Annotated in this window: 91 protein-coding genes and 2 pseudogenes (2 of these 93 only partly in view); 51 read left to right on the top strand and 42 right to left on the bottom strand. The window is 71.4% G+C overall.

Annotated elements, in window-relative coordinates:
* Positions 1-182: the 3' end of an alkaline phosphatase D family protein gene (locus tag ACG83_RS17335; RefSeq protein ID WP_054567172.1), read on the top strand. It extends 1,714 nt beyond the left edge of the window; the window shows 182 of its 1,896 coding nt (coding positions 1,715-1,896); the start codon falls outside the window, past its left edge; the stop codon is at positions 180-182.
* Between the two features lie 24 nt (positions 183-206).
* Here the strand turns inward: ACG83_RS17335 and ACG83_RS17330 are convergent, their stop codons facing one another.
* The gene (locus ACG83_RS17330) at positions 207-1,544 is read right to left on the bottom strand and encodes an ATP-dependent 6-phosphofructokinase (protein WP_054567171.1); all 1,338 of its coding nucleotides are present in this window, start codon (positions 1,542-1,544) and stop codon (positions 207-209) included.
* A gap of 403 nt (positions 1,545-1,947) precedes the next feature.
* Complete coding sequence (locus ACG83_RS17325; protein WP_054567170.1) at positions 1,948-3,057, bottom strand: phosphotransferase enzyme family protein; 1,110 nt, start codon at positions 3,055-3,057, stop codon at positions 1,948-1,950.
* Positions 3,058-3,677: 620 nt separating this feature from the next.
* Here ACG83_RS17325 and ACG83_RS17320 point away from each other — a divergent pair.
* From ACG83_RS17320 to ACG83_RS17305, 4 genes are all read left to right on the top strand, one after another.
* Positions 3,678-4,103, top strand: coding sequence for a DUF6011 domain-containing protein (locus ACG83_RS17320; RefSeq protein WP_083473310.1), 426 nt, complete (start codon positions 3,678-3,680; stop codon positions 4,101-4,103).
* Positions 4,104-4,317: 214 nt separating this feature from the next.
* Positions 4,318-8,886, top strand: coding sequence for an AAA domain-containing protein (locus ACG83_RS17315; protein WP_054567169.1), 4,569 nt, complete (start codon positions 4,318-4,320; stop codon positions 8,884-8,886).
* Between the two features lie 13 nt (positions 8,887-8,899).
* The gene (locus ACG83_RS17310) at positions 8,900-9,379 is read left to right on the top strand and encodes a hypothetical protein (protein ID WP_063793108.1); all 480 of its coding nucleotides are present in this window, start codon (positions 8,900-8,902) and stop codon (positions 9,377-9,379) included.
* Positions 9,380-9,646: 267 nt separating this feature from the next.
* Positions 9,647-9,862, top strand: a complete 216-nt coding sequence (locus ACG83_RS17305; protein WP_054567167.1) for a hypothetical protein — start codon at positions 9,647-9,649, stop codon at positions 9,860-9,862.
* Positions 9,863-9,959: 97 nt separating this feature from the next.
* Here ACG83_RS17305 and ACG83_RS17300 read toward each other — a convergent pair whose 3' ends face one another.
* Entirely contained in the window at positions 9,960-10,376 is a 417-nt protein-coding gene (locus ACG83_RS17300; protein WP_054567166.1) for a hypothetical protein, read from the bottom strand.
* A gap of 198 nt (positions 10,377-10,574) precedes the next feature.
* Complete coding sequence (locus tag ACG83_RS17295) at positions 10,575-11,762, bottom strand: enoyl-CoA hydratase/isomerase family protein (RefSeq protein WP_054567322.1); 1,188 nt, start codon at positions 11,760-11,762, stop codon at positions 10,575-10,577.
* A gap of 337 nt (positions 11,763-12,099) precedes the next feature.
* On the opposite strand from ACG83_RS17295, the gene ACG83_RS17290 reads away from it, so the two are divergent.
* The 7 genes from ACG83_RS17290 (at position 12,100) to ACG83_RS17260 (ending at position 22,695) form a co-directional block, all read left to right on the top strand.
* On the top strand, positions 12,100-12,897 hold the full coding sequence (locus tag ACG83_RS17290) for a DUF3050 domain-containing protein (protein WP_054567165.1): 798 nt from the start codon (positions 12,100-12,102) through the stop codon (positions 12,895-12,897).
* Positions 12,894-14,948: a class I adenylate-forming enzyme family protein gene (locus ACG83_RS17285; RefSeq protein WP_083473309.1), complete on the top strand. Its 2,055-nt coding sequence runs from the start codon at positions 12,894-12,896 to the stop codon at positions 14,946-14,948. The genes ACG83_RS17290 and ACG83_RS17285 overlap by 4 nt, the downstream gene beginning before the upstream one ends.
* Positions 14,945-15,676 carry a carboxymuconolactone decarboxylase family protein gene (locus ACG83_RS17280; RefSeq protein WP_054567164.1) on the top strand — a complete coding sequence of 244 codons (732 nt, stop codon included), beginning with the start codon at positions 14,945-14,947 and terminating at the stop codon, positions 15,674-15,676. Before ACG83_RS17285 ends, ACG83_RS17280 begins: the two co-directional genes overlap by 4 nt.
* A gap of 84 nt (positions 15,677-15,760) precedes the next feature.
* Complete coding sequence (locus ACG83_RS17275; protein WP_054567163.1) at positions 15,761-16,690, top strand: NAD(P)-dependent oxidoreductase; 930 nt, start codon at positions 15,761-15,763, stop codon at positions 16,688-16,690.
* 627 nt (positions 16,691-17,317) lie between these two features.
* The gene (locus ACG83_RS44270; protein ID WP_152991409.1) at positions 17,318-18,769 is read left to right on the top strand and encodes a hypothetical protein; all 1,452 of its coding nucleotides are present in this window, start codon (positions 17,318-17,320) and stop codon (positions 18,767-18,769) included.
* Positions 18,766-20,997 (top strand): BTAD domain-containing putative transcriptional regulator, encoded by a 2,232-nt coding sequence (locus ACG83_RS17265; protein WP_054567161.1) that lies wholly within the window; start codon positions 18,766-18,768, stop codon positions 20,995-20,997. The genes ACG83_RS44270 and ACG83_RS17265 overlap by 4 nt, the downstream gene beginning before the upstream one ends.
* Positions 20,998-21,099: 102 nt before the next feature.
* The gene (locus tag ACG83_RS17260) at positions 21,100-22,695 is read left to right on the top strand and encodes an amidohydrolase family protein (protein ID WP_054567160.1); all 1,596 of its coding nucleotides are present in this window, start codon (positions 21,100-21,102) and stop codon (positions 22,693-22,695) included.
* Between the two features lie 82 nt (positions 22,696-22,777).
* On the opposite strand, the gene ACG83_RS17255 is transcribed toward ACG83_RS17260, so the two are convergent.
* Together ACG83_RS17255 and ACG83_RS17250 are read right to left on the bottom strand one after the other, a co-directional pair.
* Positions 22,778-24,580 carry an ABC transporter ATP-binding protein gene (locus ACG83_RS17255; protein ID WP_054567159.1) on the bottom strand — a complete coding sequence of 601 codons (1,803 nt, stop codon included), beginning with the start codon at positions 24,578-24,580 and terminating at the stop codon, positions 22,778-22,780.
* 44 nt (positions 24,581-24,624) lie between these two features.
* Positions 24,625-26,535, bottom strand: a complete 1,911-nt coding sequence (locus tag ACG83_RS17250) for an ABC transporter ATP-binding protein (protein ID WP_083473307.1) — start codon at positions 26,533-26,535, stop codon at positions 24,625-24,627.
* A 311-nt stretch (positions 26,536-26,846) separates the two neighbouring features.
* Between ACG83_RS17250 and ACG83_RS17245 the strand changes: the two genes are divergently transcribed.
* Together ACG83_RS17245 and ligD are read left to right on the top strand one after the other, a co-directional pair.
* A complete protein-coding gene (locus ACG83_RS17245) occupies positions 26,847-27,899 on the top strand; it encodes a PAS domain-containing protein (RefSeq protein WP_235497956.1) in 1,053 nt (350 codons plus the stop codon).
* Positions 27,900-27,949: 50 nt separating this feature from the next.
* A complete protein-coding gene (ligD, locus tag ACG83_RS17240) occupies positions 27,950-29,017 on the top strand; it encodes a non-homologous end-joining DNA ligase (protein ID WP_083473306.1) in 1,068 nt (355 codons plus the stop codon).
* A gap of 113 nt (positions 29,018-29,130) precedes the next feature.
* On the opposite strand, the gene ACG83_RS17235 is transcribed toward ligD, so the two are convergent.
* The 14 genes from ACG83_RS17235 to ACG83_RS17170 form a co-directional block, all read right to left on the bottom strand.
* Positions 29,131-29,484 carry an antibiotic biosynthesis monooxygenase gene (locus ACG83_RS17235; RefSeq protein WP_054567157.1) on the bottom strand — a complete coding sequence of 118 codons (354 nt, stop codon included), beginning with the start codon at positions 29,482-29,484 and terminating at the stop codon, positions 29,131-29,133.
* Positions 29,481-29,804, bottom strand: a complete 324-nt coding sequence (locus ACG83_RS17230) for an antibiotic biosynthesis monooxygenase (RefSeq protein ID WP_006538104.1) — start codon at positions 29,802-29,804, stop codon at positions 29,481-29,483. Before ACG83_RS17230 ends, ACG83_RS17235 begins: the two co-directional genes overlap by 4 nt.
* Positions 29,804-30,541: an SDR family NAD(P)-dependent oxidoreductase gene (locus ACG83_RS17225; RefSeq protein ID WP_006538103.1), complete on the bottom strand. Its 738-nt coding sequence runs from the start codon at positions 30,539-30,541 to the stop codon at positions 29,804-29,806. The genes ACG83_RS17230 and ACG83_RS17225 overlap by 1 nt, the downstream gene beginning before the upstream one ends.
* A gap of 90 nt (positions 30,542-30,631) precedes the next feature.
* A complete protein-coding gene (locus ACG83_RS17220; RefSeq protein WP_054567156.1) occupies positions 30,632-31,939 on the bottom strand; it encodes a beta-ketoacyl synthase N-terminal-like domain-containing protein in 1,308 nt (435 codons plus the stop codon).
* Positions 31,936-33,228, bottom strand: coding sequence for a beta-ketoacyl synthase (locus tag ACG83_RS17215; RefSeq protein ID WP_054567319.1), 1,293 nt, complete (start codon positions 33,226-33,228; stop codon positions 31,936-31,938). Before ACG83_RS17215 ends, ACG83_RS17220 begins: the two co-directional genes overlap by 4 nt.
* A gap of 50 nt (positions 33,229-33,278) precedes the next feature.
* The gene (locus ACG83_RS17210) at positions 33,279-33,710 is read right to left on the bottom strand and encodes a cupin domain-containing protein (protein WP_006538100.1); all 432 of its coding nucleotides are present in this window, start codon (positions 33,708-33,710) and stop codon (positions 33,279-33,281) included.
* An 11-nt stretch (positions 33,711-33,721) separates the two neighbouring features.
* Positions 33,722-34,210 carry an SRPBCC family protein gene (locus tag ACG83_RS17205; RefSeq protein ID WP_054567155.1) on the bottom strand — a complete coding sequence of 163 codons (489 nt, stop codon included), beginning with the start codon at positions 34,208-34,210 and terminating at the stop codon, positions 33,722-33,724.
* A 42-nt stretch (positions 34,211-34,252) separates the two neighbouring features.
* Entirely contained in the window at positions 34,253-34,510 is a 258-nt protein-coding gene (locus ACG83_RS17200) for an acyl carrier protein (RefSeq protein WP_054567154.1), read from the bottom strand.
* A gap of 499 nt (positions 34,511-35,009) precedes the next feature.
* Complete coding sequence (locus tag ACG83_RS17195; RefSeq protein WP_054567153.1) at positions 35,010-35,387, bottom strand: TcmI family type II polyketide cyclase; 378 nt, start codon at positions 35,385-35,387, stop codon at positions 35,010-35,012.
* A gap of 323 nt (positions 35,388-35,710) precedes the next feature.
* Positions 35,711-36,709: a LuxR family transcriptional regulator gene (locus ACG83_RS17190; RefSeq protein WP_054567318.1), complete on the bottom strand. Its 999-nt coding sequence runs from the start codon at positions 36,707-36,709 to the stop codon at positions 35,711-35,713.
* A gap of 63 nt (positions 36,710-36,772) precedes the next feature.
* Positions 36,773-37,396 (bottom strand): ATP/GTP-binding protein, encoded by a 624-nt coding sequence (locus ACG83_RS17185; protein ID WP_054567152.1) that lies wholly within the window; start codon positions 37,394-37,396, stop codon positions 36,773-36,775.
* The gene (locus tag ACG83_RS17180; RefSeq protein WP_006538094.1) at positions 37,377-37,748 is read right to left on the bottom strand and encodes a DUF742 domain-containing protein; all 372 of its coding nucleotides are present in this window, start codon (positions 37,746-37,748) and stop codon (positions 37,377-37,379) included. Before ACG83_RS17180 ends, ACG83_RS17185 begins: the two co-directional genes overlap by 20 nt.
* A 259-nt stretch (positions 37,749-38,007) precedes the next feature.
* A complete protein-coding gene (locus ACG83_RS17175) occupies positions 38,008-38,427 on the bottom strand; it encodes a roadblock/LC7 domain-containing protein (RefSeq protein WP_006538093.1) in 420 nt (139 codons plus the stop codon).
* Positions 38,427-41,747 (bottom strand): nitrate- and nitrite sensing domain-containing protein, encoded by a 3,321-nt coding sequence (locus ACG83_RS17170; RefSeq protein WP_054567151.1) that lies wholly within the window; start codon positions 41,745-41,747, stop codon positions 38,427-38,429. The genes ACG83_RS17175 and ACG83_RS17170 overlap by 1 nt, the downstream gene beginning before the upstream one ends.
* Positions 41,748-42,784: 1,037 nt before the next feature.
* Here ACG83_RS17170 and ACG83_RS17165 point away from each other — a divergent pair.
* From ACG83_RS17165 to ACG83_RS17140, 6 genes are all read left to right on the top strand, one after another.
* Positions 42,785-45,310, top strand: coding sequence for a WD40 repeat domain-containing serine/threonine protein kinase (locus ACG83_RS17165; RefSeq protein WP_063793105.1), 2,526 nt, complete (start codon positions 42,785-42,787; stop codon positions 45,308-45,310).
* Between the two features lie 155 nt (positions 45,311-45,465).
* Positions 45,466-46,503, top strand: a complete 1,038-nt coding sequence (locus ACG83_RS17160; RefSeq protein WP_054567317.1) for a hypothetical protein — start codon at positions 45,466-45,468, stop codon at positions 46,501-46,503.
* Positions 46,504-46,829: 326 nt separating this feature from the next.
* Positions 46,830-47,180 carry a DUF6343 family protein gene (locus ACG83_RS17155; RefSeq protein ID WP_235497955.1) on the top strand — a complete coding sequence of 117 codons (351 nt, stop codon included), beginning with the start codon at positions 46,830-46,832 and terminating at the stop codon, positions 47,178-47,180.
* 92 nt (positions 47,181-47,272) lie between these two features.
* Complete coding sequence (locus ACG83_RS17150) at positions 47,273-48,646, top strand: DUF445 domain-containing protein (protein WP_369812893.1); 1,374 nt, start codon at positions 47,273-47,275, stop codon at positions 48,644-48,646.
* A 213-nt stretch (positions 48,647-48,859) separates the two neighbouring features.
* Entirely contained in the window at positions 48,860-50,419 is a 1,560-nt protein-coding gene (locus tag ACG83_RS17145; protein ID WP_054567149.1) for a glycosyltransferase family 87 protein, read from the top strand.
* A gap of 665 nt (positions 50,420-51,084) precedes the next feature.
* On the top strand, positions 51,085-52,524 hold the full coding sequence (locus tag ACG83_RS17140; protein ID WP_054567148.1) for a DEAD/DEAH box helicase: 1,440 nt from the start codon (positions 51,085-51,087) through the stop codon (positions 52,522-52,524).
* 138 nt (positions 52,525-52,662) lie between these two features.
* Here ACG83_RS17140 and ACG83_RS42480 read toward each other — a convergent pair whose 3' ends face one another.
* A complete protein-coding gene (locus ACG83_RS42480; RefSeq protein ID WP_165615411.1) occupies positions 52,663-52,839 on the bottom strand; it encodes a hypothetical protein in 177 nt (58 codons plus the stop codon).
* A 191-nt stretch (positions 52,840-53,030) separates the two neighbouring features.
* On the opposite strand from ACG83_RS42480, the gene ACG83_RS17135 reads away from it, so the two are divergent.
* The 6 genes from ACG83_RS17135 to ACG83_RS17110 all read left to right on the top strand — a co-directional run bounded on the left by ACG83_RS17135 (position 53,031) and on the right by ACG83_RS17110 (position 61,303).
* On the top strand, positions 53,031-54,449 hold the full coding sequence (locus tag ACG83_RS17135; protein ID WP_054567147.1) for a pyridoxal-dependent decarboxylase: 1,419 nt from the start codon (positions 53,031-53,033) through the stop codon (positions 54,447-54,449).
* A 354-nt stretch (positions 54,450-54,803) separates the two neighbouring features.
* The gene (gene dnaE / locus ACG83_RS17130; RefSeq protein WP_054567146.1) at positions 54,804-58,340 is read left to right on the top strand and encodes a DNA polymerase III subunit alpha; all 3,537 of its coding nucleotides are present in this window, start codon (positions 54,804-54,806) and stop codon (positions 58,338-58,340) included.
* A 73-nt stretch (positions 58,341-58,413) separates the two neighbouring features.
* On the top strand, positions 58,414-59,184 hold the full coding sequence (locus ACG83_RS17125) for a class I SAM-dependent methyltransferase (protein WP_054567145.1): 771 nt from the start codon (positions 58,414-58,416) through the stop codon (positions 59,182-59,184).
* Between the two features lie 211 nt (positions 59,185-59,395).
* Positions 59,396-59,827, top strand: a complete 432-nt coding sequence (locus tag ACG83_RS17120; RefSeq protein WP_054567144.1) for a PPOX class F420-dependent oxidoreductase — start codon at positions 59,396-59,398, stop codon at positions 59,825-59,827.
* Between the two features lie 30 nt (positions 59,828-59,857).
* The gene (locus ACG83_RS17115; RefSeq protein ID WP_054567143.1) at positions 59,858-60,811 is read left to right on the top strand and encodes an NAD(P)-dependent oxidoreductase; all 954 of its coding nucleotides are present in this window, start codon (positions 59,858-59,860) and stop codon (positions 60,809-60,811) included.
* Between the two features lie 78 nt (positions 60,812-60,889).
* On the top strand, positions 60,890-61,303 hold the full coding sequence (locus ACG83_RS17110) for a VOC family protein (RefSeq protein ID WP_083473305.1): 414 nt from the start codon (positions 60,890-60,892) through the stop codon (positions 61,301-61,303).
* Between the two features lie 30 nt (positions 61,304-61,333).
* Here the strand turns inward: ACG83_RS17110 and ACG83_RS17105 are convergent, their stop codons facing one another.
* The 4 genes from ACG83_RS17105 to ACG83_RS17090 all read right to left on the bottom strand — a co-directional run bounded on the left by ACG83_RS17105 (position 61,334) and on the right by ACG83_RS17090 (position 67,184).
* The gene (locus ACG83_RS17105; RefSeq protein WP_054567142.1) at positions 61,334-61,936 is read right to left on the bottom strand and encodes an HAD family phosphatase; all 603 of its coding nucleotides are present in this window, start codon (positions 61,934-61,936) and stop codon (positions 61,334-61,336) included.
* Positions 61,937-62,686: 750 nt separating this feature from the next.
* Positions 62,687-65,518 carry an ABC transporter permease gene (locus ACG83_RS17100; RefSeq protein WP_054567141.1) on the bottom strand — a complete coding sequence of 944 codons (2,832 nt, stop codon included), beginning with the start codon at positions 65,516-65,518 and terminating at the stop codon, positions 62,687-62,689.
* On the bottom strand, positions 65,515-66,438 hold the full coding sequence (locus ACG83_RS17095; RefSeq protein ID WP_054567140.1) for an ABC transporter ATP-binding protein: 924 nt from the start codon (positions 66,436-66,438) through the stop codon (positions 65,515-65,517). The genes ACG83_RS17100 and ACG83_RS17095 overlap by 4 nt, the downstream gene beginning before the upstream one ends.
* On the bottom strand, positions 66,435-67,184 hold the full coding sequence (locus ACG83_RS17090) for a PadR family transcriptional regulator (RefSeq protein ID WP_054567139.1): 750 nt from the start codon (positions 67,182-67,184) through the stop codon (positions 66,435-66,437). The genes ACG83_RS17095 and ACG83_RS17090 overlap by 4 nt, the downstream gene beginning before the upstream one ends.
* 996 nt (positions 67,185-68,180) lie before the next feature.
* On the opposite strand from ACG83_RS17090, the gene ACG83_RS17085 reads away from it, so the two are divergent.
* Positions 68,181-69,599, top strand: coding sequence for a cyclopropane-fatty-acyl-phospholipid synthase family protein (locus ACG83_RS17085; protein ID WP_235497954.1), 1,419 nt, complete (start codon positions 68,181-68,183; stop codon positions 69,597-69,599).
* 24 nt (positions 69,600-69,623) lie between these two features.
* On the opposite strand, the gene ACG83_RS17080 is transcribed toward ACG83_RS17085, so the two are convergent.
* Positions 69,624-71,225 (bottom strand): aldehyde dehydrogenase family protein, encoded by a 1,602-nt coding sequence (locus tag ACG83_RS17080; RefSeq protein WP_054567137.1) that lies wholly within the window; start codon positions 71,223-71,225, stop codon positions 69,624-69,626.
* A complete protein-coding gene (lat, locus tag ACG83_RS17075; RefSeq protein WP_054567136.1) occupies positions 71,222-72,727 on the bottom strand; it encodes an L-lysine 6-transaminase in 1,506 nt (501 codons plus the stop codon). Before lat ends, ACG83_RS17080 begins: the two co-directional genes overlap by 4 nt.
* A gap of 242 nt (positions 72,728-72,969) precedes the next feature.
* Here lat and ACG83_RS17070 point away from each other — a divergent pair, with 242 nt between their 5' ends.
* Entirely contained in the window at positions 72,970-74,697 is a 1,728-nt protein-coding gene (locus ACG83_RS17070) for a protein kinase (protein WP_054567135.1), read from the top strand.
* 305 nt (positions 74,698-75,002) lie between these two features.
* Positions 75,003-77,114: a serine/threonine-protein kinase gene (locus tag ACG83_RS17065; RefSeq protein WP_054567134.1), complete on the top strand. Its 2,112-nt coding sequence runs from the start codon at positions 75,003-75,005 to the stop codon at positions 77,112-77,114.
* Here ACG83_RS17065 and ACG83_RS45425 read toward each other — a convergent pair.
* From ACG83_RS45425 to ACG83_RS17045, 4 genes are all read right to left on the bottom strand, one after another.
* Complete coding sequence (locus ACG83_RS45425; protein WP_054567133.1) at positions 77,101-77,580, bottom strand: hypothetical protein; 480 nt, start codon at positions 77,578-77,580, stop codon at positions 77,101-77,103. The genes ACG83_RS17065 and ACG83_RS45425 overlap by 14 nt on opposite strands.
* An 11-nt stretch (positions 77,581-77,591) precedes the next feature.
* On the bottom strand, positions 77,592-78,404 hold the full coding sequence (locus ACG83_RS17055) for a mechanosensitive ion channel family protein (protein ID WP_347280144.1): 813 nt from the start codon (positions 78,402-78,404) through the stop codon (positions 77,592-77,594).
* A 721-nt stretch (positions 78,405-79,125) separates the two neighbouring features.
* The gene (locus ACG83_RS17050) at positions 79,126-80,844 is read right to left on the bottom strand and encodes an acyltransferase (RefSeq protein WP_054567132.1); all 1,719 of its coding nucleotides are present in this window, start codon (positions 80,842-80,844) and stop codon (positions 79,126-79,128) included.
* Positions 80,845-81,213: 369 nt separating this feature from the next.
* The gene (locus ACG83_RS17045; RefSeq protein WP_054567312.1) at positions 81,214-82,107 is read right to left on the bottom strand and encodes a LysR family transcriptional regulator; all 894 of its coding nucleotides are present in this window, start codon (positions 82,105-82,107) and stop codon (positions 81,214-81,216) included.
* A 218-nt stretch (positions 82,108-82,325) separates the two neighbouring features.
* Between ACG83_RS17045 and ACG83_RS17040 the strand changes: the two genes are divergently transcribed.
* The 5 genes and pseudogenes from ACG83_RS17040 (at position 82,326) to ACG83_RS47970 (ending at position 87,105) form a co-directional block, all read left to right on the top strand.
* Positions 82,326-83,261, top strand: a complete 936-nt coding sequence (locus ACG83_RS17040) for a TIGR03564 family F420-dependent LLM class oxidoreductase (protein ID WP_063793103.1) — start codon at positions 82,326-82,328, stop codon at positions 83,259-83,261.
* Between the two features lie 98 nt (positions 83,262-83,359).
* Positions 83,360-83,515 (top strand): annotated as a pseudogene (locus ACG83_RS46745) (carboxymuconolactone decarboxylase family protein); the annotation flags it as partial.
* A 26-nt stretch (positions 83,516-83,541) separates the two neighbouring features.
* A complete protein-coding gene (locus tag ACG83_RS17035; protein WP_054567131.1) occupies positions 83,542-85,350 on the top strand; it encodes a recombinase family protein in 1,809 nt (602 codons plus the stop codon).
* Between the two features lie 361 nt (positions 85,351-85,711).
* Positions 85,712-86,602: an AAA family ATPase gene (locus ACG83_RS42470; RefSeq protein ID WP_083473304.1), complete on the top strand. Its 891-nt coding sequence runs from the start codon at positions 85,712-85,714 to the stop codon at positions 86,600-86,602.
* Positions 86,599-87,105, top strand: a complete 507-nt coding sequence (locus tag ACG83_RS47970; RefSeq protein WP_083473303.1) for an HNH endonuclease signature motif containing protein — start codon at positions 86,599-86,601, stop codon at positions 87,103-87,105. The genes ACG83_RS42470 and ACG83_RS47970 overlap by 4 nt, the downstream gene beginning before the upstream one ends.
* A 1,300-nt stretch (positions 87,106-88,405) precedes the next feature.
* Here ACG83_RS47970 and ACG83_RS17020 read toward each other — a convergent pair.
* Positions 88,406-88,642, bottom strand: coding sequence for a hypothetical protein (locus ACG83_RS17020; protein WP_054567128.1), 237 nt, complete (start codon positions 88,640-88,642; stop codon positions 88,406-88,408).
* 86 nt (positions 88,643-88,728) lie between these two features.
* Here ACG83_RS17020 and ACG83_RS42460 point away from each other — a divergent pair, with 86 nt between their 5' ends.
* Together ACG83_RS42460 and ACG83_RS17015 are read left to right on the top strand one after the other, a co-directional pair.
* Positions 88,729-88,914: a helix-turn-helix transcriptional regulator gene (locus ACG83_RS42460; protein ID WP_369812892.1), complete on the top strand. Its 186-nt coding sequence runs from the start codon at positions 88,729-88,731 to the stop codon at positions 88,912-88,914.
* A 159-nt stretch (positions 88,915-89,073) separates the two neighbouring features.
* Positions 89,074-90,087 (top strand): hypothetical protein, encoded by a 1,014-nt coding sequence (locus ACG83_RS17015; RefSeq protein WP_054567127.1) that lies wholly within the window; start codon positions 89,074-89,076, stop codon positions 90,085-90,087.
* A 192-nt stretch (positions 90,088-90,279) separates the two neighbouring features.
* Here ACG83_RS17015 and ACG83_RS17010 read toward each other — a convergent pair whose 3' ends face one another.
* A complete protein-coding gene (locus ACG83_RS17010; RefSeq protein WP_054567126.1) occupies positions 90,280-90,537 on the bottom strand; it encodes a hypothetical protein in 258 nt (85 codons plus the stop codon).
* 295 nt (positions 90,538-90,832) lie between these two features.
* Between ACG83_RS17010 and ACG83_RS44260 the strand changes: the two genes are divergently transcribed.
* Positions 90,833-91,363: a hypothetical protein gene (locus tag ACG83_RS44260; protein WP_152991408.1), complete on the top strand. Its 531-nt coding sequence runs from the start codon at positions 90,833-90,835 to the stop codon at positions 91,361-91,363.
* A gap of 451 nt (positions 91,364-91,814) precedes the next feature.
* On the opposite strand, the gene ACG83_RS17005 is transcribed toward ACG83_RS44260, so the two are convergent.
* From ACG83_RS17005 to ACG83_RS46070, 3 genes and pseudogenes are all read right to left on the bottom strand, one after another.
* Entirely contained in the window at positions 91,815-92,534 is a 720-nt protein-coding gene (locus ACG83_RS17005) for a hypothetical protein (RefSeq protein ID WP_235497952.1), read from the bottom strand.
* Positions 92,535-92,543: 9 nt separating this feature from the next.
* Positions 92,544-92,789: pseudogene (locus tag ACG83_RS47965) on the bottom strand (helix-turn-helix domain-containing protein); the annotation flags it as partial.
* 133 nt (positions 92,790-92,922) lie between these two features.
* Positions 92,923-93,846 carry a DUF2637 domain-containing protein gene (locus tag ACG83_RS46070; RefSeq protein ID WP_200931327.1) on the bottom strand — a complete coding sequence of 308 codons (924 nt, stop codon included), beginning with the start codon at positions 93,844-93,846 and terminating at the stop codon, positions 92,923-92,925.
* A 123-nt stretch (positions 93,847-93,969) separates the two neighbouring features.
* Between ACG83_RS46070 and ACG83_RS16995 the strand changes: the two genes are divergently transcribed.
* Complete coding sequence (locus tag ACG83_RS16995) at positions 93,970-94,329, top strand: carboxymuconolactone decarboxylase family protein (RefSeq protein ID WP_235497979.1); 360 nt, start codon at positions 93,970-93,972, stop codon at positions 94,327-94,329.
* Between the two features lie 59 nt (positions 94,330-94,388).
* Here the strand turns inward: ACG83_RS16995 and ACG83_RS16990 are convergent, their stop codons facing one another.
* From ACG83_RS16990 to ACG83_RS16980, 3 genes are all read right to left on the bottom strand, one after another.
* On the bottom strand, positions 94,389-95,243 hold the full coding sequence (locus tag ACG83_RS16990; protein WP_152991406.1) for a hypothetical protein: 855 nt from the start codon (positions 95,241-95,243) through the stop codon (positions 94,389-94,391).
* Between the two features lie 434 nt (positions 95,244-95,677).
* Positions 95,678-96,646, bottom strand: a complete 969-nt coding sequence (locus ACG83_RS16985; RefSeq protein ID WP_054567121.1) for a zinc-binding dehydrogenase — start codon at positions 96,644-96,646, stop codon at positions 95,678-95,680.
* Entirely contained in the window at positions 96,634-98,052 is a 1,419-nt protein-coding gene (locus ACG83_RS16980; RefSeq protein WP_054567120.1) for a DHA2 family efflux MFS transporter permease subunit, read from the bottom strand. The genes ACG83_RS16985 and ACG83_RS16980 overlap by 13 nt, the downstream gene beginning before the upstream one ends.
* A gap of 87 nt (positions 98,053-98,139) precedes the next feature.
* Between ACG83_RS16980 and ACG83_RS16975 the strand changes: the two genes are divergently transcribed.
* The 3 genes from ACG83_RS16975 to ACG83_RS16965 all read left to right on the top strand — a co-directional run bounded on the left by ACG83_RS16975 (position 98,140) and on the right by ACG83_RS16965 (position 100,918).
* Positions 98,140-98,709 carry a MarR family winged helix-turn-helix transcriptional regulator gene (locus tag ACG83_RS16975; protein ID WP_054567119.1) on the top strand — a complete coding sequence of 190 codons (570 nt, stop codon included), beginning with the start codon at positions 98,140-98,142 and terminating at the stop codon, positions 98,707-98,709.
* A gap of 50 nt (positions 98,710-98,759) precedes the next feature.
* Entirely contained in the window at positions 98,760-100,367 is a 1,608-nt protein-coding gene (locus ACG83_RS16970) for an MFS transporter (RefSeq protein WP_063793101.1), read from the top strand.
* A gap of 104 nt (positions 100,368-100,471) precedes the next feature.
* A complete protein-coding gene (locus ACG83_RS16965; protein WP_054567309.1) occupies positions 100,472-100,918 on the top strand; it encodes a peroxiredoxin in 447 nt (148 codons plus the stop codon).
* 82 nt (positions 100,919-101,000) lie between these two features.
* Here ACG83_RS16965 and ACG83_RS16960 read toward each other — a convergent pair whose 3' ends face one another.
* Together ACG83_RS16960 and ACG83_RS16955 are read right to left on the bottom strand one after the other, a co-directional pair.
* Positions 101,001-102,578, bottom strand: coding sequence for an MFS transporter (locus ACG83_RS16960; protein WP_083473300.1), 1,578 nt, complete (start codon positions 102,576-102,578; stop codon positions 101,001-101,003).
* Positions 102,575-102,976 carry a cupin domain-containing protein gene (locus tag ACG83_RS16955; RefSeq protein ID WP_054567118.1) on the bottom strand — a complete coding sequence of 134 codons (402 nt, stop codon included), beginning with the start codon at positions 102,974-102,976 and terminating at the stop codon, positions 102,575-102,577. The genes ACG83_RS16960 and ACG83_RS16955 overlap by 4 nt, the downstream gene beginning before the upstream one ends.
* Positions 102,977-103,213: 237 nt before the next feature.
* On the opposite strand from ACG83_RS16955, the gene ACG83_RS16950 reads away from it, so the two are divergent.
* The 3 genes from ACG83_RS16950 to ACG83_RS16940 all read left to right on the top strand — a co-directional run bounded on the left by ACG83_RS16950 (position 103,214) and on the right by ACG83_RS16940 (position 108,387).
* Entirely contained in the window at positions 103,214-103,876 is a 663-nt protein-coding gene (locus tag ACG83_RS16950; RefSeq protein ID WP_054567117.1) for a TetR/AcrR family transcriptional regulator, read from the top strand.
* A gap of 142 nt (positions 103,877-104,018) precedes the next feature.
* The gene (locus ACG83_RS16945; RefSeq protein ID WP_054567116.1) at positions 104,019-106,421 is read left to right on the top strand and encodes a protein kinase; all 2,403 of its coding nucleotides are present in this window, start codon (positions 104,019-104,021) and stop codon (positions 106,419-106,421) included.
* A 163-nt stretch (positions 106,422-106,584) separates the two neighbouring features.
* Entirely contained in the window at positions 106,585-108,387 is a 1,803-nt protein-coding gene (locus tag ACG83_RS16940; protein WP_083473326.1) for a multicopper oxidase family protein, read from the top strand.
* Positions 108,388-108,441: 54 nt separating this feature from the next.
* On the opposite strand, the gene ACG83_RS16935 is transcribed toward ACG83_RS16940, so the two are convergent.
* Positions 108,442-109,134 (bottom strand): GntR family transcriptional regulator, encoded by a 693-nt coding sequence (locus ACG83_RS16935; RefSeq protein WP_063793100.1) that lies wholly within the window; start codon positions 109,132-109,134, stop codon positions 108,442-108,444.
* A gap of 153 nt (positions 109,135-109,287) precedes the next feature.
* Between ACG83_RS16935 and ACG83_RS16930 the strand changes: the two genes are divergently transcribed.
* The 7 genes from ACG83_RS16930 to ACG83_RS16900 all read left to right on the top strand — a co-directional run.
* A complete protein-coding gene (locus ACG83_RS16930) occupies positions 109,288-110,379 on the top strand; it encodes an urea carboxylase-associated family protein (protein ID WP_083473299.1) in 1,092 nt (363 codons plus the stop codon).
* Entirely contained in the window at positions 110,372-111,061 is a 690-nt protein-coding gene (locus ACG83_RS16925; RefSeq protein ID WP_083473298.1) for a flavin reductase family protein, read from the top strand. Before ACG83_RS16930 ends, ACG83_RS16925 begins: the two co-directional genes overlap by 8 nt.
* Positions 111,062-111,177: 116 nt before the next feature.
* Positions 111,178-112,413, top strand: coding sequence for an ABC transporter substrate-binding protein (locus ACG83_RS16920; protein ID WP_152991405.1), 1,236 nt, complete (start codon positions 111,178-111,180; stop codon positions 112,411-112,413).
* A 2-nt stretch (positions 112,414-112,415) separates the two neighbouring features.
* Complete coding sequence (locus ACG83_RS16915; RefSeq protein WP_054567113.1) at positions 112,416-113,156, top strand: ABC transporter ATP-binding protein; 741 nt, start codon at positions 112,416-112,418, stop codon at positions 113,154-113,156.
* On the top strand, positions 113,153-114,043 hold the full coding sequence (locus ACG83_RS16910) for an ABC transporter permease (protein WP_235497950.1): 891 nt from the start codon (positions 113,153-113,155) through the stop codon (positions 114,041-114,043). Before ACG83_RS16915 ends, ACG83_RS16910 begins: the two co-directional genes overlap by 4 nt.
* Positions 114,044-114,256: 213 nt before the next feature.
* Positions 114,257-114,877: a GNAT family N-acetyltransferase gene (locus ACG83_RS16905; protein WP_054567111.1), complete on the top strand. Its 621-nt coding sequence runs from the start codon at positions 114,257-114,259 to the stop codon at positions 114,875-114,877.
* A 6-nt stretch (positions 114,878-114,883) separates the two neighbouring features.
* Positions 114,884-115,343, top strand: the 5' portion of a protein-coding gene (locus ACG83_RS16900; protein ID WP_054567110.1) for a hypothetical protein. Its footprint extends 29 nt past the window's final position; the window shows 460 of its 489 coding nt (coding positions 1-460); its start codon is at positions 114,884-114,886; the stop codon falls past the right edge of the window.

Below are 115,343 nucleotides of genomic sequence, written 5' to 3'. Positions count from 1 at the left end.
TCGGGGTGCGGGGCATGCCGGTGCGGTGGACCGTCACCCACGGACCGTGGTTCGACAGCCAGCTCGCCACGCTGGAACTCGACGGCCGCACGGCGACCCTGCTCCTCGACAAGACCGAACCGGACGGCGAACCGGCCGGGCTCGAGGAGATCCTTCGGGTGACGCTGAGCCAGCCGGCCTGAGCCCGGCCAGTCGTTCGGGGCGGGTCAGCCGAAACGGTAGGGCTGGCCGGTGGCCTCCAGGACGGACATCCACAGATCACCGGCCGGATCGACCTGGTTGCGGTGGCTGACCGCCAGCTCGATCGGCATGTGGATGAAGCGGCGCCGCCACCGGCCGACCACCATCTGGGTGCGCCCGGACATGGCCGCATGCACCGCAGCATGCGCCAGCCGAATCGTATAGACGTTGTCGTACGGATTCGCCGGAACGCTGCGGATGTGGTAGCTCGGGTCGATGTACTTCAGGTTCAGCTCGGTGCCGTGCTCGGCGAAGTGGTCGGTGATGCGCCGCGAGAGCTCCGGCCCGATGTCGAAGAGCTTGCGGTTGCCGGACGCGTCGGACGACTCCGGCAGGCCCTCGACAAGGTCCTGCCCGGCGCCCTCGGCCACGACGACGACGGCGTTCCCCCGCTTCTCGACCCGGTGACGCAGGTAGGTGAGCAGGCCGCGCTCCCCGTCCAGGGTGAACGGCAGCTCCGGGATCAGCACCACGTCGGCGTCGCTCTTGGCCAGGCTCGCGTAGCAGGCGATGAAGCCGGAATGGCGGCCCATCAGGCGGACGACGCCGACACCGCCGGGTGCCGACGTCGCCTCGGCGGACGCGGCCCGGATCGACTCCGCGGCCTTGGCGAAGGCCGTCTGGAAGCCGAAGCTCTGGTCGATGTAGGGGATGTCGTTGTCGATCGTCTTCGGGATGCCGACAACCGCGATCTTCTCACCGCGCTCGGTGACGACGTCGGCGATCGCCCGCGCGCCGCGCAGAGTCCCGTCCCCACCGATCACGAACAGGATGTTGATGTTCATCCGGGACAGGCAGTCGACGATCTCACCCGGGTCCTGCTGGCCGCGGGAGGTACCGAGGATCGTGCCGCCGTCCTCGTCGATGTGGGCCACCCGCTCCGGAGTGAGGTCGACGACGCTGTGCCCGTACTTGGCGATGAAGCCCTGATAGCCGTGACGGAAGCCGAAGATCCGGTTCACGCCGTAGTGGTTGGTCAGTTCCAGCACCAGGCCGCGGATGACGTTGTTCAGCCCCGGGCAGAGACCACCGCAGGTCACAATGCCCACCCGGGTCTTCGACGGATCGAAGTAGATCTTGCGGCGCGGCCCGGCCGGCTCGAAGCCCGGCAGCTCGTCCAGCGGGACCTTCCGGGACGAGATCATCGTGAGGGTGTCGTCGAAGAGGACCTTGTCGCCCTCGTCGATGTAGTGCTGGGTCGTCGGACGCTCGCCGAGCAGCGGCAGGAGCGGTGAATCGATCCGGCAGGGACCGAGGGTGCGCACCTCCAGCTCGGCACCGTCCACGGTCAACGCCTCGCTCACGGCCCCCCGATTCCGACACCGCCAGGGCATTCCCATTCCAGCGCCCGACTGGACCGGACCACGATCGCCCCAGCTCCTTCCCGCCTTATCGCACCGAGCGTACCGGTCCGGGCGTCTGGCCCATGACGGTCGTCGATCAGACAACCCGGTCATCCGGCTGGTGGACACCAGGCGATTACCGGCACGAAACACAAACGACGACCAGCGGACATCATCGGGACAGGGCGAGGACCACCACCTGTCCCGTTCACGGTCTTCGTCCGGTTCATGCCTCCCAGTTCAAACCTCCGGTTCAGCGGTCCAGCCGGTTCGCGCCGGGCCGAACCGGCCGCCGGGCTGGCGCCCGCCGTCCCTCCCTACGGGTTCTTCCCCCGGCCGCCTGGGTGACGCCAGACCGTCGGCGCTACCGGTGCGCGAGCCGGGCGAGATTCGGGAGCAATGCCCCGGCAAGGTAGCGCGTCGCCAGCGCCCCGCTTTCCTGGACGAAACCCGCGATATCGGGAACCGCGTCGGAATGCGGGTGGGTGCCGAGCCAGGCGACCAGCAGCAGCCTGCGCAGCAGAACCATCGTCGGCACGATCGCGAGGTCATGGCCCGCGAGCGGACGGTCGAGCTGATAGGCGGCCAGCCAGGCCTCGACCAGCTCCGGGAGCGCCGGACTGTGCTCGACGAAGGACAGCGCGGCCGCGAGGTCGTAGAGATACCAGCCGAAGCCGCAGTCATCGAAGTCGATCAGGTGGAGGCCCTCGGGCGCGGCGTGGGCGAGGCCGGGTTCCCGCCGGTCGAAGGGCGGCGCCACCAGCAGGTTCGCCAGCCGCATGTCCGCGTGGATCAGCCCGGCCCGGTCGGGGCCGCGCCCGTAGGCGGCAAGCTCGCGCTCCATCCGGGCGACCGCGGGGCGCAGGACCGCGAGCACCGGTTCGGACCACTCCGCGAGCGCCGCCACCACGCCGGCCTGCCAGCTCCCCCACCGCCCGCACGGGCCCAGCGTCGTCTGCCAGGACCACGAGAAACGCCTGAAGCCGGCCGGCCGCGGCCAGCGCTGCGCATGGTTGTGCAGCCGGCCGGCGAGGCCGCCGAGGACACCGAAGAACGGCACCAGCGCCACCTCGTCCCCGGGCGTCGGCGATTCGCCCTCGACCCAGTCGAACAGCACGGCACAGCGCACCGCCGCACCCAGCCCGACGGTGGTCACGACCGACCCGGACCGGTTCGCCACCGCTCGGGGCGTCGCCACGACACCGTCAGCCCGCAGCGACGCCACCCAGTCGAGCTCGGCGACGATCTCGTCGATCGCGTGGTAATCCGGCCGATGCAGGCGCAACGCCCACCGGCGCCCCCCAGGCAGGTCATCCACCCGGTAGGTCACGTTCTCCGAGATGTTGACCAGCACCGCCGTCGGGGCAGGACCAAGATCATATTCGGCCAGGACGTCGTCGAGCACCCCGGCGAGCTCGAGGAGCTCAGCGGTGATCACACCGTTGACGCCATCACCGGAAGCACCAGCCGTCACCGTCGCCGGCCTCCTTCGCCCACCTCGCAACCCGGCAGCCTGCCCGCCGACCAAGCTAACGCCAGCGACAACCTGAGGCCACAACCCGAAGATCCGATGATCCTGGCCGTTCCAACGACCAGAATCCTCAGGCCTTTCCCGGCAGCAGCGGCAGCAGCGGCGCCCGATGTTCGGGATCCCGCCACCCGGCCGGCGACGACGAACACCCTCAACTCCTCGAACTGCGGGCGTGGGCGGGCGGGGCCACGGTCATGCGCGTTTCGATGCCCGGAAAGGCCGGAGCTCCATTCCCGGCCAGTTCCTCCCGCACCGGGGCCGGCGAAATGCGCGACCGCGGCCCGGTGCCACCCACCGGGAAACACGAAAACGCGTCGGCCGCCTAACCACGCACGCCATGAGCCACCCACGCCAGCTGCGACGCGCACCGTCGCCACGACTCCGGCCTCTCGCCGTCCGCCCAGGTCATCCGTCTGCCGAGCCAAGCACCCAGGCACGGTCACACTGTGCCGACACCCGCCACGGAACCGGCCGGAAACTGGCCGCCGCGGGCTCACCAAATTCCTCCCCGACCCACGCCACCTGGGTTATCATTGGATACACGCAGAATCCGGGGAGACAACGTGATCGTTTCCGACAACACGGTTCCCGAAAGCAGCGTTCCCGACTCCGGCGTTCACGGCATCGACCTTTCCGCAGCCGCCGCTTCCACCACCGGTGTTTCCGAGATCTCGACCTTCTGTCTGCGCTGTGGTCGCCGGCTCACCAGCCCGCCCAGCGTCTCGGCCGGGTTCGGCCCCGGCTGCACCCGGCATTTCCGCCGCACCGCACCCACTCTCACGGGTTTCACCAGCCAGCAGCTCGAGGACGCGTTGGAACTTCTCGAGCTCGGCGGCATCGTTCCGTTGCGGGGCCGCCGTGTCTGGCTCACCATCGGCCATCGAGGAGCCACCTACCGCACCGCGCCCACCGGGCAGTGCACCTGCGCCGCAGGGGTCCACGGGAAGCCGTGCCACCACGTGGCGGCCGTCCGTCTCGTCGTCGTCTGAACAGCAGGCGCGGCAGGCGTGCGGGTGCACGGGTGCGGGCGCGGAAGTGGCATATGTGGGCAGGTCGCCGGGCGTACCGGGCACGCGCGGGGGCGCTACGGCGCGCAGCCGGGTTCTGTCGGGCCGGCGCCGTATCGTCGCGGTGTCCCGCCGGTCCGTCTCCACGGGCGGACGGCGGCTCCGCGCCACCTGACCCATTTGCCGGAGGATCCCGATGCCCGCCCTCGACCAGGTCAAAAGCCGGTCACTGCGTCTGCTGGACTATCTGGCGGCGCTCGCCACGGATCTGCGTGGCGCCCCACGGCGGCGGCTGGCCGAGTACGACCCACTTCCGGTGCTGCCCGGCGACGTGCCCGGCCACGGAGGCGTGCCAGGCCACCGCGCCGTCCTGGTGGGTCCTGGGTCGTCGCGGGAAAGCTGGCTGGAGGTCGGCAAGGTCGCCGTGCCGGCCCCGCCTCGGCTTCCCCGCCTGCTGGACGCCTACCTCGGCAGCGTCGACATACGGCCCGACGCACCGCCCAGGCTGCCAGCCGGCCTGCGGGAGCGGGCGGCCGCGCGCAAGGAGGACCCGGAGGAGATCATCCAGGCGCACGAGCACTGGATACGTGTCTCCTGGCAGCCGTGGGCATCGAGCGCGCGGGCCGCGTATGCCGCCCGTGATCTCTATGAGCGGCTGTTCGATCTGCGGCTGCGGCACAGCCACGACACCGCCGGATCACAGCTCGTCTGGGGGCATTCGCTGCTGAGCTGGCGGGTCGCGGCCACCGGCGGCGAGCAGGTGGTGGTCCAGCACCCGCTGCTGATCACACCGGTTCGGGTGGAGGTCGACCAGCACGACGGGGTCATCAGGATCCTGCCCGACGGGCCGACCTCGCTGGAGACGGACCCGGTGCGCGGGCTGGAGGCTCCTGGGCTGCACGAGCTCCCCCGCCTGCGCGACCAGGTGCGCACCAGCCCACCGGAGGTGTGGGAACCCGAGGATCTGCACCGTCTGCACCGCCAGGTCGCCGCCCCGCTGGGGCTGGACGCCGCGATCCTGCCCGGCCCCGGCGTGCCGGCGCCCAGCACGAACGCCTGTGTCGTCGACACCTGGGCGTTGTTCCTGCGACCGCGGCCGGCGGCCGGCGCGCGTTTCTACGCCGAGCTGCGGGAGGCGATGGCCGAGCGCGAGTTCCTGCCCGAGGCGGTGGCCGCGGTCGTCGCCACCGAGTCCCTGGTGGCGCAGGCGCTCGGTGAGGCGCTCGGCGGATCGTTCGACGGCTCGTCGAGCTCGGCGAGCTCGTCCAGCTCGTCCAGCTCGGTCGACGGTGCCGACGGAGGCGCTTCGGCTGGCCAGGGCGACCGCGAAGGCGACGACCACGACGACGGCTGGGCCGCGACCGGAAGGCGCCTGCTCATGCCCCTGCCGACCAACGACGAGCAGGAGCGGGTGGCCGTCCAGCTCGCCACCGCGCGGGGCGTCACGGTGCAGGGCCCACCGGGAACCGGCAAGAGCCACACCATCGCGAACCTCGTCTGCCACCTCGTCGCCCACGGGCTGCGCGTGCTGGTGACCGCGCAGGACGAGCAGGCCCTCACCGTGCTCCAGGAGAAGATCCCCGCCGACCTGCGCCACCTGTCCGTCGCCGTCCTCGGCGCCAGCCAGGCCCACATCGAGCAGCTACGCGCGTCCGTCGTCGAGATCCAGGCCGCGGTCGGCGACATCGACCTGCATCGCGAGGCCCGGCTGGTCGACCGGCTCGCGATCGATCTGGACGCGGCGCGCTCCCGCACCAGGGCGCTGGAGCTGGAGCTGGTGGAGCTGCTGCGCGGTGAGGAGCGCGAGTTCGACCTGCCGGGCGGCCGGCTCCGGGCCGCCGGGGTGTCCGAATGGCTGGCGAGCACCGCGGCCGAGCTGGGCCTCATCCCGGACCGAATCGACCCCGTCATCGCACCGCCGCTGCCCCTCGACGAGCTCGAGGAGCTCTTCGCCCTGGCCCGGCGGATCCCGCCGGCTCAGGCGGAGGCCGCCGGCCTCGACCTGCCCGACCCGGTGGCGCTGCCCGGCGCCGCGCCGCTGTCGGCCCTGTTCGAGCGCCTCGACGAGCTCGACGAGGAGGTGTCCGAAGGGGAGCGTCTGGGCCTCGCGCCCGACGCGGTCGACCGGCTCGGCGCGGCGGGGCTCGCCGAGCTGCGCACCGAGCTCCTCGCCGGCGCGGAGGTCCTGCGCCCGTTGGAGGAGCCGTGGCTGGACCGCCTGCGGGAGCAGTGTGCGTACTCGCCGCGGCTGGCCGAGTTCTGGCAGGTCCAGGCGGATGAGCTGGCCGCGGCGGTGGCTGAGCTGCACGACCTGCGCGGGCAGCTGTTCGGGCACCGGGTGGGTGTTCCCGACACCGATCCCCGCACCCAGCTTGAACAGCTCGACGAGCTGCGCGGCCGGTTCGCGGCCGGGAAGAGCCTGCCCCGCTTCGGCGGGCGGGACCTGCGGGACTACGCCGAGGCACTGCTCGTCGACGGCTACCCGCCCCGTACCGCCGACGACCTGGACATCGTGCGCGCCGCGATCATCGGCCGGATTCGGGTCGGCACCGCGCTGGGCCGCTACTCCGATGTCGCCGAACAGCTCGGCGCGCCAGGCATCCCAGGCCCCGCGGGTCCCGCCGGCCCCAACGATGACCGTGGCGGATCCGCCGCGGCGGTGTTCGCGCCCGTTCCCACGCTGGACGCGGTGAGCGGGCAGCTGGCGGCCGCGGTGGGCTGGGAGGCCGGCCAGGGCCGCGAGCTGGCGCACCGGCTGGTGGCGGTGTTCCGCGAGGCACCCACCCGGCCGACCGCGGCCGATCTGGTGCACCACGCCGGCCTGCTCGACCTCGCCGAGAAGCGGATCGCGCAGCAGGCCGCGCGGGCGGAGCTCGCCGGTCTCACCGAACACCTGCGCGTCGGCGCGTCGACGCCGGCGGCCAGCCCGCTGTGGGCCGAGCTGGGTGACGCGCTCGATCACCGCGACACGCTCCGCTGGGCACAGGCACTCGGCTCCGCGACCCGGCTGCGTTCGGCCCGGCCCGAGGTCGAGCGCCGGGCCGAGCTCGCCGGGCGGCTCGCCGCCGTGACACCCCGGTGGGCGGCCCGGGTGCTTGCCGAGCACGGCGACCAGGCCACCTGCGGCGATCCGGGGCTGCTCGCCGAGCTGTGGCGGTGGCGGCAGGCCGAGACCTGGCTCGCCGACCTGCATGCCGGCGCCGACATCCCGGCGCTGCAACGGCGCCTCGGCGCGGCGACCGAGGAGAGCCAGCGGCTGGTGCTGGAGGTGGCCGGTCGATCGGCGCGGTTGGCACTGGCGCGCAACCTCGGCTCCGAGCAGCGTCAGGCCCTGACCGGGTGGGTGCAGGCCCTGAGCCGGGTCGGGAAGGGCACCGGCCGGTTCGCCGGTCGGTGGCGGGCCGAGGCCCGTGCCCACATGACCGCGGCCATGGGCGCGGTCCCGGTCTGGATCATGCCGATCCACCGGGTGATGGAAAGCTTCGACCCGCGGGTCAACGAGCCCTTCGACGTCGTCATCGTCGACGAGTCCAGCCAGTGCGACGTGCTCTCCCTCGGCGTGCTGAGCCTGGGGCGCAAGGCCGTCGTCGTCGGCGACGACCAGCAGACCAGCCCGTCCGCCGTCGGCGTCCCGCGGGACAGGGTCTTCGCGCTGATCGAGAACCACCTGCCCGACGTGGCGCACCGCTCGCTGCTCGACGTCGAGGCCAGCCTCTACGACACCGCGGCCCGGGTGTTCCCGCGCACGGTCGTGCTCAAGGAGCACTTCCGCTGCCTGCCGGAGATCATCGGTTTCTCCAACCGGTTCTACGACCAGCAGATCCTGCCGCTGCGCGAGACTCCGGAGATCACCGTCGGCCCGGCGCTGCGCCCGGTCCGCGTCGCCGGGGGCGGGCGGGCGTCGGGCCGGTTCGGTGATGCCAACGAGGTGGAGGCCGCCGCGGTGGTCGACCAGATCGTCGACTGCTGCGCCGACCCGGCCTACGCCGGCATGACGTTCGGTGTGGTGACCCTGCTCGGGTCCGGCCAGCCCCGGCTGATCGAGCACAGCCTGGTCGAGAAGCTCGGGGAGGAGGAGTACGTCCGCCGCCGGATCCGGGTGGGCGACCCCTACCAGTTCCAGGGCGACGAGCGTGATGTGATCTTCGTGTCCGTCGTCGCCGACGACAACCGTTCGGCGGCGACCCGGCGCCGTGACCTGCAGCGGGTCAACGTCGCGGCGAGCCGGGCCCGCGACCAGCTCTGGGTGTTCCACACCGTCGCTGCGGAGACGCTGCGCGACGACGACGTCCGTCGCCAGCTCATCGAGTACATGTACGCCGCGCCCGCCGCCGAGGAGGTCGCCCGCCTCGCGGACCGCTGCGAGAGCGAGTTCGAGCGGGCGGTGCTGCGCGAGATCCTCACCCGCGGCTACCGGGTGCGCCCACAGCACCCGGTGGGGCGTTTCCGCATCGACCTGGTGGTCGAGGGCGACGGTACCCGGCTGGCCGTCGAATGTGACGGCGACCGCTACCACGGCCCGGAGCAGTGGGAGACCGACCTTCGCCGGCAGCGGATCCTGGAACGGCTCGGCTGGACGTTCTGGCGGATCCGCGGCTCGGAGTTCTACCGCCATCCGGGCCGGACTCTCGACGGCCTGTGGAAACAGCTCGACCAGCTGGGCATCCACCCGGCACCGGCCACACCCGCCGTGCCACCGGCCGCATCACCTGCCGATCCACCGGCGCCGGGGGCGTTCCCGGGGGCAGCAGCCGCCCTCGGTTAGCTACCCTCGGTTGATGCCAGGCCACCCGTCATCGCTGCGCGTCAGGCTGCTGTGGGCAGCCATGTTCGCGCTGATGGCGCTGGTCGCAGCGGTGCCGAGCACGGCCACGCTCCCGAGCGGGGCCGCCCTGGCACTGGCATCCGCGCCCGCGACGCCGACGCCGACGGCAACGGCAACGGCAACGGCGCAGCGGCTGTCAGCGACGGAAGGGCTGGATCTCTCCGAACCGGCCGAGGCCGTCGCTCCGGCGGTGCCGGGCCGCGCGGACATCCTGCGCTCCTGGCTGGACGCCAAGCCTCCGGTGAGCAGCCAGCACCAGCGTGCCGACCACCAGGTTCCCGCGTTGGTCGCGGTGCTGTGCGCGCTCGCCGCCAGCACCGCCTGGGTACGGGCACAGCGGGGCCCGCACGGGCGCGGGCCGCGTGAGGCCGGCGGCGGCCCGGGCTCCCGTGGGCCGCCGGGCAGCCGACGCCGCGTCGAAGCGTCAGCCTGACGCCGGATCCGGCGCCGCGTCACTTCGCACGCACAGCGAGGTGCCCACCCCTGAGCACAGGCCCCCGGGCCGTCTGCCAGGTGCCCGCGGCCGCATGCCGCACACACCTCCCGCGCACCTGCCGCGTCTCGCGCACCTGCCGCGCCATCCGTGCCATGTGAGCCATCCGTGCCATGTGAGCCATCCGTGCCTCTCGCGTTGTCCGCGGGAGTTCGCACGGGGATGACCGCTGCCGCGGCCCGGAGCTCCCGATCACCAGGAGCCCAGATGGATCCACAGTTCGAGTGGGATCGACTGCTCGTCGCGGTCGCCCTGCTCAGCATCATGTTCATCATCCCGACGATCATCATCATTCGTGACCACCGGGCGGACCGCCGCCGCTTCGGCGAGGCGGCGACCAGCGCGCCGATCCGCTACACCGTGGACGGGCACCGCTACCGCGAGGGCTATCCACCGCCCGAGCCGGTCCGCACGCAGGCCTGAGACCTGCCCAGGTCTCACGCCTGAGACCTGGGCAGGGACCGATCCCGCCGGCCGGTGTGGGCGGCGGCTCCGCGGAGCCGCCGCCCACACCGCTCCATCACGGAAAGTGGAAGGTCCGGGGATACAGCTGCGGCCGGATCGGCAGCATGAACGGGAAGGCGGAGCGGCGTGGCGGCCACTCGTCACGAACCCCGGTGCGCCACGACGGCCAGGTAACCGACCGTGCCTGCCGCGGGGAGACCGGACCGGGCGTCGGCGGCCGCTCCTGGAGCGGGGGCAGCGGGGAATCCGACCAGTCGACCCGCAGGCCACCGCAACTCAGGCAGACCGGGCCGCTGCGCGGGGAAGGCACCGGCACGCCGTTGTGCCGGTAGACCTCCATGTAACCACCATCGTCCTCGAACCATCGAGCGACCGTGTACGAACGATGCCAGGTGCTGTGGCACCGGCGGCACCGGAAGTAGATCTCCTCGGTCGCGCTCTCGACATCCAGCACGTGGCGCTCGCCGGTCATCTGCCGAGCCCTTCGTCCGCTTCGATGGGGTCAGGCCTGTCCTGACCGTGCCCCGCCACGGGCGCGCTAACCAGCCCCGAGTGATCGTCGAGTGGTGCGATCGACGTTCGCCCGGAAGTGCGGGCCCGGCCCGAAGGTGGGCCCCGGCGCTGACCGGCTCCGTCGGTCGAGAGGACCTCCGTGATCGGACTTCCGTGATCAGCGTTCGGGGTGCTGGTCACCGCCGACCGGGCGCACCTCGTCGACCAGGCCCCAGTCCGCCGCGACGGACGTGTCCAGGGCCCAGCCCGTCAGGGCCATGAACGCGGTGCGCTCGCGGCCGACGCGCCGGACGATGCTCGACGTCCCACCCGCGCCCGGTACCAGGCCCATCGCCAGCTCGGGCAGGCGGAACGTGGTGGCCGGGTCGGCGACGACCCGCTCCGCGAACGCCGGGATCTCCACCCCGGCCCCGACACAGGTCCCGTGCACGTAGGCGGTGACGGGACGGCCGCAGCGCAGCAGCGCCAGCGGAATGCTGCGCGTGGTCCGCACCGCGTGAGCCCGCGCCGGATCCGGCAGCGTGCCGAACTCGGCGAGATCCCCGCCGCTGCAGAAGGTGCGCCCCGCCCCCCGCAGCCGCACCCGGGTGATGGACGGATCGGCCCCCGCCAGTGCGAACGCCGACACCAGCCCGTCACGGACGTCCCTGCTGACCGCGTTGTGCACCCGCGGCCGGTTGAGGACGACCCACAGCTCGTCGCCGTCCCGCTCGACGAGCACCGCCCGGTCAGTCGCCGGGGCAGTCGTCGGGGCAGTCGCGGGCCGACCCTCCGGGGCGGGTGCGGGCCCGCCGGCCGCGGCCCGCCGGGCCGCACGGCGTTCCCGCTCGGCGCGGTGCCCGGCCAGCCACGCCGCGAACTCGGGGCCGCCCTGCAGCGTCGAGTAGGTGAACGACTCGGCCACCACGGCGTCGTCCACATCGATACCCGCCGAGTAGCGCACCAACTGCGCGAACGCGACGGCCGCGGACGGCACCGCGCGCGCCGTCGCGGCGATCGCCGCGAGCGCGTCCGCGGTGGTCTGCCCCGGCCGCAGCGGGCCCACCCACGGCGCCGGCGGCGCGTTCTGCGGCGTCAGCAGGACGTCGAAGCCAGCGGACTCGACACCGGACGGCGCATCGGCCGGGTCCGCGGCGACACCGACGAGCACGCAGGGCAGCCGCCGGGCGAACGCGGCGACCTCGAGCGCCCGCGGACCGCACACCCGGACAGCCAACAGCGGCTCCCCCGTGAACGCCGCGAACATCTCCGGGTCGGCGCGCAGCAGGGACAGCGCCGTCTCGGGGTCCAACAGGCTGACCGGCGCGGCCCCGAGGGGCGGCGAGTCGCCGGGGTCGGGCGGCATCGCTGCCACCGGAGGCCCACCGCCACCGTGCGTCTGATCCACGTCCACCGGACCACGTTAGGGCGCGGTGTGCGGCGGCGGGAGGACTGCCGCCGGGTAGCGGCGGCGGGTGGCGGCCTGCTGGCGCAACGCTACCGGGACGCTACCCGGGACCGGGAACCTGCCGGCTACCGGCCAGCGCCGGTGGTCCACATCGCAGGTCAGCCGGCCGCAGGGCCCTTCCCGACGTCGACGGAGGTCGACGCGGTCGACGGGTTCGAGCGTAGCGGCGCCGGGTGGCCCACCGCCGCGGTTCGGCCCATGTCGTGTTCCGGTACTCCCGAAGGGTTGATGACCCGTGCCGAGTCGCTATTCCTGGGGCGGCGCCCATCCGTCGATCGTCTGGCTGACCGCGGAGACAGCCCCGGTCCGCGACACCGTCCTCGCCCACCCGGTGTACGCCCGCCTGGTCAGCCCGGACGACGTCACCGCCTTCATGACCAGCCACGTCTTCGCGGTCTGGGACTTCATGTCGCTGCTGAAGTCCCTTCAGCGCACCCTGACCTGCGTCGACGTGCCGTGGACGCCGACCGTCCACCGCGCCTGCCGCCGGCTGATCAACGAGATCGTCCTCGTCGAGGAGAGTGACGAGTACGGCGGCTCCTACATCAGCCACTTCGAGCTCTACCTCGAGGCGATGGAGCAGGCAGGCGCCGACACCGGGCCGATCAGGAGGTTTCTCGACGAGCTCGCCGCGGGCACGCCGGTACCCGCCGCGATCACCCGGGCAGCGGTGCCGGCCCCGGCCGCCGCGTTCGTGCGGGCCACCTGGGACCTGCTCGCCACCGCTGCGCCGCACGCCCTGGCGGCCGCGTTCGCCTTCGGCCGCGAGGACCTGATCCCCGAGATGTTCACCCAGGTCCTGGCCGGCAACGTGGAGATGGCCACCTTCCGCGACTATCTGGCCCGGCACGTCGCCGTCGACGGGGAGCAGCACACCCCGATGGCCATGGAGATGCTCGTCGCGCTGGCCGGCGACGACCCGCGGCGCTGGCGGGAGTGCGCCGATGTGGTGCGGGGCTGCCTCCAGGCCCGCGCCGCGCTGTGGGACGGCATCGCCGCCACGCTCCCCGATCGACAGCCGGTGTCCCGATGATCGTCGCCCTGTTCGTCCTGCTCGGACTCGCCGCCGCCTACGTCGCCTTCGTCTGCGCATCGGTCGCGCTGCCCCGGCGGCTGTGGCTCGCGCTGGGCCCGATGTCGCTGGAGCGGATCCCCGACCGGGCCGCCCGTCGGCATCGCGACCGGGTCCTGTTCACCAGCGACGAGCCCTGCACCTGGTCCCTGCCCGGTCCTGCTCCCGGTGCTGGTTCCGGTCCTCGTCCCGGGCCGCCCCCCGGCCCTGGTCCCGGTCCCGGTGCCGGTCCCGGTGCCGGTGCCGGTGCCGCGCCCGGCCCGGTCGCCTGGACGGCGCGGGACATCCAGGCGACCGCCGGCCTGGTCGCGGCCGCGCTGCGCGCGCTCGGTCTGCGGCACGGGCAGCGGGTCGCCATCCTCAAGCGGAACCATCTCGACATCCACCTGCTGCACCTCGGCGTCGTGCGGGCCGGTGGCGTCGCCTGCCCCATGAACGGCGCGTTCGCCGCGGGCAAGGTCGCGCCCTACCTGCTCAACATCGACGCCCGGATCCTGTTCGCGGACGTCCCGACCCTGCTGCGGGTGCTGCGGGAGGGCGGAACGCCCGGCGGCGTCGACGCCGTCGTGCTCGTCGGGCGGGCCGCCGACGTCCCCGCGGCGGACGTGCGGGAACTGACCGCGGCGCTGGGTGGCGTCACGGCAGCCGCCGTCCACTGGATCGAGGATCTGCTCGCCGCGGCCGGCGAGCCCGCCGCCGCGGTCCGCCGCGGTCCCCGGGAGCCGCTCCTGCTGGTGCACACGTCCGGGACGACCGGGTTCCCCAAGGCCGTGATCCTGCGCAACGGTCCACAGTCCCGCGCCGTGCGGGGCTGGCTGTGCTACGTCCACGTCTCGCCGCGGCGCGACCGGGGGTACCTGGCCGTCCCGAACAACCACCAGGCGGTGATCCTCACCTTCAACTCGATGCTGCTGCTGGGGATCCGGGCGCACTGGACCACGGCGACCGGACGCGACTTCGACGCCCCCCGCGTCGTCGAGGAGCTGGCCCGGGAGCGGTACACCGGCTTCTTCGGCTTCCCCATCACCTACACCCAGCTCAAGGAGGTGCCCCTCGCCGCCCATGACCTGCGTGCCATGCGGTTCTGGGCGAGCACCGCCGACGCCGCGCACGAGGAGATGATCCGGCCGTGCGTGCGGGTGGGTGGCACCTTCCGCCGGCTGGGACTGCCCATGCGTGGATCCGTCTACCTCGACGCGCAGGGCTCCAGTGAGGTCGGGACACCGTCGGTCCTGCGGTACTACTCGCCCGTCACCCGCCGGTACGACCGCCGGATCGGCCGACGGCACTCGGCTCCCTTCGGGCCGAGGGTGCGCATCGCGCGCGACGGCGTGCCGGTCGGCCGGGGGGAGGTGGGACGGCTGGAGGTACGTGGGAAGACGCTGTTCGAGGCCTACTGGAACAACCACTCCCTCACCTACGAGGCGGTCCGGGACGGCTGGTTCTTCACCGGGGACGTCGCCCGCTGGTCGGGTGGTCACGTCGTCCAGCTCGACCGCGAGGTCGATGTCATCCACACCGGTGACGGCGACGTCTACAGCCTGCCGATCGAGGAGCGTGTCCACCGGCATGCCGCCGTGTTCGACGTCTGCGTCTACGGGGCGCGCCAGCCCGACGGAACGCAGCGGCCCGCCGCGGCGGTGGCCCTGCGGCCCGGCGTCGAGATCGGCGCCGAGCGGCTGCGGGAGGAACTGAACGCGCTGCTCAGCCCGGCGGAGGAGCTGGTCGCGCTGCAGATCATGCCGTGGTCGGAGTTCCCGATCGGTGTCACCGGCAAAACCCTCAAGCGGGAGTTCCGGGACGGGACGGAGCCGTCGCCGGTACCCGAGGCGAACCGCCCTGTCACCTTGCGGACCTCCCCGCCTCCGCCTCCGCCGTCGTCCCCGCCGTCCCCGCTGGCGACGGCGGTCCCCGCAGCGGGTACGGCCGCTGGGACCACCCGGTCCGAGGTGGCCGTCTCGCCGGACCAACCCGCCGGCCAGGCCCTCGTCGCCAGCAGGTCGGACTGGTGACCGCGGCGCCGCCCGCCCAGAGCGGGGAGAGGACGGAGGAGCCGCCTGCCGCGGCCACCGGTCGCGGGGGCCTCGGGGCCCGGGACCGGCACCTGGTGCGGCTCGTGTGCCTGGCGTCGTCCGGGGCCACCGAAGCGCTCGCCGCCAGGGTGCGCGAGGTCCTGGAGCGGGAGGAGATCGGCCTGGGCGATCTGCTGGAGTTCGTGCTGCACTACGCCGTCTACGCGGGCTGGCCGCGCGGATCCGAGCTCGAGGCGATCGTGCGGCTCCAGTGGGCGTCCGTGCACGGCGAAGGCTCGGAGCACCGGGCGACCTGGCCGGCGCTCGAGTCCGACACCCCGCTGAACGAGGAGACCACGCGGGAACGTGTTCGGGCGGGCGAGGAGGCGTTCCGCACGGTGAACCGCGTCGAGGCACCATGCCCGGACAGCCCCTTCGTCGAGGCCGGCATGCTCGCGTTCGTGTTCGGGCACGTGTGGCGCAGACCGGGCCTGACCGTGCGCGAGCGCCGCCTCGTGGCGATCAGTGCCTGCGCGTCCGCGGGCGCGGTCCATCCGCTGCGGCACCACCTGCGCTCAGCCCTCGCCTCCTCGGACCTGTCCACCGCCGACCTGCGGGAGCTGATCGCGGAGATCGACGGCCGTGTGCCCGCCATGGCCACGGCCGCTCTGCGGGACGGACTGCGAGACGGGCGGCCGGACAGGCCGCGCGGGCCCGACCACCACTGAGGCCCGACCACCGCCGAGGCCCGACCACCACCGACGAAACTCCGCCAGGTCCCTGACCAGAAACCATCTTGAGGAGAGCCCGCCATGCACACCGCGCACACCGCCGCGCAGGGAGACGGTCCGTCGGACACCGAAAGCTACGGTTTCGTCGGCCTCGGGCACCAGGGTGCCCAGATCGTCCAGGCCTGTGTGGCGGGCGGACTGCGGCCGATCGTTTACGACCTGCGAGCCGACCGGGTCGAGCAGGTCCGCTCCGCACGCGTCGAGGTGGCCGGGAGCCTGTCCGACCTCGGCCGCCGGGTCACGATCGCGTCCGTGTGCGTCTTCTCCGACGACGACGTCCGCACGGTGGTCGCCGGGCCCGGCGGCCTGCTGGAGACGATGCCCTGGGGCGGCCTCATCGTCATCCACAGCACCTGTTCGCCCGGGACCTGTGCCGAGCTGGCCGCCCTCGCCCACGAGCGCGGACTCGTGCTGCTCGACGCACCGGTCAGCAACGGAGCGCGCACGGAGTCCGGCCGGGCGCTCGTCGTGCTGGCCGGCGGTGACGAGGAGCAGGTACGCCGGTGCGCCCCGATCTTCGATCTGTTCGCGCACACCGTGCTGCACACCGGCGAGGTGGGCAGCGCCCAGCTCGTGAAGCTGCTGAACAACGCCGTGTTCGTCGTGCACCGGGGCGCGGCGGTCGACGCGCTGCGGGCCGCGCGCGAGCTCGGCCTGGACCCGGACCGGGTGCGCCTCGCCCTGCAGGCGTGCAGCGCCAGCGCCCGGGCGCTGCCCCCCGGCGACCGGCCACTGGGTCTCGCCGGCGGCGGGCCCGACCTGAGCGCGCTCGCCGCGCTGCTCCGCAAGGACCTGTCGCTTCTCGGCTCGGCCCTGGCCGACGTCCGCCAGGACGCCGGCCCGTTGGGCGCGCTCGCCCGGCAGGCCCTCGACGCGCTGCTCGACCCGCTCGCCGCCACGGCTCGCCCCGACCCGTCGTCACGGCTGGCCGTCGCGGAGCTTCCGGGCTGATCACGGACACGGTGGGAGCACCCGGGGAGACCTGGCCGTCGTCCCGGCGATCGCGGCGCGGGCCGGGCACCGGACGTCCGCTTCCGCCCACGCCGGTCAACCGATTTCGCGGATAACCGCGAGATCGCGCGCCGCCCCACGGGCCGGTGGTTTTCCGATACGGACATCCGCAGAACCCGCCAGTAACCGAAACGGAGAACAACACCCCCCGGGCCGCGCCATTCCCTGCAACACAGGCGGTCTGACGAGTTGACAGCTATGCGCACACAGATGAAACTCCTAGTCGAACTGACGGGAGAAAGCCGATTCACGACCGGCTGGGCGGACCTTCGGTGGCAGGCCGGAATGCGGGCCGATTGAGCCCCCGCCGGTCCACGAACAGGCACCGCAGGAACCATAGTAGGAAGGGTGGACTCGCCCGTGTCGCAATGCGGCGACTGCCAGAACACGGCCCATTTCACCTCGACACCGCCCGGCACCACGCGGAATCGGGGCGGACGACAGCCGGCGGGACGGGCCTTGTTATTCGATTTGCGACGGCGAAAACCGCCAACCCGGGAAAGAAAGGCGACCCGACTGCTGCAGAAGGCCCGGCTCGCGCAGAACACCGGAGACACGAAGCGGGCCGTGGAACTCCAGTCGGCGGCCGCACAGGTTATGGCAGAACTGCACGCGGAATCGCCGGACGACCAGCGGTGCACGCGGATTCTCGGTGGCATCAGCTACGACCTGGCCGGTCTGTGCCACCGGGCCGGTGACGCGCCAGCCGCGATCCGGGCGCTGGACGCCGGCGAGCGGCTCTACGCCGCTCTCGCCGACCGGGCACCGGCAGCAGCCGGCCCTCTCGCCGACGTGCGCGTGCGGCGCGGCCTGATCCACGCCGGGCAGGGGCACGGCGCCTCGGCGCTGGCGGACGTGCAGGCGGTGTTCCACCCATGGTTGCGGCCGGACCGGTCCTGTCGGCGAGGCGGCTCCTGCCAGCTGGAAGGGGCGCGCCCGCCGGACCCGCCCGCCGTGCCTGACGGGCCTGACGGGGCGCGGGTGCTCGCTCTCGCCAGTGACGTGCTCGCGGCGTTCGGGGACCCGGACCTGGCACTGGTGGCGGCCGACCTCGCGATCCGCGCCGGGCTCGGCACGCTCACACCGGGCGGCACCACCGCCCCGGCGATCATCTCCAGTCATCCCGCCCATCCCGACGAGCATCCCGCGCTTCCCGGGCATCCCGGCTATCTCGCGCGCGCCTGCCGGGTGGCGGCGGTCATCAGGCAGGCCCGCGGTCCCGCCGAAGCCGACCGGGCCGAACGGCTGGCGGCCGCCGCCGCACATCTCGGCGTACCGCCGGCCGTGACCGTGGTGGAGCGTCGGCTCGCGACGCGGAACCCACCGGACCTCGCCCTCGGTCTGGCGGGCGCCCTGCGGGCCGCCCGGCGCCATGGCGACCGACTGGCGGCGGACCATCTGCTCGAGACGGTGATCGAGCCCTGGGCCGGCGAGGCCGGTCAACCGGCCTCTCCGGCGCTGGCACCCGCGCGAATGCCCGCACCGACCTGGCACAGCCGGATCACAGCACTCGATCCGGCCGGGCCGGCGCGGGACGCGAAGGCGGCGGACCACGCCGCCGTGCTGGCCCGGCTGGCGGGCGATGTCCTGCCCGCCGACCCGTCCGCCGGGATGCGGCTGGTGCTGGAGGCCCACTGCCTGCGCACCGCGGCCCCCCGAGCGGGCCTGCGCGGCCTCACCGCGGTGTCGGCGGACTCGGACTGGGCAGGCCTTCTGCTCACCGCGAGCGGCCAGGCCGCCGCCGCGCAGGATCCGGAGCTCGCCGCCGATCTGGCGGCCTGGGCGGCCCGGCCGGCCGCTGCCCGGACAGGGCCCGAGGCCGGTGGCCGGGTCGGGATCGGCGGCCGGGCCGGGGCCGACCGCCGGCCAGGGCACACCCAGGCACCCGACGCACGCGCCCGCCCGGGCCGAAGCCTGGTGGGCGCTGCCGTGCTGACATCCCGGAACGATCGAACCCATCGAACCCATCGAACCCGTCGGAACCGGTCAGCTCCGCCGACAGCCCTGGAGGACCGATGAAGACAATCGGACGGACACCGGTGGCCGACGGCCCCGGCTTCGCCTTACTCGGCCCGCTCGAGGTCCGCGACGAGCTCGGCCGGCTGGTTCCGGTCTCCGCTCCCAAGCAGCGCGGCGTCCTGGCGGCCCTGCTGGTCGACGCCGGCACCGTCGTGTCAGCCGACCGCCTGGCGGACCTGCTCTGGGACGGGTCGCCCCCGCCGTCCGCGCGCAAGACCCTCGAGAACTACGTCAGCCGGCTGCGCAGGTTACTGGAGCCGTCGTCGGCCGGCCGGATCGTGACCCGCTCCCCGGGGTATCTGCTCGAGCCACGGGACACCGCCGACATCGACCTGGTGGCGCAGGCCGCTCTCACCGCGCGGGCGCAGGACGCCGCGGCGCGCTCGGACTGGGTCCACGCGGCCGCGGACGCGCGTGACGCCCTCGCGCTGTGGCGCGGTGACCCCTTCTGCGACGTGCCTGTGGAGCGCCTGCGGCGCGAGCAGGCGCCGCATCTGGCCGAAGCCCAGCTGCGCCTGCGGGAGCTGGCACTGACCGCCCAGGTGATGACGGGCGACCACCACGGCGCGGTGACGGGCCTGCGACGCCTCGTCGAGGAGACCAGGATCCGGGAGCATCCCTGGGAGATGCTGATCCTTGCCCTGTACCGCTGTGGCCGCAAGGCCGAGGCCTTCGACGCCTACCGCGCGGTCGGGCGCGTCCTGCGGGACGAGCTCGGGGTCGGCCCCGGCCGCGGCCTTCAGCGGCTGCACCGGATCATGCTGGCCGACGACCAGCCCGCCCCGGCCTCCCCCCTCGACCCAGCCGACCTCGAGGGTGCCCACCGGACCGCGGCGCCCGTCGCCACGGTCGCGCGGCGGCGGGCGATGGACGAGCATCCGGCGAGGCCCGTCCGGGCCACGGTGGGAACACCGCAGGAAGCCCCCTTCCGACCGCCGGCGGTCGTGCACCAGTCCCTGGCACTGCGGTACCGGAACCTCCCGGCGCCGCAGGCGGCCACCGACCCCGATCCGTCCCGGGCGCTGCGTCTGCTCAGCGAGTGGAACGGCGCGGACCTGCCGCTGTCGGCGATCTGCGCGATGCTCCGGCGTCCGCGCGGGCTCGTCCGGCGCGACCTGGGCGCCCTCGTCGACCAGCAGCTCGCCGAGTCGCCGGCACCGGACCGATACCGGCTGCCCACGACGGTGCGGGTGTTCGGCCGGACGCTGACCGGCGACGGGAACGACGACATCGTCCCGGGCCTGGCCCTGCGGCGGCTGGTGGGGTGGTACCTGCGGACCGCGGTGGGGGCCGCCAACCTGATCCACCCGCACGGCCGCCGGCCGGCGGCGTACCCGGCCTCCGACGAGTGCCCACCGGACATCTTCGGCAGCTACCGACAGGCCTCGGTCTGGCTCACCACCGAGCACCCGAACCTCATGACCGCTGTGCGCGCGGCCGCCTCGGCGGGCGAGCACGCCCTCGCGTGGCGCCTGGCGGCCGCGCTGACCGGTTACTTCCACGTGAGCAAACGGTGGGCAGACTGGATCACCTGCGCGCAGATCGGCCTCGCCTCCGCACGGCATCTGAACGACCGGCTCGGCGAGTCCACCCTGCTGATGAGCGCGGGGCTCGCCTACGAGGATCTCCGCATGTCGGGGCGCTCCCTGGACATGTTCGAGCGGGCGCTGGCGATGGGCCAGGTCACGGCGGACCAGTGGAGCGAGGCCGTCAACCTGCTCTGCATCGCCCACGTACACGGGGCGGACCGGACGATGGTCCACCACCAGGGCGCGCTGCGGATCTTCGGCGAGGTGGGGAACCTGTGGGGCTTCGCGCTGACCCAGCTCGAGCTCGGTCGGGCCCACCGCCGGCTGGGCGACCTGGACCAGGCGATCACCTGCCACCGGTCCGGGGCGGACATCCTGGCCGAGCTCGGCGACGACTGGGGGCTCGGCCTGGCACAGCTCGGTCTCGCCGAGGACCATCTCGCCCGCGGCGACCACGCCCAGGCCGCCGCGGTGTGCCGCCAGACGCTGGCGCTGTCCCGCGAGATCCGCGACCGTCACACCACCGCCCGGGCGCTCGCCTTTCTCGGCGAGAGCTATCTGCGGGCGACCGACCAGACCGCGGCGCGGCGTTCCTGGGCCGAGGCACTGCGGATCTTCGAGGATCTCGCCGACCCGCGGGCGACCCAGCTGCGGGTCAGCATCGCGACGCTGGACGCGGTCACGGCACTCGCCTCCTGACCGCGCGCCGCAGGCCGCGCGCCTCCTGACCACGCGCCACAGGCCGCGCGCCGTAGGCTGAGACCGCTCGTTCCCAGCCCAGGCCGCAGACGAGGTGATCGTGTGCTGGTCCGACGTGCCGAGGTCCTCACGGGCTCCGCGGGCGGGCACGGGTTACGTGACGTCCGGATCGACCGCGGATACGTCACCGCGGTCGGGCCGCCGGGCCGGCGCCTGGAGCGCCGCGCCGGCGAGGCCGAGCTCGACGCGGCGGGTGGCGCGCTGCTGCCCGGCCTGCACGACCACCACATCCATCTCATGTCGCTCGCCGCGTCGCTGGCATCCACCCAGCTCGGACCGCCCGCGGTCACCGACCGGCCGGCGTTCGCCCGGACGCTGGCCACGGCCGCCGCGGCCGCCGCGGCGGCCCGGGGCCGGGGCGGTGACGGTTGGGTGCGCGGGATCGGGTACCACCCGTCCGTCGCCGGGGACCTCGACCGCTGGTCACTCGACGCGCTCACCGGCGAGGTGCCCACCCGGGTCCAGCACCGCGGCGGCGCGCTGTGGGTGCTCAACTCGGCCGCGCTGCGGGCGGTCGGCCTGGGCTCCGGCTCCTTCTCCTGGTCGTCCGCATCCTCCGGCTCCTGGTCGCCCGCATCCTCCGGGCCCGCGGGATCCTCCGGCTCCTCCAGCCCCGCGAGCTCCTCCGGCGCCGCGGGCGGTGAGGGGGTCGAACGCACCGCCGCCGGAGCGCCGACCGGGCGCCTGTGGCGCCTGGACAGCTGGCTCGCCACCCGGGTACCGCGGGTCGCGGCGGACCTCGCGGCGGTCGGCCGGACCGCGCTCGCCGCCGGGGTCACCGGCTTCACCGACGCCACGCCCGAGCGGCGGCCCGCCGACGCCGAGGCGCTCGCCCGGGCCGTCGCCAGCGGCGCCCTTCCACAGCGCCTGGCCCTGATGCTCCCCTCGACCGAGCCAGTGCCACCCGGCCCGCTCGATCCGTCCGGCGTGGGCCCGCACGACGCACGGCTCACCGCCGGACCAGTGAAGATCATCCTGGATGACACCGACCTGCCGAGCCCGGACGCCCTCGCACCGCGGATCCGCGCCGCCCACCGGGCGGGGGCGGCCGTCGCCGTGCACTGCGTGACCCGGGTCCAGCTCGTGGTCGCCCTCGCGGCGATCCAGGAGGCCGGGCCCGATCCCGGCGGCCGCGCCCGGCCCGCCGACCGGATCGAGCACGGCGCGGTGATCCCCCCGGAGCTGGCCGAACTCGTCCGCGCCGCCGGGCTCACCGTCGTCACCCAGCCGAACTTCGTGGCCGAACGCGGCGACGCCTATCTCGCGGACGTCGATCCGGAGGACCTTCCCTGGCTCTACCCGTGCCGGTCGCTGCTGGCCGCCGGCGTCGCCGTGGCCGCCGGTACCGACGCGCCCTTCGGCCACCCGGACCCGTGGCGGGCCGTGCGGGCGGCCACCCGGCGGCGCACCGCGGCGGGCGCCCTGCTCGGCGGGGACGAGCGGGTCGACGGGCGCACCGCGCTCGACCTTTTCCTAGGGCATCCCGACACCCCCGCCCGGCCCCGCCGGATCCGGCCGGGCCTTCCCGCGGACCTCTGCCTGCTGCGCGGCTCGCTCGACGAGGCCCTCGCCGACCCGGACGCGGCCCGGGTCGCCGCCACCCTCATCGGCGGGACCCTCGCCCACACCGCCGGCTGATCCACACCGCCGGCCGACCCATGCCGCCGGCTGATCGATGCCGTGCACGGACCGGCACCGCTCACCGGCCGCCCGGCCAGGCTCAGACCGCGGCGGCGGGTTCCGGAGCATCCATGGACGACGGCGGCGCGCCGGACGACGACCAGGCGGACCACATCCGCGCGTACCGCCCGGACGCGGCCACGAGCTCGTCATGGGTCCCCCGCTCGGCGACCCGGCCCTGTTCGAGCACCAGGACGTCGTCGGCGGCGGCGGCCTGGGTCAGCCGGTGCGCGACGACGATCACGGTCCGGCCGTCGAGCGCGCGCCGCGCGGCCCCCTCCAGCCTCCTCGCACCGGCGCTGCCGGCGTCGGCGGTGGCCTCGTCCAGGACGACGACCGGCGCGTCCACCAGCAGCAGGCGGGCCAACGCGAGCTCCTGTGCCTGCGTCGGGGTGAGGCGGTGGCCGCCCCGGCCCACCACGGTCCGCTCGGCGGAGGGCAACGCGGCGACCCAGGACAGCGCGCCCGCGCGCTCCAGCGCCTGGTCGACCTCCGCGTCCGAGGCGTCGGGCCGGGCGAGGCGAAGGTCGTCGATCAGCGGGCCCGCGAAGACGTGGACCTCCTGGGTCACCAGCGCCACCGTGTCACGCAGCTGCTCCGGCCCGAGCTCACCGACGGGCACGCCACCGAGGCGCACCTCGCCCGCCGCCGGTGGATACAGCCCAGAGATGATCTTGACCAGGGTCGTCTTGCCGGCCCCGCTGGAGCCCACGACCGCCGTCCACGTGCCGGCACGGACGGCGAGGTCGACGCCGTGGAGGATCTCGCGGCCCTCGTCGTAGGCGAAGCCCACGCCGTGGACGTCCACGGACGGCTCGCCGAGGGCGGCCCGCTCCCGCGGCGGCGGCGGGGCTACCCGGGCCACGCCGACGAGGCGAGCCAGCGCGGCGCCGGCCTCCTGGGTCGTGTCGATCATCATCAGGATCATGTTGACCGGTTCGAACAGGCGGCTGAAGTAGAGCGCCGCCGCGGTCGCCGCGCCGACCGACACAGCGCCGTCGCGTACCAGGTAGAAGCCCGCGACGAGGACGACGCCCACACCGATCGCCTCGGACAGGTGCATGCGCCCCCAGAAGCGGGTCCGGAAGTGGATCGCCCGGTAGGCGACCTCCACCGCCTCTTCGGAGCGACGCGCGGACCGGCGGAGGTGGTCGGGGCCGAGCCGGAACGCCCGCACGGTGTCGACGCCACCGACCGAGTCCAGCAGCTGCTGGGCCCGCGCGCCCTCGGCGATCCGCTGGGCCGCGAAGACCGGTCCTGACCGGCGCAGGTACCACCGCAACGCGTAGATGTCGGTCGGCAGGGCGAGCAGCGCGACGACGGCGAACCTCCAGTCGATGACAGCCAGGCCGACGGCGGTCATCCAGACCAGGAAGACCGACATCGCCAGGGTCGGCACGGTGGAGCGGATCGCGGCGGTCACGACCTCGACGTCGCCGCTGATCCGGGCGACCAGGTCCCCCGAGCCCCCGCGTTCGACCTCGCCGGCGGGCAGCCGCAGGGCCCGCTCCAGGACGTCCTCCCGCAGCGACGCGAGGACGGGCTCCCCGACGAGCGCGATGAGCGTCCTGGTCAGCGCCTGCAGGACGCCGGCGGCGATCGTCACGAACACCAGCACCTGCACGGGCCAGACCACGGCGCCGCGGTCACCGTCGATCGCGGCGTCGACGACCCAGCCGAGGGCGCGTGGCGTGACGAGCTGGAGCGCGGTCCCCGCCGACAGCACCAGGACCGTGAGCACCGCGAGCGCCCAGCGCGGCCGTAGCAGCCGCACCGCGTACCGCCACGTCTCGCCCGCGGTGGCGGTGGGGAGAAGGCCGTCGTCCGATAAGTGTGTCTGCACGTGTTCTCCTGCTCTCCTCGTCCGGGGACCATTCCTGAGGGCGGTCAAGCGAGGACCAGCTCGCGGTAGCGCCCGTCGCTGCGGACGAGCTCCTCGTGGGTTCCCTCGGCCGTGATCGCGCCGCCGTCGAGGAGCACGACCCGGTCGCAGGACGCCAGCACGGCGGGGCTCGCCGTCACGCACACCGTGCTCAGACCGGTGCGCAGGTCCCGCAGCCCACCGGCGATCCGCCGCTCCGTCAGCGAGTCGACCGCGGTCGTGGGCTCGTGCAGCACGAGCACGGGGGCGGCGGTGGCAAGGGCACGGGCCAGGGCGACCCGCTGCCGCTGGCCGCCGGACAGGGACGCCCCGCCGGAGCGCATCCGGGTCTGCAGCCCGTCGGCGAGAGCCTCCCGCAGATCGTCGACGCCGGCCGCCGTCACCACCGGGTCCAGGTCGGCCACCGGGGCCGCCGACCGGATGTTGTCGAGCACGGTCCCGTCGAACAGGACGGCGTCGTGCGGGGCGACGACGACCGACCGGCGGCTCGCGTCGGGGTGCAGCCCCGTGACGGGCGTCCCGTCGAGCAGCACGGATCCGGCCACCGGGTCGGTGTCCCGGGCGAGGACGGACAGCACCGCCGCGGCCTCGCCCGGGTCGGCCGCGACCAGGCCCAGGAACTCCCCGGCGCGGACCTCCAGGTCGAGCTCGCGGACGCTGCCCACGGTGATCCCGGCCAGCCGAAGACGCGCCTCGCTCCGCCCGGGGCCGTCCGGCGACCCGGCGCCCTTCGCCGGCCGCGGACGTCCCTGCTGGTCGCCGGCGCCGTCGCTTTCGCCGTGGCCCTCGCTTTTGCCATGACCCTCGCTTTCGCCGTGGCCGTGACTTTTGCCGTGGCCGTGGCCGTGGCCGTCGGGCGTCGCGTGCTCGGGGCCGTCGACCGCCCAGGGGGCGTTCAGGACCGTGGCGATGCGACCAGCCGAGGCAACCGCCTGTGCCCGCTGGGCGCCGAAGCTGGTGATCCGATTGAGCGGGTCGATCAGGAACTGGGCCAGGCCGAGCGCGGTGATCAGTGCTCCGATGCTGATCGAACCGTCGGCGGCGAGCCGACCGGCCACCAGCGTGACGGCCGCGAGCAGGCCGCCCGCCAGCACCACCGCCAGTGCCCGGACCATCGACTCCACCGCCGCCGCCCGCAGGGTGGCACCCAACGCGCGGCGGCTTGCCGCCCGGTAGCGCCCGACCGCGGCGCGTTCGCCGCCGAAGCCCTGGAGGACGCGCAGACCGGCGATCAGGTCGGCCGCCATGCCGGTCGCGGCCGCCATGGTCGCGCGCTCGGTGCCGCTGCGCCGTTCCAGCGGCCGCCCGAGCAGGTGGGTGATCACCATGAGGAGCACGGTTCCGGCGACGACGAGGCCGGTCAGCGGCAGGGAGAACCGGGCCAGGGAGACCACGGCGACGCCGACCCCGGCCACTCCGGACACGGCCATCGCCAGCGCGTAGTTCAGCATGCCGACCTTGAGGGTGTCGCCGGTCGCCAGGGCGACGAGCTGCCCGGGAAGCTGGTCGGCCTCGGCACCGCCGCGCGGGTCGAGGACGCGGCCGGCCACCAGCATCCGCAGGTCGTGACCGGCGCCCTGGACGGCGCGCAGGTTCGCGCGGAAACCCCAGCGCATCGCGCAGGTCAGCGCCACGAACAGCCCGAGCAGCACGGCGAGCCAGCGCAGCATCGACGCGCCGTCCCCGGTGGAGATCGCTCGGTCGACCGTGAGACCGATGGTGACCGGCACGAGGGCCTCGGCGACCTGGTGGCAGGACAGGAAGAACGACGACGCGCCCACCTGGCGCAGCTGGCCCTGGCGGGCCAGGCGCAGCACCGAAGCGGCGGTGTGGGTCGTGGTGGTCGCAGTGCCGCCGCTGCCGCCGCTAGCGCCGCCGGCGGGGGTGGCACCGGCAGGCGCGACGGGGTCGGTCATGACGCTCAAGGCGCGCTCCCCGTCCCGGCGCGGGGCCTCGCCGGCCGACCGACCACACGTTCAGACAGGATCACGGCTCTCCTCGGGGTCGGGTGCTCGCGAGCAGGAAGGGGTCACAGGCCGCGGGGGTGGGGGTGTCGCGGGGCGCGGAAGGTCCCCGGGCTGGATTCGAACAGTCGCCCAAAGCGACCGCGGCTGCGTAGTGTCACTTTTACGCGCCATCGCAATGGCCGTCGCGGCACATTCGGCCAGAAAACACGCCCGAGCGGCCAACGGTGCCGTCAAGGTCGTGCCGTACCGCCGGGAGCGCCGTGCGCCGCTACTCGCCGCGCTACCCGGGGCAGCCCGCCGCCACGGCCCGCCGCTACCGCCGCTACCCGGCTGCGGGCGGCGCGCTACCGGCCCCGGCGATCCTCACCTGGCATCAGGCCCGGCGGGCGCCGAACGCCGCGGCCCCGACGATCCGCGCCCTGGAAAGGCTGGCCGCCATGCCGATCGACGCGTCGCAGTACGCCGGTGTACCCGCCGCCGACTACCTGCTGGAACTCGTGGACCTCTTCGACAACTCGAACATCGGCATCGGGGTCACCGACGCCGGCGGGGCCGTCAGGCGGGCGAACCCCGCGCTTCGCCGCCTCGCCGGCTGGCCCGCGGTGGGCCAGGTCGAGCCGTCCGCGCGGGCGCTGCTGGGTGAGCAGACGTGGGCGCGGGTGACCGCCGCCGCGCTCGACGGGCGCGCGCTGCACAACCTGCCGGCCACCTTCCACCGCGCGGACGGGTCGACGGCCGACGCCCTGCTCGACGTCAACGGGGAGGCGGACGGCGCGGCCCTGCGCCTCGTCGCCCGGCCCGTGTTCCGGGGCTCGCTCCCGGGCCCGGACGGGACAGCCGAGACGGATGTGCGGGACTGGCTCGGCCAGTGCGACCGGACCGACGGCGCGCCGCTCGTCGAAGGGCTCGACGAGGCCGGGGTCACCGCGCTGACGAAGGAGCTCGAGGACCTCTTCGAGCTGCTGCCCGTACCCCTGCACGGCATGGCCCGCACCGCCGAGGTGAAGCGGACCAACCAGATCCATCTCGAGTTCCTCGGCTGCGCCGACGAGCCCACCAGGTTCGTCGGCCAGAACCTGCTGGCCATCTTCGCCGTGGAGGCGGACCTGGTCGCGCTCGGCGCGAGCCTGACCGGCGCCGGCGCGATCCTCAACTTCCCGACCACGATCCGCCGTCTCGACGGCTCCGAGCTGCCCATGCGGGTCTACTCGAGCGCGGTGACGCGCGGCGACGATTTCGTCGGCACCCGCTGCTACCTCTTCTTCGACGACGCCGCGGACGCTCCCGGCGGACTCACCCCGGCCTCGGCCTGACAGATCGGACGCACGGTGAGTGACGGGCCGGCGGCGTATCGTCGAGGTCGATGCCGGCTCTGCCTTCTCCCATGCTCGCCACCGCCGGGAAGCTGCCTCGCGGGGCAGAGTGGGCCTACGAGATCAAATGGGACGGGGTCCGGATCCTCGCCTCGGTGGCGGGCGGCCGGGTCCGCGCCCGCGGCCGGTCGGAGCGGGACGTCCTGACCGCCTACCCCGAGCTGGCAGCGCTCGCGGCCGACCTCGGGCCCACCGACGCCATCCTCGACGGGGAGATCGTCGCCTTCGGGCCCGACGGCGTGCCCGACTTCGGGCGGCTCGCGCACCGCATCCACATCGCCGACCCGCACCGCGCGCGCCGGGCGGCGGCAGCCGTACCCGTCCGCTACCTGGTGTTCGACCTGCTCGCGCTGGCCGGGCGCGAGACGGTCGATCTCCCCTACGACACCCGGCGGGCGATGCTGGCGGAGCTGCCCGGGATCGACGTGCCGGAGTCCTTCCCCGGTGGGCCCGCGGGCGCCGCCGCGCGCGAGTCGGTGGACATCGGCGATTCAGCGGACGTCGGAGAGTCGGTGGACGTCGGAGAGTCGGTGGACGTCGGAGAGTCGGTGGACGTCGGAGAGTCGGTGGACGTCGGAGAGTCGGTCCTGCGGGCGAGCGCCGCGGCGGGCCTGGAGGGGGTGGTCGCCAAGCGCCGGGCGTCCGTCTACCAGCCCGGGCGGCGCAGCGCCGACTGGATCAAGGTGAAGAACGTGCGGCGACAGAGCGTGGTGGTCGGCGGCTGGGAGCCCGGCCTGGGCCGTCGCTCGGCGCGGATCGGCGCGCTGCTGGTCGGCGTGTCCACCCCCACAGGGCCGCGCTACGCGGGCCAGGTCGGCACCGGCTTCTCGGAGGCAACCCTGGAACGGCTCGCGGAGCTGCTCGCGCCGCTGCGCACCGACCGCCCGGCCTTCCCCGACGTCGGCCCCGAGCAGGCCCGCACCGTGGTCTGGGTCCGTCCCGAGCTCGTCGCCGAGGTCGAGTTCACCGCGTGGACGGCGGACGGCCGCCTGCGCCACCCGTCCTTCAAGGGCCTTCGCGACGACCTGAGCCCGCTCGACACCGCCCGCGACGAGTAGCTGGTCACGGTGCCCGCCAGAACGACATCCGGCGGCAACGGACGGGGCCGAGGCCCCGCCGTGCCGCCGGATCATCCGCGTCGTGGGTCGGCGCGGTCTGCCGTCCAGTCAGATCACGTGCCGTCCGGGTCGTCGAACGGGCCGTCCGGGCCGTAGGAGGCGACCTCGGTGTAGATGACCGCCCGCATCGCCGGGTCCTGCAGCGGGCGCAGCGGTGAGGTGGCCGGCTTGTGCTCCGCCCCGCTCTCCCAGGCGGCGAACTCGGCCATGCCGGTCCACTCGCTGACCACGGCGAAGCGGGACGGCTCCGCCGCCGAGCGCAGCAGCCGGTTGCCGAGCAGGCCGGGCGTGCCCACGAGCTTGGAGCTGATCTCGTGGTAGGCCCGCTCGACCGCGCCGGGGTCGTCGGCCGGGTCGACCGCCCACAGCATCACCCGGACCCGGCCGCCGGCCGCGCCGGTGGTCATGCGGACGCCGCGCCGACCAGGTGGGTGAGCACCGTGCCGGTCACCATCGACCCGCTGGCGCGCAGCGGGTGCAGGATCTTGCGGTGCTCCAGGTGGCCCGGGCTCTGCTCGAACGCGCGGAACTGGGCCTCGTCCACCCAGTCGCTGATGATGAAGTAGGTGCTCGCCTCGTCCTCGGAGCGGATCAGCCACTGGCCGAGGTTGGCCGGGTGGCTGGTCACGCCGTCCCCGATGCGCAGCCAGGTCTGCTCGAACTCCTGCTCACGGCCGGGGTGGATGTGCATGGTGAGCATGATGCGGAACGGCTGCGGGTGACCCATCAGATTCCTCCGTCGACCGTGAAGGTGGCGCCGTTGACGTAGCTGGACACGTCGCTGGCCAGGAACAGCACGACCGCCGCGACCTCGTGCGCCTCACCGAGCCGGCCGAGCGGGATCCGGTTGGTGTAGGCGGTGCGGGCGGCCTCGGGCATGCCGGCGGCCTGGTCGGTCTCGATGACGCCCGGCGAGACCAGGTTGACCCGGATGCCCTTCGAGCCGAGCTCCTTGGACAGCGAGCGGGTGAGGCCGATCAGACCGGTCTTCGCCGCGGTGTAGTGGGCGCGCAGCGGCACGCCGACCACACCGGCGCCGGAGCCGATGTTGATGACGGTGCCGGAGTCGCCGAGCAGCTCCAGCGCGCCCTGGGTGACCAGGTGCGTCGCGGTGAGGTTGGTGGACAGCACCTGCGTCCACGCCTCCAGCGGCAGCTGCGCGTACGGGACGTGGCTGATCGTGCCGACGCTGTTCACGACGATGTCGAGACCGCCGAGGTGGGCACCGGTGGCCGCGATGAGCTCGGTGATCTGCGCGGGGTCGGCGACGTCGGCCTGCACCAGCAGATGCTCGTTGCCGGTGGCCTTGAGCTCGCGGCGCAGGCTCTCCGCCTCCTCGGTCTCCCGCTGGTGGCCGACGACGACGGTGGCGCCGGCCTGGGCGAGCCCGAGCACGACGGACCGGCCGATCCCGCGCGTGCCGCCGGTGACCAGGGCACGCTTGCCGGCCAGGTCTGGGAACATCGATGGTCCTCTCTACCGCCGAAGCGGATGACTCTGATGATTCGGATGAAGCGGGCCCGGCCAGGCTGAGCCCGGTCAGGCCGAGCCCGGTCAGGCCGGGTCGACGGCCCGGAGCACCAGCGAGCTGTTGAAGCCGCCGTAGCCGCGCGCGTTGACCAGCGCGACCCGGACCCGGCCCTCCCGCGGCGTCCGGACCAGGTCCAGGCCGTGGGCGGGGTTCGGTTCGTCCAGGTTGCCGACCGCGGGGATCACGCCGTCCCGGATGGCCAGCAGGGCGGTCGCCGCCGACACCGCCGACCCGCCGGCGCACAGCCGGCCGATGAGGCCCTGCGGCGCGGTGACGGGCACCGCGCCGGCGCCGAACACCGAGCGGATCGCCTCCGCCTCCAGCGCGTCGAGGTCCGCGGAGCCGGCGCCGTCGGCGAAGACGACGTCGACGTCGACCGGTGCCAGGTTCGCGTCGGCGAGCGCCCGGCGCATCGCCGCGGCGAGCCAGCGGGCGTCGCCCGGGGCCTGCTCGTGGTGGGCACCGTCATGGGTGGCCGCGTAGCCGGCGATCTCGCCGTACACCCGGGCACCACGGCGGGCCGCGGTCGCCGGGTCCTCGACGAGCAGCGTCGCGCCGCCCTCGCCGGGCAGGTAGCCGTTCGCGCGGACGTCGAAGGGCTTGTACCCGTCCGCCGCCTCGGTCGCGGTGCTGACCCGGCCGCTGCTGAGGTGGCAGGTGAGCGCGTACGGCGTCAGCCCGGCCTCGGCCCCGCCGGCGAGCACGGTCGGTGTGCCACGCCGGATGGTGCGCCGGGCCTGCGCGAGGCTGTCCAGCCCACCGGCGGTGTCACTGACCAGCACACCGGACGGGCCCTTGAGCCCGTGCCGGATGGAGGTCTGACCGGTGGTCGCCGCGTAGAACCAGGCGATCGACTGGTACACGCTGACGGCGGTACGCCCCCGCGACCACAGCCGGGACAGCTCACGCTGCCCGAAGTCGTTGCCGCCCGAGCCGGCACCGAACACGACCGACGTCTCGTAGGGGTCGTGGTCGGCCGGGTCGTAGCCGGCATCGGCCATCGCCAGCCGGGACGCGGCCATGCCCAGCCAGGTCCATCGGTCGGTCTGGACGATGTACCGGTTGTCGATGAAGGCGTCGGCGGCGAAGCCCGGCACCTCACCGGCGAGCCGGGCATCGTAGCGGCTGGCGTCGAACCGGGTGATCGGTGCGACGCGCAGCTCGCCGCGCAGCGTCGAGGCCCAGTGCTCCTCGGTCCCCAGCCCGCTCGGCGCGATGACACCGAGCCCGGTGATGACCGGGCGCACCACCGGATCAGGCCGCGCCGATCCGGTGCCGGTGTCCGTGCTGGTCGACGCGCCGGTTGCCGCACCGGTGTCGAGAATCGTCACCGCCGGTCCCCCGCCGCCAGCACGATCGCGGACTGGAAGCCACCGAAGCCGCTGCCGACCGACAGCGCGACGTCGACCGTGTGATCACGGGCGATGTTCGGGACGTAGTCCAGGTCGCACTCGGGGTCGCGGGTGGCCCAGTTCGCCGTCGGCGGCACGACGTTGTGCTCGATCGCCAGGGCGCAGGCGGCCAGCTCGATGGAGCCGATGGCGCCCAGCGAGTGGCCGACCATCGACTTGATCGAGCTCACCGGGGTCTCGTAGGCGTGCGCGCCCAGCGAGCGCTTGAAGGCGGCCGTCTCGTGCCGGTCGTTCTGCTTGGTGCCCGAGCCGTGCGCGTTGATGTAGTCGACCGCGGTCGGGTCCAGACGCGCCTGGTCGAGCGCGATCCGGACGGCCTCCGCCATCTCGACCCCGTCCGGGCGCAGGCCGGTCATGTGGAAGGCGTTCGACCGCGACGCGTAGCCGCCGACCTCGCAGTAGATGTGCGCACCGCGGGCCCGCGCGGACTCGAGCTCCTCCAGGACGAGGACGGCGCTGCCCTCACCCATGACGAAGCCGTCGCGGCTGGCGTCGAACGGCCGGGAGGCGTGCTCGGCGTCGTCGTTGCGCGCCGAGGTGGCCCGGATGGCGTCGAAGCAGGCGATGGAGATCGGTGACAGCGGCGCGTCCGACGCGCCGGCGATCACGATGTCGGCCTCGCCGTCGACGATGAGCTGGTGGCCGTAACCGACGGCGTCGATGCCGGAGGTGCAGCCGGTCGAGACGACGAACGACGGGCCGTGCGCGCCGAACCGGCAGGCGATCTCCGTCGCCAGGCAGCTCGGTACCAGGGCGTGGTAGAGGAACGAGCTCGCGTAGCGCGGGTCGACCTCCCACAGCTTGCCGCTGTCGCTGACGACGACGTACTCGTTCTCCAGCCGGGTGGTCGCCCCGACGGCGCTGCCCATGCTGACGCCGACGATCGGGCCGTCGCCCGGCTCGCCCTCACCCCCCTCGCCGTCGAGCTCAAGGCCGCTGTCGGCGACGGCCTCGATGGCAGCGGCCAGCGCGAACTGGACGAACCGGTCGTTACGGGCGATCTCCTGGCGGCTGAGGCCGGCGGCCAGCGGGTCGAAGTCGCATTCGGCCGCGATCTGCGACCGGAACGGCGACGGGTCGAAGAAGGACAGCCGCCGGGTGGCGGTGCGGCCGTCGGTGAGCAGGGTCCAGAACTCCTTGCGGTTCGAGCCACCGGGAGCGACGACGCCGATCCCGGTCACCGCGACGCGGCGCGGGCCCCCGCCCAGGGACGCCGGCCCGTGGGCGTCGTCCGGCCGCGACCGCTGGGTCGGCTCGTTCACGGCTGCGGCTGCTCGGGGTGCGGCAGCGGCTCGGTGTCGACATGGCCCAGGTCCGGCCGCGGGGCGAGCGGGCTGAGATGGAACACCAGGAAGGCCACCTCGTCACCGGTGTTCACGATCCGGTGGCGCATGCCGATCGGAATGAGCAGGCCGTGCTCGGCCGGCAGAGCGGTGTGCTCGCCGTCGAGGCGTGCCGTCACCGAGCCGGAGACGCAGTAGAGGAACTCCTCCGAGTACGGGTGCCAGTGCTCGGTCACCACTTCCTCGGGCTGCAGGGTCAGAGTTCCCAGGAAGCCCGACTTGGCGCCGACGGTCGCCGGCGAGAGCAGCGTCCGGATGTCACCGCCACGACGCCGGTTCGCGGGAACGTCGTGGATCGAGAGGACCTTGGGGACCGTCAGGGCGGCGGTCGGGGTTGCGATGGTCACCGGGATGCTCCTCAGACCTGCTCGGAAACGGCGCTGCCCACCGGCACTGCGGACCGGGCGGCCAGTTCGACCTTGTCGCGGATGGCTGCCATCTCGCGGGGGGTGTTGGTGTTGATCCGGGCCGCCATCTGCTCGTCGTTCGCCGGGGCGGACGGGCGCATCTGGAAATCCTGGACCCAGCGCATCCGGGTGCCGGTGCCCTCGGGGGCATAGGTCCACTCGATGTGCATGTACTCGAACGGGCCGGTCTCGACCCGGTAGGCGCGGACCTTGTGGTTCACCGGGTCGAGGATTCGCTCGGAAACCCAGCTCCAGGCGGTGCCCGACTCGTCCGGATGCATCGTGAGACGGAACTTGAACGTGTTGTCCGTACGTTCGAGAATCTCGACCGACGCGTACTCGGTGAACAACGTCGGCCAGGATTCCAGGTCGTTCGTCATCGACCAGACCAGGTCGATGTCGGCATCGATGAAGATCGAGTTGTCAGTATGTGCGCTCACGTGCTGCTCCGGTCTGCTCTCTGGCGGAAGTGGGTTTGCGGCTCAGGCGAGCTCGGGCTGCAGAAGCGCGTTGTTCACGGTCGCCATGATGTCGGCGAGCGTGAGGCCCTCGGGAGCCTCGTTCGGCAGCTCCACGTCGAAGCGCGACTGGACCTCCGCCTGAAGCTGAAGGTAGGCCAGCGAGTCCAGACCAATGTCGGTGAAGGTCACGTCAAGGTCGGCCGGACGGTCCTCCGGCGGAAGGCCAGCCTGCTCCACCAGGAAGCCGAGCAGATCGTCTGCGGTCCACTGCATTGACATTCGACTTTCCTCCCCATCGTTTCCGCGCACGCGGAACAACCCTGTGACACATGTCTTAAAACCGCGACGGCTCTCACCTCGAGAGCGAGTGGTGAGGGCACGAGAACGCGAGAAAGTGTGGTGACGCCTGGGCACGCACCGGCGGCTCTGCACGGCGGTGTGCGTCAGCGGTTCTGCCCGGCGGTGGGCGCTGGCTGCCCTGGCCATGGGCCCTCCGGCCGCGGTACGCGCGCGGGCAGGGCGCCTCTGCTCAGGGCCCCGCTCCCACGGCGGCCGGCAGCCGGGCCACGACATCCGCGCCATCGCGGACCTGCGGACGAGCCGCGGTCGAGGCGGTCGTCGCGAGGTAGGTGGGTGGCCAGACGGCACTGCGGGCACGTCGGGGCAGGACACACCGTCAGCGGCTCCTCGGGCCGCCAGACGATCGGACTGCCTGGCGGCCGAAGGACACGCGGAAATCCGCTGTCGGAGCCTTCTGGCGGGCTTGATACGGCGCTGCTCAGGGACTTTTCTGATCGGCCACCCAGGTGTAGAAGCTGTGTGCCATCGCGTCCCGAGGACCGCGCCAGGTCTGTGGGTCGTACGCAGCGACGTACTTCTCGAGCTTGCTGTTCACATCCACGAACAGGGGATGCTCCCGCACCGGCGGCAACGTGCCCTTGATGTCGGCCCGACTCTCGATGAGATGGAAGTACAGGCCGTGGAAGTGAAAAAGGTCACGCCGGCCGACGCCGACTAGGTGCGGAAGCTCACCGGCATCCGACTCCGCGAAGATGTCGGCGACCGCGTCGGCGTCGGCGGAGTTCATCCGGGCGACGATCAGCGTTCGTTGCGTGGGTGTGCTCTGGTTCGGAACCGAGCCGGATTCCGTCGGCACTCGATGCCTTCTTTCGGAGTCAGGGTGAACAGACCGCGTCGAGCACTCGTGGACTGCTGACCCACTCCGCGGAGACCGGAGTATTCCGGGCAACGGAGCCGGCCGTCCTCGACACGGACGCGCGCGCGACCGGGACCGCGTGACCGCCGATCGGCGGAGTCGCCTGACATGTTCCTGCTGTGGTGGACCGTGTCAGGTGAACGCGATTCCGGTTGCTCATCGGAATCATGCGGCGCTTCGGCACTTCTGTCCCCCAAACCGGGTGGCAGGAAGTTGCCCTGACCATCTACTGCCAACACTTGCACCAGCCGACAACAACATGTTTACAACCATCCGCGCCGAGCCGCGACGGTGCCGGCCTGAAAGCGGCTGCGGGCGTCGAGCCGCAGCATCAGGTCGGCGACCATGCGCCGCACGGTGCGGACGGAGACCCCGAGGTGCCGGGCCGCGGCCTCGTCCTTCACCCCCAGGCTGAGCAGCCGCAGCAGCAGCCGCTCGGAGTCGCTGGGGGAGTCGTCGGATCCGTTCTCCCGCTCGCCGTCGGCTTCCACGGCAAGCGGTTCGGCGGTCTCCCAGATCTGCTCGAACAGCTGGGTGACCAGGTTCGCCAGCGCCGGTGAACGCACGATCAGCGCGAGCGACTCGGTGCCGGGTGCGGCGAACTGCACGAGGCCGATCCGGCCGTCCACCGTCGTGGCGTCGATGCGGGGATCGTCGGTGAGACGGGCTTCCAGGCCGTGCGACGCCACCGTCCGGACGTACCCGACACCGGTCTCATCGGCGCTGACCGCTCGTGGCAGGACGCTGCGCATGGTCACGCCACGCCTCAACGCGCGCAGTTCGACCGGGAGGACCTCCGTGGTGAGCGCGGGCACCAGGCCGTCCCGCGTGTGCAGGGTCAGCACCTCCTTCTCGGCCCGGCCGAGAAGGGCCAGCAGTTCGACCCGGGCCTGGTCGGCGCTGTCGATGTGCTCGACCTCCGCGCCGTCCCCACCAGGCCGGTTGTCCAGGTACTCCGAGACGAAGGTGCTGACCTGCGCCCGGGCCCGGACCAGCCGTTCGTGCCGGCGGATCAGTGACTCGTGCTGGGCCTGCAGGAGATGTTCGAGACCGGCTTCCGGATGCACGGCCACCAGGTGGCCCGGATGCTCGGTCGAGGGCAGCAACAGTGACAGCTCGACGAGCCGATCGCGTGATCGGCGGACCGTCCCGGTCGCCTGGCCGACGGCGGTGGCAACCCCGTCGACATCCATCTCGGGATGTCGTAGCCACTGCCGGTAGGCCGCGAGCGTGACGTCGTCAAGTCCGAGGAACTCGAGCAAGGTCCCCTTCCCGGGTCGGATCGGAGGGTCCGCGGGGCGCCGGGGCGGCACTCGCGGCTTCTCTCATCGCGAGCCGGTCGGCAGCCCCGGTCGCTGGCTCTCCGCCGACACCACCTCCAGCGCATGGCGGACGAGGGCGATGAGGGACTGGCGGACGGACTCCCGCTGGCGGGCATCGCAGTGGACCATCGGCCGGCGGGGGTCGAGGTCCAGCGCGGCGCGGATGTCCTCGCTGCGGTGCTGACGGGCACCGTCGAAATGGTTGAGCGCGATGAGGAACGGGATGTCGCGTTCCTCGAAGTAGTCAATCGCCGGGAACGAGTCGGCGAGCCGGCGGGTGTCCACCAGCACGACCGCTCCGATGGCGCCGAGGACGAGCTCGTCCCACATGAACCAGAAGCGGTCCTGGCCAGGTGTACCGAACAGATAAAGGATGACGCTGTCGACCAGGGTGATGCGGCCGAAGTCCATGGCCACCGTGGTCGTCGTCTTCGAGGTCACCGCACTGGTGTCGTCGACGCCAATGCTTGCGGCCGTCATCGCGGCCTCGGTCGTGAGCGGTGGAATCTCGCTCACCGCGCCGACGAAGGTCGTCTTCCCAACCCCGAAACCTCCAGCCACGATGATTTTGACCGGATGCGGCGCCGCTGTTTCCGGCGCTCGGGGCCTAGAGAGCCTGGAGTCCACTGAGAACCTTCTCGATAATCGCCACGCTGGGGCGGTCCGCCGGTTGTTCGGGCCGGTAGACGGTCACCAGCCCGGCATCTAGCATGTCGCCGACAAGAACACGTGCCACGCCGACCGGAAGATTGAGCCGGGCGGAGATCTCCACAATCGACTGGTGCCGACCGCAGAGCACCGCGATGGCGCGCTGTTCCGGCTCCAGCGTGTTCGTCATTGCACGGCCCTGTGGCGAGGTGGTCACCAACGCCACCAGATCAAGGGCCCGGTTACGGGGACGGGTGCGCCCCCCCGTGACGGCGTAGGGCCGTACGACCGGCCCGGCATCGTCGTCGAACCATTCCTCATCCCCTGACACCGCGGTCCTCCTGTCTTGGATCGTCATGTGCCGACGGTCGGCGCGGCGCAGTGCCCAGCGCGGTCCAGCCGCCCTGGGCACTGCGCCTTCTCCATCTCACGGCCCGCGGCCAGGGAACGCCGCGGGTCCGAGTCGAACGACGGAAAAGGCTCATCGAGCCCTTTTCATCTCACTGCGCTGATCGTGATGCCGCAGATCCGGGCCGATAATGAAAAGGGGTCATTCGTGACGCGCCGCCGCGCGTGCATTCGGACAGGTCCTAGATCGGGAGCGCCGACTGGATCTCGGCGCGCAGCTCTGGTGTCAGGAACTCACCCACCCTCGTCACCAGCAGTGCCATCTCGTACGCGATCAGCCCGATGTCGGCACCCGGACTGCTGAGAATCGCGAGACAGGACCCGTCGCCCACCGCCGTGACGAACAGGAATCCCGCTTCCATCTCCACGATGGTCTGCCGCACGTTCCCGCCGCCGAAGAAACGACCGGCCCCCCGTGCCAGGCTGTTGAATCCAGAGGCGACCGCAGCGAGCTGGTCCGCGGTGGCCCGATCCATACCCCGCGAGGTCGCGAGCAGCAGACCGTCCGAAGAAAGCACGATCACATAGGTGACCTCGGGGACCTTCTTGACCAGGTTGTTCAACAACCAGTTCATGTTCTCGGACGGCCCCAGCGGACGCATCAGGTTACCTTCCCCACATCATCTCCGTCGTTGGACAGCGTTCCGTCCTCAAGCCCGCGGCCGAAGTTGGCCTGGAAGGACGACATCATGCTGCGGATCTCCTCGGGAGAACGCGGACCAGCGGCCATCGCCGTACGGTTCGTGTCCGTGTTCTCCCGCCGCAGCTGAGGTGCCAGACTCGCGCGGCGCCGCCGCTTCGGCAGGCCGAGCTCGTCGAGCTCGATGGGCGGTTCCCCGGCCCCGCCCTCCGTCGCGACGCCTGGCTCGCCCGGCCCGGAATCGGCACCGTACGGCGGTCGGCCGGGGTTCCCCCCGGGTGCCCGTGACGATCTGCCGCCCGTACGGTAGCCGTCGCCGGAGGCACCTCCGTCGTGGGGCGCGGATCCGGGATAGCCCGGCGTCGTGAACTCGCCGCCGCGGTACGCACCGTCGCCTCGGCCGCCTTCCCGGGCCGGGCGGCCGTAGCCCGCCGCGCGGTCGGCGCGTGGGTCCCGCTGGCCCGTTCCGGCGTCGGCGCCTCCGTGGTACGCGGACGCCGAGCCGTTGCCGTTGCCGTTGCCGTTGTCGCGGGATGTCCCGCGCCGGCGCAGTGGTAGTGCGTCGTCGGGCGCGGGCGCACCGTATCCGTCGCCACCGCCCGGCCGGAACCCGGAGCTGTCGCCCGCGAAGCCCCCGCCCGCGCCGAATCCGCCGCGGCTGGTCTCCGTGGTCGGGTAGTCCGTGTTGGCGAACCCACCGGGACCCGCCCCGTTGGCGCCACGTCCATCGTCACTGCCGGCCCCGGCAGCGGTGCCGTGGTCGAAGCCGCCCGGCCCGAAGCCGGGGAACTGGCCGGTGTCCGGGGGTGCGTTGAACAGCGAGCCGGTCGCGGGCGGGCTGAACAACGAGGACGGCGGCCGGTAGCGCCCGTCGGAGGGCTCCTGCTCCTGGCGGCCGTACCCGCCGCGCGACCAGCCGTCGGAGGGGTCGTCCGTGGCCTGCTGGTCACCGGCGGCCTCGTCGTCGGGGTCGGTGACCTCCGACAGCGGCATCGGGCTCGTCCAGTCGCCGGTACCGTTCGGTGGCGGCGCCGAGTCCTCGTCCAGAGGCCGTCCGCCCCGGGGCCGGTCCGCGACGAACCAGCTCGACCGCGCGGTCGCGAAGACGGGAAGATCGTCGATCAGGGTCTCGTCCGCGGTCGGGCCGGCGGTCGGCGTGCCCGCGACCTTCGACTGGGCGCCGGCCCCGTCGGCGGAGTCACCGCCGAGGTCGCCGTGCCACCGGCCGTTGCTCGTCGAGGCGGCCGGGCCCAGCTCGCCGAGCTCGGAGAGGTCCGCGGGAATCTCGGTCTCGGCGTTGAGAGACGCGACGCTGCCGTTCAGCGCACCGGCGTTCGCCGCTCCCACCGCGGCGAACTCACGGGGGCCGCTGTCCTCCGCCTTGTCGTCCGAGGCGCGCAGCAGGGCCTCGGGCAGCAGCACGATCGCGAGCGTTCCGCCGTACGGCGAGGAACGCAGCTGCACCTGGACGGTGTGCCGCTCGGCCAGCCGGCCGACGACGAACAGCCCGAGCCGCTCGCTGGTGGACAGGTCGAACGGCGGCGGGTTCGCCAGCCGGTGGTTGAGCGCGTCCATCTCCTCCTGGCTCATCCCCAGCCCGCGGTCCTCGATCTCGACGACGAAGCCGTTGGAGACCGGGTGCCCGGCGACCTGCACCGGCGTGTGCGGCGGCGAGAAGGAGGTGGCGTTCTCGATGAGCTCGGCAAACATGTGGATCACGTCACCGACGGCGTGGCCGCTGACCGCCCCACCGGTGATGGGCAGGACCTTGACCCGGGTGTAGTCCTCGACCTCGGCGACGGCACCTCGCACGACGTCCTTGATCGGAACCGGGCGGCGCCAGCCACGGGCGGGCTTGGAGCCGGAGAGGACGATGAGGTCCTCGGCGTGGCGTCGCATACGGGTCGCCAGGTGGTCGAGGCGGAACAGCTCCTCGAGCTCGTCCGGGTCGGTCTCCTTGCGCTCCAGCGCGTCAATGATCTTGAGCTGACGGTGGATCAGGGCCTGGCTGCGGCGCGCCAGGTTGAGGAAGGTGTCCCCGATGCTCTTGCGCATCGCGGCCTGCTCGACCGCGGTGCGCACAGCCACCTCGTGCACGGTCGCGAACGCGTCCGCGAGCTGCCCGATCTCGTCCTTGCTGGTCGCGGGGATGGGGAAGGCCTCGGCGTCGATGTCCACCGGCTCACCCCGGTGCAGCCGGTCGACGACCGCCGGCAGCCGCTCGGACGCGACCTCGAGGGCGCCGCCTCGCAGCCGCCGCAGCTGGCTGATCATGGGGCTGGCGACGAGCAGCGAGATGATGATCGACACGATCAGAATCGCCGCGACGCCGATACTTCCGAGCAGGGCGCCTCGCGAGGCGTCCTTCGAGATCTTGGCGCTGGTGGCCCCGAGGTCGGAGGCGACCCGGCGCTCGACCTCCCGCATCTGCGCGATCTTCGCGTTGGCGAGCTCGACCCATTCCGCCGGGGCCATGGTGAGTTCCCCGGAGCCGGTCAGCGTGGAGATGATGCGGTCACGTGTCTGGTCGACGGTGGTCTTCGACCGGCCGACCGTGGTGTTGAAGAAATCCTGCTGGCCGGCGGTCGCGGTGGTGCGGAACTGCTCGATCCAGGCGTCCTCGGAACCCGCTGTCGCCTGCAGCGCCAGAACGGTCGGCCAGTCCGCCCCCTTCTTGAAGAGGATCTGCGCGATCGCACCACGCTGCTGGGACGCCTGTTCCTTGGCCTGCGAGATCCCCGCCAGGGTGGTGGCGCCGTTGACCAGGCTGGCGTCGGAGCTACCCGAGGCGACCCGGGCGTTGAGCAGCATCAGGTCCTTCACGGCGGCGTCGTAGAAGGCGATGTTCGTGGTGACCTGGAGCTTGCGGGCGTCGAACTGCTTGCGATGCTCGGGCAGCTGGTTGAGATGCTCACTGATCGCGGACAGCGTCACAGCGAGCTGTTCACGGGCCGAGGCGGGTAGCCCCTGCTCGCCCGTCCGGTACACCGCGAGCGCCTCGTCCACGGGCCCGCGGGTCGTCTCGACCGCCTTGGCGAGCGGCGCGGCGAGGGCATTGAAGTTCGAGCCGGCGAAGGCGTTGGTCGCGTACCGTTCGTTCTGCAGCGCGTCGACCAGGTCGCTCGCCTTGATCGAGAAGTTGGCGAGCGCCTCGATGCGGTCCGCTTCCCGGACGTTGTTGACGTCCCCGCGCACCTGTATCGCGCTCAACACGGCCAGCGCGGCCAGTGGGACGAGGAGAATCACCACCAGCTTCGAGCGGATGGGCCAATTTCGAAGCATCCAGTCCTCTCGTCCGACGCCCCGCCTGGGCGCCTCGTGTGCGGGGTGAGCGAATCGCTCATTCGATGCCTGATCCGCGACGGACGGCGCGCGACAAGAACGGCCCGCGCATGATTGCCGCCCGGTCCGCGCTCGGCTGAAAGCCTCCGACGCCGGACAACTCTAGCGACCGAGCTGACAAGCCCTTCAACATGTCCCGCTCGCACACCGATGACACGGGCCACCGCCGCCGGCATTGTCAACCGCTACCTACGGAAGCCGTATTCCCAGCAGGAATCAATTAATCACAGGCTGTAAGCACTCACCGCATCGACAGTCCCTATTACCTGGGGACTGTTGATATAACGGAATGCTCACGGTAGCGGTGAGGCATCTCACATTGAGCAGGTCCGAACACTGTCCCGGATGCCGCCGGGCAGACGTTCTACCTGCGCAGACGCAAAGAAGCGCGGCTGCTCGTGACAAGTCCTGCGGCACCAGGCAGCCCGCCGGAGCGGCACAGGCCGCCGGCACCCGACCACACGATGCGACCTACGCCACATCCGGCGACCCACAGTACGAATCTGCCGGCTTCACAGGTTCCGGAGCGCCGCAGGTGAGCAACTCCGGCGCCTGTTGTGTTCAGGTCGGGTGTGAGTTCGCGGTCCGGAGCGAACCGGGCCGGGCAGCCGGCGGCCGAACGTGAGGCATTCGTCTTCAGTTCGCGCCGGGGCCCGCACTCACCGAGCCCCGGCTCCTTGCGCGGACAACCGGCGTCGACCGGCCCATGGCGTGAACAAGCCAACACGTGCCGACACAGCAGCACAACCAGGTGTCGGTGCCACGACACGAACTCGCCGGGATCATCCGATAACCACGCAAGGTGTCAAAAACGGCATTTCGTGCGTGATGCGGCGACCGAGACCGATGCCGGCCCCACCCCGGCCCGCCACGTCCCCGGCCCCCGCCGACACATCCACCGACCCCTCGGCCGCCGGGATCGATCGGGCATAGTGTGGTGACAGGTTCGATGCGGCACCGGGGGGTGCACAGACCGCATGTCGGGAACCACGCCGTCTTCCGTCCCAGGCTCGCCGTTATCGGGCGCCGCCGTAACGCCGCTCGGTCCCCACGACCCACGCGAGATCGGCTCCTATCGAACGGTCGGGCTTCTCGGCCGCGGCGGCATGGGCGCGGTCTACCTCGCCGCGGCTCCCGGTGGCCAGTGGGTCGCCATCAAGGTGATCCGGCCGGAGCTGGCCCAACGTCCCGAGTTCCGGGCCCGGTTCCGGCGGGAGGCCGAGAACGCACGCCGCGTGCGCCGGTTCGCCACCGCGGCCGTGCTCGACGCCGGTACCGAAGGGCCCAGCCCCTACCTGGTCACCGAGTTCGTCGAGGGGCCGACCTTGGCCAGGAGGGTCTCCACCCGTGGCCCCCTCGGCCACGGTGACCTGGAACATCTCGCCCTGAGCGTCGCGACCGCGCTGGGCGCCATCCACGCCGCCGGCATCGTCCACCGCGACCTCACGCCGGCCAACGTGCTGCTCTCGCCGGTGGGCCCCAAGGTCATCGACTTCGGGCTGGCCCGCGCGCAGGTCAACACAACCACGGTGAGCCAGCAGATCGGCCGGGTCGTGGGAACCCCCGGCTACATGGCACCGGAGCAGATCCTGGACGAGCCGATCACGCCGGCGGCGGACGTCTTCGCCTGGGGCGGCGTCGTCATCTACGCCGGCACGGGCCGGCCTCCCTTCGGCTCCGGCCCGACCGACGCGGTCCTGTACCGGATCGTCCACGAGCCCCCACGCCTGGACGGACTGCCCGACGAGCTGCGCGGCCTGGTCGAGCTCGCGTTGTCCCGAGACCCCGGCGCCCGGCCGAGCGCGGAGGAGCTGCGCGAACAGCTGGCGGGGACCGGCGGGGTGGCGGCGGCTCCCGTCCCCCGGCCCCGGTCCCGGCGCACCGGCGCACTCCGCTGGCAGCGCCGCGGGCGGTCCGAGCAGACCACCACCGCCGCCGTTCCACCCGGGCCGACATCCAGGCGGCCCGAACGCGAGCAGCCGGTCACGGTGGTGACGCCCGCGCCCGCGCCAGCACCTCCATCAGCAGTACCACCACGGTTGGCGGCACCGGCACCGGCACCGGCTCAGCACCAGCGTCCCGGCCGCTCCCGGCGCACCCCGCTGCTCGTCGGCACGGCGGTGGCCGGCGCCGTCCTCGTGACCGCGGTCGGTACAACGCTCACCGTGACCGGAGGGCAGCGGCACACCGGCGCCCAGGCCACGACCGCGGATTCCGCGGCGATCTCCCGCGAGCTGGCGAGCCGCTCCGATCTGGCCCGTGCGAGCGATGCCGTGCTGGCCGGCCGGCTCGCGCTCGCCGCCTACCAGCTGTCACCGACGCCGGAGGCCGGGACCGCCGTCATCGCCTCGTTCGCGGCCCGCACCGCGCTCACCACCCGCGCCGCGGGCCCCGGGGCGGTCGACGTCGCACTCAGCAGGTCGGGTGAGCGCCTGGTCGAGGCCGGCGCCGACAACCGCATCCGGGTCTGGGACCTGCGCTCCTGGCTTTCACCCACGGCCACACCGGCGGAGCCGCCGGCACCAGCGTCCACGATCGTGCCGTCGTCACCAACCGCATCATCTCCGCCGACGGCACCGTCCCCACCGACGGCACCGGTGCTCCCGGCGCCCCTCGACCTCGGCGCGCAGGGTGCCCTGGCCGTGACGATCAGGCCCGACGGGGCCTGGGTCGGCTGGGCCACCGCCGACGGGCTCGGTCATCTCGTGGGCACCGACCGCGGCTCGGCACCGGCGGCGGCCGGCACCCTGACCGGTAACATCAGCCCGATCGAGCGGATCACCTTCAGCTCCGACGGAACCCTGCTGGCGACGGTGACCCGGGACGGATCCGTCGGTGTCTGGGACGTCAGCCAGCCTGCCCGGCCGCTGATACTCAGCCGTCTCACCGATCACAGCGCACCCGTCACCGACGCGGCGCTGCGTCCCGACGGCGCCGTGTTGGCCACCGCGGGAATCGACCAGAAGGTCCAGGTGTGGAGCCTCGCCGACCGGCGTCGACCCGCCCTGCTGGCAGAGCTCACCGGGCACCAGGGGGCCGTCGACGCCACGGAGTTCTCCGCGGACGGCCGCACGCTGGCGTCCGTGAGCGGGGACGACGCCACGTTGCGCCGCTGGGATCTCTCCGACCCCGCGCACCCGCGCGTCCTGGACTCCCGCCGGGTCACGGCCAGCGGCTCCCTGACCGATGTCGTCGTCGGCATTCACGGCAGCACCGCCACCGCCGCGGACGACGGTTCCGCGGTCGTGTGGTCCGCACCTGGTCCGGGCGGTGCCACGGACCTCGTCCGCCTCGCCACCGGAACGACCGGCCAGGCAAGGATTGTCACCGACGGACCAGGTACGACCTTCGCGATCGCGGGTGGCGGGCGCGGGCCCGTCGTGTTCACCGTCGACCCGCTGCGACTCACCCGGCTCGCCTGCGCCCAGGGGCTCGGCCCGGACCGGCGGTGGTGGTCCCGCGAGATCGCGGACGTCCCGTTCGAGGACCCCTGCCGCCGCTGACCTGGGCGGATCTGCGTCACAACGCTTTCGTCTCCCGGCTCGGCGCGCGAACGTGGACGAGGAGGACACAAGGGCGTGCCAACGGCCGGACCGGATCCGACGCCGGATCCGACGCCCGCTCCCCCGGTCGATGAGGAAGAGGAGCGTTCGTGGCGATGACATTCGGAGAGTTGCTCGTCTCGGTCGGAACCGGTCATCTGATCACCCTTCCCGGTTCCCGCGCGGCGCGGACGCTGGCCGCGGGATCAGCCTCGCCCCGGTTGGTCCCGGCCCCGGACGAGATCTGCGCGCGCCTCATCGCCCTGGCGGCCGCGGAGCTCGACCACGGACCGGGTGCCTGCTGGGACGGCGCGGTGCTCACGCTGCTGTTTCCCACCGACGCGCCACGGGACCCCGCGGTGCCCGGCCCTCGCGGGCCGGTGGAGGAGGTGGCGACGCCGGCGGAGCTCCTTCGCGCGGTCAGCGCCGCTCGATCCGCCGGCACCCACGAGATCCGGCTGCGCCCCACCTTCCGTCTGGACACACCGCTCCCGGACGCCGTACCACTCCCGGACACCACGTTCCCCACACCCGGCACCCACGTCACGGCCACACCGGGCGTCACCGCCGACAACGCTGCCGACAACCCGATCTCCCGACGGCTGGCCGGGATCGTCGGCACGCTGGCGGCGCAGGACGAGGCACCGCTCAATCCCGCCCGTGCCGCCGCCGATCTGGCCGAGACGCTGCCTACCAGCGGGTTCGTCGTGGCGGAGGCCGGCCCGGCCGGGCTCTGGATCGAGCACGCCATGCGACCGGCCCACGGCCGGGTACGGGTCCTGCGAGCTGGCGGCCCGGTCGCGCTGGCCGGCGCGCTGCTGGCCGGCCTGCACGGCGACATCGGCGTGGCGGTGGTCGAGGACCCGCCCGTGGGGCCGGCGGCGACCCTGCTGCATCTCGCGTCCGCACTGGACGTCGACCTCGTTGTGGAGGTGTGGGGACAGCGAGGCGGCCTGCGCCGCGCCGCCGACCATCGGCAGCGGCTGCGAGCGGCGCTGCGGGGGCACGGTGTGCGGGTGATCGAGGTCCCGGTGGATTTCACCAGCACAAAGCTGCTCGTCGACGCACTCACCGACGGCACCGAGGACGCCCTGGGCGCAAAGGGTTCCGCAGGCACGGGCGAGTTTCAGGCAAACTTCGAGTCGAAGCAGTGATTCGCGGGATATTCTGCGGTCATCCCGGAGATTCCGCCACCGGCTCCCCCGGGCGGCCGACCGACCCGTCCCGAAATCAGGGATACCTCCCCGAAATGGCTTCTTCCGCCAAGGTCCGACACACCCGCGCCGAGCGTTCCACCGCTCCCACTACTTGATATCCATACTCCGGACGAGGCTTTTACCACACGCAATGCGGGCCGCCACCACCAAACATCCGCATGGCAACTTCATGCCAGGTCATTTTCTCCCCGTTGACGGAAGGTGCTGACGCGGAACCTGGGCCAGGTGCGCCGCGGTCGTGGGGAACAATCGCCCACGCCGGCGTGAGGTGGTTCATCGGTGCGGACGAGGGCACACCGCAGGACGTGACCCGTCAGGTACCCAGCCAGCGCACCGAACGCAAACCGCGGCAGCAGCCGTGGTGGCGCTCGCCGGGCACCTGGGGGGACCGCCGCACCGGTGCCCCACCGGCCGCCAGCGCGCTTGGTCTCCGGCGCGCGCTGGCGCTGTTCGGTGTGGTCTTCTGTGGCGTCGTGAGTGGCCTCTTCGCTGTCGCGGATCACACCGCGCCTGCGGTCGCCCTCATGGTGATCGGGGCCACGGCGCTCATCGATCTGATCGTGATCCACCGCCGGATGGTCACGCAACGACGGAGCGGGAGCCCACGCCCGTAGGCTGTTCGGAGATCCCCGCCGGCGCGGCGCGCTCGTTCCTGATCGCGCCGGGCACCTGCCGGCGGGACCACGGGGAGGGTGGGCCGGCGCGGATGGCACGTGACGCGGCGCGCACGGAGCCGGCTGCGGGCGTGGGTGCGGGTGTGCCGCCCGGCGCCGCGATGCCCGGAGGGCTGTCCGGCGGGGGTCTTCCCGGCGGAGGTCTTCCCGGCGGCGACGCCGACGCGGAGTCCCGGATGCGCGGTGGGCTGCGCCGGATGCGTGCGATCGCCACCACGCTGCTCGCCTTCATGGTCACCGTCTACGTCCTCACCTGGCGGTGGGACGCCTCCGGCGCACCCGGCTGGGTCAGCTACGTCGCCGCCGCCGCGGAGGCCGGCACCGTCGGCGCGCTCGCGGACTGGTTCGCGGTCACCGCCCTGTTCCGGCACCCGCTGGGGCTGCCGATCCCGCACACCGCGATCATCCCGCGCCGCAAGGACGCGCTGGGCCGCGGGCTGCAGAACTTCGTCGGCACCCACTTCCTCTCCGAGGAGGTCGTCCGCGAGAAGGTCGACCAGCTCGGGGTGGCGGCCCGGGCCGGCGGATGGCTGGCCCGGCCGGCGAACGCCGAACGGGTCACCACCGAGGTCTCCACCCGGGCCGCCGCGATGATCTCCGGCATCGAGGACGACCTCGTCCGCGAGCTCGTCGAGAAGTCCGTCCTGCCCCGGCTGCTGGAGCGACGCTGGGCCGGCGCCCTGGGGCTCGCCCTCGACCGGGTGGTCTCCGAGGGCACACACCATCATCTGATCGACCTGCTCGTCGATCAGCTCGCCGACTGGCTGGTCGCCAACCCGGAGACGGTCCTGCGCCTGGTGCGTGAGCAGGCACCCGCCTGGACACCGAGGTGGCTCGACGAGGCGGTCGCCGCGCGGGCCTACGCCGAGGCGCTGCGCTTCGCCGCGGATCTGCGGACCGACCGCGGGCACCGGCTGCGCCGCGCCCTCGACAGCTTTCTGCTCACCTTCGCCGAGCGGCTGCGCACCGATCCCGAGCTCGGCGACAAGGTCGAGGCGCTCAAGCGCCGGATCGTCGCCCACCCCGAGGCCGACCGGGCGGTGACAGCGATCTGGGTGACCGCCCGCGGCGTGCTGCTGGACCTCACCACCGACCCCGCCGGCGCCGCCCGCACCCGGGCCACCGAGGCCCTGGCCGCCTTCGGGGCCCGGCTGGTGAGCGAACCCGATCTCGCGGCCACCGTGAACCGGGCCGCAGCCGATGTCGCCACCCGCGCCGTCCGGCGGTATCGGGCGGAGATCGCCGCCGTGATCGGCGACACCGTGGCCCGCTGGGAACCGGACGAGACCTCCCGGCGGATCGAGCTGCACGTCGGGCGCGACCTGCAGTTCATCCGCATCAACGGCACGGTCGTGGGTGCGCTCGCCGGTCTGCTCATCCACCTCGTCACCGAGGTCCTGCTTTGATCCGAGGTCCTGCTCTGATCCGGGGCGGTTCACCACCCGATCCGGGCCCCGTGCCACCGTCACCGCACCCGCCCGGTCCACCTGGTGTGACGTAGGCGGCCGGCTGCGTCACCGAGCGCACCAGTGAGGTGGGAACATGGCCGTAGCAGGCGCCGAGCGGCCACGAGCCGAGGAACCGGGAGACTGGGTGGAGCGCAGACCGAAGCGGGCGTCATGACGACGGCCCCGGGCCGACCGGCCGGGAGCACCCGCCCGGCCACGCGACGCCAGCCGGCCGGGCCGGCCGGCTTCGTCGGCGCGACCGTCACGAACGCGGCGGGCCCACTCGTCCTCGCGGGCATCATCGCCCTGGTCTGGGTCGGCTTCGTGGCCCCGATCGCCCACTTCGACGTGGACGTCTTCCTGCGGGCCGGCGCGGCTGTCGCCGACGGGCGGGATCCCTATCCCGTGCCGGGCACCCCCGAGGTCTACTCCGGGTTCTCGTTCGTCTACCCGTACCTGATGTCCCTGCCGTTCGTCCCGCTCTCCGGCCTGCCGCGAGCCGACGACCTGTTCATCGCGCTGTCGGTTGTGGCCCTGTTCGTGGCCTGCCGGCTCGCCCGGGCCGGCTGGTGGACGTCCGCCCTCGTGCTCGGTGCCTCCTGCACCATCACCGGCCTGCAGATGGGCACTCTCAACGCGCTGCTGTTCTGCGGGCTGGTCGCCCTGTGGCGGCTGCGGGACACCCCCGTGGCGGCCGGGGTGCTGGCCGCGCTCCTGGTGTACAGCAAGCTCTTCCTCTTTCCGGTCGTGCTGTGGCTGGTGCTGACCCGCCGGTGGCGCGCGACGGTGCACGCGCTGGCCGCGCTGGCCGCGCTGGCCGCCGTCGGGGAGGTGTACAGCCCGGTCGAGGCCCGCACCTACGCGGACATGCTGGGGGTGCTGGCCCGCGAGGAGGCCCCGGACGGCCTGAGCCTGACCGGCCTGCTGATGAACACCGGGCTGGGCACGGGCACCGCCACCTGGGCGGCGCGGATCACCGCCGCGGCCCTGCTCGCCGGATGCCTGTGGTCTGCGCGGCGGGCCGGCCGCGCGGAGGCCGACGGCCTGCTGTTCGCCGGTGTGATCGCGGCGGCGCTGGTGGCGTCGCCCATCGTGTGGAGCCACTATCTCCTGCTCCTCGTCGCCCCGCTGCTCGCGATCACCCGCGGCGTCCCCGGGCCGCGGGCGGGCGCCGGCGCGGGTGATCCCAACCGCCCGCTGGCCCTGTTCACCGCCGGTAGCTGGCTGCTGGTGACCCCCCACCTGAGCACCCCGATGGACCTGCTCGTCGCGTCCGTCGTCCTCGTACCACTGGTCGCCGTCCCGTTCCTGCGTCCGCTGCGCGCACCGCGCCCACCGGGCGAGGGACGACCGAGGGGCCCGGAACATCCGGCGGGTCTGGCCGGGCTCCCCCGCACGGCGGCCCGGGCCGCCCTCGCCGCGGGGCTCGTCGCTGGCCTGGGAGCGGCGCTGTGGGCTGTGGCACGCGTGCACGGCGATGACCACCGGGTGATCGGTGCCTACGGCACGCTCGTGGGAACGATCGTGCTGGTGGCCTGGGCCGTCCGCGCCTGCCTCCCCACCGGGGACGGCCCGCTCTCCAACCTGGCTCCGGCTCCGGCTCCGGGCCCAGCCGCGCACGCAGCCACAGGCCAGGCCCCGGCTGCGGCCTCGGACCCGGGCCCGGCGGCGGATCCCGCGCCGGCCGCGGGTGCATCGCGCACCCGAACGGGCCGGATGCACCCCCAGTAACAGATGCATGCCAGGCATGGGCATTCCGGCGTGTGGCCACGTCGCCATGGTCATCCGAGAAGGAAGTGTCGTCCGGACGACTGCGAACCGCTGTTCGGCGGTTCACCGGGGCAGATGTGACGTAGAACGTCCTCCCCTGATGGTTAAGCACACACCGCACGGCCCCCGATCACGCCCGGGTAGGAGGTAACGTCTTCCTGTCGGCGTCACCGAGGGCAACCAGCCCGCGAGGCGGCGACAAGATCTCGGGACATCCGATCAACCAGGTCGGATGTCCAAGGTCGGTGCGAGCGCCATGGCGGTCCGAAACCGCGGTTGGGTCCGGTCGCGTGAAACCGGCCGCCCCCCGGCCGCCGGATGACACTTTCCGCGTTCGTGAACCACGCCGCATGGCGCGTGGAACCGATGTGGCGTGTGTTCTGTCGGCCCTGACCTGATCGGCGGATCCCCTGACTCAGCCCCGCAGCACCCAGCCCAGCCCCGCCCACCGTTCGGCCCGTCCCGCCCGGGGCAGCCGTCCCCGCCCCAGCGGACACGGTCGCGGCGGGCCCCGTCCCGCCCCCTTCAGAGCTGGCGAGCGGCCGGCAGCGCGTCCGGCGCTGGCCACCCGCTCACCCCGTCCGCCCGCCGAGTCGTTCGCGGCGGCCGGGCTCCCCCCGAAGCTTGTGGCGGCCCTGGCCGACCGCAAGATCCTCGCCCCGTTCCCGGTGCAGGCCGCCACGCTGCCTGACGTGCTGGCGGGCGAGAACGTGCTCGGCCGGGCCCGCACCGGCTCGGGCAAGACCCTGGCGTTCGGCCTCCCGCTGCTCGCCCGGCTCTCCGCGACCGGCCCGGCCCGGCCGCGCCAGCCCCGTGGGCTGATCCTCGTCCCGACCCGGGAGCTCGCCCAGCAGGTCAACGACGTGCTGGCGCCGCTCACCCGGGCGCTGGGGCTGTGGATGACCCCGGTCTACGGCGGTACGTCCATCAGCCGGCAGATCTCGGCGATGCGCCGCGGTGTGCACCTGGTCGTGGCGACCCCCGGCCGGCTCACCGACCTCATCGAGCGGGACGCCTGCCTGCTGGACGAGATCGAGATCACCGTGCTGGACGAGGCCGACTTCATGTGCGACCTCGGGTTCCTGCCGGCGGTGAAGGCACTGCTGGACATGACCCCGTCGGGCAGCCAGCGGCTGCTGTTCAGCGCCACGCTCGACCGCGAGGTCGAGGTCCTGGTCCGCAGCTACCTGCCCGAGCCGGTCCTGGTCGCGATCGACCCGGAGGTCTCGCAGGTCTCGACGCTGGCGCGGCACGCGCTGGAATCCGTGGACCGTGCGGCCCAGCTCCGTCTGGTGACGGCGCTGGCCGGTGGCGCCGGGCGCACGCTGGTCTTCGTGCGCACCCAGCGGGACGCCGACCGCGTCGCGCAGGCGCTCACCGAGGCCGGGGTGCCGGCCGAGCCGCTGCACGGCGGGATGCCCCAGGGTGCGCGCACCCGGGCGCTGGCCGGCTTCACCGACGGCTTCTACCGGGTGCTGGTCGCCACCGACGTCGCCGCCCGCGGCATCCACGTCGACGGCATCAGCCTGGTGCTGCACCTCGGTCCGCCCGACGACCCGAAGACCTACCAGCACCGTGGTGGCCGCACCGCGCGGGCCGGGGCCGACGGCGCCGACGTCCTCGTCACCGTGCCGGCCGAGCGCGGGAAGGCCCGCTCGCTGCTGCGGGCCGTCGGTGTGCCGGCCCAGCCGGTACCCACCCTGCCCGACGACCCGATCGTCACCGAGCTCGCCGGCCCGCCGGCACCGCCGGTCGACCCGGCCACCATCCAGGCCCGCCGTCGGCGGGACGGGGGGCGCCGGGAGGGCGGGCGTCGTGAGGGCGGCTTCCGCGAAGGTGGTTTCCGTGACGGCGCACGGCGTGACGGTGCCGGGCGTGAGGGCGGTTACCGGCGTGGTGGTCCGGGCGCCGGCCAGGCGGGCTCGGGGGCGAGCGGCTCCGGGCGTGAGGGCGGCGACCGTGACGGCGGTTCGCGCCCCCGCTTCGACGGCCACCGGCCGGCCCGGACGGGCCGTGGCCTGAACCGCGCCCCGCGGGTCGAGGCCGCGCCGGCCTCCGGCAGCTGAACCCGGCCAGCCGGGTAGGACCGCGGTAGGCGACCGCGACGCTGCGGGCCCACACGCGACAGTGCCCCGGAACGCTTCGGCGTTCCGGGGCACTGGTGGTTCGTCCCGATCGTCCGGCGCGAGGCCGCGACGGTCCGGTCACAACGAGCGTGATACGCCCAGTCGCAGCCGCTTCGGGTTCGCCAGCGACCCGAAGGACAGCCCGTCGCTGCTCTGTTCCGCGAGCTCGACGCCATCCACGGTGCCCGGGACCGCCTCCCGCTGGCCGTGCGGCGCAGACCCCGTCTGGGGAGCGACCGACTCGTCCTGATCCATGCGCAACACCTTTCGAAGAGTTACCGAATCGGCACTGAATACCAAAACGGTATCCAGTGGGCGCGTCGGCCAGTGCGGGAGGTGTCGGCGGTCACAGTGAGGTACGTCCACACATCGAACTGCACCCGAACGGCACCCGAACCACGCCCGAACGGCGTACAGACGACGGGGAACGACGGAGAAGGAGCACGATGGCGCCACGTCCGCGGTGGGAGGCCGGCACCGCTGCGGAGCGGGCCTTCGCCCACATCACGGACTACCTGGCCGGTCTGCCGGAGCGGCCGGTCGGCGCGGCCGAAGGCTACGCGAAGATCCATGCCCGGCTGAGCCTCCCGCTGCCCGCCGGCAGCACCGATCCTCTCGAGATCGTCGACGAGCTCGCCGCGGCCGCCGAACCCGGGCTCGCCGCCACCGGATCACCGCGGTTCTTCGGCTATGTCATCGGCGGAACCGTCCCGGCGGCCCTGGCAGCCGATCTGATGGCGGTCGCCTGGGACCAGAACGCCGGCCTCGCCAGACTCTCCCCCGCCGCCGCGGCCGCCGAGGCGGTCGCCGGTGTGTGGATCAAGGAGCTGCTGGGCCTGCCCGCCACCGCCTCGGTCGGCATCACCACCGGCACCCAGATGGCCCATGTCACCGCGCTGGGCGCCGCCCGGCACCGTGCCCTGGCCCGGTACGGGTGGGACGTCGAGGCCGACGGCCTGCACGGCGCGCCGCCGGTACGGGTGTTCGTCGGGGCCGCCCGTCACACGACCGTGGACGCCGCGCTGCGCCTGCTGGGGTTCGGCTCCCGCCGCCTGACCGTGGTCGACACGGACGACGCCGGCCGGATGCGGCCGGAGGCGCTTCGGGTCGCGCTCGCGGCCGGCACCGGCCCGGCGATCGTCGTCGCGCAGGCCGGCGAGATCAACACCGGTGCGTTCGACGCGATGGGGCAGATCTGCGCGATCAGCCACGAGCACGGCGCCTGGGTCCATGTCGACGGCGCGTTCGGGCTGTGGGCGGCCGTGTCCGCCTCCGCCCGGCGACGCGCGCTGGTCGCCGGGATCGACCAGGCCGACTCCTGGGCCACGGACGGGCACAAGTGGCTGAACCTGGCCTACGACTGCGGCATCGCGATCGTCGCCGACGAGCGGGCGCACCGGGCCGCGATGTCGACCCGCGCCCCCTACATCCCGCCCCCGGCCGTCGACGAGCACGACCCGTTGGAGTGGACACCCGAGTTCAGCCGGCGGGCCCGCGGCTTCGCGCTCTACGCCGCGCTGCGATCGCTGGGCCGGGCGGGCCTGACCGACCTGGTGGACCGCTGCTGCGCGCATGCCCGGCGCCTCGCCGACGCGCTGGGCGCGCTCGACGGGGTCGCGGTGCTCAACGACGTCGAGCTCAACCAGGTCCTGGTCCGGATCGACGACGACGACGCGACCACGGCGGCGGTCATCGAGCTCGTCGTCACCGGCGGCGAGGCGCTCGTCTCCGGCACCGTGTGGCATCACGCCGTGGCGATGCGGCTGTCGGTCTGCAACTGGATGACGACCGAGGCGGACGTCGACCGGGCCGTCGCGGCGATCGCGGCCGCCATAGCCGACGCACGTGGCCGTTGTCACGCGTGAGTGGCCCGGTGGTGCGCGGCCGGCATGTTCTCTTCAGGCCTGTCGGCGGGCAGCGCTAGGCTGCGTCAATGCCGCCGGACCCCCGCGCGACAGCCGTCGACCGCCTTCACCGCCACCGAGAGACCACAATCCTTCACCGAGAGACACAGTGAAGCCACACTAACGACCTGAAGTAGCCGGGAACAATAGGCGAGTAAGTTCGGCGGACTTTCCGGCCGGCTTTCTTTTCGCCCTGCCCGCACTCGTATTGCCACACCGATATCGTCCCACTCATATCGCCCCGTCCCTGCCCCCGCCCCGTCCCTGCCCCGCATCGACCGGCGTGCCCTCCGCGCGCGGGAAGGTCCCGACGACATGCCGAACTCCTTCGTCCACCTTCACGTCCACACCGAGTACTCGATGCTCGACGGGGCGGCCCGGCTCAAGGACATGTTCTCGGAGGTCTCCCGGCAGGGGATGCCCGCCGTCGCGATCACTGACCACGGCTACATGTACGGCGCCTACGACTTCTACAAGCAGGCCACGGCGGCCGGGGTGAAGCCGATCATCGGGTGCGAGGCCTACGTCGCGCCGGAGTCGCGCCTGCTCAAGCAGCGGGTGCGGTGGGGTGACCCGAACCAGAAGAGCGACGACGTCTCCGGTGGTGGCTCCTACACCCACATGACGATGTGGGCACGGAACGAGACCGGGCTGCACAACCTGTTCCGGCTCAATTCCCGTGCGTCCATCGAAGGCCACTACATCAAATGGCCACGCATGGACTCCGAAATCATCGCCGAGCATGCCGAAGGGCTGATGGCGACAACCGGGTGCCCGTCCGGGGAAGTGCAGACGCGGCTTCGCCTGGGGCATTACGACGAAGCACTCAAGGCCGCCGCGAAATACCAGGAGATCTTCGGCCGCGAGAACTTCTTCTGCGAGATCATGGATCACGGCATCGAGATCGAGCGCCGGGTGCGGGACGGGCTGATCGACATCGCCCGCGCACTGGACATGCGCTTCGTGGTCACGAACGACTCGCACTACACCTACGAGTCGGAGCGGGCCACCCACTCCGCTCTGCTGTGCGTCCAGACGGCGTCGACGGTGGCGAACCCCACCTTCCAGTTCGAGGGCTCGGGCTACTACCTCAAGAGCGCCGAGCAGATGTACGCGATCGACACCTCCGACGCCTGGCAGCAGGGGTGCGAGACCACGCTGATGATCGCCGAGCGGGTCGAGCCGGCCGGCATGTTCACCAAGCGCAACCTGATGCCCCGCTTCCCCGTGCCCGAAGGCGAGACCGAGGAGTCCTGGTTCCGCAAGGAGACCTGGGCCGGCATGGACCGGCGGTTCCCGAACGGGTTCGACGAGGAGCACCGCACCCGGGTCGAGTACGAGCTCGGCGTCATCCTCTCGATGGGCTTCCCGTCGTACTTCCTGGTGGTCGCCGACTTCATCATGTGGGCGAAGAACCAGGGCATCCCGGTCGGCCCGGGCCGTGGCAGCGCGGCGGGCTCGATGGTCGCCTTCGCGATGGGCATCACCGACCTCGACCCCATCCCGCACAGCCTGCTGTTCGAGCGGTTCCTCAACCCCGACCGCGTCTCCATGCCGGACATCGACATCGACTTCGATGAACGTCGGCGCGGTGACGTGATCCGCTACGTGACGGACAAGTGGGGTGAGGACCGCATCGCCCAGATCGTCACCTACGGCACGATCAAGGCGAAGGCCGCCATCAAGGACTCGTCCCGGGTCCTCGGCTACCCGTACGCGGTCGGCGACCGCATCACCAAGGCGATGCCCCCGGCCGTCATGGGCAAGGACATCCCGCTGTCCGGGATCTTCGACCCCAAGCACGCCCGTTACAGCGAGGCCGGTGAGATCCGCGGCCTCTACGAGTCCGACGCGGACGTCCGCAAGGTCATCGACACCGCCAAGGGCCTGGAGGGGCTGATCCGCCAGGCCGGCGTGCACGCCGCCGGCGTGATCATGTCCGCCGAACCGATCATCGACCACATCCCGGTGTGGCGCCGCGACGCCGACGGCGCGATCATCACGCAGTTCGACTACCCGACCTGCGAGAACCTCGGCCTGCTGAAGATGGACTTCCTGGGCCTGCGCAACCTCACCGTCATGGACGACGCGGTGCGCAACGTCGAGTCCAACCGCGGTCACAAGGTCGACCTGATGGGCCTGGAGCTCAACGACCCGCCCTCCTACGAACTGCTCGCCCGCGGCGACACCCTGGGCGTGTTCCAGCTCGACGGCGGGCCGATGCGCTCCCTGCTGCGCATGATGCGCCCCGACAACTTCGAGGACATCTCCGCCGTGCTCGCGCTCTACCGGCCCGGGCCGATGGGCGCGAACTCGCACATCAACTACGCGCTGCGCAAGAACGGCCAGCAGGAGATCACCCCGATCCACCCGCAGCTCGCCGAGCCGCTGGCCGACATCCTGGACACGACCTACGGCCTGATCGTGTACCAGGAGCAGGTCATGGCCATCGCGCAGCGGGTCGCCGGCTACACCCTCGGCCAGGCCGACCTGCTGCGCCGGGCGATGGGCAAGAAGAAGAAGGAGATCCTCGACAAGGAGTTCGTGCCGTTCTCCGACGGCATGAAGGCCAACGGCTTCTCCGCCGAGGCGATCAAGATGCTGTGGGACATCCTGGTCCCCTTCTCCGACTACGCCTTCAACAAGGCGCACACCGCCGGTTACGGGCTGGTCTCCTACTGGACGGCCTACCTCAAGGCCAACTTCCCCGCCGAGTACATGGCCGCGCTGCTCACCTCCGTCCGCGACGACAAGGACAAGAGCGCGATCTACCTGAACGAGTGCCGGCGGATGGGCATCCGGGTGCTGCCCCCGGACGTGAACACCTCCGACGCCGACTACACCGCGCACGGCGACAACGAGATCAGGGTGGGCCTCGCCGCCATCCGCAACGTAGGCGTCAACGTGGTCGAGTCGATCGTCCGCAACCGGAAGACGAAGACCCGCTTCGCCTCCTTCCCCGACTTCCTGGACAAGGTCGACGCCGTCGTCTGCAACAAGCGGACCGTGGAATCGCTCATCAAGGCCGGCGCGTTCGACTCGCTCGGGCACACCCGCCGCGGTCTCGCCGAGAAGCACGAGCAGGCCGTCGACGCGGTCATGGGCGTGAAGAAGAAGAACGCCGAGGGCCAGTTCGACCTGTTCGCCTTCGACGGCGAGGACGGCGAGCCGGACGCCGCCCCGATCTTCGGTGTCCAGGAGTTCTCCGACCAGGAGTGGGAAAAGTCCCTGCTGCTCTCCCTCGAGCGGGAGATGCTCGGCCTCTACGTCTCCGACCACCCGCTGCTCGGCGTCGAGCACATCCTCGCGGCCAAGGCCGACTGCAGCATCGCCGCACTCAACGGCGGCGAGTACCCGGACGGCGCCGTCGTCACGATCGGCGGCATCATCTCCGGCCTGCAGCGGAAGGTGACCAAGCAGGGCAAGCTGTGGGCCCTGGCCACCGTGGAGGACATGGGCGGCGGCCTGGAGGTGATGTTCTTCCCCGCGACCTACGAGACGTGCTCGACCCAGCTCGCCGAGGACGCCGTCGTCATCGTCAAGGGGCGCATCGACAAGCGGGAGGACACCCCCCGCCTCGTCGCCTCCGATCTGACCGTCCCGGACCTGAGCGATCACGCGCTCAGCCCGCCCGTGGTGATCACCCTGCCGGCCTCACGGGTCAACCCCCCGACCGTCGACCGGCTGCGTGAGGTGCTCGGCGACCACCCCGGCACCACCGAGGTCCACCTGCGCCTGCAGTCGTCCAGCCGGGTCACCCTCCTGCGGCTCGACGACGCCTACAAGGTCCAGCGGACACCCGCGTTGATGGGCGACCTCAAGGCCCTGCTCGGTGCCTCCGCCGTGGCCTGATCGACGCTGATCGGCCGGATCACGGCCGGTCGTGCGGAGGCGGCCGCCGCCATGAACGGCTACAAATCAGAACATGGATGCGAGTGACCACACGCGGACGGTACGTCAGTCCTTCAGCCGTCAGACCCGCCTGTTCACCGACCGCGACGCGGTCTTCGCCGCCCGCGAGCCCGCCGTCCCCTGGCTCGAGCCGCTACACCCCGACATGATCATCCTCGACGTGGCCTGCGGAGCGGGCCACGTCGCCGAGCTCGCGGCACCGCGCGTCCGCCAGGTCGTCGGCCTCGACGTCACGACCGAGCTGTTACGGATCGCCGCCACCCGCCTGCGGGCCGCCGGTGTGGCCAACGTGCTGCTCCAGGAGGGCGACGCCGCCCGGCTGCCGTTCCTCGACGCGTCCTTCGACGTGGTCTACTGCCAGGCCGCCCTGCACCACTTCCCGGACCCGCGACCGTACGTCGCCGAGATGGCCCGGGTGTGCCGGCCCGGCGGCCGGGTGGTGATCTCCGACATGGTCGCCCCGAGCCCCCGCCTGCGCGGCCCCTTCGACGACCTGCACCGCAGGATCGACCCCTCCCACGCGGCCACCCTCCTCGACACCGAGATCACCACGCTGCTGCGCGCCACGGTGGGCCCGCTCGCCGGGGACCCGGCCCGCCGCCGCTCCACCCTGCCCATCAACCGGATCCTGACCCCGGTCGCCGACCGCGAGGCGGTGTTCGCCGCCCTGCGGGCCGAACTCGCCGGCGGCCCGACCACCGGCTTCGCCCCGACCGAGCAGGACGGCCAGCTCCTCATCAGCGTCACCACCATCGCCGTCACCGCGACCCCGGCCGGCCACTGACCACCCGCCGCGTTCCCGTTGACGCCGGGGAATTCGCGAACCCACCGGCGACCTTCATCAGGATGTGAACGGCCGACGTCCAGCACCGGGTGCTGGACGAAGATGCCGCTGTGAGCGACTGACATCACCTGCCATCGGGCCACACATGCCCGGGCACGCCATGCGCAGGCCCGGTGTTGGTCGCACAGTCCCGTAGCCCAGGAGGACGACCATGACCACCACGCCGTTCGACCCGCATACGCTGCTCGCGGAAAGCCGGCTCGGGGTGCTCGCCACCATCAAGGCGGACGGGCTCCCCCAGCTCTCCCCCGTCCTGCCCTTCTACGACCGGCCGGCCGGTGTCCTCTACGTGTCCATGACCGAGGGCCGGGCCAAGACGGCGAACCTGCGCCGGGACCCGCGCGCGGCACTGGAGGTCACCAGCCCCGACGGCTGGGCCTGGGCCACCGCCGAAGGCACGGTGACACTCACCGGGCCGGGCACCGACCCGCACGGGCCCGAGGTCGAGGCACTGGTGGACTACTACCACCTCGCCGCGGGCGAGCATCCCGACTGGGACGAGTACCGCTCGACAATGGTCTCGGACCGCCGAGTTCTCATGACGATGACGGTCAACCACGTGTACGGCGCCAGGCTCCGCTGACCGAGCGCAGTCGATCGGGAGGGAACACCGTTGTCGCAGCACCGCCGGCCGCTGGTCGTGGCCGTCCCCACCGAGGAGCTCCGCGAGGCACTCGCCTCCGCACCCGGAGCCGGAGCCGGAGCCGGAGCCGAGGTGATCATCTGGGATCTGTCGGGCGCGCCACCGCGCCGGGACCTGGACATCGTCGTGGTGCCGTACATGTCCGATCCGTCGGTGCTCGGCGCTCTCGGCGGGCTGCGGCCCCAGCTCGTGCAGAGCCAGTCGATCGGCTACGACCGGGTCGCCGCCGCCCTGCCCGCCGGTCTCACCTTCAGCAACGCCACGGGCGTGCACGAGGCGTCCACCGCCGAGCTGGCGATCGGCCTGATGATCGCCAGCCAGCGACGGCTGCCAGCGCTGGTCGCCGCGCAGCTTGATCATCGCTGGGCGCACACCGAATCCCTGTCGCTGGCAGACTCCAGAGTCATCGTGGTCGGGCAGGGCGGCGTCGGGCGGGCGATCGTCAGCCGCCTGCGGCCGTTCGAGGTCGACATCACCCGGGTGGCCGCAACGCATCGCCAGGACGCCGACGGCGTCGTCTGGTCGGTCGACGAGCTGCCCAAGCTGCTGCCCGACGCGGACATCGTCGCGCTCGCCGTCCCGCTGAACGCCGAGACGGAGGGCATGGTCGACCGGGACCTGCTGACCCTGATGAAGCCGGGTGCCCTGCTGGTGAACGTCGCGCGGGGCAAGGTCGTCGTCACCGCCGACCTCGTCGAGGCGGTCCGGGCCGGCCATGTCCGCGCCGCGCTCGACGTCGTCGACCCCGAGCCGCTGCCACCGGAGCACCCCCTGTGGCGCCTCGACGGCGTCGTGCTCACCCCGCATGTCGGCGGGCACAGCGCCGCGATGCTGCCGCGGGTCGTCGCCCTGGTGCGCCGCCAGATCGCCGCCCTGTCCGCGGGCCATCCCCCGCACAACGTCGTCATCCCGGCCCGGGCCTGAGGCCGCGCGGGACGCGGGCGCGGGTCGTCTGCGGATACGCTGAGCCCGGGGACACCGGGCGTTCGGGAGGCATCCTCAATGACCAGCGTCGACATGAACGACGTCGTCAGCGAGCCGTACACCGGCATCCTCGGGCTTCATCATCTTCAGCTGGCGATCCCGGCCGGGGCGGAGGACGCCTGCCGGGCCTTCTGGTGCGGTCTGCTCGGCCTCACCGAGGTGCCGAAGCCGCCGCCGATGGCCGCTCGGGGTGGCGCCTGGTTCCGCGGAACCGGCTTCGAGCTGCATGTCGGTGTCGATCCGGCGTTCACCCCGGCTGCCAAGGGGCATCCGGCCATCCTCGTCGACGACATCGACGCGCTGTCCGAACGCCTGGCCGCCGCGGGCATCGCGGTGACCTGGTCGCACGACTTTCCGGGCCACCGCCACTTCTACAGCCCCGACCCGGTCGGCAACCGGATCGAGTTCATCTCGCCCGACCCGGTGTCGTAGCGCGCCTGGTGCCGGGAGTCCGCGAGCCGGTCAGGGCGTCAACGCCTCGACCTCGGCGATCGCCTGCTCCGTGTCGTGGAAGAGGACGCCCTGCCAGCCGGCTGCCCGAGCACCCTCGACGGCCGCCGGTGTGTCGTCCAGGAACACCACGTCATAGGGTGCGACGCCCAGCCGTTCGCAGGTCAACGTGTAGATCCGCGGATCCGGCTTGGCCAGCCCGACCTCATGGGAATAGACGATAACTTCGGTGACGTCCGCGAACCCGTACCGCTCCTGCTCACGTTCGCGCGCACCGACGAAACTGTTACTGAGAACTCCGGTACGAAACCGCGGCCGGAGTGCCCGGAACCACGCGAACAGCTCGACGTTCAGCGTGCCCAGATACTCGTCCCACATCAGGCCCCAGAAGTCTTCCAGCTGTTCCTCGGAGACATCCAGGCGCGCGCGGGCCATGGCGATCACCTCGCTCTCCGACATCGTCCCCAGCGAACCCGCGAGGAAGACGTCGGCCAGACGCTCCAGCACCGTGCCCGCCGCCAGACCGGTCCGCTGTTCCCAGCGCGGCATCCACCCGGTCTGCGGCGTCACCTCGAGTACGCCCCCGATATCAAGGACCACACAGCGCGCACCCATTCATCCACCTCCCCTCGAGACAAGCCGCTTCCGCCCATCCGCCTGGAGGTCCGAATGCGGCCAGCTCAAGCAGCATGCCGGACACCGGATACCAGTCGTCGAACGCCAGCGCAGTCAGCCAACCCGGCCAGCTCCGCGCAGACCGCTCCGTATGGCCTTCAGCGCATGGCCCGTTTGACGGATTGAGCCGGTCGAGGCGCACGAGCCGACGACTACCTCGCCTGACCTCACAAATCGCCGGGAATCACCTGATCTCGGCCGATCGGTCCTCGGTCATCCAGGACACCAAGCTATCGACCGGGTCGCCCGACTTCCACCCGCATGTAACCAAGCAGCCACCTGCTGCAGACTTGCATAAGCACAGTTATCATAACCACGCTTACGAGAAGCCCGACCTTCGGCAATACGAACAAAAAGGCCACACGACCTGGCCGCGACCCGTCTGCCGCCCCCAGCCACCTCCCTTCGGCAGAACCCGTCCAGCAGAAAAAACCCAAACGGAGACTGACCTTCCTGGACGACACTCGGCCTCACGAACCCCCGAACACCAGTGACTCGCCGTCTGCGGCCTCGTCTGCCCCGTTGTGATCCTCACCAGGAACGGATCCCGGTGCCGTTTGTGGGTCCGCGCCGCGCTCCACCACGCATTGCCGAGGTTTTCGGGGATACCGAAGGTTCCGAAACAGCGCCGTCGGGTGATCATATCCGTCGCGGCGTGCCCCACGGAGCCCGCCATCGCGACCGTAGGCGTCAGAGGACGGCGCGGCGCGTCATGGGGAGCCGTGACCGCGTGAACAGCCAGCCGGCGGCGACCGCGAGCAGCGGCACGGCAACGATGACGATCAGCAACGTCTCCCAGGGGATGACCAGCCGCCAGGGCGGGCCGACCACGCCTTCACCCTGCCGCATCATCAGGACCGTTGCCGCGCCGGGAAGGAAGCCGGCGATGCCACCGAGGACGGTGCCCAGCCCGGCCACCACCCCGGCCTGGCTCGCCGCAAGCCGCCGGCGCAGGCCGGGGCTGGCACCGATCGAGGCCAGGGTGGAGAGGTCCGCACGGCTGTCCGCGGCCGCCAGCCCGACCGTGATCACGGTCGCGCTCAGGGTGATCAGGCCGGCGCCTGCGGCCAGTGCCAGCAGGCCGATGCCGAACTCGCTGACATAGCCGCGTTCCACCACCGGAGAGCTGAGCCCCAGGTCTTCCGCCGCCGCGTTCAGGCGCTCCACCTCGGTCTGGGTGGGCATACGGTCCGTGGCCGCGACGATCTGGGCCGGGCCGCTGCGCAGGCCCAGGTCGCGGGCGGCCGCGGGGGAAAGGAGCAGGCCGCCGAAGGTGAGGTCGGAGGAGGGTGCCGACGTCGGGACCCGCGTGGCGGGTACCACGATCTCCCGTAGGGTGCCCCCGTCCGCATTGTCGCCGTCGACGGTGACAGCGATGTGCACTGTTCCGTCCGGCCAGCGCAGCCGGTCGTCGGACACCGCCGCCCCGCCTCCCGCCAGCACCCGGCGCAGGGCGGGTTCGGCGCGGCCGAGTGCCACCTCCACGCCCGTCCCGTCATCGACCACCACCTCGCTGCCGCCGAGGGTGACCGGGTAGGGGCCGGTGCCGTCCCAGCCACCGAGGCCTTCCTGACACCGCGGGTCGTCCGATGGCGGCCCCCCGGCCGGTGATGAACAGCCCGCTGGCAGGGGTGGTGACAGCGTCATCGACAGGCTCTTGCCAGCGGCGTCGACGGGCGTCTCGACCACGTGCACCGACCGGATGGGCAGGTGCTCGCGCAGCACCCGCTCCGCGCCGGCCAGTTCCCGCGCCACGTCGGCCTGGTCCCGCGAGTCGTCGAAGAGGCTGATCAGTGCCACGCCGTCGCCCAGCATGGGCTGGTAGGCACGGCGGTCGTGATCATCCATGGCGGCGACGAACAGGGAGACGGCGACCGAGGCCGACACCGCCGCCATCACCGCGCCGATCGCCGGGGTGGTGCGGCCACGCTGACGGGCGGCGTCGCGCAGGGCCAGCCGCCCGGCGACGGGCAGGGTCCCGGCGAGACGGGCGACCAGGCCGACAAGGACGCCACCGACGGCGATCAGGCCGAGCATCGCCAGCGTCGTCCCGGCGAGGATCAGCAGCCCACTGCGGTTGCCGGCGCCGAGGAGCGCCACGGCCGTTCCGGTGCCGACCAGGACGGTCCCGGCGACCGGGACGCGGCGCCGCATCCGGGCCGGACTGCCGTGCCCGTTCAGCGCGGCGAGCACGTCCAGCCGGCTCGCGGAGATCGCCGGGGCGGCCGCGGCGGCGATCGCGGTGAGCGTGCCGACCGCCACGATCGCCAGCAGATCCAGGATTCGGACGTCGGTGCGCACGATGTCGGCCCAACCGTGGTCCACCAGGGTCGGGATGAGTGCCACGCCGAGCCCGGTGCCGACGGCCGCCCCGAGCAGCGACGCGGCCAGGCCGATGACCACACCGCCAGCCAGCACGATGTCGCGCAGGTGCGCGGGTGCCCCGCCACCGGCCGCGATCAGCGCGAGCTGGCGGCGGCTGCGCCGGGAGCCGATCGCGAACGCGGGGCCGGCGAGCAGCGCCACCACCAGCAGCGCCAGGCCCGCGGCGAGCACCGTCGCAGCGACCATGTCGGCCGCGGGGCCGGTCGAGAGGACCGCCGGTCTCTGGGCCTTCGGGGGCGGGTTTGCGAGCACCGCCCGGCTCACCACCACCGCACCTGCGGCGTTGGCGGCACGTACCCGCGACCAGTCGATGGGATGCGGACCGACCACATACAGCATCTGGGTGACATCCGAGGCCACCGGAGCCAGCGTGCGGGGTGGGGCCAGCACCGTCCTCTCCTGTGGCCCGCGGGTTTCCTCGACGACCCCGACGATCGTCAGCGCGGGCCCGGAACCCGGGGCCTCGCCCGCGGCCTGGCCGGAAGCCTCGCCTGCGGCGAGCGCCGCCGCCGTGAGCGTGTCGCCGACCCCGAGGCCGGCGTGGCGCGCGAGTGCCCGGCTGACCGCGGCCTCACCCACGGTGGTGGGCAGCCGGCCGGACCGGACCGTCGCCAACGCCGCGAGCTCAGGACGGGTCCAGTCGGTCTCCCGCACGTTCGTGCCGACGGACCGGTCGCGGTGCGACCCGTCGCTGATCCGGAACCTCAGGTAGCCACGCAGCTCGGTGACGGCCGTGTTCCCGGCGGGCAGGGCCGCCAGCGCCTGCCGCTGCGAGTCGGCGGGATCTGGCGCGGGGTCGCCCGCGCCGACGGCGTCGACGGCGTCGACGGCGCCCGGCGGAGGCGTGGGGAGGTCCTCGGTCCGTATGTCGCTGCCATCGGGACTCTGGGTCAACGGACTGTCCGGCCCGAAGAACGAGACCTCGGCCTGCACGGACGGGTCCTTGCCCAGGTGCCGGTAGGCGATCTGGGCCGGGCCGTCCTGGCTGGATCGCGCGATCACGTCGACCGTCGACACGAGCATCACCGGCACCGCGATCATCGCGAGGACGAGTGCGGTGCGCCCGCGGGCACGCAGGGCGTCGCGCCGAGCGAGGCGCAGCGCCGCCCGCCAGGCCCGCAACCGGCCAGCCGTCACCGCCGGCCCCCGTCAAACCCGTCGGACTCGCCGGACTCATGGAACTCATCGAACTCATCAAAATCGTTGGAGTCGCCGGTGCCGTCCCGCGCCGGGTTCGGCCCGTCCGGCGCCGGACTCGCCGCCGCGCCGGCCCTCGAACCGTCCGCAGGGACGGGGACCGGGGCGCTCAGCAGGGACTCCGGCGTCTCGGGCGTGCCGGTCGAGTCGACGACCAGGCCGTCCCGCAGGAAGATCACGCGGTCGGCCCAGGCCGCGTGCCGGGCCTCGTGCGTGACGAGCAGCCCCGCGGACCCGGCGTCGCAGCGGGCCCGCAGCACCCGCAGAACCGCCTCGCCGGTGTTCGAGTCCAGCGCACCGGTCGGTTCGTCCGCCAGGACCAGGCCTCGCGGGCCGACCAGCGCGCGGGCGATGGCCACCCGCTGCTGCTGGCCACCGGACATGTCGTCGGGAAACCGGTCGGCGAGGTCGGCGACACCGACCTCGGCCAGGGCCGCCTGCGCCTCCCGCCGGGCCGCCCGGGCGGAGATCCCGTCCAGCTCGCGGGGAAGCATGACGTTCTCGACCGCGGTCAGCGCGGGTATCAGGTTGAGGTTCTGAAAGACATAGCCAAGCGATCGCCGCCGCAGCGCGGCCAGGGCCTTCGGCGACTGGCCGCTCAGCGTCGCGCCCGCGATGAGGACCTCACCCGAGGTCGGGGTGTCCAGACCGCCGGCGAGGGCAAGCAGCGTCGACTTGCCCGACCCGGACGGGCCCATCACCGCCACCAGCTCGCCGGCGCACACGGTGAGATCCACCCCGCGCAGCGCCTGCACCCTGGTCGCGCCCCGGCCGTGCTCCCGGTGCACGCCCCTCAGTTCCAGGGCGGGTGCCCGTCCGACCTCCACCTGGACGTCCGGGCTGGTCAGTGCCGTTGTCATCGGGTGTCCTCACGGTCGGGTCCGGCGGGAGCGCCGGAACTGCGGCGAATCAGGCGCAGCTCCACATGGTCGAGCCAGCGGATCTCCGCCTCCGCGGTGAAGATCAGGTTTTCCAGGACGAGGAGCCAGGCGAGGTCGGCGCTGTCGTCGGCCCGGTGCCGCAGCCGGGTGTACTCCTGCATCGCCCGGAGCGTCTCCACCCGCTGCCGCTGGAGCAGCGATCGGACGTCCACCTCGGGGAGCGTGACGGCGAGCGCGAGCTTGATGGCGAGCTCGTCGCGGCCCGCCATCCGCCGGCTCACCGGGGTCGACCGCCAGCGCTGCGCCTCCGCCGCGCCGGCAGCGGTGAGCCGGTAGACGATCCCTCGGCCCTCACCACCGTCACCGTCGCCCGGCTCCGGGTTCATGACCGCGGCACTCGCCACTCGAGCGCCGCTGACCGGCGCGTCCGCGACCACGGGCGCGGCACTCGGGGCCGGCGTCTGTGTGGCAGGCCTTTCCTCGGCCCCGGCATCCGCCGCCGCAGCATCTGTGGCCGCGGCGTTCGGGTCGGTCGCGTCCGCTCGGATGGGAGCGCGCTCGCCCGTCACGAGGCCGTCCCGCTCAAGGCGGCGCAGGGTCGTGTAGACCTGCCCGATGTTCAGCGGCCAGGTCGATCCCGTCCTGGCCTCGAACTCCGCCCGCAGCTGGTAGCCGTACATCGGGCGCTCCGCCAGCAGTGCGAGCAGCCCGTTCCGGACCGACATCCCAGACCTCCCTCCTCCGCATACCGAGTATGCATGGCGGACAATACTCGGTATGCAGTCAAGGGATACTTCCGTGGGTTCGCGAGCGGGGGCCGCACCCTGGAACGGGCTCGCGGTTCCGCGCGGTGACCGGGAGGCTCGAAGCCTGGCATCACCCCCACCGGAGATCCACGACCTGCGACGCGAGCGAGGCGCACCGTGGCCGCCGAGCGGCTTCGGCCGCCCCGACCGGCCGGGGAAATCTCGCGCCGACTGACGTGATCCCGACAGCCCACCGACGGACACGACATCACCCGAGGCCTTCAGGCCGGCTCGGCAGCGGATCGTCGGCGCCCACATCGGCACCCGCCACCTCGACCTGGACGGCTGCTTCGCCTTCGCACCGCACAGCGTCAGACCTCGGCGCAGCTGGACGACCCCGTCATCCTCACCGGACTCGCCGCGCCGCGGTCAACAAGTCGGCGAACCCGGGCATCGCCAACGTCGCCAACTCCGGGTACGGCGAGGCCTCGACACGCGCCTGCGCCACCAACTCTGCCCCGGGGCCACGTTGCTGCGGCGCGCTCGACATCAGACATCACTTCCGCCTCATTGAACTCGGCGAAATCTATGGCCGAAGCAAAGAATGGCACTCCTCGTGCACGGGCAATGCCCCAAACGAGTGGACGGACAAGGCTGGCGCGGTCAGAACGGGGCGCCAAGACGGTGTGAGGCAGGAAACACCCGCGGCACGGCACTCGGGTTGTTTGCACCACCCATTTGTTGGGGGACCATGCGATCAGGAAGGGCCCGCGTCGCCCTGCTCCAGCTGACGCCGCCCTGGCACAGACTGAGCAGGCAGGGCCGGTGCTCCCCCGCGGCCGCCCGCCGCATTACCCGTGTCGTGTGGTCGCCGCGCGGGCGATCTGGCGGTTCCGCGGTGACCGCAGGCCCCGGCGCCCGCAGGGACCGGAGGAAAACGTGACGGTCGATCACCCCGTCAGGTCGGAAGCAACCATGTCAACGCCGAGGGAAACGCGCCAGACCGACGCCGCGCCGAGCAGGCCGGAAGGTGCGCGTGAATGGGCGGCGGACGACCCGCGCCCGCCCGGGTTGGACTGGCCGCCGGAGGTCGAAAAGGCATCCCGCGATCTTCTCGTCGAGCTTTTCGGGACGGATCCCGCGGTCCGGGTCGAGATGTGGGACGGCTTCGCGTTGGGGCCGCGGACGTCGACGCGGGTACTGATCCGCAACCCGCATGCTCTGCGCCGCGCGTTGTCCCACCCTGGCGAGCTGGGGTTCGCCCGCGCCTTCGTCGCCGGTGACATCGAGATCGATGGCGAAGAGGGCGGCCAGGGCGACATCTTCGAGGCCCTGGCCCTGCGCGGTCAGATGGCGACGATGCGCCCGTCGGCGGCGGTTGCACGGGCGGCGGTCGTGCTGGCCAAACAGTTCGGGGTGCGGCCGCCGGAGCCGCCGCCGGAGGAGGCCCGTCTGCGGGGACGTCTGCACAGCCGCGCCCGGGACGCGGCGGCGATCTCGCACCACTATGACGTCTCGAACGAGTTCTACCGGCTCGTCCTGGGTGAGTCGATGACCTACTCGTGCGCGGTGTGGGAGCCCGAGGCGGCGCAGGGTCCGCTGCCGGCGGGGCTCGGCGGGGCGCAGGCGGCGAAGCATGAGCTGGTCTGCCGCAAGCTCGGGCTGCGGCCCGGTGAGCGGCTACTGGATGTCGGCTGCGGCTGGGGCAGCATGGTGCTGCACGCGGCCCGCCATCACGGGGTCCAGGCCGTGGGCATCACGATCTCCGAGGAACAGGCCGCGCTGGCCCGCCGCCGGGTGGCGGAGGCCGGGCTGGGCGACCGGATCGAGATCCGCCTGCAGGACTACCGGGAGATCACAGACGGCCCGTTTGACGCGATCAGCTCGGTGGGGATGGTCGAGCATGTCGGCCGGGCGAAGCTGCCGACGTACTTCGAGAGCCTGTTTCGCCTGCTGCGCCCGGGCGGGCGGCTGCTCAACCACGGGATCTCGTTCCCCGGTGACCCGGCCGGCGCCGCCCGCCGGCGCCCCCGGATCGGGCCGGTCCCGCTGCCCGAGAACGCCGACTTCCTGCACCGCTATGTCTTCCCGGACGGTGAGCTGCACGAGATCGGCGCGCTGGTCACGCTGATGCAGGGCGGCGGGTTCGAGGTGCGCCACGTCGAGAACCTGCGTGAGCACTATGCGCTGACGCTGCGGGCGTGGGTCACCAACCTGGAGCAGCGCTGGGACGAGGCCGTCGCCATGGTCGGCGCCGGCCGGGCCCGGGTGTGGCGGCTGTACATGGCCGGGTCGGCGCTCAGCTTCGAAGGCGGCTTCTCGCAGATCCACCAGGTGCTGGGTGTGCGCCCCGACGGCGGCGACGCACACCAGCCACTGCGTCCGTCCTACTGAACCGGAGCGGCGCTGAGAGCGACGTCAGCCGCGCAGGCGGAAGCTGAGGTCGGCGGCGGGGACGGTGACGTCCATCTGGGCCTTCTGGAGGCGGCCGGAGAGTTCCCAGGTCAGCGACTGCCAGCGGGTCATCTGGTCGAGGACCCACTGGCCGGACTGGCGGGCGCCGTTGCCGGACCGCCCGTTGCCGCCGAACGGCAGGTGCGCCTCCGCGCCGGAGGTCGACGTGTTCACGCTGACCATGCCGGCGCGGACGCCGCGGCGGAAGCGCCGTACCGTCACCGGGTCGCCGGTGAAGATCGACGAGGACAGGCCGTAGCCGGGCAGGTTGGCGAGCTCGATGGCCTCCTCCAGGTTGCGGTAGGTGGTCAGGCCGACGAGGGGCCCGAAGGTCTCCTCGGTGAACAGGTCGTCGTCGGGGCGCACGCCGTCGACCATCACCGGGTGGTAGTACAGGCCGGTCTCGGGGTTGCCGAGGAAGCCCTGGCGCGGGCTGGACGGGCCGATCCGGCCGAGTGCGGTGGAGCCGAACGGCTGGTGGTGGTCGCGGATGTGCGCCAGGTGGTCCTCGAAGCCGGCGGCGAACCGGGCGTCGAGCAGCGGCCCGTAGAGCACGTCGCGGGTCGGATCGCCGATGGACGCGGCTGCCAGCGCGGCGGTCATCCGGCGGCGGAACGCGCCGTGCACCGACTCGTGGGCGATCACCGTGCCAAGTGAGGTGCAGCGCTGGCCGGCGGTGCCGAAGCCGGCGAACAGCGCGGCGGCGACGGCGGCGTCGAGGTCGGCGTCCGGGGCGAGCACCATCGGGTTCTTGCCGCCGAGCTCCAGGCAGGGGGCCTGCAGGTGCCGCCCGCACAGCGCGCCGATGAACCGGCCGACGGACGTCGACCCGGTGAAGCCGACCTTGTCGACGAGGCCGGCGTCCAGGGCGCGTTCGAGGCCGACGGAGGTGGTGGGGCCGTCGGCGAGGACGAGGTTGGCGACTCCGTCGGGCACGCCGGCGGCGGTCATCAGGTCCATCAGCGCCGCGGCGCAGGCGGCGGCGTACTCGGCGGGCTTCCAGACGACGGAGTTGCCGGTGAGCAGCGCCGGGACCAGGTACCAGGACGGGACCGCCACCGGGAAGTTGCCGGCGGTGATCACCATGGCGACGCCGAGCGGCTCCCGGTAGGTGAACAGCTCCCGGTCGGGCATCTCGGAGTCCACCGTCTGGCCGTGCGGGCGGCGGCCCTCGGCGCGGAACAGGGTGCAGGTGTCGACGATCTCGCGGACCTCGCCGCGCGCCTCGGCGAGCGGTTTGCCGACCTCCCGGGTGACCAGGCGCGCCAGCGCTTCGGCGTTCTCCTCGACGAGCCGTCCGAAGGCGCCGATGACCTCCCCGCGCACGGGTGCCGGGACCTGCGCCCATTCCCGCTGGGCGGCCCGGGCGGCCGCGGCGGCGGCGACGATGGACTCCGCGCCGTCGAGGACGACCTCGGCGACGACCTCGTCGAGGCGGGCCGGGTTCGTCGAGGTGATCACCCGGGTGCCTTCCGGCGCGATACCGGACGGGCCGGCCGTGGCGTACAGGTCGTGCTGACGTCCACCGATCACCGCGGCCACCCGGCGGGGATGAACGAGAGTCATCGCTGTCCCTTCTGCTGCGTTGACGACGAGGGTGCTGGCGAGTCCTGCGCTGCCGGCGAAGGAGCCGGCAAAGGCGCCCGCGAGTCGGCCCCCGGGCTCGGCGCGCCGGTCTCGACAGGTCTGATCCGGGTGCGCCCGAGCGAGGTGGCGACCCGGTCGAGGGCCGCCACGCCGCGCTCGAGCTCGTCGGCGCCGATGGTGAGGGCGGGCCGGAACCGCAGGGCCTGCTCGCCGGCGGGCAGCAGCAGCACCCGCTCGTCCTCGCGCAGCCGGCGGACGGCCTCGTCCCGCAGCGTGCTGTCCGCGACGTCGACGGCGCACAGCAGCCCACGGCCGCGTGCGTTGCGCAGCAGCCGGGGGTGGCGTTCGGCGACGTCCGTGAGCGCGGTCAGCAGGTCGGCGCCGAGTGTGGCCGCGCGGTCGAACAGCCGCTCGGACTCCATGATCTCCAGCATCCGCCGGGACCGGACCATGTCGACGAGCCCGCCGCCCCAGGTGGAGCTGATCCGTCCCGGTACCCGGAAGACGTTGTCGGGGACCTCGTCGACCCGCCGCCCGGCCATCAGCCCGCCGAGCTGCACCTTCTTGCCGAAGACGACGATGTCGGGGCGCAGCCCGAGCTGGGTGTGCGCCCACGCGGAACCGGTGGCGCCGACGCCGGTCTGCACCTCGTCGACGATGAACAGCGCGTCGTGGCGTTCGCACAGCGCCGCCATCGCGCGCAGGAACTCGCCGCGCAGATGGTTGTCGCCGCCCTCCCCCTGGATGGGTTCGGCGAGGAAGCAGGCGATGTCGTGCGGGTGGCGGGCGAACGCGTCCTCGGCCTGGGCGAGGGCACGCCGCTCGGCGGCGACGACCGCGTCGAGCGCCGTTCCGACGCAGGGGAAGGTCATCGCGGGGCAGTCGATGCGCGGCCAGTCGAAGATCGGGAAGCGCGCCGTCTTGACCGGGTCGGTGTTGGTGACCGACAGCGTGTAGCCGCCGCGGCCGTGGAACGCCGAGCGCAGGTGCAGCACCCGCCGCCCGAGCTCGGCGGGACGTCCATGTGCCTCGTTGTGGCGGCTCTTCCAGTCGAAGGCGCATTTCAGCGCGTTCTCGACCGCGGCCGAGCCGCCTTCGACGAAGAACAGGTGGGGCAGCTGCGGGTCGCCGAGCACCCGGGTGAAGGTCTCGACGAACTCCGCGTACGCGACGGAGGCCATGTCCGGGTTCGCCGGCTTGTTGACCGCGACGCGGGCGAGCTCGGCGAGGAAGTCCGGATCGCGCATGAGCGCCGGTGGGCTGACCCCGAGCGGCGCGGACGCGAAGAAGCTGTAGAGGTCCAGGTAGCTCGTCCCGGTGCGGGCGTCGACGACCGTGCTGCCGGAGCTGGCCTCCAGATCGCAGACGACGTCGTATCCGTCGACGAGGACATGCCGGGACAGGACCGGGATCACGTCGGTGGGCCCGAGTTGGCCCCGGGTGCCTGTCGAGGTACCGATCTGGATGTGCCCAACCGCCACGGTCCGCCTCCTCACCTGCCGATCGACTACTGCACTCCTGCCCCGCTCGCGTGCGCTCACATGCCGCGCTCGCTGGCAGCTTCCTGCAGCGTCCCGGTTACCGGGCGGAACCGCGATCCGATCAACCTCCGGTGCCGCGCGGACGGCGTTGCGCGGCCCGCGCTGCCTGTCGGCCACCGCGGGTGAGAACATCGACATCTGGGACCAAACGGCACGAGACAGGAGACGAGGCCCAGGACGCGGTGCTGACCCCCCTGACCACGGACGATCCGCAACAGATCGGGCCCTACCAGCTCACCAACCGCATCGGCGCGGGTGGAATGGGCGTCGTCTATCTCGGCTTCACCGACGACGGCCGGGCCGCCGCGGTCAAGGTTCCGGCCACGGCCCTCGTGGGCGACCCGAGTTTCCGCTCCCGCTTCCGCCAGGAGGTCGCGGCCGCGAGCCGGGTCCGCGGCCGGACGGTCGCCGCCGTCCTCGACTCCGACGCGACCGGGCCACGCCCGTGGCTGGCGACCGAGTACGTGGAGGGGCGCAGCCTCTCCGAGGCGGTGCTGGCGCGCGGCCCGTTCGACGAGCGCCTCGTGTCCGCGGTCGCCGTCGGGCTGGCCGACGCGCTGGTGTCCATCCACGCGGCCGGTGTCGTCCACCGTGACCTGAAGCCGGCGAACATCCTGCTCGCCTGGGACGGTCCGCGCGTCATCGACTTCGGCGTCGCCCGGGACGACGCCACCACCTCGCTCACCCGGACCGGCAGCCTCGTCGGCACGATGGCCTGGATGGCACCCGAGCAGCTGCGCGGCGAACGCGCCGGCCCGGCGGCGGACATCTTCGCCTGGGGCGCCTGCGTGGCGTTCGCGGCGGCGGGGCGGCCGGCCTTCCGCGGCGAGCAGCCGCAGGCTGTGGCACTCGCGATTCTCAACGGCGCACCGGACCTGGAGAACCTGCCGCCGCTGGTGGCACCGCAGGTTCACGCCGCGTTACGCAAGAACCCGCAGGCTCGTCCGGGCGCCGCGGAGATCCTGGCGAACCTGCTGGGCCGGCCGGCGGACGCCCCGACCGACCCCGCCGAGACCGGCCGGCTGATGCGGAGCTGGTGGAGTCCGCCGCCCGGCACCGAGCAGGCCCCGCATCCACCCCCACCCCGACCTCGGCCCACGCACACGCCCATGCCGGCGCCTGGGCCTGGGCCCGCACGGGCGCCGCGTCCGCAGGTGCCCCCATCGATGCGGGCACCCGCGCATCCGCGGGAGGGACAGCACCCGCACCCGCGCGGCATGCAGCCGGCGCACCCGGGGAACAGACAGCCCCCTCATCCTCGCGGCGGGCCGCCGCCGCGCCCGCGGGACGGGCAGCCCGCGCCCCGGGCGCGGCGCCGGGCGCTGCCCGTCGCCGCGCTCCTCGCGCTGGGGCTGCTGCTGGCCGCCGGCGGCGCGGTCGCCGGCGCGCTGGCGATGTCACACCGGAATCAGGGCACCGCCGGCACGGCCGGTACCGTGACGCCCACCCCCGGCTCCCCGGGCATCACCTCCGCGACGGCGAGCCCGGCGGGCTCCGCGACCGGGCCGTCGGCCTCGACGACCACCAGCCAGCCCCCGCGGATCATGACCGCCACCGAGGCGGCCAGCGTCGTCCGGAGGGAGGGCTACACCCCCGACATGGCCTCCTACGACCCGCAACGGACGCTGAACCTCGTGCGCGCTACCCGGGGAGACCGCGGCCGGCACGAGGAGACCGCGTTCGTCTTCGCCGACGGGGAGTACCTGGGCACCGACACACGGGATCCGAGCACGAGCATCAGCGTGGAGCCGCTGTCATCCGTCGAGGCCGAGGTGACGTACCGGACCTACCCCGCGGGCGGTTCGACGCCTACCGGTTCGGCAGTCGTGCGGTTCCGCTGGGACGGAACCAAGCTGCGCACCGACGGCCAGTTCCCGCCCGCGGACCCGGCGCTACCGGATCATCGTTGACCCATCCCGCGCCCCAGACGAGCGCAACACAGGAAAAAGTCACCTTTAGGCCAAAAAAAATGTGACCAGCACAACGAAGTCACCCGGACGGGCCTACCGCTATTCGGGTACCGATGTTGGGATGGTGATACATCGGGCCGAGGCGCACGGAATCGCAACGGTCTCCACAACGCGGGTACTCGTTCGAGGGTGCCCAGGGCAGTAGCCGGTAGTCAGTAGTGAGTAGCCAGTTCAGCAGTGAGTAGCCAGTAGCGAGTGCCAGGACAGACATTCCAGCCCACCCGGGCCGGTCGCGAGGGGGAACGGTGCTGACACCGCTGGTGGCGGGGGACCCTCGGCGCATCGGCCCGTTCGAGATCCACAACAGGATCGGCGCCGGCGGCATGGGCTCGGTCTACCTCGGCTTCACCGCCGAGGGCCGGGCCGCCGCGGTGAAGGTGCCCGCCGAGGGCCTGGCCGGGGACCCGGAGTTCCGCGCCCGGTTCCGCCGCGAGGTGGAGGCCGCCCGCCGGGTACGCGGCCGTGCCGTCGCCGCCGTCGTCGACGCCGACCCGGACGCGAGCTCGCCCTGGATGGCCGTCGAATACGTCGAGGGCACCAGCCTGGCCGACGCGGTCATCCGGCACGGCCCACTGGAGCGGCGGCTCCTGCACGGCTTCGGGGTGGGCCTCGCCGACGCGCTCGTCGCCATCCACGCGGTCGGGGTCGTCCACCGCGATCTCAAGCCGACCAACATCCTGCTCGCCTGGGACGGACCGAAGGTGATCGACTTCGGGATCGCCCGGGCCAGCGGCACACCGACCCACACGCACACCGGCATCCTCGTCGGCACACCGTCATGGATGGCCCCCGAGCAGCTGCGCGGCGAGCGCGCCACCCCGGCGGCCGACGTGTTCGCCTGGGGAGCCTGCGTCACCTACGCGGCGACCGGCCATCCCCCGTTCGGCACCGGTGACCCGGCGGACGTGCTGACCGTGCTGCACCGCGACGAACAGCCCGACCTCGCCGGGGTCCCGGCGAACCTGATGGGCGCGGTGCGGGCGACCCTGTCGCGCCGGCCGGAGGACCGGCCGACCGCCGTGGAGCTGGTCCGCAGCCTCGTCTCCGACGTCGCGGGCGACGGCGTCCCGGATCCGTCGCGGGTCGCCGCGATCGCGCAGACCTCCTGGCAGTGGGATCCACACGCGCCGGCCGCGCCGGCTCCGCGGCCGCCGGACGCTCCAGGCGCGCTCGGCGGCGGTGGCCAGGCCGGAGGCGCTGCCGGGGCTGGCGGCGCCAGCGGCGTTGCCGGGGCCGGGGCCGGGGGTGCTGCCGGGGGCGGCCACGCCGGCGGATCCGGTCGTTCCGGCGCCGCACGGACACCCGCGGTCGGGGCGGCCGCGGCGGCCGGCCGAGCGGGGTCACGCGCCATCGACCGGCCCACCCAGCCGCTGACCGCCCGGCCCGACCTCCCGTTCTGGGAGGAGCCGCCCGGCGGGGACTCCTCACTCGGCACCATCCCGGTGCCGAGGCTGACCGGCCTGATCGACCCGCGAAACGAGGTCACCGACCCGTCGATCCGGCCACGCGCCGGCGCCACCGCGCCGGCCCACGCCGCCACCGGCACCGGAACCGGCACGACAGCCGGAACCGGAACCGGCACGGCAGCCGGTGCGAAGCCGGCCACAGCGGGAACCAGATCTGCCGGCAAACCGGCCGCTGCAAGCTCGGCGGCCACGGCAGCCAAGCCTGCCAAGACGGCGGGCGGGGCTCGGCCCACGGTGCCGACGGGCGGGGTTCCCACCGCCGGCACCGCCAAGTCCGCCACCGCCGACCCGCATGACCCGGGAACCCCGTCACGGGCCTCCCAGCCGGTTGTCGCCGGTGCGGGCGGAGACGGGCAGCTGTGGGCCGGCTGGCCGCCGGCGGCACGGCTGTGGCTGGCGAAACTGACCACCACCCGGCGACGGGACCGGGCCGCCATGGTCGCCGCCGTCGTCGCGATCGGAATCGTCGTCGGAGCCGTCGTCGCGCTGACCGCCATGGACAGCCAGCGCGCCGAGGGCAGCCCGGGTTCACCCACCCCGGAGCCGTCCTCGTCGCTGGGCGTCACGACAAGCCCCGTGTTCACGCCGGCGTCCCAGCCTGCCGCAGTCGTCACGCTCGCCGCCGCGCACACGAGCCGTCCCAATGGCTGGCCGGACGAGCTTGCCATGGCCGACGAGCCGGGCGCGGGCCCCGGCCACGCTGCCGGTCAGCCCGACGACCCGCGCACCCAGCCGGCGCCGCAGGCCACCCCGACCGGCAGCGTCTCCCCCACCCCCGACGCCCCGGCGCCGACGAGCACGAGCGGCTCACCGAAGCCGACCTCGACCCCGTGCCCCTCGAACGGGCGGGTGGACGAGCTCGCCACCAACGCCACCATCAGCCCCTGCTGACCGCCGGTGGCGAGGCCGGCGTCGGCGTCGTGGCCGGCGCGGCGGAGGCGCCGAAACCCGCCACGCCGGACGCTGACGCGCGAGGGTACGCCGACGGGCTCGCGGTGTTCTCGGCCCCCGGCGCGGCGGAGCCGGAACCTGCGGCGGACGGGGTGAGGCTCGGGTCCGGCGACAGCGTCGGCGTCGGATCGGCGCTGGCCTGGTCGCCGGGCGAGCCGGACGCTGTGGGCGCCGCCGGCGTGCGCGGCCGCGCTGTCGGTGTCGGCGTCGCGGTCGGACTCGAAGAGGCGAGCTGTTGCTGCTCTCGCCGGAGCTCGGTCCTGGCCTGCTCGACCGCCGCGTCGTAGGAGCGCGACGCCGGCAACGACTGCGGCCGCACGAACACGTAGAGGACGAACACGCCGACCAGCGCGGCGGTCAGCAGCGCCGTCGAGCGGCGCATCGGCAGACCCGTCGGGAGTCGCATGGTCGGGCGTCTCATGAGGCGGTCGGCGGGGCAGTGTCGAGGACGGCGGGAATGTGGATGCCGGCCCGCAGCAGCGCGCCGCTGATCCTGGCCCGCAGCGCCCGGCCGACCTCGAACTGCTTGCCCGGCAGGGTGCGCGCGACGATCTGAACCTTGAACTGGTCGAGGTCGAGGCTTTCGACGCCCATCACGGTCGGCTCGTCCAGCAGCAGGCCGTGCAGCGTCTCGTCGGCGTACGCGTCGACACCGACCTCGGTCAGCACGTCGGTGACCGTCGCGACGTCCACGTTGGACGGGATCGGGACGTTGATGACCGCCCTGGCCCAGTCCCGGGAGAGGTTGACGACCTGGACGATCTGCCCGTTCGGCGTGATCACGACCTCCCCGTTCGGTGTCCGGACCCGGGTGATCCGCAGCGTGACCTCCTCCACCGTCCCGGTGATCGCGGTCGGCGAGCCCTGCACGACCAGGCGGACGAGGTCACCGAAGCCGTACTGTCGTTCGGCGACCATGAAGAAGCCGGCGAGGACGTCCTGCACGATCCGCTGGGCACCGAAGCCGAGCGCCACACCGAGCACCGTCGCCGGCGCGACGATCCCGGTCAGCGGCACGCCGAGCCGCCGCAGCACCAGCATGACCGCGACGCAGTAGACGAGCACCAACGTCACCCACGTCAGGACCTGCACGACGGCGTGCCGGTGCTTGGTCGTCTCGGAGCGGACCGCCCCGTCGGTCACCAGGGCCCGCGCGTCGATGCGACGTTCGACCCGGGCACCCGCCCAGTTCGCGAACCGGGTCAGCAGGACCGCCCCGATCACGATCATGACGATCTCGAGGCCCTGACCGCGAGCCCACTCCGAGATGTCCGTCAAAGGCGCGGCGGCCAGGCGTTCCGTCTGATCCGCCTGAATTGTCCGCACACGTTCGAACCTACCCGCGCGCCGCGGTTCAGCCCCGCCATCAGTGCCAGGCCGCCGCGCCCCGTCCCCCTGCCACGGGACTCGCACGAGGAGGCCCCGAGGTGATCAGGCGGTCGGCTGCGGGACGATGCGCCGGCACTGCGCTGCGCCGCCCGCACGGAACGGACCGCCCGCTCCAGGCCTCCCCCTCCAGCGCGGCGAGCGCGGACGTCTCAAGATCGAAAATGCGCGAGGCCGGTCGTCAACGTCGTTGACTATCTTGTTCAGGGGGTCTTCCGCGGGAAGGTACGACCGAGATCACCGCCGATGGTGGAGCCCTGGACACCCGACCGAGGCAGTGGCCTGGGATCTTGCGGTCCTGCTCGACGGCGGTAGTGGCGGTTCGTGGTCGCCGCCCGAAGATCTGAGGATTCCGGCCGTTCCAGCAACCAAGATCCTCACTCCTTGCCAAGCAGTAAACACAGCCCGAATCCGCGGCGCGGAAGATAGGAGGATTCCGGTCGTTCCAACGACCGGAATCCTCCTATCTTGTCCGGCAGCAGCGCGGCAGCGGCAGGGGCAGGGGCAGTCCGAAGCTCCGGATCCTGCGACAGGCTCCTCGGAACCGGAACCGGAACCGCGGGCGCTACGACGACCAGGCCGGGCGGGCGGCTTCGCCGGCCTCCCGCCGCGCCGCATCGGGGCGGCGCCGCTGGATGGGCCGTTCGAGCAGGTAGTACGACGCCGAGGCCAGGCCCAGCGAGATCAGGCCGACCACCAGGATCGCCGGCCCCCGGCCGACCGCGATGGTCAGATCGCGGCCCCAGTGGGCGACCACGGGGAAATGCCACAGGTAGAACCCATAGGAGATCCGCCCGAGCCAGGCGAGGGGCCGCACCGCGAGCACCCGGAACAGCCAGCCGGTCGTCGCCCCCACCTCCAGCGCGAGGATGACGACGCCGGCGAGCAGGGCGATCACGGTGTACCCGCCGCGGGCGAGCGCCGTCGGCCGCGGGCCCCAGCCGCTCGGCGCCGCCACCATCGCGACCGCGAGCAACACGAACGCGACCGCCCCCACCACCGGCAGCGCCGCCACCGGACGCACCGGCACCCGACGGGCCGACCCCGGCCAGGACACCGGCCACGCGAAGGTCGGACGCACCCGTACCGGGCGCATCATCTCGGGACGCACCGTTCCGGGCGGCACCGTTCCGGGCCGCTCCGTTCCGGGCCGCTCCGTTCCGGGCCGCTCCGTTCCGGGCCGCACCGCTTCCGGAACCACGGGCACGGCGGCTTCCTCGGGACGTCGTTGACGGCCAGGCAGCACCGTCCCGCGATCCCCGGCTTCCCCGGGTTCCCCGGCATCACCGGCCTCCCCGGCATCGCGCTGGCGGGCGCGCAGCCAGGCGGCGAGGGCGCAGCCGACCAACAGGGCGTCGGCCCGGGTGTCCAGGCCGAAGTAGGTCCGCGTCGCCGACGCGCCGGAGGCGTTCAGCGCGTCGCGCCACAGCATGACCACGACCACGCCGCCCAGCAGGACCACGGGAAGCCGGCGGTCGATCCACGGCCGGCGGCACAACACGAGCAGCAGCAACGGCCAGAGCAGGTAGAACTGCTCCTCCAGCGACAGCGACCAGGTGTGCCCGAGCCAGCCGGCCCCGGTGTTCTGCTGCACCACCTGGAAGTAGTTGTTCACATACAGCATGGCGGCGGCCAGGGTGTGCAGGAACTCGTCCCGCTCGCCGGCCGTGCCGACGCCGAGCACCACGACCGCGGTGAAGCCGACGAGGACCAGCATCCAGAACGCGGGCAGCAGCCGGTAGGCGCGCCGCAGGTAGAACCTCGGCAGGCAAACCCGGCCGGTCCGATCCCGCTCGGCCAGCAGCTGGCGGCTGATCAGGAACCCGCTGAGCACGAAGAACACGTCAACGCCCAGGTAGCCGCCGGGCAACGCGTCCATGTGGAACACGAGCACACACAGCATCGCGAGCGCCCGCACACCATCCAGCGCAGGGTTGTACCCGGTACGCCGGGTCGGAGCGCCCGCACGCCGGGCCGCCGCGTCGGGCCGGACGGGCCGCTCCCCAGGTCCGTCCACGTCGGTCGGATCGGTGAGACCGGGCGGGCGGGACGGACTGGACAGGTGAGGCGCCCCGGAACCGGCCGGGCCTGGCAGGCTGGGCAGGCGGCTACTACCGGCCCGATCGGCCGGCACGACCACCGGTCTCGGCCTGCCGGGTGCCCTCGGTGGCGCCGGGCCGGCCAGCGCGACGCCCCTCGAGCGATCCGCCGACGCCGGACGACGGCTTGCCGTCTGGTCCAGACGACGCGATCGGTGTTCCAGGTCGTTCGCGTGCTTCGCCATCCGCACTCCTCCGAGAGCAGCCGAGCCGTCCGTCGCCCCTGCCTTCCGTCCCCTTCTATCGGGCCAACCTTGGCGCCAGCTGTCAGGGAAGCCTGGCAGAAGTGATCACGAAGCCTTCGGCGGCAAAGCCGCGACGAGGCCCACTACGAGCGACAGGTTGCTACCCAACGCATCGATCAACACTCTCCGAAGAGGAAGCTGCGTCCCCAGACACGTCACGATCACTGCGACAGCTACATCAGGAGATCAAGAAATCGCATCCTGTGAGCTGCGGCAGTACTCGACTGATGATCGAATATCCAGGACGTGGACGCGGTTCTCGAGCGGGCCCGGCGAGATTGCCGGCACCGGCTCGGACAATCCGGCCGGTCAGCCGTCCGACGGGCCCGCACCAAACGCGACGCGCAGGCCCGCGACGCAGGCGGCGGGCCTCGTCGCCGGGACCACCACACAGCCTCGGGTGGTCAGCGGCGGGTCCACCGGGAGCACCGCGACCCGGGTCACCTCCGACGTCGGCACCGTGTCCGCGTGGAGCAACGCCCAGCCCGGGGAGCCGTTCGCCAGCTCCAGCAGGACGTCCGCCGTGCTGCCGGTCGGCCGGCCGAGCCGGGGCTCGAAACCCGCGTCGCGGCAGGCGTCGAGGACGAAGGCACGCAGCAGCGGGTCGCCTTCCCGCGACGGCAGCCGCAGCGGGAGCGCGGCGAGATCACGCAGCCGCACGGCGGACCGCCCCGCGGCCGGGTGCCCGGCCGGCAGCGCCGCCACCAGCGGTTCGGGCCACAGGTCGATCACCTGGAATCCGTCGCCGGGTGGGGCGAGCCGCAGCAGGGTCATGTCCAGCTCACCCCGGGCCACCGCCGCCGGCTGGTCGACAACCGGCATGCCGACCAGCTCAAGCTCGACGTCGAAGTGGGAGTGCGCCTGCCGCAGTCGTTCCAGGCCGCGGTCGAGCCGCGGGCCGAGCCCGGGGTTGGCCCCCACCCGCAGGACGCTCATCGGTGCGGACGTGAGGTCGCTGGCGACGGCTGTCACCCGGTCGGCCGCGGCGAGCGCGGCACGCGCCTCGACGAGCAGGCGATCACCTTCGGGTGTGAGCCGGACACGCCGTGACGAACGCTCGAACAGGCGCAGGCCCAGTTCCCGTTCCAGTCGGCTCACCTGCTGGCTCACCGCCGGCTGGGCTATGTGCAGGCGGTCGGCGGCCCGCCCGAAATGCAGCTCCTCGGCGACCGTGACGAAGTATCGAAGCTGCCTGAGTTCCACGTCCGCCTGCCCCTCCCCCGACCACCCGGCCACCCGGCCACCAGTGCCGATGCCGATGCCGGCATCTCACCCATCGATCATCTTTCCTTATCGCTGCGCGTGGATGCCGGCCCTTGGTCCACGGTGATCCGCCCCGTTGACTGGACGAACCCGGCCGGACGAACCCGGCCGGACGGACCCGTCCGGCGCGCGGGCGGAACACGGAGAAGGCGGACTACATGCGGATTGGGCTGTGGCTCGACGACGACCAGCTGTCGGTCGGCGAGATCACGCAACGGGCACACGAGGCGAGCAAGGCCGGGTTCAGCTCGGTCTGGCTGAGCGAGCGCGGCGGCTGGGACCCGCTGACCCTGCTCACCGCCATCGGGCCCCTGCCGGCCGGCACCCCGGTCGGGACGTCCATCGTGCGGACGTACCCTCGGCACCCGCTGGCGCTGGCAGCCCAGGCTCTGACCGCGCAGGCCGCCACCGGAAACGGGCTCCTCCTCGGCCTCGGCCCGGGCCCGCAGCCCATCCTCGAAGGTCAGTACGGCTACGGCACCGCGAAGCCGGTCGAGAACCTGCGCGAGTACCTGTCGATCCTGTTCCCGCTGCTGCGCGGGGAGCAGGTGGCCCACGACGGCCCGGCCTGGCACGCGGCCGGCGCGCTCACCGTGGCGGCCGACCCGGCCCTCCCGGCGCCGCCGGTCTACCTCTCCGCGCTCGGCCCCCGGATGCTGGCGCTCACCGGGGAGGTCGCCGACGGAACACTGACGACCTGGACCGGTCCGCGTTCCATCACCGACTACGTGCTCCCGGCCCTGACCCGCGCCGCCGAGGCGGCCGGCCGCGAACGCGTACCGGCCGTGATCGCAGGCGTCTGCGTCGGCCTGACGAACGATGTGGACGGCCTGCGCGGCTGGGTTCACGAACAGTTCGGCGCAGCGATCGGCCTGCCCAGCTACCGGGCCGCGTTCGAGCGCGAGGGCGTCGCCGGCCCGGCCGACACGGTGCTCGCCGGCGACGAGACGACCCTGGAACGCGAGATCGACCGGTTCGCCGCGGCAGGAACCACCGAACTGCAGATCATCCCCTGTGGCACACCGGCGGAGAAGGAACGCACGGTCACCTTCGCCGCCGAACTGGCCACCCGGTTCGGCAACGATCGCACCTGACCTCCGACCTTCGGAGCAGCGATACGTGACCATCCGACTCCGGGTAGTCTTGCCATCGGCCGGCCGCTGGGCGCCAGGTCACGGTCCGGGAGGTCGTCATGCAACCTCTCGACATGGCCAGCGTCGTCCCCGAGGCCTACAAGGCCGTGATGCACCTGGAGAGGCACGTCCGGTCGAACGTCGACGGCACCGTCCTCGAGCTGGTGAAGCTGCGGGCGTCGATCCTGAACGGCTGGGCGCACTCCCGATCAAGCAACATCGTACGGCAGGATGTACAGGCATGTCCGCCAGTACAGTCCGCGACGCGCCGGAACCCCGCTCGATAGATAGCGCAGAGTCTGCATACGGTTACGAACGGCTGTCGCGGGACCGGGAGGGCAAGAAGCGGAAGGTCACCGAGCAGCGGGCGGACATCGACGAACACGGCCCGCTGCTCGGCTACAACCTGGTGCAGCACTTCGACGACAACTCTGTGTCAGCGAGCAAATACGACATCGATCGACCTGGGTTCGAAGCACTCTGTGAGGCACTGAGGACAACCAGTGTCCGGAACGTCCTGGTAACCGAGGTGACCAGGATTTCCAGGCAGGACGAAAGCGGCGGCGCTTTCATGGGCATCATGACCCGCGCCAAGGGAAAGGTGGTCAAGATCCCGGAAGGGATCATCTACGACTTCAGCACCTCCCACGGACGCGACCAGTTCCGCCAGGCCCTCGGCGACGCGATCCGGGAGTCAGACAAGATCTCCGAGCGGGTCAGAAAGGCTCAGAAGAAGCTTCGCGAGAAGAAGCGGTGGACCGGCGGGCCTGCCCCCTTCGCATACAAGAAGGACGTCTACCCCGAACTAGTCGATGGTCGCTACGAGACCCGAATCCGTTGGGTAGTCGAGGAATCCGAAGCCGAGCACGTACGCGAGATGTGCGCCGCGATCCTCCGTGGCGAGTCCCTGTCTATGATCTCCGAGCGACTCAACCAGGCCGGAGTGAAACCGCGTCGTAGCAAATACTGGCAGTACAGCAGCGTCAGCGCCATTACCCAGAACCCGCGCATCTGCGGACTGTACGCACTTCAGGTTGACGGGGTCTGGGAAGTTCCCGACGTCCAGCCCGAAGAGCAGCAGTTCCCGCCGATCGTCGACTATGCGACCTGGAACGCGGTTCGGCTGAACCTTAAAGCCCGGGGCCAGAAGCCCGAAAGGACTACCGCGCACGATGCTGTCACCGAGACAGCCGGACTCTTCCGCTGTGGAGCCTGCCAACAGACGCTATTCCGTCACGCAGCGAATTCGGACAGTGTTTCATCGTTCATTCGCCATCCCGGCCCCGGCAGGTCTCGCCCATGCCCAGCGGGTCACAAGCTGAGCGCGTCCTATGACGAGACGTGGGATTACGTCGCAGGCCTAATCGATCGCTTCATTCTCGCCGCGCCCCTCATGCGGCGTACAGCGGAAGTCCGCGACTTTGACGACGAACTCTCCCGAGTCGAGCGGGACCTACAGGAACTCAACACCGCGCTCGACGCCGGAGAAATCACTATTCGACTCGCCGGAGTTCGAGAGAAGGCGCTACTAGAAAAGGAAAGGGAAATTAAACTCGCACGCGAAAAGGCGCGTGCGGGAAACCGGCCGGTGAATAATTTCGGTATCGCGGCGACGTGGCGGAACCTCCCGCTCACAGAACTCCGGGCAATCATTTTCGGCGTCTTTAAGCACATCGAGATCACGCCCGGGATTCAGGGGCGGGATCCGTGGGACCGGAGCCGCTTCACGCCGCACTTCACCGAGGAAATGAGTCCGGCGCTTAACGACATGTTGATCGGGTCGGCCCCCGGGTGGGAGACAGTGTCGGCCTGGTTGCGAGCCATGAAGGACGATCCCGACGCCCCGAAGGATGCCGCCGGAGCGCTACAGCTCTCACAGGCGATGGTGTCGAAGCTCCTGTTCTGGGCACGCGCCGCAGAAAAGAACGGGCTCGAAGATTTCTTCAGGACGCCCACGTGGTCACAGTGGGTACTGAAGCCGCGGACCCCTGCCGACAGTGAAGACATGAACTACCTCGACGTACCCACGGATCTCTCACCGTTCGACTGAGCTGCACCAGGGGCTGTGACAGCGACCCCCGGCAGGCAAGTCGAGACAGTGGCACGCCACGTATCGTCGTCGCGACGCTCCGTAATCCCCCATATCGGGGTAGTCCTCCGGGGGCGCCCCGTAGTTCGATGGGAGCCACCAGGACACCCGGCATCACAAACAGGAGGATCGACCCCGGCCCAGCCATAAGGGCCGGGGTTTTATATTGCAGAAAAGAATAAGCGGAAGCATAAATTCCGCTTTGCTATCGAGGCAACGACCTGTTTAACGTTGTTGTCGACTAGAAAAAGAGAAAACCCCCCGGCACAAGCTTGGCGAGCGGTAGCCGAGGGGTTCTCATCAACGATCATGGAGTTTTGCGTTGCCAAGAAATTACAACAAGAACAGCGTACCCGACGCTGCCCAGGACGGGCAAGCTCAGGATCCGCACCTACCCGGTACGCCGGTGCTGTCGACCCTGCCGGTAAACAGGGCCACCCAAGCGATCCTGGAAGCCTTCCAGAAGGACCGTGAGGCCACGGAAGCCGAGCGGCCGAAGGATCCTGCCCAGGAGAACGACGGCCAGGACGTGAGCGACTCGCACCACGCGGAACCTGGTACGCCTGCCGTAGCACCGATCGCGCCAACAGGAACCACTGATGCCGACTCACGCCAGACTGACGCCCCGTCTCCTGGAGTTGGCGTGAGTGGCGCCAATGGCGCCAGTGAGCCCCAGGAGCCCGCTCACGCCGCCGAGAACGACTCACGCCAGACTGACGCCAACCCCACCGATTCACCTGGCGATGGCGTCAATGGCGTGAGTGACCTGCCCGACCTGCGGGGTAACCGGCACTGGTCGGGCCAGACCGTGACCCTCACTCGGTTCAGCTACATCCAGTGGGCCGAACCGAACTGGCTCTGGCAGTGGGTTGATCCGGACACCGGGAAGCGGCACGACGCCATTCCGGCGGGAACTCTCGGGTACGCCACCGGTATTGGTGGTGTCGGGAAGTCGTCCTTCGCTCTGTGGCTCGCTGCACGTCTCTCTAAGGGTGAACTCCCGGGAATGTATGAGGGAACACCGCAGCATTCGGTGATCGTCGCTCCCGAGGATGGTGCGGAGATGACAGCACTGCGGCTAGCCGCAGTCGATGCGGATCACGACAGAGTGATCCTCCCTGAGATCTGGCAAGACGGATTCCCTGAGACATTGCATTTCCCTGAGCACTTCGAGATTCGCAGCGTCGAAACTTCCTGCGGTGATCCGGGATGACGACTGAAACCCTCACCCGTCCGGGGAAAAGGTCGGGGGCAAAAGTTCCGAGGGTCAAAGTATGCGAGTGCGGTAGAAAACATTACCGCTGGGGTTCGCTATGCGATAGCTGCGCCTGGAATCAGCTACCTCTCAACGAAAGACGGGCCCGCACTAAAGCAAAAGTAACAATAAGAAATGCCCGCATCGCAGAAAACGGGGGCCGCGGCGTCTCAAAGAAGGAACTGAAGGAGATTCGCGAAAGCGGGCCATGCGGATATTGCGGGGCCAAAGCCACCGAGACGGACCATGTTCATGGTTTGGCAGCGGGTGGCAGGGATACAGCCGACAACATAATTCCGGTCTGCCAGCACTGTAGCCGCAGCAAGGGGGCGCGAAGTCTACTCATCTGGAACAGATGGGACCTCGTATGTCGGGCCCTGGTAATGAATGTTCCTGCGGTACAGCGGGAACTTGCCAGGATCTCAGGAGAGATACAGGACGAAGTTCCCGCTGCTGCCTAATCCATATGTGACGAGCCGCCCACGTAAATGATACCGCCCTCGGTCATTTCCATTGGTGTTGATGCCCACCCGTGGAGATGGCCGGGGGTTCTGCTTTCAAGGCCACAGGAGCCGCTCAGGCACCAGGGACAGGCAGCATGAACAGGCCGCAGCATGAACAGGCCGCAGCACAGCCCGTACCAACTTCCCGGGGGCATTCCTACAGCTTGGGATTGGCATGGGCGCCACGATTCCGCCCGTGGGCAGGGAGGCAGTGTGTCCGGCCGCGTGCTCGTGCGCCTGGTGCTCCCGCTCGACGATCGCGGGGCCGGTGTCCTGGGTGCCCTGCCCCTCTCCCCTGGTGCGCTCCCTGGTTTCGCTCCCTGGTTGCATGCCTCGCCGTGGCCCTGAGATGGCCGTAGACGAGATCCTTTGATTTCCGAGTAGGTAAGGGTGGGTCCACGCGAGAGGGTCTGTGCTCCGATGAACACGATCTGTGACGCTCAGGCTGACGCACGGTCTGACGCACGGCCGGTGTTATCAGCGGGCACCAGGACCAACATCACGAGTGAGAACGGCTGCACCGCAGGCAAGATCACCATTTTCTAGCGCCCGATACATGAGAGTTATAGGGCGCAACACAAAGTAGGCGCGTCACTACACCTGACACGCGGGCGCGAAGTGCGATCCGCACCACACATGCTGATGCCGCTTGACATGGTGCTCAGCATCAGGATCAAAAGATGATGTTCGTGGCTCGACGTTCACGCTCGACGCACCGACCCGCGAGTGATCGTCAACAGGTCGGGGCGTCAAGGCTCCGGCGTCGAAGTCGAGTCGAGGTCTGGCGTCGAGCACGAACCGTCGTGGTGATCCACAGAACCGACCGGCGCACCCCCGCCCGACGAACGCCATGTGATGAACGACACATCGGATCGTGATCATGACGACGTGACGGCTCGTCACTTTCTGTAGCGGAGGGGGGTACCCTTAATGTTCGCACCACCAAGAGCATGTGCCAGACATCGCGCGTGCGATTTCCGCGATCACTTTGTGACAGTGCAGGCAGTGTCAGGCAGTGACGTCCGGGATCACGTCAGCAGGGATCGGGCTTCCGTCCCTCGTGAACCTCTCCGACCGTGAGTGATCGTCACTGACGACGGCGTACGCCACGTAACGGTGATCTTCTGACATCACCCGTGACGCCAGCACGTGAAGATCCACGATGCCCCGCGTGACCTGCCACTGAGGGACGTAGAACGGCACCGATCCAGCCGGAGCGCGTTCGTTCTCTTCACGCTGCAACACCAGGTAGGGCATCTCAGGCCCTCCCACCGAGAGCGCTGATGAGCGAGCCATCAAGTCCGTCGTCAGGCTTCGGGATCCACCACACCCCGGGGGCTAGCTCCTGCTCCTGGTCGTCCCGTGCCTGGTCGTCCTGCTCCTGGTCGTCATCTTCGCCGTGCCCGTCCTCACCGAAGTCGTCTTCGCCGTACCCGTGGTAGCCGTAGGCGTCGTCATACCCGTCTTCCAGGTCGTACCCGTCAACGTCGTACACCGTCCGTCTCCCTTGCCCCCGACCACACCGACGCTCCCGATGATGACATGTGCCCTTGACAGTTGTCCGGCCGGAAGGCTGGTGCGGTGGAAGCCGTCACCGTGTCCGCCGTAGCCGAGATGCTCGGTGTCAGTCGCCAGAGAGCAGACGAGCTGACACGACGTGCCGGCTTCCCGGAACCCCTGACCTCCGGCCGGATGCGTGCGTGGGACCGCGACGCTGTAGAGCGCTGGCTAGACGATCAACGTCCGGGATGGCGAGAGAAGTCCTGACACTTGCTCGTAAGCAGTCATGTCGACTTCCACGAACTTCGGGTGCCTTGCTCGGAAGGTAGTGACTTAGACAGCACACCCGACCACGCTTTGCATGGTGACTCACTATCGACACCAGGGCGGCCACGGACGGACACTGAGAAGGTGTCGGATACCCCCATGCCTGTCTTCCGTCAGCCCCTGTCCCGTCGTCAGACGCTCACGCTGGCCACGCTGGCAGCGGGGGGCGTGCTCATGAGTCCGACCATGGCTGACGACATCGTCGCCATAGATCAAGAGCTGACCGACCTACGGGCGTCGTACGAACTCACGCCCCTTGCGGTCACGGTTCCCGCGTTGAAGGGGCTCCACGAACGCGCGCTATTCCTTGGTCATCGCCGCGGGCATCCTGCCCACCGTTCCGCGCTGAACGCGGTCACCAGTCGCGTCGGTGCGCTCCGTGCGGACGCTCTCTACAACGCGGGAGAAGTCAGCCTCGCCCGTCGCATCAGCGGCCACGCTGCCAGTCTCGGGAAGCTCTCAGGCGACCCGCACACGTACGCGAACGCCCGGAGGACACAGGCCGCGATCGAGGTCTACGAAGGACGCCCCGCGTTCGCCATGGCCTACGCCAACCAGGCTGACGAACGGACGCCGGCAGGCATCGCGTGCATGGCGTCGAGGGCCCGTGGTGCTGCTCTCGCGGGTGTGGCTGCGGACGACGTCTACCGACTCGCGGACCAAGCTCTCAACGCGGCGTACGGCCTGCCTGGAAACGTTCACGGGGTACCAGGTGACGAGGACCCCCGGACCTGCTCACCCGTCGAGGTCGCCTACAGCGCCACTCTGGCGTCTGCGGTGGCTGGTGATCTGTTCCGGGCGGACGGGTTCGCAGACCTGGCACTTCCGCACCTTCCCGCCGGCTTCCGCTCCGTGGTCCTGGCCCATCTCGCGGTCGCGTCCGTCCCTGTCGACCTTGACCGATCCATAGCTGAGGCACGCAAGTCCCTGGTGATCTCGCCTACGCCGTTCCGGTCGCTGTCGGTGCCTCTCGCAAACCTGGTGAAGGCGCTCCGGCCGTACCGGCACTCGGTGCCTGACGTGATGGTCCTGGCACGCGAGATTGACGAGTGGCATGGGGCTCCGGCCACCGCACAGGCCGCCGCACCGCACCCTGACGCAGACTTCGTCTGACGTCGTCGAGGGCTCGAAACCCTGCAACCTGGGATTATTGAGCCGTCAAGTAACGCGCACCAGGCTAGGCCCGGAGCCCTGTCGCAGGACCCCGGACAGCCCCGTTCCAAGATCTAAACGACGATGCCCCTAGGCCCTGGATCCCTTTGGTTGCAGGGGTTCCGGACCTAGGGGCAACCCTAGAGTGACTAGCTATGACCTATCAGTAACTGCCTGCCGGATGGCATCGCGGGTCACTCCGACAGCGTTGGTGGCCTTGCCCTTGACGCCCACAGCCCAGACCTGGTCATCCACCACGACACCGGCCGTCCGCAGGTGAGCCCCGATCTGCTGTGACGCCCACGGGGCTGGACCGTCGCCCCCGTCCACCGCGTACCGGTCGGGGTGCAGCTCCGCGAGACGGACCGCCAGGACCGCGAGATGGATCTTCTCTTCCCGCGCGACCTCCATGACGTGACCAGTGATCGCAACATCGACCGTGCATCTGCAATTGCAGTTGCCATTTCGTCGACCATAGGGCCCCCTACCTGCATCGATCACTTTCGGTTGCAATTTCATCAAAGAATCGACGCTCCGTGATGCTTGATAAGAATCCGCAGCTCAGAGGACTGTCCGGGGAAACACTTCGGCGACCAGCGTTTGACCATGCTGTGATCACCATCACATTCGATTGCGGCGCAGCATTAAATCCCTGATTCTTTGAGATCGACGAACTGCCCCTTGTCAGATCGAAAGCAGGAGATTAATGAAACGCCGCGCGCGTTCTTCTGTCGCCGTTAGCTCTCTCGGGATAGCCCTGTTGGCGGGACCGCTCTTGGCAGGATGCGGTAGCGGAGGTGAAGAAGGAACGGTCACCGCGGCGAGTGTTGCACAGTCGGGAGATCCGGACGCGCCCTGCACTAAAGTTGATGTACAGGCAAGGCTTGCCGAAATGCGAGCATCAAAGCGCGACCTTCTGGCAACACCCCCAGCGGCCCCCGGGCAACCCGATATTCAAATTGGGAACCCTGGCGACTATGCCTACGCATCGCTTCCCATAGATCTCACCGGACCCGGCCGGTACACCCTCAAGTTTGGCCCAGTCGATGAAGGCTTCGACTACCCGAGGATCCAGAAAAGCGTGGCATTTCTGCCTGCCGACGATTTCGCCGCTCAAGTGGAAACTGCGCACACCACTGAAATGATCACCGATCCGGATGGCAAGCGCTATCTGAAGGTCGATGTGACCATCAAGAACATCGACCCATGCACATCTTTCGTGATGTTTATCGCGTAGAAAGTCGTAATTTCCATACTCAACAAGACGGGCTTAGGTGCATGGCACGAACTTCACGGTTTATCGTAAGCTTCGCTGTAGCGGCGATACTACCGCTTCTGATCGTCCTTCCTGCAAGGCCCGCCTCGGCGGCAATTTCAGTGTGTCAAATTATCACTGCCTTGCCCACGCATACCATTCCGTCGGGCAGTTTCTCTGCCACCGACTTCACGATAAACGCCGGCATTCTGAGTGGAGTTTACAATCAGAATGTTAACGTGCAGAACACGGGGAATCTTAACTCGGTGGTTACGCAAGCTTCCGCTTATAATATTGCCACGATTCGGCAATACAACGTTGGAGGATCAAGTGTGACAACGACGGGATGGGATGTGCTTCTTTACTGGTGCTAACGGTGCCTGGCGCACTTATTGGCTCGCTCGGGGTCCTGCCAGGGATCCGCTCATGACCATCATGCCTCCGCCCCCGCAATCGTCCGGGCAAGGGCAGCGATCATCAGTGGCGTCGAGATCTTCCCGGCCATCTGCTCTTTCGCCAAACGGAGGGCCCACTCCGGTACTTCGGCCGGAGCTGATGAGTCCGGACTCGTTGACGTCCTGGCGGTGCTCTTCCGGGGCGCTGAGCGGGGCGTGAGGCCCTGCCAGATGCCTACCCAGGCAGACCAGAACCGCGCGGGATCCCACGCCTTGTGAGCCAGCTCAGCGGCTCGAATCAGCGCACCCTCACCAACCCTGCCGAGGGCGGCCCGGACGATGTCCACCTGCTCACGGGTCAACGAGAACGATGCCCGCAACCTGGCATCCGCCAGACCTTCCGCCAGCGACCGCAGATCGTCTGGAACAACCCGGATCCGGTCGATGTACGCGGCCTGTGGACGTACCCCGCCCCCCTGGTGAGAGTTCAGACCAGGCCGCATAAAGCTCTCTGGGGTAAAGGACGTGGTGTCGTCGGTCACCGTGACCGGGGTGATCGGTCCTTCGCTGTCGGTGTCAGGCTCGACGATCCGGACATCGTCCGTCTCGTCATCCCACTCGACTACCGCCATCACCGGACCGACCTCGTCAGATGCGGCGTCAGAGGCGACGTTAGGCACCGCCGGGGCCACTTCGACGGGCCGAACGAGTCGGTAGTCGTTCGACTTCCGGCCGCCGCCGATGACCGTCACGAGCACGCCGAGAGTCTCCAGACCACGCACCGCGCGGCGAGCAGACGAGACGGAGCACTCGGCGCGGGACGCGATGGTTTCCATGGACGGCCAGGACCCTGCCCACGTCACCGCGTCGATGTTGTGGACGACGGCGGACAGGACGTCACGGAGGATTCGAGCGCTGACGGTTGTCTTCCCGACGATCACGGACTCAAGAGGAATCGAACGTACATATGCATACAAAGCAGACACGGCGGACCGCCGTGCGGTTCCAGGCATGACAGGGCTATCCTTCGAAGTCTGTGGTAAGTGGACGCGTGTTGACGCACGCGTTCGGAGCGCCCCGCCGGAAATCCGACGGGGCGTCTTTCGTTTCAGGAGCTGGTGACGGCCTGGTGCGGGTGCGGGAGGGCTACGCCGCTACGGGCTGGTGAGCCGTCACAGGAGCCGTCTCGGCGGGGAGGACAGCGACCGGCGCGTCTGCGACGTCAGCCGTGACGTCAGCCTGAGCAGCACGCCAGGACGCCAGGTACCGGCGGGCAGTGTTCTCATGAAGCCCGACCAACGGCGCGTACGTCCTGATCAGTTCGGCGTCCGTCCTGGTGTCGTCTGCGGACACACCGTCGAGGTAAGCCGTGAACGCTGCCTTCTTGCTGGTCCTGGGCCTGTCGACCCGCGCCGTTGACGTCTTCCGGGTGATCTTCCGGGGCGTCGTGACGGGAGGCTTCGGCGCGTCTGCGGGTGCTTGCTCCGGCGCAGTCACAGGCACGTCTACAGCCACGGGAGCGGATACCGGAGCGGGCTCGACAACCGGAGCGTCAACCGGGGCGGACGGCTCAGACACTGGAGCATCCACCGGAGCAACCTCGACGACAGGCACGGTGACGGGTGCGGGCACAGTGACCGGCGCGGACTCTTCCAACGCGCGGATCCGGCCCCCGACTTCAACCAGGCAGACGGACGCCACCAGCACCAGCCCGTCAACCGAGATCGGGATCATGTGGGCACTCGTCGTGCTCTCCCCATAACGGGCTGCAACATCCGCCATGTGCCAGTACGACACCCACGCGGCGATACCAGCGACAGCCGACGTGCTCACCCAGCGAGCGACGCTCAGAAGGACGTGGTGAACAGGTACGCGGCTGATCAGCTCCACGGTGACGAGCAGAGCCACGGGAGGCCACGCGGCGATCGTCCGTCCGACGATGTTGGGTTCCGCATGCAAGACGTTCGCGGCGAGGGAAGCGAAGACGCCCAACGCGAGAGCGCCACGGACACCCCACCGGACTCGACGAAGCCGGGGGAGATCAGCCACCGGGGGCACCGGCGCGGGCACGGGGCTGACGTCTTCGGGCTGGACTGCTACGGGCGGATCCTTCGGTAGCTCAGGCGTTTCAGGGCGTGCGCGTCGTACACTGCCGATCATGGGGTGACCCTCCAGTCACTCCGCCCCCGGGGTCTGCCAGGACCAACCGGGGGCATCCTCACTTTAGTAAGTGATCAGCAGTTCGCCTGCGCGTTCTGCGTGGACCTGCACAGCCGCGACGCGCTCGCCGCCGGCGAATCCAGCCGGCGGCTGTTCTCCGTCGCCGCCTGGCACGAGTCACCGTTCTTCACCGAACGGGAACGGGCCGCCCTCGCCCTGACCGACGCCGTCACCCGGCTCGGCCCGGACGGTGTTCCCGACGACGTCTGGAACACCGTGACCAAGGTCTGGACCGAGCAGGAAGCCGCCAACCTCATCGTGGCCATCGCCACGATCAACGTGTGGAACCGCTTCGCGGTCACCACCCGAACCCCTCCACCCACCACCGTCTGACCGGTGGGCCGGCCGGCCGGTACCTCGAGGCGCAATGGAGACAGTGTCGAACGCCGGGGTCATCGCGGCTGATCCGGGCACTGGGCGCCGGCCGCGCCGAGGACACCGCAGAAGGTCCGCCGCTGCACCTGCCAGCCGGCCGCGGTCAGCACCGCCTCGCCGAGCAGGCCGTCCGCCCGCAGGTCGCCGCCGGTGACGTCGTACAGCAGTGCGGCGTGGCCGGGTTCGACGAAGAGGATCTCGCCGACGGTGACCGACCTGGTGGCGGTGACCTCCGGGCGGTCCCGCCGGAGCTGTTCGACGGTGCCGCGCAGCTCGGCGCCGCCGTCGACGGCGGCGAGCACCCGATCGAGGTCGATGGCGGTGAACGCGTCAGCGTAGGCGGCGCGGATCCGGGCCATGGCAGCCCGCGGATCCGCGGGCTCGGCCCCGGGCCAGCCCGCCTGCCCCGCCGGCCGTACCTTCAGCTGGTCGTATGCCCGCCCGTCGCCTGCCAATGTCACGTCAAGGGTGGTCGACAGATCCACCTCGTCGGGGTCGAGGTCGACCTCGCTGGTGGTGATGCCAAGGTCGGCGGTGCAGGTCTCGCCTTCGACCGTCTCGACCGAGATCCGCAGCGCGTGCGGATTCACGATCTCGATCTTCGCAGGCACGGCCGGGCACGAGGAGGAACCCAGCAGGCTCAGCGCCAGGACGCCGCCGGGGAGCAGCACCGCGGACGGCCGCGGCGTGCCGTCCTGGCTGGCCTGCGACGCCTCCCAGCGTGCGGCGACACTCTCCCGCAGGCGCTGGGCGAAGACCCGGTCCTCGCGGCCGTCGCGCTGGGCCAGCATGGGCAGCACCGCCAGGGCGACCAGCATCGCGGCCGCCGCACCGAGGGTCGGCAGCCAACCACCCCGTCGCCGAATCCACAAGGACCTCACGAACCCTTGGACGCACTGAGCCGCCGCCCGGTTCGCCCGCTCAGGGAACTCAGGAGGCGAGCCGCTCCGGAGCTCCGCCAGGACGGCAACGGTGAACCTCCCTTTTCGTCGACCGACGATGGCAGCATCGACGACCGCGGCATCGATTGTGCATCTGCAATTGCACCTGCCATTCCAGTCCTCCGGAAGGCCGCCACATGCAACGATTACTTTCGGTTAAGATTTGACCGGCGAATTGACACCCAGTGACACCCGAAAGGATCCACAGGTCAGCACACCGACCAGAGTAAAGCGTCGACCACTTACTATTCAATTACATTGAAATCAGCATCACTTTCGATTGCGACACGGCATCAGAGGCGTGATCTTTTGATCCGATCAACTAACCCTTGTCGGATCGAAAACTTTCGGAAATCACGGCTGGATCAGGTTGTCGTCAGCAGGGTCTTGCCGATCGCGGTGCGGGCTTCGATGGCGGCATGTGCCGCGGCGGCGGCCTCCAGCCGGAACGTCTGCCCGATCGTCGCTCGCAGGGTTCCGGCCGCGGTGAGCCGAAGCGCCTCGACTGCGAGGGCGAACATCTCTTCGCCGGTGGCGCCGATCGCGCCGATCGGCAGGATTGTGATGTGCCGCGCCGCGGCGTCGGCCTGGTCGATCCTGCCCCAGCGCCCGCCCGCGGCGCCGTGGGGCAGATAGCGTCCGCCGGGACGGACCAGCGGGAACAACGTCTCGGTGATCGTGGAACCGACGCCGTCGAAGACCACGTCCACGCCGTCGGGTGCCAGCCCGGCGAGCGTCCGTTCCCAGCCGGCGGCGCGGTAGCTCAGGGCGTGGTGGGCACCGAGAGCGCGCGCCTGGCCAAGTTTCGTGTCATCGCCGGCGAGCCCGATGACACGCGCGCCGCTGGCCGCGGCGAGCTGGACGAGAAGGCCACCGACTCCGCCGGCTGCCGCGGTCACCACGACGACCTCGCCGGCACCGGGGTGGGCGGCGCGCCGCAGCCCGAGCGCGGTGCGGCCGTCCGCGAGCACGGCGGTGGCCTCGTCGAGCGTCAGCTCCGCGGGGACACGGTGCAGGTCGCCCGCTCGGGCCAGGGCGGCGGAAGCGTAGCCGCCGCTGCCCCCGGTGGTTGTGACGACCCTCGCACCCAGCCAGGCCGGGTCGACGTCCGCGGCGGCGGCGTCGACGACACCCCCGACACCGTTGCCGAGGATCACCGGAAAGGTCACGCGGGGGCCGGGTGAGGTGCCGGCGCGCAGCTGGGTGTCGATGAAGGTGATGGCGGCGCGTTCCACCGCGACTCGGACCTGCCCGGGGCCCGGCTCCGGGTCGGGCAGTTCGACGGGGCGCAGCACTTCGGGGCCGCCGGGACGGTCTGCGATTACGGCACGCATGGCACACTCCTGGGATCTTCGACGGGACCTGGGCGCCTGGCCTGACGACCAGGCAGGAAGGCGGCCGGAACGAACGTCACCGCTGCGAATCCGAGAATCCACCAGAACGTGACGGCGAACGCGGCGCCGGACTCCGTCCCGGCCGCGGTGGTCTGGCTTTCGAGGATGAGCGCGACGACGACGGTGCCGAACGACGCGCCGAGCCGCTGCACGACGTTGGTCAGACTGGTTCCGCGGGCGAACGCGGCGGGTTCCAGGTCGCGGTAGCTCGCCGCCGAGACCGCGACGCCGAGTGACCCGATCCCGGCGCCGAGCAGGAAGATCGCCGCGGACAGCGTCGTGATGGCGGCGGCCGGGCCCGTCGACGCGATCAGGGCGACACCGGCGCAGGCGAGCACCACGCCGAGCACCGCGACCCCCCGGGGGCCGGTCCGGTCGACCCATCGCCCGATGACCGCGAGCGCGATCATCGTGCCGACTCCCTGGGGCACCAGGAGGAGGCCGACCTCGGTTTCGGAGAACCCGTGGACCCGCTGGTAGAACAACGGCAACAGCAACATGGGCCCGTACAGGCAGAGCCCGAACAGGAACATCGCCGTGGTGGCGGCCGCGAACGACCGCAGCCGCAGCAGGCCGACATCCACCAGTGCCCGGTGGCCGAGCCCGCGGGCGTGGAGCACGAAGACGCCCAGCAGGAGCAGACCCGCCGCGATCAGGACGCCGGGCGGGACGACCGTGTCGATCTCGCCGGGGACCGCGGAAAGCCCGGCGAGGATCGAGACCGCCGCCGAAGTCAGCAGGAGAACACCGATGCGGTCCAGGTGAGCGTGACTGTCGTCGGTGGCCACCCGGAGATACCGATGGGCCAGGAGGAGGGCGGCGACGCAGATCGGCACGTTGACGAGGAACAGCCAGCGCCAACCTCCCAGGCCCAGCAGCAGGCCGCCCAGAACAGGCCCGAGGATCGGGGCCAGCTGGCCGGGGATGCCGACCAGGCCCATGACCCGACCGATGCGCGCCGGACCGGCCGCCCGCGCGAGGATCGTCTGCACGAGTGGCAGGACCAGGCCGCCGCCCAGGCCCTGGACCACCCTGAACGCGATCAGGCTCTCGATCGACCAGGCCAGCGCGCACAGCACGGACCCGAGCAGAAAAATCGAGATCGCGCCCAGCCAGACGCGCCTGCCGCCCCACCGATCGACCAGCCAGCCCAGTAACGGGATCACCGACGTCATCGCGAGCAGATAGCCGCTCGTCGCCCACTGCGCCACCGCGACCGTCGTGTCGAAGGTTCGTGCGACGTCATCGAGGGCGATCGCGACGATCGTCGTGTCCAGCAACGCCGCCTGGGCGCCGAGCAGCAACACGGCCATCAGCCGAAGCAGGTCGCGATCCAGTGGTGGCACCCGGGACGAATCCAGGGAGGTTGTTGGCATGCCAACAATATGCACGAGATTTGTTGGCATGCCAACAGTGCGAGGTAGGCTGACACCATGGCGAAGGCGTCGCGCGGCGAGGATGCCGCGGCATCGCACCGCGAACCATCACCTCACGCGCCCCACACACGTCGCGCACCTCGCGCACCTCGCGCACCTCGCGAGCCGGGGCGGCGGCACGTCGGCACGACCATTGACGGCGCGCCGCTCGGCTCGCTGCTGCTGCAGACCATCCGGGTCCACGCCCGGCTGGGCGACGATCTGCTGAAGCGCGCCGGCGTGACGACCCCCCACGAGATCGTGGTGCTTTTCCTCGACGAGCACGGGCCCGTCCCCCAGACCGAGCTGGTGCACTACCTCGGTCGGGATCGATCGACGGTCACCGCGACGCTCCAGGCCATGGAACGCGCCGACCTCGTCGCCCGGACCCCGTCACCCGACGACCGGCGCACCATGATCGTCAGCCTCACCCCACGCGGCCGCGACCTCGCCCCCGCCGCCCGCGCGGCGTGGCACGAGCTCGAGCGCCACACCACCAGCCAGCTGACCGCCGCCGAGCAGGAGCAGCTCGTCGCCCTGCTCACCGTCGTCCGCGACGCGCTCGACGACATCGTGGATCGTCGGTAACAGGCCGAACCGACCAGGACGGAACCGACCAGGACCGGACCGGCCTGGCGGTGTCAGGAGCGTTTCGGGCCGCGCCGACCGCGCGGGCGCTACCGGTCGCCCACGGCTACCGTCAGCCCGTGAGGGCACCCGGGCCGGCCACCTACCCGTCGGCGGCGAGTCCGAACGTGGTGCTCGCCGTGATGTCGGCGTGCGTCGTCCTGGTCGTCGGCATGGTCGCCGCGGTCAACCTGGCGGTGCCCGACATCGCCGCCAGCGGCCTGCATCCGTCGGCGGCCGCGCTGCTGTGGATCGTCGACATGTACGTCATCGTCTTCGCCTGCCTGCTGATCCCCGCCGGTGCCGTCGGTGACCGCTTCGGGCGGCGGGGAACCCTGCTGGTGGGCCTCGCGGTGTTCGCGTTGGGCGGCGCGGTGTCCGCCGGCGCCCCGGTGGTCGCCGTCATGCTCGTCGGCCGGGCGGTCACCGGCGCCGCGGCGGCCTGCATCCTGACCAGCACGCTCGCCCTGATCATCAACGTGTTCCCGGTCGAGCGCCGGCAGGCGGCGGTCGGCACGTGGGCCGCCATGACGGGCGTCGGCGGCGTCGTCGGCAACGCCGCGGGTGGGCTGGCGGTACAGCTCGGTTCCTGGCGTGCCCTGTTCGCCGCCGTCGTCCCGATCGCGCTGCTCCTGCTGGTGCTGGCCGCGCGGACCACGCCGAATCCGCCCCGGCAGCCCCACCCGCTCGACGTCGCCGGCACGGTCGGCCTCACCGCGTCGTTCCTCGCCCTGCTGTACGGGATCATCGAGGGGCCCGACCGGGGCTGGGTGACCGTGCCGGTGCTCGGCGCCTTCACGTTCGCCGCGGCCGGCCTCACCGGCTGGACCTGGTACGAGCTGCGCCGGGCTCATCCGCTGCTGGACCCGCGGGTGTTCGCCATCCCCCGCCTGCGCGCGGCGACGCTCGGCATGCTGGTCGCCTTCTTCGGCCTGTACGCCCTGTTCTATGTCAACGCCCAGTACCTGCAGTACGGAAAGGGATACTCCGTACTGGTCGCCGGCCTCGGAATCGTTCCGATGGCGGTGGCGATGGTTGTCGTCGCCCAGGTGAGCGTCGGGCTTGGCGACCGGATCGGCCACCGTGCGGTCGCCGGGCTCGCCCTCGGATCGATCGTCGCCGGACTGCTCCTGCTCTCGACAGCTACTCCGGACACGCCCTACCGGCTCTACGTGATCTTTCTCCTCGTCGTCGCGGCCGGTTGCGGGCTCGCCCTTCCCGCGCTGTCGAACGGGATCGTGCACGCGTTGCCGCCCGCGAAGGCCGGGGTTGCCGCGGGCATCAACAGCACCGCCCGTGAGCTGGGCAGCGCACTCGGGGTCGCCGCCGTCGGAACCGTCATGGTCTCCCGCTTCACCGGTCAGCTACCCGCCGTCCTGCGCGATCCGGCCGGCGGCAGCACCCCGCGCACCGTCTCCGCGGCGCTCGCCCGGCTCGACGCAGAAGGCACCGGTGCCGGTGCCGGTGCCGTGCCGGACGCGCACGCGGCCGTCGTCCAGGCCTTCACCTCCGGGATGGACACCGGGTTGCGGGTGGTGGCCGTGATCGTGCTGGTCGCGGCCATCGCGGTCGTCACCTGGCATCCGTCCCGGAAAGCCCGCGAACCGGTGCGTAGGTGAAGGACTACCGTGTACGGATGAGGCCGTCATGCCGGCGGCCCTGGGCACGGAGCCGGTTCCGATACCGGCTCGGCGTCCAGCCCGAGGTGAGGAGCGCACAGATGCTGCGTGTCGGCGACACCGTGCCGGACTTCGAACTCCCCGACGAGACCAACACCCCGCGCCGGCTTTCCACGCTGCTGGCGGACGGCCCGGTCGTCCTGTTCTTCTACCCGGCGGCGATGACCAAGGGCTGCACCGCGGAAAGCTGCCACTTCCGGGACCTCGCGGCGGAGTTCGCCAAGGTCGGCGCGCAGCGGATCGGTATCAGCCCCGACACCGTCGCCAAGCAGAAGGAGTTCTCCGACAAGCACGCCTTCGACTATCCGCTGCTGTCGGACGCCGACGGTGTCGTGGCACGGATTTTCGGCGTGAAGCGGTCGATCGACCTGCTGCGGGTCAAGCGGGCCACCTTCGTGATCGGTACGGACCGGGTCATCATCGAGGCCATCAACAGTGAGCTGAACATGAACACGCACGCGGACAAGGCGCTGGCCGCGCTGGGCGGATAGGCAAGCTCGTCCACGGGACGTCCTGTTCCCGCGCTCCTTCGTCTCAGGCGGCTCCGCGGCACCCGCCGGTGGGCGCCGCCGGTCATACGTCCTGCTGGCTCGTCACCGGCGTGCGTGATCCAGCTGAACTGACCGGCAGTGCGAAGAACGCGAGTACGGCGGCCAGGCCGAGAAGCACGCCGCTGATGCCGACGGCCGTCGCGTACCCGGCGGCGAGAGCGGCAGGGCCGCCGCCGTCGTGCCGGCCGGTCACCCCTGTCGCCACGGTCGCCAGGGCCGCGAGGCCGATCGAGCCTCCGATCTGCCGGGAGCTGGTGATCAGCCCGGCGGCCATCCCCGCCTCGGCCGGGGCGACACCGACCGTCGCGGCCGATCCCATGGGCACCACACACAGGCCGATTCCGACGCTCGTCACGATCGAGGGCCCGAGGATGGACGTGAGGAAGCTCCCGTCTGCTCCGAGTGCCGCGGCGAACCAGCCGAACCCGACCGCGGCCAGTGCCCCGCCGACCGCCAGCAGGAGACGCCCCTCGATCCGGGCCGCCAGCCGGGATGCCGTGGTCGAACCGAGCAGCATGCCGGCGCAGAACGGTAGGAAGGCGCCCCCCGTGGCCACCGCCGAATAGTTCAGCACCTGCTGGAGGTAGAGCGAGACGAAGTAGAAGGCGGCGAACTGGCCGGAGAACAGAAGCAGCACGAACAGGTTGGCGACGACGACCGAGCGATGCGTGAACAGCCGCATTCGCAGCAGCGGCGCCGCCGCTCGGGTCTCGACCAGGGCGAAGGCCGCGAGCAGGACGACAGCCGCGGCGATGGTCAGCAACGTGGTCGCCGACCCCCAGGGGTGCGCGTCCGTGCGGATGACTCCGAGGACGAGTGCCGAGGTCCCGGCGGTGACCAGCAGCGCTCCGGCGACGTCCGGCCGCGGCGTGGGGGCGGCTTCCCTGCGGTCGGCGGAGACCTCTCCGCGGTCGGCGGGGACGCCGCGGCGGGCCGCGGCCAGCAGGAAGCCCACGACAGGCAGGTTGAGGAACAGCACGACCCGCCAGCCCGCCCACTGGGTCAACGCTCCTCCGGCGAGCACACCAACCGCGCCGCCGACGGCGGCGGCCGCCCCCCACAGCCCGAGCGCCCGGGCCCGCGCCGGCCCGGCGGGCACGTACACCGCGATGAGGGTGAAGGCGATGGGGGCGAGCACGGCCGCGCCGACACCCTGGGCGGCTCGGGCCGCGATGAGCTCCCCCGGCGTCCGGGCGAGCCCGCCGGCCAGGCTCGCCACGCCGAAGACGACGAGTCCGGCGAGCAGCGCCCGGCGCCTCCCGACCAGGTCACCGGTGCGGCCACCCAGCATGATCAGGCCGCCGAACGCCAGGGAGTACGCGTTGACCACCCAGGTCAGGCCCCCGGGACTGAAGTCGAGCGCGGACTGGATGTCCGGCAGCGCCACGTTCACCACGGAGGTGTCCAGCGCCACCATCGCCTGCACCAGCAACACGACCACGAGCAGCCACTGAAGGGTCCGCCCCGACAGGCCTTCCGGTGGCGCCGGGTCCGCCGGGTCCGCCGGGTCCGCCGGGTCCGCCGGGTCCGCCGGGTTCGCCGGGTTCGGCGGGTTCGGCGGAGCGGCAGGAGCGGTGGTCCGGGAGCCCGTTCCCGTCATGCCCGCCGCTCCAGCCGGGATCCGGAGCGCAGCGCGATGCTCATCAGGTCGCTCGGAGCATCCAGTTCGAATCGGTGCCAGCGCCCGCGCGGAACGACGAGCCCGGTCCCGGCAGCCAGGGTGACGACGGTCTGTGCGCCGTCCGCCTCCTCCGGCCGCACCGCGCCGACCAGCCCGACATTGATCCGGGCCCGTCCGGACAGCACGCACACGGCCTCGTCGCTTTCGGGATGCACCTCCCAGTGGTCACCGTGGACGTCCTGGTCGGTCTCCGCGTGTGTGACGGCGACGGTCCAGCCCTCGTCATCGGCGTCCATCCGCCGCGGCTCGACGGTGACGGTTCCGCCCGGGCGCAGGCGCAGCACGGCGGTGCGGAGATCGACAGGGATCAGGTCCATGAGAGCGGTCCTCCTGGGCGGGTGCGCGGATCTCCGGCCGGACGGCAAGGGGGCTGGGAATGCGCCGCCCCACCCTGCGGAGACTTTAGGAACATGTTCGAAAAGTAGCCCGCGCGACGATCAGGGTCGAGAGGCAACCGCGCAGCGTGATCCAGGACACACTCCGGGGGCGCCGTGCGGCCCGGGCATGATGAACCCGTGACAGCGGCAGAACCGTCGGCCCCGGCGCGCGGGCGTATGGGCCGCCCGCCCCGCACCTCCCGCGCGGAGATCATGACCGCCGCCCGTCGCCTGATCGACCGGGACGGCTGGGAGAAGCTGACCATGCGCCGGCTCGCCGCGGAGGCCGGCACCGCGTCAACGACGCTCTACCACCACGTTCGCGACAAGGACGACCTGCTCACGCAGCTCCTCGACGACTACGCGGCGGGCATGCCCCGTCCGGCCATGCCCGCCGACCCACGCGAACGCGTCATCACGGCCGCGACGGTCATCCGGGACACCCTGGCCGCCTGGCCGTGGGTCGTCAGCGTGCTCGTCCAGGACGATCAGGTGGGCCGGGCGGCGCTGTGGATGGTGGAGGCGCTGCTCGCCGGGGCCGTCGAGTGCGGATGCACGCCGGAGCAGGCCGTCGACCTGTACCGGACCATCTGGTACTACACCGCCGGCGAGGTACTCGTCCGCGCGAACCACGACCGTCAGCAGGCAGAGAAGCCCGGCACGACCCGGCGCGACGACCTCATCCGCGCGGTCGACGCCACCGAACTGCCGCACCTCGCGGCGCTCGCGGAGCGCTGGGCCACCCTGGCCAGCCGGGACACCTATGCCCTCGGCCTGCGCAGCCTCGTCGACGGATTCCTCCGGGCCCTGCCGGCGGACGGCGAACCCGATCACACGTAGAGCCCGTGCGGTCACGATCGCCGACCCGGCCCGTTTCCACGGGAAGGAGGCACCTCGTGGCGCTTCGTGGCGGACTATTACGCTCGGACCCGATGGCGCCTCATGGAGACGGTGTGCGACGACGGGCCCGGCGGGACGATCAATGATCGTCGACCGGGACCGGGTGGCGAAGGCCCTGCCTGGTTATGTTCTGGGTGAGCAGCTCGGGTCAGGGGCGTTCGGGCTGGTACTGGCGGGTACGCACCGGCAGATGGGCCGGCCGGTGGCCATCAAGGTGATGGAGGCCCGCGGCACCGCGGCGGCCGCGGCCGGTTTCGCCGCCGAGGCACGGGTGCTGGCCAGGCTGGATCATTCACACGTCGTGCGGGTCTACGACTATGTCGAGGACCACGGCCTGTGCATGGTCGTGATGGAGTTGCTCGCCGGCGGCACGCTGACCGAGCGGCGGGCGACGATGAGCCCCGAGGAGATCTGCGCGGCGGCGCTGGCGATCGCCGCGGCTCTCGAGCACGCGCACCGCCACAAGGTCCTGCACCGCGATATCAAGACCGACAACGTCATGTTCGCCGGTGACGGCACGCTCAAGGTCACCGATTTCGGCATCGCCAAACTGTTCGACGGGTCGGGGACGACCACCAGCGGCATCGCCGGCACCCCGGCCTACATGGCCCCGGAACAGATCGAGGGTGGCCAGCTGGGGCCGTGGACCGATCTGTACGCGCTGGGGATCGTGCTGTACAGCCTGTTCACCGGACGGCTGCCGTTCGATCCGAAGCTGCCGCTGCTGGCGTTGCTGGGCCGCCAGCTGAGCGAGCCACCGCCACCGATGACCGGTGTGGCCGCTCCGTTGGCCGAAGTGGTGTCACGCGCGCTGGCCAAGTCCCCCGCTGACCGCCCCCCGGACGCGGCCACGTTCGCGCTCGAGCTGGCGTCCGCTGCCACCGCCGTGTTCGGTGTCGGCTGGGCGGCGCGCGGGCGGTCGCCGCTGCATCTCGACGCGACGGTTCGGGCCGCCACCGAACGTCCGCCCGGGTGGGCGCACTGGGACTTCTTCATCTCCTACGCCAGCGCCGATCAGGACTGGGCGGACTGGGTCGCCTGGGTCCTGGAGACCGCCGGCTACCTGGTTCTGCTTCAGGCACGGGACGGCACCGCAGGGCCGCGATGGACCGCCGACGTGCGTGCCGGTGTCGGGCACTGTGCCCGCACCCTGGTCCTCCTCTCCGATTCCTACCTGGAGTCGGAGTTCGAGCAGGCCGGGTGGGGCACCGTGCGCGGCGCGGACGCGGTGACCCTCGCGCGGACGCTGGTGCAGGTGCGGGTCGAGAACTGTCCCCGCCCGGAGCTTCCCGGCACGATGCCAACTCTCGACCTGTTCAACAGCTCCGCCGAGGCGGCACGAACGTCGCTGTTGGAGCGGGCGACCGTCGCTCTGGCCGGGCGGGAGGATCGCGCGGGCCCAGGGGCGTCTGTCTCCCTCCCGCCGACCAGGGCGATCGTCGGGTTCGTGCCCCTGGTACCGCCCCGGCTGCCGGGCACGACCGTCGCGCCGCCGTTCCCGGCGGGGCCCGGACTCCCACCGCGGCATTCCTGGGACGACCCGCCGCCACCAGCCGCGATGCCGGCGGACGCGATGCCACCGGCCGCAATACCACCGGCGGCAGTACCACCGGCGGCAGTACCACCGGCGGCAGTACCACCGGCGGCGGAGTCTGGCCCGCCGGCGGCGGACAGCCAGGCCCCGGGGATGTCCGGGCTGGCGGCCGACGTCGTCCCGGGTGGTCCGGAGCCGTCGGCGGACAGTTCGGGCGCCAGGCCGCGGACCGGGCCGCGGAGCAGGCGGAGGCGGCGGCGACGGCGGCTGGGGCGCAGGGCCGCCGTCATCGGCGTCGTCGTGCTCGTGCTGACGGTCGTGGTGGGAGCGCTCGCGCTGTCCCGGTATCCCGGGAGGTCTCCCACTCATCCCGCGGCACGCGTCTCCCCCGCCGCCTCGGCCGACACCGAACTCACGGCCGAAACGCCCCGGTCGCCGTCGCCGGGGCCGAGCGGACCGGTCTCGCCGTCCACCGAGGCGACCATCTCGCCCAGCGCCTCCAGCACGTCCGCCACCTCGAGCGCCGGGCCGGCGAACACCGCCACGCAGTCCGCCGCCGCGCAGGCCGGCCCGCACCTGACCTCGTCCTCGATCAACGGGATCAACGGCGGCGACGACACGACACAGGTTCCGGGCTCCGAGGCGGACACCTACTGGGTGGGCGACAACGCGACCTGTTCCGCGTGGCTGTCCGACAACGGCTCCGGCGCACTCGCGGGAGTGCTCAACACGTCGCTGACCCAGTCCTGCGTCGCCGAACTTTTCCGCAGCGACGGAATCGCGTACACCTTCTCCGCGTCCTGGGGCGCCAGGAAGACGAACTTCGTTCCAGTCGCGGGATACACGATGTGGATCTGCGTGTGGCACGCGGATCTCCGGTCCAGCACCGAAATGTGCTCACCTCACTTCGGCATGCGCGGCACCATTCCGGCCAGGCAACCCGGCACCTGATTTTTCCGGATGGCCGTCCGGGTCATCAGAATTCCGAATCGGTCAACCGTGCAGAACCCCGGATGGTACTGTCCCCGCCGGAGGTATATGTGATCATATATTTGGCACACGATGACCTCACGCGGGCGGGACGTCCGGTCTGGCGGCGATCGGGAGTGTGCAGATGAGTCGGCAGCGGCCACGGGAAACCGATGACGGCCAGGAGCCCGACCCGCGGCCGATGAGTCGTCGCGGCGTCCTGCGGGCCGGTGCCGTCGCCGGCTGGGTGGGTGCCAGCGCGGGTGTCGGCTGGGCGCTGAACGCGGGGGCGGTCCGGTCGTGGGCCGCGCCGCCCTACCCGGACCTGGTGTTCCACTCCCCGCCGCTGACGCCCTATGTGGACGAGCTGGCGGTCCCGCCGGTGGTGACCGGCGACCTGACGCTGGCCGCGGCCGAGGGCACTCATCGCTTCCACCGGGATCTCGGCACGGCCCGCACCTGGGGCTACGGCGGGCAGCCCTACCTGGGCCCGACGATCGAGGTCCAGGCCGGGATCCCGACGAGGATCGTTCACCAGAACCGGCTCGGGCCGCACATCTACGCCGCGGACGTCGACACCGCCCTGGACGGTGCGAGCGACCTCGACCGCACGTCGCCGCGTACCGTTCTGCACCTGCACGGGGCTCCCAGCCCACCGGGATCCGACGGCCACCCGATGGCGACGTTCCTGCCGGGCCGTGACGTCGTCCACGACTTCCCGAACCGGCTCGAGGCCACCGCGCTGTGGTACCACGACCATGCCATGGGGATCACCAGGCTGAACGTGTGCGCGGGGCTCGCCGGCATGTGCCTGGTGCGCGACCGGTACGACACCGGCCGGCCGGGTAACCCGCTCGGCCTGCCCAGCGGCGAGTTCGAGGTCCCGCTGGTACTGCAGGACAAGATGTTCAACGCCGACGGAACGCTCGGTTTCCGCGTCTTCAAGCTGGTCGCCGCCGGTACCTGGGAAGGTGGCATGACCGGCGACACGGTGGTCGTCAACGGGGTGGTCAACCCGAACCTCACCGTCGCCCGTGGGCTGTACCGGTTCCGGCTCCTCAACGCCGCGAACCTGCGCACCTACCACCTGTTCTTCGCCGACCGGATGCCGTTCTGGGTGATCGGCAACGATGGCGGCCTGCTGAACGCGCCGGTGCGCACGACGGACCTGCACATCGCCGCGGGCGAGCGTTACGACCTGCTCGTCGACTTCTCGGCGTTACCCCCCGGGACGCAGTGTGAGTTGCGCAACGACGAGGCACCGCCGGCCCAGTCGACGGTCATCGGCGTCGACGTCCTGCCGCGGGTCATGCGGTTCACCGTCGGCGCGGCCCAGGGGGTGACCGGCGGACCGCCCGCGTCACTGCGCGGCGGCACCAGCCAGCCGGCCGTCCTGCCACCACTGCCGACGCCGCAGAAGGTGCGCACCGTCACGGTCAGCCAGCTGGTCGCCGTCCGCTGGCCACCGGCCAAGATGACGCTGAACAACCTGCGGTTCCACGACACCGACATCGACCGGCCCCGTCAGGGCTCGGTCGAGCAGTGGGACATCGTCAACACCACCGACGACGAACACCCGATTCACCTGCACCTCGTCCAGTTCCGAATCCTGCACCGGCAGGCGTTCGACGCGACCAGCTATGTGCTGCTCAACCCCCGCCCCGCGCTCGGTACCCGGTGGGCACCGCCCGTCGGTCCTTTCACCCTCGGCCGGCCGGTGCAGCGGCCAGCGGCGTGGGAAGCCGGATGGAAGGACACGGTCCGTGCCCCGAGCAAGATGGTGACCCGGGTCCTCGTGCGCTTTCCGACCGCGGACGAGCTGGGCTTCGACCCCGATTCGCCCTTCCTCAGCCCGGACGGCGAGACCCTGCAGGGATACGTCTGGCACTGCCACGTTCTCGACCACGAGGACGACTGCATGATGCTGCCCTTCCGCGTCGTCGGCTGATCTCGCGCGGCCGCCGGATCCGGTCGCCGGGCGGCCGGCGGGACGGCAGTAGCGTCAGTAGCGGCTGAGGATCACCGCGAGATCCTGCGGCCGGGTCTCGGGGCCGCGCACCAGCGCGCGCGACTCGACGGCGCTGACATGCCGCAGGACCAGCTGCTCCGCCCCGTCGGCGTCCCCGGACTCGAGCAGGTTGATCAGCTCCTCGTGCTCGGCGATGGACTGGTTCTGGTCGTGGGGGTGGCCGTAGACCGACAGGATCAGCGCGCAGCGCCACACCACCTCGGCCAGATAGCGCTCCATCAGGGAGTTGCCGCTGTACTCCCCGAGCCTGAGGTGGAACTCCGCGGCCAGCCGCCCGGAGACGCGGTGGTCCCCCAGGGCCATGGCCTCCCGCTCGGCGTTCACGTGCCGGCGCAGTTCGGCGGCGGCGTCGCGGCTCCATCCGGCTGCCGCGAGTCGCACCGCCTCCCGTTCCAGGCAGCGGCGTACCACGAAGACCTCCCTGGCCTCGGCAGCGCTGGGGCTTGCGACGGTCGCCGACTTGGCCTTGCCCGACTCGACCAGCCCGGCGGTGACGAGCCTGGCCAGGATGGCGCGGATGAGGGTCCGGCTCACGTCGTACTGCGCGGCCAGGACGTCCTCCGGCAGCTTGGTCCCGGGCAGGAGGGCGGCCTCGACGATGGCCGTGCGCAAGCTGATGAAGGCCGCTTCGGCACGCTGCGCCGGGCGAGCGGGCGATGCACTCATGGAGCGAGTCTAGCCGCCCAGTATACGGAAACGATCAGCCTGGTCGACGAGAAGACCTCGATACATCGACGAAACGGCATCGGTACGTATCCGAAAGATGGCCATGTTCGTATACCGAAATTGAAGCTTCCGTATACAGAACGAGGGGCCACCATGCCGTACGTAGTGCTCAGGCTGACCGACCAGCAGCTGGAGCTCGTCGACGCCTCGGTGGCGGCACGCGAAGCACCCACCAGGGCAGAGCTGGTGCGGCTGGCGCTGACCGAGTCGGCGCGGGGAATCCGGAGCCGGCCACATCCCCGGGTGACGGGCCGCCCGTGGCACTGGCAGCACGCGATCACGCCGCAGCCGAGCGCCGGGAGACGGACCGAGCTGGCGCGCTGGGAGATCGCACCCGGCACCGGCCGGGCGATCGAGGTACGGGCCGGGCAGATCCTGCGGATCGAGCAGATCGAGGGCGACCAGTGCGTGGACCTGAACGTCTTCAGCCTCCACGACTACCGCGAGTTCATGCACGTGGGCCGCACCCGCACGCTGCACGGCCTCAACCCCGGCCAGGGCGACTTCCTGTGGTCCGCACCGCCCCGGGAGCGGGCGATGATGTATCTGCTCACCGACACGGCGCATCTGAACGACACCCTGTTCCCCCGCTGCAGCGCCGCCATGTACGAGTCGACCCACGGCTTCGCCGCGCACACCAACTGCGCCGACATCCAGGCCGAGGCCCAGCGTGAGTACGGGCTCACCCCCGACGACGTACACGACTCGTTCAACCTGTTCATGGCCACCCGGGTGGTCGACGGCAGGCCCGAGATCCTGCGCCAGCAGACCGGGCCGGGCGACCATGTCGAGCTGCTCGCCCTGATGGACGTGCTCGCGATCCCCAACACCTGTGGCAACGACATCATGGGCACGAGCAACTACTCGTTGTCGCCGGTGCTCGCCATCCTCTCCAGCGCTGCCCGCGCGGACGTCGACGCCGTGCCCCCGCTGCGGGCGTACGACTCCCAGCGCACGCCCGCGCAGTTCCGCCAGCCGCACATCCGCGCCGAGCGCCGGCTGATCCGCGACCCGCACTACGTCCCGGACTTCCCGCGCACCCCGATCCGCCTGGTCGACGTACCCGTCGAGCTCAGCCCGACAGACGAGGCGGCCCTGGACGCCGTCGGACCCGGCGCGCGCGCGGACGCCGCGGCCGCCCTGCGCGACGTCCTGCTGTCGTGGTGGGTGGCCAGCCATGCGTGAACCCGCGGGCGCCCGGACGGACACGCACGCGGACGCGCCTGCGCTGCGCGTGGCGCTGGGAGAGCTGAGCCCGTACGAGCGGTACAAGCTCATGGCCGGCCTGATCGTGCCGCGCCCGATCGCGCTCGTGACCACGGTGGACGCCGACGGGAGGGTGAACGCGGCGCCGTTCAGCATGTTCGCCATGGCCGGGGAGGATCCACCCCTGGTGATGATCAGCCTGGACCGGCGGTCCGGCCTCCAGAAGGACACCGCGGCCAATATCGGCACGAACGGCGAGTTCGTCGTGCATCTGGTCGACGAGGCCATCGCGCAGCAGATGCACGACTGCGGCTTTCCGCATCCACCCGAGATCGACGAACTGCGCGAGGTCGGCCTCACCGCGGTGCCCTGCGCACAGGTCCGGCCGCCGCGGATCGCCGAGGCGCCGGTGGCGTTGGAGTGCACGCTGCACGAACGGATCGAGACCCCCACCCGGGAGATCTTCCTCGGCCTGATCTGGCAGCTGTGGGCGCGTGCGGGCCTGGTCGACCAGGAGCGCTGGCATGTGCGGCTCGCCGACTACCACCCGGTAGGGCGTTTCGGCGCCAGCTTCTACGTCACCACCCGGGACCGGTTCGCCCTGAACGCCGCCGATGCGGCCACTGCGCCCGCCCGGCACACCGAGATCGACTCACTGTGACGCCCGCCGTCCGCCCGGCCCCAGCCTCGCCTCCCCCGCATCCCTCACCTCTCCCACCCGCCGCGCTCCCCGCCGGCGCCGCTCCACATATCCGTCCTCGTGAAGGAGACAGCACGATGAACGCGAATCCCGGGCGCCGTCAGCGCCGGGCCGCACACCGCTACCTCCGCCGCGTCGCGGCCGCACTCTGCGCGGTGGCGCTGCCGGCGCTTGCCGCCTGCGCCGACAGCGGTGCCGGTGCCTCGCAGGCCGGTTCCACCGCGGGTCTCACCATCGGCTCCGTCGACCTTTCGAAGGTCTGCCCGGCCAAGGTCGTGATCCAGACCGACTGGAACCCCCAGGCCGAGCAGGGCGGGCTCTACCAGCTGCTCGGCCCGAACCCGGTCCTCGACGACGCCAGGAAGCAGGTGCGCGGCCCGCTCTACGCGAAGGGTGAGTGGACCGGTGTCGAGGTCGAGATCCGGTCCGGCGGTCCGGCGATCGGCAACCAGTCGGTGGCCGTCGAGATGTACACCGATCCCGACATCCTGCTCGGCTGGGTGAACACCGACGAGGCCGTGCAGAACTCCGCCGAACACCCCGTCACCCAGGTCTTCGCCACCTTCGACAAGGCCCCCTGGATGATCATGTGGGATCCCGGGACATACCCCGGCGTGTCCACGATCAAGGAGCTGGGCAAGGCCGGCGCGACCGTACGCTATTTCGACGGCGCCACCTGGATGGACTATCTCATCGGCAACAGCATCCTGCGCCGTGACCAGGTCGACGGGAGCTATGACGGCTCGCCGGCCACCTTCCTCGCCGCCGGCGGCAAGGCCGCGCAGCAGGGCTTCGCCACCGTCGAGCCGTACCTCTACCGGAACGAGCTGCCCCAGTGGCACAAGCCGGTCGCGTACCAGCTGATCAGCGACACCGGCTATCCGCTGTACGCGGTGGCACTGTCGGTCCGCAGCAGGGACGTGACCGCGCAGTCCGCCTGTCTGAGCGCCCTGATCCCGGTGGTGCAGCAGTCCACAGTCGACTACTTCGCCCACCCGGAACCGGCGAACAGACTGATCATCAAGGCCGTCGACGCCTTCGACAACGGCTGGGTGTACACCGCAGGGCAGGCCGCGGACTCCGCGAAGAGCCAGCTGACGACGGGAGTCGTCAGCAACGGCGGCAACGGCACCCTCGGCGACTTCGACGGGAACCGGGTACAGACCATCCTCGACATCACCACCCCGATCCTGACGAGGAACGGCACCGCACCGGCCGACAGGTTGAAGGCCACGGACCTGTTCACCAACAGGTTCCTCGACCCGGGCATCGGGCTCGGGACGACCGGCGCGGCCGACAGCCCCGAGGACTAGCGATGTCGGACCCCATGCTGGACTTCCGGGGCGTCGGCCTCACCTACCCGGACGGAACCACCGCTCTGCAGGAGATCGATCTGGCGGTGAGCCGCGGCGAGTTCGTCTCCGTGGTGGGCCCCTCCGGCTGCGGCAAGTCCTCACTTCTGCGCATCGCGGCCGGGCTCAGCACAGCCACCCGCGGCACGGTGACCATCGGCACGCACCGGCTCGGATATGTGTTCCAGGAAGCGACGCTGCTGCCGTGGCTGAGCGTGCTGGACAACGTCGCGCTCTTCCCCCGGCTTGCCAGGCTGCCGAAATCCTCTCGGCGGGAACTGGCCGCGGAGGCGCTCACCACAGTCGGACTGACCGACTTCGGGAAACATCTGCCACATCAGCTCTCCGGCGGCATGCGGATGCGGGTATCGCTCGCCCGCTCGCTGACCATGGAGCCGGATCTCTTCCTGTTCGACGAACCGTTCGGTGCGCTCGACGAACTGACCCGGGAGCGGCTCGGCGAGGAGATGCTGCGGCTGTTCGTCGACCGCCGGTTCGCCGGGGTGTTCGTCACCCACTCGGTCAGCGAGGCCGTCTATCTGGCAACCCGTGTGGTCGTCATCTCGGGCCTGCCGGGGCGCGTCGTCGACGTGGTCGACGTGCCGTTCGGGGACGTCCGCGACCCCAGGCTGCGGTTCTCGGGCGAGTTCGGGGCGCTCTCGGAACGGATCAGCCTCGCCCTGCGGAAGGGGTACACGCCGTGAACGCGATATCGGTCCGGGCCCAGTCGCAGGGCCACTCCCCGGCCCAGGGCCGGGGCCGGGGCCGGGGCCGGACCTGGCCCCGGTTCCGCACCCGGCCCGGATCCCCGCTCGGGCGACGGGCCTGGATGGCCGTCCCACCCGTGCTGGTCGCCGGGTTGATACTGGCCGTCTGGTATTCCGTCAGCTATCTCGCCCTCGATGCCTCCCGTCGTTTCCTGATGCCCCCACCGCACACCGTCGCCACGGTGGCGTTCGGGGACGCGAAGGTGCGCGCCGACATCGCGACCGCTCTGTGGCGGACGGCACAGGTGGCGTTCACCGGACTGGCGGCGGCTTTGGTCCTCGGCGTGCTGTGGGCGGTCGTGATGAACCACGCGGACTGGCTGGAGCGCTCCCTTTTCCCATACGCCGTGATGCTCCAGTGCATTCCGGTCCTGGCACTGGTGCCGCTGATCGGCTTCTGGTTCGGTTTCGACTTCTTCGCACGGGTCATCGTGTGCGTGCTGATCGCCCTGTTCCCCATCGTGTCGAACACGATGTTCGGCCTGCGTTCGGTGGAACAGGCGCAGCGTGAGCTGTTCGCCCTGCAGCGGGCTTCCCGCTGGGTCGTCCTCACCCGCCTCGAACTGCGTGCCGCCCTTCCCGCGATCTTCGCCGGAACGCGGATCTCGGCGGGCCTCGCGGTGGTCGGCGCGATCGTGGCGGACTTCTTCTTCCGGCAGGGCGATCCGGGAATCGGCGCCCTGATAAGCCGTTACCAGGCCCGTGCCCAGTCGCCGGAGCTCTTTGCCTCGGTTCTGGTGGCCTCGGCCCTGGGGGCGGCCGTCTTCGTCGGCTTCGGGTGGATGTCCCGACGCTGCGTGGGACGTTGGTACCACGGCGCCTGACGGGCGTGCGGCGGCGCTGTCGTCAGCCCCGGGGCAGGCGTGGCAGCCCGCACTCGAGACCGGCGGCGAGTGCCCCGGCGGCGCCCTCACCAGAGGCATTCATGGGCACCCACGATCACCGCCCCGCAACCAGTCGCGGCCAGAACCAGTCGAGGTATCGACTTCTGCGGTACTCCATACGGGGATGCCACCAAACCGGCTACTATGCCTGGTATGCGCGTCACGGCGTTGTCCGATCTCGATCCATCGCAGGTCAGCTCAGTGGAGCGGATTTATCTGGAGGCCTTCCCCGCGGGCGAACGGATGCCGTTCGAGGAGATAGTGCGGGATGTCAACGAGGGTGTTCGCATCGCTTACGTCGCGCTTGACGAGGGAACTGCACTGGGCTTTGCGTCGGCCTACGTGCTCAGGTCGGTTCGGATGTTCTATCTTGAATACCTCGCGATCGACGAGAGGTACCGCGGTGGCGGGTTCGGCGGCGAGCTCTGGTATCACATCTGCACCGATGCCCGGCATCATCGGGGGGTGACAGCGATTGTCCTCGAGGTCGAGGACCCCAACGAGCCGGACATCGACCCGGGAACGACCGCCGCACGCCGACGGCGTATCTGCTTCTACGAGAACAGAGGCGCCCGCAGGTTACCCACCGTCAACTTCCGGGTTCCACTTCTCCAGGGAGACGGCGAACAACCGATGCTCCTGATGTGGGCGCCGGCCACCCAGCCCGATCCGCCGACCGGCGACGAGCTGACCAATCTCGTTCGAGCACTGTACGAAGAGGGCTACGACCTCCCACCCGACCACCCACTTGTCATCGCGACAGCTGGAAAGTGACCTCGGATGGAAACCTCGAACATTGTCGCGGTCGTCGCACTGATGCTTTCCATCGGCGCGACGGCGCTGTCCGTCTCGGATGCCAGGCAAAATCGGACAGTCACCACCTACAACAGTACAACCGATCTGGCACTCCAAGTGGACAGAGTATTCATCGAGTACCCTCAGTGGCGACCCCATTTCTATGAGGACGAGCCGATCCCGACGGATTCGACACGCCAGGATCGCAATCAGATACTGGCGATCACCGAGTTCTGCCTCGACATCCTGGAATGCATCTGGGATCGGAAACCCGAGTACTCCAAGAAGGATCTCGAATCCTGGCGCGCGTGGATCCTGGACCTCTTCGACTCGTCGCCGGCCATGAGGAGCTACTTCGCCGAGAACAGCAGCTGGTACCCCACTCTCAAGGGCCTGCACGAGGAGGCACGGTCGGCGTGGTGGCTCGACGGCCCACCTCCGACGC

The organism is Frankia sp. R43, from assembly GCF_001306465.1.
GTDB lineage: Bacteria > Actinomycetota > Actinomycetes > Frankiales > Frankiaceae > Parafrankia > Parafrankia irregularis.
The sequence above is the reverse complement of the archived record's forward strand: the minus strand, read 5'-3'. Positions and strand labels throughout refer to the sequence as shown.

Bases quoted from the DNA above. Each gene is read 5' to 3' on its own strand.
- ACG83_RS17055 (WP_347280144.1), bottom strand. From the start codon at position 78,404: ATGATCGTGATCGGGGCGGTCCTGCTGACCCGGTTCGCGAACTGGGCG.
- ACG83_RS45425 (WP_054567133.1), bottom strand. From the start codon at position 77,580: ATGCGACTCCCGACGGGTCTGCCGATGCGCCGCTCGACGGCGCTGCTG.
- ACG83_RS17200 (WP_054567154.1), bottom strand. From the start codon at position 34,510: ATGTCAATGCAGTGGACCGCAGACGATCTGCTCGGCTTCCTGGTGGAG.
- ACG83_RS17145 (WP_054567149.1), top strand. From the start codon at position 48,860: ATGACGACGGCCCCGGGCCGACCGGCCGGGAGCACCCGCCCGGCCACG.
- ACG83_RS17275 (WP_054567163.1), top strand. From the start codon at position 15,761: ATGCACACCGCGCACACCGCCGCGCAGGGAGACGGTCCGTCGGACACC.
- ACG83_RS17250 (WP_083473307.1), bottom strand. From the start codon at position 26,535: ATGACCGACCCCGTCGCGCCTGCCGGTGCCACCCCCGCCGGCGGCGCT.
- ACG83_RS47970 (WP_083473303.1), top strand. From the start codon at position 86,599: ATGACGACTGAAACCCTCACCCGTCCGGGGAAAAGGTCGGGGGCAAAA.
- ACG83_RS16940 (WP_083473326.1), top strand. From the start codon at position 106,585: ATGAGTCGGCAGCGGCCACGGGAAACCGATGACGGCCAGGAGCCCGAC.
- ACG83_RS16960 (WP_083473300.1), bottom strand. From the start codon at position 102,578: ATGACGGGAACGGGCTCCCGGACCACCGCTCCTGCCGCTCCGCCGAAC.
- ACG83_RS17175 (WP_006538093.1), bottom strand. From the start codon at position 38,427: ATGCGTCCGCTGGGGCCGTCCGAGAACATGAACTGGTTGTTGAACAAC.
- ACG83_RS16920 (WP_152991405.1), top strand. From the start codon at position 111,178: ATGAACGCGAATCCCGGGCGCCGTCAGCGCCGGGCCGCACACCGCTAC.
- ACG83_RS16955 (WP_054567118.1), bottom strand. From the start codon at position 102,976: ATGGACCTGATCCCTGTCGATCTCCGCACCGCCGTGCTGCGCCTGCGC.
- ACG83_RS17135 (WP_054567147.1), top strand. From the start codon at position 53,031: ATGGCGCCACGTCCGCGGTGGGAGGCCGGCACCGCTGCGGAGCGGGCC.
- ACG83_RS17040 (WP_063793103.1), top strand. From the start codon at position 82,326: ATGCGGATTGGGCTGTGGCTCGACGACGACCAGCTGTCGGTCGGCGAG.
- ACG83_RS17010 (WP_054567126.1), bottom strand. From the start codon at position 90,537: ATGGAGGTCGCGCGGGAAGAGAAGATCCATCTCGCGGTCCTGGCGGTC.
- ligD (WP_083473306.1), top strand. From the start codon at position 27,950: ATGCCGGCTCTGCCTTCTCCCATGCTCGCCACCGCCGGGAAGCTGCCT.
- ACG83_RS16915 (WP_054567113.1), top strand. From the start codon at position 112,416: ATGTCGGACCCCATGCTGGACTTCCGGGGCGTCGGCCTCACCTACCCG.
- ACG83_RS42480 (WP_165615411.1), bottom strand. From the start codon at position 52,839: ATGGATCAGGACGAGTCGGTCGCTCCCCAGACGGGGTCTGCGCCGCAC.
- ACG83_RS16905 (WP_054567111.1), top strand. From the start codon at position 114,257: ATGCGCGTCACGGCGTTGTCCGATCTCGATCCATCGCAGGTCAGCTCA.
- ACG83_RS17090 (WP_054567139.1), bottom strand. From the start codon at position 67,184: ATGTCGGTCCGGAACGGGCTGCTCGCACTGCTGGCGGAGCGCCCGATG.
- ACG83_RS17265 (WP_054567161.1), top strand. From the start codon at position 18,766: ATGAAGACAATCGGACGGACACCGGTGGCCGACGGCCCCGGCTTCGCC.
- ACG83_RS16950 (WP_054567117.1), top strand. From the start codon at position 103,214: ATGGGCCGCCCGCCCCGCACCTCCCGCGCGGAGATCATGACCGCCGCC.
- ACG83_RS17080 (WP_054567137.1), bottom strand. From the start codon at position 71,225: ATGACTCTCGTTCATCCCCGCCGGGTGGCCGCGGTGATCGGTGGACGT.
- ACG83_RS17105 (WP_054567142.1), bottom strand. From the start codon at position 61,936: ATGGGTGCGCGCTGTGTGGTCCTTGATATCGGGGGCGTACTCGAGGTG.
- ACG83_RS17035 (WP_054567131.1), top strand. From the start codon at position 83,542: ATGTCCGCCAGTACAGTCCGCGACGCGCCGGAACCCCGCTCGATAGAT.
- ACG83_RS16985 (WP_054567121.1), bottom strand. From the start codon at position 96,646: ATGCGTGCCGTAATCGCAGACCGTCCCGGCGGCCCCGAAGTGCTGCGC.
- ACG83_RS17230 (WP_006538104.1), bottom strand. From the start codon at position 29,804: ATGGGTCACCCGCAGCCGTTCCGCATCATGCTCACCATGCACATCCAC.
- ACG83_RS16975 (WP_054567119.1), top strand. From the start codon at position 98,140: ATGGCGAAGGCGTCGCGCGGCGAGGATGCCGCGGCATCGCACCGCGAA.
- ACG83_RS17225 (WP_006538103.1), bottom strand. From the start codon at position 30,541: ATGTTCCCAGACCTGGCCGGCAAGCGTGCCCTGGTCACCGGCGGCACG.
- ACG83_RS17305 (WP_054567167.1), top strand. From the start codon at position 9,647: ATGGATCCACAGTTCGAGTGGGATCGACTGCTCGTCGCGGTCGCCCTG.
- ACG83_RS17315 (WP_054567169.1), top strand. From the start codon at position 4,318: ATGCCCGCCCTCGACCAGGTCAAAAGCCGGTCACTGCGTCTGCTGGAC.
- ACG83_RS17165 (WP_063793105.1), top strand. From the start codon at position 42,785: ATGTCGGGAACCACGCCGTCTTCCGTCCCAGGCTCGCCGTTATCGGGC.
- ACG83_RS17050 (WP_054567132.1), bottom strand. From the start codon at position 80,844: ATGGCGAAGCACGCGAACGACCTGGAACACCGATCGCGTCGTCTGGAC.
- ACG83_RS17125 (WP_054567145.1), top strand. From the start codon at position 58,414: ATGGATGCGAGTGACCACACGCGGACGGTACGTCAGTCCTTCAGCCGT.
- ACG83_RS17285 (WP_083473309.1), top strand. From the start codon at position 12,894: ATGATCGTCGCCCTGTTCGTCCTGCTCGGACTCGCCGCCGCCTACGTC.
- ACG83_RS17120 (WP_054567144.1), top strand. From the start codon at position 59,396: ATGACCACCACGCCGTTCGACCCGCATACGCTGCTCGCGGAAAGCCGG.
- ACG83_RS16925 (WP_083473298.1), top strand. From the start codon at position 110,372: ATGCGTGAACCCGCGGGCGCCCGGACGGACACGCACGCGGACGCGCCT.
- ACG83_RS17295 (WP_054567322.1), bottom strand. From the start codon at position 11,762: ATGCCGCCCGACCCCGGCGACTCGCCGCCCCTCGGGGCCGCGCCGGTC.
- ACG83_RS17110 (WP_083473305.1), top strand. From the start codon at position 60,890: ATGACCAGCGTCGACATGAACGACGTCGTCAGCGAGCCGTACACCGGC.
- ACG83_RS17310 (WP_063793108.1), top strand. From the start codon at position 8,900: ATGCCAGGCCACCCGTCATCGCTGCGCGTCAGGCTGCTGTGGGCAGCC.
- ACG83_RS44260 (WP_152991408.1), top strand. From the start codon at position 90,833: ATGAAACGCCGCGCGCGTTCTTCTGTCGCCGTTAGCTCTCTCGGGATA.
- ACG83_RS17170 (WP_054567151.1), bottom strand. From the start codon at position 41,747: ATGCTTCGAAATTGGCCCATCCGCTCGAAGCTGGTGGTGATTCTCCTC.
- ACG83_RS16935 (WP_063793100.1), bottom strand. From the start codon at position 109,134: ATGAGTGCATCGCCCGCTCGCCCGGCGCAGCGTGCCGAAGCGGCCTTC.
- ACG83_RS17150 (WP_369812893.1), top strand. From the start codon at position 47,273: ATGGCACGTGACGCGGCGCGCACGGAGCCGGCTGCGGGCGTGGGTGCG.
- ACG83_RS17235 (WP_054567157.1), bottom strand. From the start codon at position 29,484: ATGACCACCGGCGCGGCCGGCGGCCGGGTCCGGGTGATGCTGTGGGCG.
- dnaE (WP_054567146.1), top strand. From the start codon at position 54,804: ATGCCGAACTCCTTCGTCCACCTTCACGTCCACACCGAGTACTCGATG.
- ACG83_RS17015 (WP_054567127.1), top strand. From the start codon at position 89,074: ATGCCTGTCTTCCGTCAGCCCCTGTCCCGTCGTCAGACGCTCACGCTG.
- ACG83_RS16930 (WP_083473299.1), top strand. From the start codon at position 109,288: ATGCCGTACGTAGTGCTCAGGCTGACCGACCAGCAGCTGGAGCTCGTC.
- ACG83_RS17095 (WP_054567140.1), bottom strand. From the start codon at position 66,438: ATGACAACGGCACTGACCAGCCCGGACGTCCAGGTGGAGGTCGGACGG.
- ACG83_RS17160 (WP_054567317.1), top strand. From the start codon at position 45,466: ATGACATTCGGAGAGTTGCTCGTCTCGGTCGGAACCGGTCATCTGATC.
- ACG83_RS17085 (WP_235497954.1), top strand. From the start codon at position 68,181: ATGTCAACGCCGAGGGAAACGCGCCAGACCGACGCCGCGCCGAGCAGG.
- ACG83_RS16945 (WP_054567116.1), top strand. From the start codon at position 104,019: ATGATCGTCGACCGGGACCGGGTGGCGAAGGCCCTGCCTGGTTATGTT.
- ACG83_RS17300 (WP_054567166.1), bottom strand. From the start codon at position 10,376: ATGACCGGCGAGCGCCACGTGCTGGATGTCGAGAGCGCGACCGAGGAG.